The 115,343-nt window shown below is 51.2% G+C and carries 118 protein-coding genes and 9 pseudogenes (1 of these 127 running past the window's edge); 15 read left to right on the top strand and 112 right to left on the bottom strand.

Going from position 1 to position 115,343, the window contains the following annotated elements:
* The 4 genes and pseudogenes from CPH80_RS00645 to CPH80_RS00630 form a co-directional block, all read right to left on the bottom strand.
* Positions 1-626, bottom strand: a pseudogene (locus tag CPH80_RS00645) (IS630 family transposase) (its annotated part extends 123 nt beyond the left edge of the window); the annotation flags it as partial.
* A 451-nt stretch (positions 627-1,077) separates the two neighbouring features.
* Positions 1,078-1,620, bottom strand: a pseudogene (locus CPH80_RS00640) (nucleotide sugar dehydrogenase); the annotation flags it as partial.
* A 117-nt stretch (positions 1,621-1,737) separates the two neighbouring features.
* A complete protein-coding gene (locus CPH80_RS00635) occupies positions 1,738-1,935 on the bottom strand; it encodes a hypothetical protein (protein WP_096275152.1) in 198 nt (65 codons plus the stop codon).
* The gene (locus tag CPH80_RS00630; RefSeq protein WP_096275151.1) at positions 1,935-3,155 is read right to left on the bottom strand and encodes an RNA-guided endonuclease InsQ/TnpB family protein; all 1,221 of its coding nucleotides are present in this window, start codon (positions 3,153-3,155) and stop codon (positions 1,935-1,937) included. The genes CPH80_RS00635 and CPH80_RS00630 overlap by 1 nt, the downstream gene beginning before the upstream one ends.
* Before the next feature lie 23 nt (positions 3,156-3,178).
* On the opposite strand from CPH80_RS00630, the gene tnpA (CPH80_RS00625) reads away from it, so the two are divergent.
* Entirely contained in the window at positions 3,179-3,589 is a 411-nt protein-coding gene (gene tnpA, locus CPH80_RS00625) for an IS200/IS605 family transposase (RefSeq protein WP_096275150.1), read from the top strand.
* A 36-nt stretch (positions 3,590-3,625) separates the two neighbouring features.
* On the opposite strand, the gene CPH80_RS00620 is transcribed toward tnpA (CPH80_RS00625), so the two are convergent.
* The 4 genes from CPH80_RS00620 to CPH80_RS00605 all read right to left on the bottom strand — a co-directional run bounded on the left by CPH80_RS00620 (position 3,626) and on the right by CPH80_RS00605 (position 7,730).
* The gene (locus CPH80_RS00620; protein ID WP_197703585.1) at positions 3,626-4,414 is read right to left on the bottom strand and encodes a hypothetical protein; all 789 of its coding nucleotides are present in this window, start codon (positions 4,412-4,414) and stop codon (positions 3,626-3,628) included.
* A gap of 15 nt (positions 4,415-4,429) precedes the next feature.
* The gene (locus CPH80_RS23225) at positions 4,430-4,690 is read right to left on the bottom strand and encodes a polysaccharide biosynthesis protein (protein WP_413772277.1); all 261 of its coding nucleotides are present in this window, start codon (positions 4,688-4,690) and stop codon (positions 4,430-4,432) included.
* Positions 4,691-5,139: 449 nt separating this feature from the next.
* The gene (locus tag CPH80_RS00610) at positions 5,140-5,565 is read right to left on the bottom strand and encodes a hypothetical protein (RefSeq protein ID WP_096275148.1); all 426 of its coding nucleotides are present in this window, start codon (positions 5,563-5,565) and stop codon (positions 5,140-5,142) included.
* Positions 5,566-5,756: 191 nt separating this feature from the next.
* Complete coding sequence (locus CPH80_RS00605) at positions 5,757-7,730, bottom strand: polysaccharide biosynthesis protein (protein ID WP_096275147.1); 1,974 nt, start codon at positions 7,728-7,730, stop codon at positions 5,757-5,759.
* 153 nt (positions 7,731-7,883) lie between these two features.
* Between CPH80_RS00605 and CPH80_RS22860 the strand changes: the two genes are divergently transcribed.
* Entirely contained in the window at positions 7,884-8,018 is a 135-nt protein-coding gene (locus CPH80_RS22860; protein ID WP_264754806.1) for a hypothetical protein, read from the top strand.
* A 53-nt stretch (positions 8,019-8,071) separates the two neighbouring features.
* Here the strand turns inward: CPH80_RS22860 and CPH80_RS00600 are convergent, their stop codons facing one another.
* The 4 genes and pseudogenes from CPH80_RS00600 to CPH80_RS00585 all read right to left on the bottom strand — a co-directional run.
* Entirely contained in the window at positions 8,072-9,247 is a 1,176-nt protein-coding gene (locus tag CPH80_RS00600; protein WP_096275146.1) for a Fic family protein, read from the bottom strand.
* Positions 9,248-9,999: 752 nt separating this feature from the next.
* On the bottom strand, positions 10,000-10,206 hold the full coding sequence (locus CPH80_RS00595; protein WP_096275145.1) for an AbrB/MazE/SpoVT family DNA-binding domain-containing protein: 207 nt from the start codon (positions 10,204-10,206) through the stop codon (positions 10,000-10,002).
* 89 nt (positions 10,207-10,295) lie between these two features.
* Positions 10,296-10,589 (bottom strand): nucleotidyltransferase family protein, encoded by a 294-nt coding sequence (locus CPH80_RS00590; protein ID WP_413772252.1) that lies wholly within the window; start codon positions 10,587-10,589, stop codon positions 10,296-10,298.
* 55 nt (positions 10,590-10,644) lie between these two features.
* A pseudogene (locus CPH80_RS00585) lies at positions 10,645-10,983 on the bottom strand (transposase domain-containing protein); the annotation flags it as partial.
* A 174-nt stretch (positions 10,984-11,157) separates the two neighbouring features.
* Here CPH80_RS00585 and CPH80_RS00580 point away from each other — a divergent pair.
* Positions 11,158-11,403: a hypothetical protein gene (locus CPH80_RS00580; protein WP_096275144.1), complete on the top strand. Its 246-nt coding sequence runs from the start codon at positions 11,158-11,160 to the stop codon at positions 11,401-11,403.
* A gap of 72 nt (positions 11,404-11,475) precedes the next feature.
* On the opposite strand, the gene CPH80_RS00575 is transcribed toward CPH80_RS00580, so the two are convergent.
* The 12 genes and pseudogenes from CPH80_RS00575 to CPH80_RS00520 form a co-directional block, all read right to left on the bottom strand.
* Positions 11,476-11,733 (bottom strand): hypothetical protein, encoded by a 258-nt coding sequence (locus CPH80_RS00575; RefSeq protein ID WP_096275143.1) that lies wholly within the window; start codon positions 11,731-11,733, stop codon positions 11,476-11,478.
* 244 nt (positions 11,734-11,977) lie between these two features.
* Complete coding sequence (locus CPH80_RS00570) at positions 11,978-13,273, bottom strand: type II toxin-antitoxin system HipA family toxin (RefSeq protein ID WP_096275142.1); 1,296 nt, start codon at positions 13,271-13,273, stop codon at positions 11,978-11,980.
* Positions 13,270-13,548, bottom strand: a complete 279-nt coding sequence (locus tag CPH80_RS00565; protein WP_096275141.1) for a helix-turn-helix domain-containing protein — start codon at positions 13,546-13,548, stop codon at positions 13,270-13,272. The genes CPH80_RS00570 and CPH80_RS00565 overlap by 4 nt, the downstream gene beginning before the upstream one ends.
* Positions 13,549-13,802: 254 nt before the next feature.
* Complete coding sequence (locus tag CPH80_RS00560; RefSeq protein WP_096275140.1) at positions 13,803-14,315, bottom strand: hypothetical protein; 513 nt, start codon at positions 14,313-14,315, stop codon at positions 13,803-13,805.
* Positions 14,316-14,507: 192 nt separating this feature from the next.
* Positions 14,508-15,495, bottom strand: a pseudogene (locus tag CPH80_RS00555) (nucleotide sugar dehydrogenase); the annotation flags it as partial.
* The gene (locus CPH80_RS00550; protein ID WP_096275139.1) at positions 15,471-16,421 is read right to left on the bottom strand and encodes a nucleotidyl transferase AbiEii/AbiGii toxin family protein; all 951 of its coding nucleotides are present in this window, start codon (positions 16,419-16,421) and stop codon (positions 15,471-15,473) included. The gene CPH80_RS00550 and the pseudogene CPH80_RS00555, both read right to left, overlap by 25 nt.
* Positions 16,418-16,837 carry a DUF6088 family protein gene (locus tag CPH80_RS00545; protein WP_227520297.1) on the bottom strand — a complete coding sequence of 140 codons (420 nt, stop codon included), beginning with the start codon at positions 16,835-16,837 and terminating at the stop codon, positions 16,418-16,420. Before CPH80_RS00545 ends, CPH80_RS00550 begins: the two co-directional genes overlap by 4 nt.
* 322 nt (positions 16,838-17,159) lie before the next feature.
* Positions 17,160-17,840: pseudogene (locus CPH80_RS00540) on the bottom strand (nucleotide sugar dehydrogenase); the annotation flags it as partial.
* A 175-nt stretch (positions 17,841-18,015) separates the two neighbouring features.
* Positions 18,016-18,369, bottom strand: a complete 354-nt coding sequence (locus CPH80_RS00535; protein ID WP_096275138.1) for a helix-turn-helix domain-containing protein — start codon at positions 18,367-18,369, stop codon at positions 18,016-18,018.
* 56 nt (positions 18,370-18,425) lie between these two features.
* A pseudogene (locus CPH80_RS00530) lies at positions 18,426-18,500 on the bottom strand (type II toxin-antitoxin system HigB family toxin); the annotation flags it as partial.
* Positions 18,501-18,585: 85 nt separating this feature from the next.
* Entirely contained in the window at positions 18,586-18,828 is a 243-nt protein-coding gene (locus CPH80_RS00525; protein WP_096275137.1) for a BrnA antitoxin family protein, read from the bottom strand.
* Positions 18,829-18,883: 55 nt separating this feature from the next.
* A complete protein-coding gene (locus CPH80_RS00520; protein ID WP_197703584.1) occupies positions 18,884-19,072 on the bottom strand; it encodes a BrnT family toxin in 189 nt (62 codons plus the stop codon).
* Positions 19,073-19,466: 394 nt separating this feature from the next.
* On the opposite strand from CPH80_RS00520, the pseudogene CPH80_RS23100 reads away from it, so the two are divergent.
* Positions 19,467-19,649: pseudogene (locus CPH80_RS23100) on the top strand (RES domain-containing protein); the annotation flags it as partial.
* A 125-nt stretch (positions 19,650-19,774) separates the two neighbouring features.
* On the opposite strand, the gene CPH80_RS00510 reads toward CPH80_RS23100, so the two are convergent.
* The 4 genes from CPH80_RS00510 to CPH80_RS00495 form a co-directional block, all read right to left on the bottom strand.
* Complete coding sequence (locus tag CPH80_RS00510) at positions 19,775-20,275, bottom strand: hypothetical protein (RefSeq protein WP_096275136.1); 501 nt, start codon at positions 20,273-20,275, stop codon at positions 19,775-19,777.
* Entirely contained in the window at positions 20,268-21,488 is a 1,221-nt protein-coding gene (locus CPH80_RS00505; RefSeq protein ID WP_096275135.1) for an AAA family ATPase, read from the bottom strand. Before CPH80_RS00505 ends, CPH80_RS00510 begins: the two co-directional genes overlap by 8 nt.
* Positions 21,489-21,635: 147 nt before the next feature.
* Complete coding sequence (locus tag CPH80_RS00500; protein WP_157746823.1) at positions 21,636-21,935, bottom strand: type II toxin-antitoxin system RelE/ParE family toxin; 300 nt, start codon at positions 21,933-21,935, stop codon at positions 21,636-21,638.
* Complete coding sequence (locus tag CPH80_RS00495; RefSeq protein WP_096275134.1) at positions 21,916-22,164, bottom strand: CopG family ribbon-helix-helix protein; 249 nt, start codon at positions 22,162-22,164, stop codon at positions 21,916-21,918. The genes CPH80_RS00500 and CPH80_RS00495 overlap by 20 nt, the downstream gene beginning before the upstream one ends.
* Positions 22,165-22,323: 159 nt before the next feature.
* Here CPH80_RS00495 and CPH80_RS00490 point away from each other — a divergent pair, with 159 nt between their 5' ends.
* Positions 22,324-22,716 carry a zinc-ribbon domain-containing protein gene (locus CPH80_RS00490; protein ID WP_096275133.1) on the top strand — a complete coding sequence of 131 codons (393 nt, stop codon included), beginning with the start codon at positions 22,324-22,326 and terminating at the stop codon, positions 22,714-22,716.
* A 13-nt stretch (positions 22,717-22,729) separates the two neighbouring features.
* On the opposite strand, the gene CPH80_RS00485 is transcribed toward CPH80_RS00490, so the two are convergent.
* Positions 22,730-24,061, bottom strand: coding sequence for a transposase (locus tag CPH80_RS00485; RefSeq protein ID WP_197703583.1), 1,332 nt, complete (start codon positions 24,059-24,061; stop codon positions 22,730-22,732).
* Between the two features lie 31 nt (positions 24,062-24,092).
* On the opposite strand from CPH80_RS00485, the gene tnpA (CPH80_RS00480) reads away from it, so the two are divergent.
* On the top strand, positions 24,093-24,530 hold the full coding sequence (gene tnpA / locus CPH80_RS00480) for an IS200/IS605 family transposase (protein WP_096275131.1): 438 nt from the start codon (positions 24,093-24,095) through the stop codon (positions 24,528-24,530).
* A gap of 145 nt (positions 24,531-24,675) precedes the next feature.
* Here the strand turns inward: tnpA (CPH80_RS00480) and CPH80_RS00475 are convergent, their stop codons facing one another.
* Complete coding sequence (locus CPH80_RS00475) at positions 24,676-25,173, bottom strand: hypothetical protein (RefSeq protein ID WP_096275130.1); 498 nt, start codon at positions 25,171-25,173, stop codon at positions 24,676-24,678.
* 26 nt (positions 25,174-25,199) lie between these two features.
* The gene (locus CPH80_RS21455; protein ID WP_157746821.1) at positions 25,200-25,355 is read right to left on the bottom strand and encodes a DUF4172 domain-containing protein; all 156 of its coding nucleotides are present in this window, start codon (positions 25,353-25,355) and stop codon (positions 25,200-25,202) included.
* Positions 25,356-26,658: 1,303 nt separating this feature from the next.
* On the opposite strand from CPH80_RS21455, the gene CPH80_RS00465 reads away from it, so the two are divergent.
* From CPH80_RS00465 to CPH80_RS00455, 3 genes are read left to right on the top strand one after another with little or no spacing between them, the layout of a single operon-like run.
* The gene (locus tag CPH80_RS00465; protein ID WP_096275128.1) at positions 26,659-27,243 is read left to right on the top strand and encodes a hypothetical protein; all 585 of its coding nucleotides are present in this window, start codon (positions 26,659-26,661) and stop codon (positions 27,241-27,243) included.
* A 10-nt stretch (positions 27,244-27,253) separates the two neighbouring features.
* Positions 27,254-29,773 carry a hypothetical protein gene (locus CPH80_RS00460; protein WP_096275127.1) on the top strand — a complete coding sequence of 840 codons (2,520 nt, stop codon included), beginning with the start codon at positions 27,254-27,256 and terminating at the stop codon, positions 29,771-29,773.
* A complete protein-coding gene (locus CPH80_RS00455; protein WP_157746819.1) occupies positions 29,760-32,066 on the top strand; it encodes a tyrosine-type recombinase/integrase in 2,307 nt (768 codons plus the stop codon). Before CPH80_RS00460 ends, CPH80_RS00455 begins: the two co-directional genes overlap by 14 nt.
* An 8-nt stretch (positions 32,067-32,074) precedes the next feature.
* On the opposite strand, the gene CPH80_RS00450 is transcribed toward CPH80_RS00455, so the two are convergent.
* Positions 32,075-32,335 carry a helix-turn-helix domain-containing protein gene (locus CPH80_RS00450; RefSeq protein ID WP_096275125.1) on the bottom strand — a complete coding sequence of 87 codons (261 nt, stop codon included), beginning with the start codon at positions 32,333-32,335 and terminating at the stop codon, positions 32,075-32,077.
* 60 nt (positions 32,336-32,395) lie between these two features.
* Between CPH80_RS00450 and CPH80_RS00445 the strand changes: the two genes are divergently transcribed.
* Positions 32,396-33,295, top strand: a complete 900-nt coding sequence (locus tag CPH80_RS00445) for a tyrosine-type recombinase/integrase (RefSeq protein WP_096275124.1) — start codon at positions 32,396-32,398, stop codon at positions 33,293-33,295.
* Positions 33,296-33,560: 265 nt separating this feature from the next.
* Here the strand turns inward: CPH80_RS00445 and dsr1 are convergent, their stop codons facing one another.
* From dsr1 to CPH80_RS00405, 7 genes are all read right to left on the bottom strand, one after another.
* A complete protein-coding gene (gene dsr1, locus CPH80_RS00440) occupies positions 33,561-37,385 on the bottom strand; it encodes an anti-phage defense-associated sirtuin Dsr1 (RefSeq protein WP_096275123.1) in 3,825 nt (1,274 codons plus the stop codon).
* Positions 37,386-37,840: 455 nt separating this feature from the next.
* A complete protein-coding gene (locus CPH80_RS00435) occupies positions 37,841-39,340 on the bottom strand; it encodes a hypothetical protein (protein ID WP_096275122.1) in 1,500 nt (499 codons plus the stop codon).
* The gene (locus CPH80_RS00430; RefSeq protein ID WP_096275121.1) at positions 39,330-40,622 is read right to left on the bottom strand and encodes a KGGVGR-motif variant AAA ATPase; all 1,293 of its coding nucleotides are present in this window, start codon (positions 40,620-40,622) and stop codon (positions 39,330-39,332) included. Before CPH80_RS00430 ends, CPH80_RS00435 begins: the two co-directional genes overlap by 11 nt.
* A gap of 32 nt (positions 40,623-40,654) precedes the next feature.
* On the bottom strand, positions 40,655-41,026 hold the full coding sequence (locus tag CPH80_RS00425) for a hypothetical protein (RefSeq protein ID WP_096275120.1): 372 nt from the start codon (positions 41,024-41,026) through the stop codon (positions 40,655-40,657).
* Between the two features lie 24 nt (positions 41,027-41,050).
* A complete protein-coding gene (locus CPH80_RS00420) occupies positions 41,051-41,215 on the bottom strand; it encodes a glycosyltransferase (protein WP_197703582.1) in 165 nt (54 codons plus the stop codon).
* Between the two features lie 57 nt (positions 41,216-41,272).
* Complete coding sequence (locus CPH80_RS00415) at positions 41,273-43,579, bottom strand: hypothetical protein (protein ID WP_096275119.1); 2,307 nt, start codon at positions 43,577-43,579, stop codon at positions 41,273-41,275.
* A 491-nt stretch (positions 43,580-44,070) separates the two neighbouring features.
* Positions 44,071-44,844 carry a toll/interleukin-1 receptor domain-containing protein gene (locus tag CPH80_RS00405; protein WP_096275117.1) on the bottom strand — a complete coding sequence of 258 codons (774 nt, stop codon included), beginning with the start codon at positions 44,842-44,844 and terminating at the stop codon, positions 44,071-44,073.
* A gap of 542 nt (positions 44,845-45,386) precedes the next feature.
* Between CPH80_RS00405 and CPH80_RS00395 the strand changes: the two genes are divergently transcribed.
* On the top strand, positions 45,387-46,286 hold the full coding sequence (locus tag CPH80_RS00395) for a tyrosine-type recombinase/integrase (protein ID WP_096275115.1): 900 nt from the start codon (positions 45,387-45,389) through the stop codon (positions 46,284-46,286).
* Between the two features lie 109 nt (positions 46,287-46,395).
* Here CPH80_RS00395 and CPH80_RS00390 read toward each other — a convergent pair whose 3' ends face one another.
* From CPH80_RS00390 to CPH80_RS00375, 4 genes are all read right to left on the bottom strand, one after another.
* Positions 46,396-46,830: a protein-export chaperone SecB gene (locus CPH80_RS00390; RefSeq protein WP_096275114.1), complete on the bottom strand. Its 435-nt coding sequence runs from the start codon at positions 46,828-46,830 to the stop codon at positions 46,396-46,398.
* 8 nt (positions 46,831-46,838) lie between these two features.
* Complete coding sequence (locus CPH80_RS00385; protein ID WP_157746817.1) at positions 46,839-47,300, bottom strand: helix-turn-helix domain-containing protein; 462 nt, start codon at positions 47,298-47,300, stop codon at positions 46,839-46,841.
* Between the two features lie 7 nt (positions 47,301-47,307).
* Entirely contained in the window at positions 47,308-47,988 is a 681-nt protein-coding gene (locus tag CPH80_RS00380) for a hypothetical protein (RefSeq protein WP_096275112.1), read from the bottom strand.
* Between the two features lie 200 nt (positions 47,989-48,188).
* Positions 48,189-49,325: a hypothetical protein gene (locus CPH80_RS00375; RefSeq protein WP_096275111.1), complete on the bottom strand. Its 1,137-nt coding sequence runs from the start codon at positions 49,323-49,325 to the stop codon at positions 48,189-48,191.
* 733 nt (positions 49,326-50,058) lie between these two features.
* Here CPH80_RS00375 and CPH80_RS00365 point away from each other — a divergent pair.
* A complete protein-coding gene (locus CPH80_RS00365) occupies positions 50,059-50,958 on the top strand; it encodes a tyrosine-type recombinase/integrase (protein WP_096275109.1) in 900 nt (299 codons plus the stop codon).
* Between the two features lie 315 nt (positions 50,959-51,273).
* On the opposite strand, the gene CPH80_RS00360 is transcribed toward CPH80_RS00365, so the two are convergent.
* The 40 genes and pseudogenes from CPH80_RS00360 to CPH80_RS00160 form a co-directional block, all read right to left on the bottom strand.
* On the bottom strand, positions 51,274-51,714 hold the full coding sequence (locus CPH80_RS00360; protein ID WP_096275108.1) for a hypothetical protein: 441 nt from the start codon (positions 51,712-51,714) through the stop codon (positions 51,274-51,276).
* A gap of 277 nt (positions 51,715-51,991) precedes the next feature.
* Positions 51,992-52,333: a type II toxin-antitoxin system PemK/MazF family toxin gene (locus tag CPH80_RS00355; RefSeq protein WP_007351632.1), complete on the bottom strand. Its 342-nt coding sequence runs from the start codon at positions 52,331-52,333 to the stop codon at positions 51,992-51,994.
* A complete protein-coding gene (locus tag CPH80_RS00350) occupies positions 52,324-52,530 on the bottom strand; it encodes a hypothetical protein (protein WP_007351631.1) in 207 nt (68 codons plus the stop codon). Before CPH80_RS00350 ends, CPH80_RS00355 begins: the two co-directional genes overlap by 10 nt.
* Positions 52,531-52,778: 248 nt before the next feature.
* On the bottom strand, positions 52,779-53,765 hold the full coding sequence (locus CPH80_RS00345; protein ID WP_096275107.1) for an Rpn family recombination-promoting nuclease/putative transposase: 987 nt from the start codon (positions 53,763-53,765) through the stop codon (positions 52,779-52,781).
* A 235-nt stretch (positions 53,766-54,000) separates the two neighbouring features.
* Positions 54,001-54,318 carry an addiction module antidote protein gene (locus CPH80_RS00340; RefSeq protein WP_096275106.1) on the bottom strand — a complete coding sequence of 106 codons (318 nt, stop codon included), beginning with the start codon at positions 54,316-54,318 and terminating at the stop codon, positions 54,001-54,003.
* Positions 54,315-54,620 (bottom strand): type II toxin-antitoxin system RelE/ParE family toxin, encoded by a 306-nt coding sequence (locus tag CPH80_RS00335; RefSeq protein WP_096275105.1) that lies wholly within the window; start codon positions 54,618-54,620, stop codon positions 54,315-54,317. Before CPH80_RS00335 ends, CPH80_RS00340 begins: the two co-directional genes overlap by 4 nt.
* A gap of 601 nt (positions 54,621-55,221) precedes the next feature.
* The gene (locus CPH80_RS00325) at positions 55,222-55,827 is read right to left on the bottom strand and encodes a DUF6036 family nucleotidyltransferase (RefSeq protein ID WP_018405029.1); all 606 of its coding nucleotides are present in this window, start codon (positions 55,825-55,827) and stop codon (positions 55,222-55,224) included.
* 172 nt (positions 55,828-55,999) lie between these two features.
* The gene (locus CPH80_RS00320; RefSeq protein WP_018405030.1) at positions 56,000-56,233 is read right to left on the bottom strand and encodes a hypothetical protein; all 234 of its coding nucleotides are present in this window, start codon (positions 56,231-56,233) and stop codon (positions 56,000-56,002) included.
* A 50-nt stretch (positions 56,234-56,283) separates the two neighbouring features.
* Positions 56,284-56,463, bottom strand: a complete 180-nt coding sequence (locus CPH80_RS00315) for a hypothetical protein (protein WP_018405031.1) — start codon at positions 56,461-56,463, stop codon at positions 56,284-56,286.
* Positions 56,464-56,728: 265 nt separating this feature from the next.
* Positions 56,729-57,181, bottom strand: coding sequence for a hypothetical protein (locus tag CPH80_RS00310; protein ID WP_096281277.1), 453 nt, complete (start codon positions 57,179-57,181; stop codon positions 56,729-56,731).
* Between the two features lie 190 nt (positions 57,182-57,371).
* Positions 57,372-59,363: a nucleoside-diphosphate sugar epimerase/dehydratase gene (locus CPH80_RS00305; protein ID WP_096275104.1), complete on the bottom strand. Its 1,992-nt coding sequence runs from the start codon at positions 59,361-59,363 to the stop codon at positions 57,372-57,374.
* Positions 59,356-60,539: pseudogene (locus CPH80_RS00300) on the bottom strand (DegT/DnrJ/EryC1/StrS family aminotransferase). Before CPH80_RS00300 ends, CPH80_RS00305 begins: the two are co-directional and overlap by 8 nt.
* Before the next feature lie 25 nt (positions 60,540-60,564).
* The gene (locus CPH80_RS00295) at positions 60,565-61,050 is read right to left on the bottom strand and encodes a preprotein translocase subunit SecB (RefSeq protein WP_096275103.1); all 486 of its coding nucleotides are present in this window, start codon (positions 61,048-61,050) and stop codon (positions 60,565-60,567) included.
* Positions 61,047-61,598, bottom strand: coding sequence for a type II toxin-antitoxin system MqsA family antitoxin (locus CPH80_RS00290; RefSeq protein ID WP_096275102.1), 552 nt, complete (start codon positions 61,596-61,598; stop codon positions 61,047-61,049). The genes CPH80_RS00295 and CPH80_RS00290 overlap by 4 nt, the downstream gene beginning before the upstream one ends.
* A 2-nt stretch (positions 61,599-61,600) precedes the next feature.
* Entirely contained in the window at positions 61,601-62,035 is a 435-nt protein-coding gene (locus tag CPH80_RS00285; RefSeq protein ID WP_096275101.1) for a hypothetical protein, read from the bottom strand.
* A gap of 141 nt (positions 62,036-62,176) precedes the next feature.
* A pseudogene (locus CPH80_RS00280) lies at positions 62,177-62,752 on the bottom strand (DegT/DnrJ/EryC1/StrS family aminotransferase); the annotation flags it as partial.
* Between the two features lie 77 nt (positions 62,753-62,829).
* Complete coding sequence (locus tag CPH80_RS00275) at positions 62,830-64,596, bottom strand: SLC13 family permease (RefSeq protein WP_096275100.1); 1,767 nt, start codon at positions 64,594-64,596, stop codon at positions 62,830-62,832.
* Positions 64,597-64,600: 4 nt separating this feature from the next.
* Positions 64,601-65,206, bottom strand: coding sequence for an adenylyl-sulfate kinase (gene cysC, locus CPH80_RS00270; RefSeq protein ID WP_096275099.1), 606 nt, complete (start codon positions 65,204-65,206; stop codon positions 64,601-64,603).
* A gap of 32 nt (positions 65,207-65,238) precedes the next feature.
* Positions 65,239-66,651 (bottom strand): sulfate adenylyltransferase subunit CysN, encoded by a 1,413-nt coding sequence (cysN, locus tag CPH80_RS00265; protein ID WP_096275098.1) that lies wholly within the window; start codon positions 66,649-66,651, stop codon positions 65,239-65,241.
* 9 nt (positions 66,652-66,660) lie between these two features.
* Positions 66,661-67,575, bottom strand: coding sequence for a sulfate adenylyltransferase subunit CysD (gene cysD / locus CPH80_RS00260; protein WP_096281275.1), 915 nt, complete (start codon positions 67,573-67,575; stop codon positions 66,661-66,663).
* 114 nt (positions 67,576-67,689) lie between these two features.
* Positions 67,690-68,487, bottom strand: coding sequence for a DHH family phosphoesterase (locus CPH80_RS00255; protein ID WP_096275097.1), 798 nt, complete (start codon positions 68,485-68,487; stop codon positions 67,690-67,692).
* 108 nt (positions 68,488-68,595) lie between these two features.
* Complete coding sequence (locus CPH80_RS00250; protein ID WP_096275096.1) at positions 68,596-69,426, bottom strand: nucleotidyl transferase AbiEii/AbiGii toxin family protein; 831 nt, start codon at positions 69,424-69,426, stop codon at positions 68,596-68,598.
* A complete protein-coding gene (locus CPH80_RS00245) occupies positions 69,413-70,063 on the bottom strand; it encodes a type IV toxin-antitoxin system AbiEi family antitoxin domain-containing protein (RefSeq protein ID WP_143752947.1) in 651 nt (216 codons plus the stop codon). The genes CPH80_RS00250 and CPH80_RS00245 overlap by 14 nt, the downstream gene beginning before the upstream one ends.
* Positions 70,064-70,199: 136 nt before the next feature.
* On the bottom strand, positions 70,200-70,532 hold the full coding sequence (locus CPH80_RS00240) for a DUF4351 domain-containing protein (protein WP_096275094.1): 333 nt from the start codon (positions 70,530-70,532) through the stop codon (positions 70,200-70,202).
* Between the two features lie 213 nt (positions 70,533-70,745).
* On the bottom strand, positions 70,746-71,036 hold the full coding sequence (locus CPH80_RS00235; protein ID WP_096275093.1) for a YdcF family protein: 291 nt from the start codon (positions 71,034-71,036) through the stop codon (positions 70,746-70,748).
* A gap of 272 nt (positions 71,037-71,308) precedes the next feature.
* Positions 71,309-71,500: a DUF2283 domain-containing protein gene (locus CPH80_RS00230; protein ID WP_096275092.1), complete on the bottom strand. Its 192-nt coding sequence runs from the start codon at positions 71,498-71,500 to the stop codon at positions 71,309-71,311.
* Positions 71,501-71,505: 5 nt separating this feature from the next.
* Positions 71,506-71,763 carry a DUF4258 domain-containing protein gene (locus CPH80_RS00225; RefSeq protein ID WP_143752946.1) on the bottom strand — a complete coding sequence of 86 codons (258 nt, stop codon included), beginning with the start codon at positions 71,761-71,763 and terminating at the stop codon, positions 71,506-71,508.
* 22 nt (positions 71,764-71,785) lie between these two features.
* Positions 71,786-72,181, bottom strand: coding sequence for a DUF4351 domain-containing protein (locus CPH80_RS00220; RefSeq protein WP_096281271.1), 396 nt, complete (start codon positions 72,179-72,181; stop codon positions 71,786-71,788).
* A gap of 29 nt (positions 72,182-72,210) precedes the next feature.
* Positions 72,211-72,357 carry an IS66 family insertion sequence element accessory protein TnpA gene (tnpA, locus tag CPH80_RS23220; protein WP_413772251.1) on the bottom strand — a complete coding sequence of 49 codons (147 nt, stop codon included), beginning with the start codon at positions 72,355-72,357 and terminating at the stop codon, positions 72,211-72,213.
* 804 nt (positions 72,358-73,161) lie between these two features.
* Positions 73,162-73,437 (bottom strand): helix-turn-helix domain-containing protein, encoded by a 276-nt coding sequence (locus CPH80_RS00210; protein ID WP_096275091.1) that lies wholly within the window; start codon positions 73,435-73,437, stop codon positions 73,162-73,164.
* 159 nt (positions 73,438-73,596) lie between these two features.
* On the bottom strand, positions 73,597-75,057 hold the full coding sequence (locus CPH80_RS00205; RefSeq protein WP_096275090.1) for an MBL fold metallo-hydrolase RNA specificity domain-containing protein: 1,461 nt from the start codon (positions 75,055-75,057) through the stop codon (positions 73,597-73,599).
* Between the two features lie 67 nt (positions 75,058-75,124).
* Positions 75,125-75,796 (bottom strand): RloB family protein, encoded by a 672-nt coding sequence (locus CPH80_RS00200; RefSeq protein ID WP_096275089.1) that lies wholly within the window; start codon positions 75,794-75,796, stop codon positions 75,125-75,127.
* 3 nt (positions 75,797-75,799) lie between these two features.
* Positions 75,800-77,107, bottom strand: coding sequence for an AAA family ATPase (locus CPH80_RS00195; RefSeq protein WP_096275088.1), 1,308 nt, complete (start codon positions 77,105-77,107; stop codon positions 75,800-75,802).
* 319 nt (positions 77,108-77,426) lie between these two features.
* Positions 77,427-77,651 (bottom strand): hypothetical protein, encoded by a 225-nt coding sequence (locus CPH80_RS00190; RefSeq protein ID WP_096275087.1) that lies wholly within the window; start codon positions 77,649-77,651, stop codon positions 77,427-77,429.
* Between the two features lie 113 nt (positions 77,652-77,764).
* Positions 77,765-79,762: a nucleoside-diphosphate sugar epimerase/dehydratase gene (locus CPH80_RS00185; protein WP_096275086.1), complete on the bottom strand. Its 1,998-nt coding sequence runs from the start codon at positions 79,760-79,762 to the stop codon at positions 77,765-77,767.
* Positions 79,755-80,939, bottom strand: coding sequence for a DegT/DnrJ/EryC1/StrS family aminotransferase (locus CPH80_RS00180; RefSeq protein ID WP_096275085.1), 1,185 nt, complete (start codon positions 80,937-80,939; stop codon positions 79,755-79,757). The genes CPH80_RS00185 and CPH80_RS00180 overlap by 8 nt, the downstream gene beginning before the upstream one ends.
* 49 nt (positions 80,940-80,988) lie before the next feature.
* Positions 80,989-81,636 carry an acetyltransferase gene (locus CPH80_RS00175; protein ID WP_096275084.1) on the bottom strand — a complete coding sequence of 216 codons (648 nt, stop codon included), beginning with the start codon at positions 81,634-81,636 and terminating at the stop codon, positions 80,989-80,991.
* Position 81,637: 1 nt separating this feature from the next.
* On the bottom strand, positions 81,638-82,246 hold the full coding sequence (locus CPH80_RS00170; RefSeq protein ID WP_096275083.1) for a sugar transferase: 609 nt from the start codon (positions 82,244-82,246) through the stop codon (positions 81,638-81,640).
* Between the two features lie 59 nt (positions 82,247-82,305).
* On the bottom strand, positions 82,306-82,764 hold the full coding sequence (locus CPH80_RS00165; protein WP_096275082.1) for a hypothetical protein: 459 nt from the start codon (positions 82,762-82,764) through the stop codon (positions 82,306-82,308).
* Complete coding sequence (locus CPH80_RS00160) at positions 82,764-83,192, bottom strand: helix-turn-helix domain-containing protein (protein ID WP_096275081.1); 429 nt, start codon at positions 83,190-83,192, stop codon at positions 82,764-82,766. The genes CPH80_RS00165 and CPH80_RS00160 overlap by 1 nt, the downstream gene beginning before the upstream one ends.
* A gap of 85 nt (positions 83,193-83,277) precedes the next feature.
* On the opposite strand from CPH80_RS00160, the gene CPH80_RS22120 reads away from it, so the two are divergent.
* Positions 83,278-83,601, top strand: coding sequence for a hypothetical protein (locus CPH80_RS22120; protein WP_227520296.1), 324 nt, complete (start codon positions 83,278-83,280; stop codon positions 83,599-83,601).
* A 227-nt stretch (positions 83,602-83,828) separates the two neighbouring features.
* Here the strand turns inward: CPH80_RS22120 and CPH80_RS00150 are convergent, their stop codons facing one another.
* The 24 genes from CPH80_RS00150 to cysQ form a co-directional block, all read right to left on the bottom strand.
* On the bottom strand, positions 83,829-85,040 hold the full coding sequence (locus tag CPH80_RS00150) for a glycosyltransferase family 4 protein (protein ID WP_096275079.1): 1,212 nt from the start codon (positions 85,038-85,040) through the stop codon (positions 83,829-83,831).
* Positions 85,037-86,854: a heparinase II/III-family protein gene (locus tag CPH80_RS00145; RefSeq protein WP_227520295.1), complete on the bottom strand. Its 1,818-nt coding sequence runs from the start codon at positions 86,852-86,854 to the stop codon at positions 85,037-85,039. Before CPH80_RS00145 ends, CPH80_RS00150 begins: the two co-directional genes overlap by 4 nt.
* A 34-nt stretch (positions 86,855-86,888) precedes the next feature.
* Complete coding sequence (wecB, locus tag CPH80_RS00140; protein ID WP_096275077.1) at positions 86,889-88,022, bottom strand: non-hydrolyzing UDP-N-acetylglucosamine 2-epimerase; 1,134 nt, start codon at positions 88,020-88,022, stop codon at positions 86,889-86,891.
* Positions 88,022-89,236 (bottom strand): UDP-N-acetyl-D-mannosamine dehydrogenase, encoded by a 1,215-nt coding sequence (gene wecC, locus CPH80_RS00135; protein ID WP_096275076.1) that lies wholly within the window; start codon positions 89,234-89,236, stop codon positions 88,022-88,024. Before wecC ends, wecB begins: the two co-directional genes overlap by 1 nt.
* An 11-nt stretch (positions 89,237-89,247) precedes the next feature.
* Positions 89,248-90,153, bottom strand: coding sequence for a glycosyltransferase family 2 protein (locus CPH80_RS00130; RefSeq protein ID WP_096275075.1), 906 nt, complete (start codon positions 90,151-90,153; stop codon positions 89,248-89,250).
* 481 nt (positions 90,154-90,634) lie between these two features.
* The gene (locus CPH80_RS00125; RefSeq protein WP_096275074.1) at positions 90,635-90,934 is read right to left on the bottom strand and encodes an integrase core domain-containing protein; all 300 of its coding nucleotides are present in this window, start codon (positions 90,932-90,934) and stop codon (positions 90,635-90,637) included.
* A 71-nt stretch (positions 90,935-91,005) separates the two neighbouring features.
* Entirely contained in the window at positions 91,006-91,371 is a 366-nt protein-coding gene (locus CPH80_RS00120; RefSeq protein WP_096275073.1) for a DDE-type integrase/transposase/recombinase, read from the bottom strand.
* Positions 91,372-91,571: 200 nt separating this feature from the next.
* Positions 91,572-91,958 (bottom strand): transposase, encoded by a 387-nt coding sequence (locus tag CPH80_RS00115; protein ID WP_096275072.1) that lies wholly within the window; start codon positions 91,956-91,958, stop codon positions 91,572-91,574.
* A 57-nt stretch (positions 91,959-92,015) separates the two neighbouring features.
* Positions 92,016-92,372 (bottom strand): ISAs1 family transposase, encoded by a 357-nt coding sequence (locus CPH80_RS22855; protein ID WP_096275071.1) that lies wholly within the window; start codon positions 92,370-92,372, stop codon positions 92,016-92,018.
* Positions 92,365-92,964, bottom strand: coding sequence for an ISAs1 family transposase (locus CPH80_RS22850; protein WP_264754853.1), 600 nt, complete (start codon positions 92,962-92,964; stop codon positions 92,365-92,367). The genes CPH80_RS22855 and CPH80_RS22850 overlap by 8 nt, the downstream gene beginning before the upstream one ends.
* 489 nt (positions 92,965-93,453) lie before the next feature.
* Positions 93,454-94,320: a hypothetical protein gene (locus CPH80_RS00100; RefSeq protein ID WP_096275069.1), complete on the bottom strand. Its 867-nt coding sequence runs from the start codon at positions 94,318-94,320 to the stop codon at positions 93,454-93,456.
* Positions 94,321-94,742: 422 nt separating this feature from the next.
* Positions 94,743-95,840 (bottom strand): O-antigen ligase family protein, encoded by a 1,098-nt coding sequence (locus CPH80_RS00095; RefSeq protein ID WP_096275068.1) that lies wholly within the window; start codon positions 95,838-95,840, stop codon positions 94,743-94,745.
* Positions 95,841-96,203: 363 nt separating this feature from the next.
* The gene (locus CPH80_RS00090; RefSeq protein ID WP_096275067.1) at positions 96,204-97,193 is read right to left on the bottom strand and encodes a glycosyltransferase family 2 protein; all 990 of its coding nucleotides are present in this window, start codon (positions 97,191-97,193) and stop codon (positions 96,204-96,206) included.
* Positions 97,186-98,388: a polysaccharide pyruvyl transferase family protein gene (locus CPH80_RS00085; protein ID WP_157746813.1), complete on the bottom strand. Its 1,203-nt coding sequence runs from the start codon at positions 98,386-98,388 to the stop codon at positions 97,186-97,188. Before CPH80_RS00085 ends, CPH80_RS00090 begins: the two co-directional genes overlap by 8 nt.
* Positions 98,334-99,056, bottom strand: coding sequence for a Coenzyme F420 hydrogenase/dehydrogenase, beta subunit C-terminal domain (locus CPH80_RS00080; protein ID WP_096275065.1), 723 nt, complete (start codon positions 99,054-99,056; stop codon positions 98,334-98,336). The genes CPH80_RS00085 and CPH80_RS00080 overlap by 55 nt, the downstream gene beginning before the upstream one ends.
* A gap of 33 nt (positions 99,057-99,089) precedes the next feature.
* Positions 99,090-100,073: a nitroreductase family protein gene (locus tag CPH80_RS00075; RefSeq protein ID WP_096275064.1), complete on the bottom strand. Its 984-nt coding sequence runs from the start codon at positions 100,071-100,073 to the stop codon at positions 99,090-99,092.
* Positions 100,074-100,097: 24 nt separating this feature from the next.
* On the bottom strand, positions 100,098-101,600 hold the full coding sequence (locus CPH80_RS00070; RefSeq protein ID WP_096275063.1) for a lipopolysaccharide biosynthesis protein: 1,503 nt from the start codon (positions 101,598-101,600) through the stop codon (positions 100,098-100,100).
* A gap of 48 nt (positions 101,601-101,648) precedes the next feature.
* On the bottom strand, positions 101,649-101,777 hold the full coding sequence (locus CPH80_RS23215; protein WP_413772249.1) for an MBL fold metallo-hydrolase RNA specificity domain-containing protein: 129 nt from the start codon (positions 101,775-101,777) through the stop codon (positions 101,649-101,651).
* A 367-nt stretch (positions 101,778-102,144) separates the two neighbouring features.
* The gene (locus CPH80_RS23095; protein WP_227520293.1) at positions 102,145-102,540 is read right to left on the bottom strand and encodes a GNVR domain-containing protein; all 396 of its coding nucleotides are present in this window, start codon (positions 102,538-102,540) and stop codon (positions 102,145-102,147) included.
* A complete protein-coding gene (locus tag CPH80_RS23090) occupies positions 102,521-103,126 on the bottom strand; it encodes a Wzz/FepE/Etk N-terminal domain-containing protein (protein ID WP_227520292.1) in 606 nt (201 codons plus the stop codon). Before CPH80_RS23090 ends, CPH80_RS23095 begins: the two co-directional genes overlap by 20 nt.
* Positions 103,126-105,639 (bottom strand): SLBB domain-containing protein, encoded by a 2,514-nt coding sequence (locus CPH80_RS00060; RefSeq protein ID WP_096275062.1) that lies wholly within the window; start codon positions 105,637-105,639, stop codon positions 103,126-103,128. Before CPH80_RS00060 ends, CPH80_RS23090 begins: the two co-directional genes overlap by 1 nt.
* A 58-nt stretch (positions 105,640-105,697) precedes the next feature.
* Complete coding sequence (locus CPH80_RS00055) at positions 105,698-107,188, bottom strand: capsule assembly Wzi family protein (protein WP_096275061.1); 1,491 nt, start codon at positions 107,186-107,188, stop codon at positions 105,698-105,700.
* 276 nt (positions 107,189-107,464) lie between these two features.
* Complete coding sequence (gene rfaH / locus CPH80_RS00050) at positions 107,465-107,941, bottom strand: transcription/translation regulatory transformer protein RfaH (RefSeq protein WP_096275060.1); 477 nt, start codon at positions 107,939-107,941, stop codon at positions 107,465-107,467.
* On the bottom strand, positions 107,938-108,714 hold the full coding sequence (gene cysQ, locus CPH80_RS00045) for a 3'(2'),5'-bisphosphate nucleotidase CysQ (RefSeq protein ID WP_096275059.1): 777 nt from the start codon (positions 108,712-108,714) through the stop codon (positions 107,938-107,940). Before cysQ ends, rfaH begins: the two co-directional genes overlap by 4 nt.
* A gap of 161 nt (positions 108,715-108,875) precedes the next feature.
* Here cysQ and CPH80_RS00040 point away from each other — a divergent pair, with 161 nt between their 5' ends.
* Positions 108,876-110,237 carry an MBL fold metallo-hydrolase gene (locus CPH80_RS00040; protein ID WP_096275058.1) on the top strand — a complete coding sequence of 454 codons (1,362 nt, stop codon included), beginning with the start codon at positions 108,876-108,878 and terminating at the stop codon, positions 110,235-110,237.
* Complete coding sequence (locus CPH80_RS00035; protein WP_096275057.1) at positions 110,234-112,435, top strand: mechanosensitive ion channel family protein; 2,202 nt, start codon at positions 110,234-110,236, stop codon at positions 112,433-112,435. The genes CPH80_RS00040 and CPH80_RS00035 overlap by 4 nt, the downstream gene beginning before the upstream one ends.
* 98 nt (positions 112,436-112,533) lie before the next feature.
* Here CPH80_RS00035 and CPH80_RS00030 read toward each other — a convergent pair whose 3' ends face one another.
* The 5 genes from CPH80_RS00030 to CPH80_RS00005 form a co-directional block, all read right to left on the bottom strand.
* Positions 112,534-112,887, bottom strand: a complete 354-nt coding sequence (locus CPH80_RS00030) for a type II toxin-antitoxin system PemK/MazF family toxin (protein WP_096275056.1) — start codon at positions 112,885-112,887, stop codon at positions 112,534-112,536.
* Between the two features lie 24 nt (positions 112,888-112,911).
* Positions 112,912-113,169: an AbrB/MazE/SpoVT family DNA-binding domain-containing protein gene (locus CPH80_RS00025; protein ID WP_096275055.1), complete on the bottom strand. Its 258-nt coding sequence runs from the start codon at positions 113,167-113,169 to the stop codon at positions 112,912-112,914.
* A 187-nt stretch (positions 113,170-113,356) separates the two neighbouring features.
* The gene (locus CPH80_RS00020; RefSeq protein ID WP_096275054.1) at positions 113,357-114,055 is read right to left on the bottom strand and encodes a Fic family protein; all 699 of its coding nucleotides are present in this window, start codon (positions 114,053-114,055) and stop codon (positions 113,357-113,359) included.
* 145 nt (positions 114,056-114,200) lie between these two features.
* Positions 114,201-114,581 (bottom strand): helix-turn-helix domain-containing protein, encoded by a 381-nt coding sequence (locus tag CPH80_RS00015; RefSeq protein ID WP_096275053.1) that lies wholly within the window; start codon positions 114,579-114,581, stop codon positions 114,201-114,203.
* 474 nt (positions 114,582-115,055) lie between these two features.
* Complete coding sequence (locus CPH80_RS00005) at positions 115,056-115,286, bottom strand: DUF2931 family protein (protein WP_157746811.1); 231 nt, start codon at positions 115,284-115,286, stop codon at positions 115,056-115,058.
* Positions 115,287-115,343 lie beyond the last annotated feature (57 nt).

Below are 115,343 nucleotides of genomic sequence, written 5' to 3'. Positions count from 1 at the left end.
CAAACTGGTGGTGCCGTGCCGTTTGTAATCGTGATTGTGGCGCTCAATCTGTCCTGGCCTCAGTTGTAATTTTGGCTGAGTACGATCCAGAGCCTGGATCTGCGTTTTCTTGTCAACCGACAGAACCAAGGCGTTATCGGGCGGGTTCAGATACAGACCAACCACATCAAAAACCTTCTCGCAAAGTCTGGATCGTTGCTGATTTTGAAGGTTTTCAGACGGTGAGGCTTCAGCTTCGCAGCCCGCCAAATCTGCTGTACTTGCCAGCGGGTGACGCCGGCATGTTCTGCCATCAATCGAAGGCTCCAATGGGTGAGCCCGCGCGGAACCTTATGGACAGTGTCATTCAGAATGGCTTTGACTTTTTTTTGATCAAGCTTCCGGGGCTGTCTTGGCCTTGGGGCATCGTTCAACCCTGTTAACCCTTGCCTGGAATAGCGATTACGCCACTTGAACACCGTGGGGCTACTGACACCGAGCGATTCTGTGACCTCCTTCGGGGACTGCCCAGCGTTCAATGACAACAAAATTCGCGCTCGTTGCACCAGATTCTGGCTCATGGTACCCATTCGCAACCAGCTCTCCAGTTCCAGTTGATCGTTGATCGTTGATCGTTGATCGTTGATCGTTGATCGTTGATCGTTGACTGTAAGATTAAAAGGTGCAGGTTGCCGCGCCACAATAACATCCCCATAATTCGTGAGTATCGCGAAATTATAGCAGGGTTAGGATAGCTAATTAACCAGTCGGGACACTAGTCATGACCCTTCCCTAAGACCTTTTAATAGGTCTTAACTTGAGGGTAAGCGGGTTCGTATGCAAGGAGAAAATATTTTAACGAACTGCGCGGAATTTCAGAGCGACGCTCCGTTTTTCAAGCTTGGCATTGGGCAAAACGTGGGTTGTTGACCTTGGCATAACGCTCTCCTACAAGCACCCTGATTTCTATGTTAACTAAAAATCAATTGGTTCGTGCTTAGGTTGGCACACAGGGCCCCTCAAGCCCCCCAACAAAATCTCATCCACCTCTGCTCTCACCGTAAATCTAAAATAGCCAATCCGTCCCCTATTTTAGACTTTGCGGGTCAGGTAGCAGGGATCGATCCCAATACAGTGCCCACCCACCAGGCCGGGTTTGAACGGCAGGAAGTTCCACTTGGTGCCGACGGCGGCCAGTAATTCGGGGGTGCCGATGATCATGCGACGGAAGATCATCGCCAGTTCGTTCGTCAGCGCGATGCTCACATCCCGCTGGGTGTTCTCTATCACCTTGGCGGCTTCCGCCACGCGAATGGAGCTGGCTTTGAAAGTATCAGCGGTGATCACATCGGCGTACAGCTGGTCTACGATGTCAGCAATCTCGGGCGTAGAACCTGCGGTCACTTTCTGGATGGGGGTGACCCGGTGTTCTTTGTCACCCGGGTTGATGCGCTCCGGGCTGTAACCGGCAAAGAAGTCTTGGTTGAACACCAAACCCGAGACCCGCTCTGAAACCGGCACACACACTTCTTCTGTGGCACCGGGGTAAACCGTGGATTCGTAAATCAAGATGTCACCAACTTTCAATACCTGGCCCACGGTTTCACTGGCTTTGATCAGCGGCGTTAAGTCCGGCGCTTCTTAGCTGATTGTTTTGACTGAAAGGCGATAACCCGCGCCATTATCGCCGCGATCTTTTTCTGACACGCTATGGCATCGATGGTGTCCAAGCCAACAATGTGAGAGCAATAATTAAGCTCACTCCAAAACTGGCCCTAAATCCTCACTTCCCTCTCTCAGCGATAAGTAATCCAAATTAACTTTCATATACTGAGCAAGCAGAGCCACGGTAACCGTATCTTCTCTTTCAGCGTTTCCAAGCAAGCTTGGAAGGTCTGCAAATGTCAGGCCTTCGTCTTCTTCCAGCTCTTGGATCAGGTCATAAACTACCGCCACTAAGCCACACTTAGAAGCGGTTTTGCAGAGTGACCTGCATTGGGCGAGTTTCCGCCCAAACCTAAAGCCCACTTGATAGCCACAAGGCCGCTCGCCGCGTCACGCGGCATGGTACAGCCGCAATCGCACTGATGCGTTCGTTCGCTGAGCGTCTTTTTTACGACCTCCCAGCAGGCAGGGCAACGCTGACTCGGCTTTGCTTTTCGAGTGGGTATTTCGACAAACTCACCACCAGTTTCTTCGACTTTGTAGTGAATCATGGCCAGCAACTTTGCCGGCGCGGTGTCTAGTATCTCCCGGTTTAACCCGGACTTCTGCTTGACCATTTTCCCTGGCTTTTCGAGTGTGCCTTTTGCCGTTCGGGTCATGTTCCGAATGGTCAGTTTTTCCGTGGCAAAGAGCGTGTATTCCTTCGCTAGATCGTGGCTCAGTTGATGGTGATCGTGGTGGCGCTGCCGGGCAACCTTAGCTCTGGCTTGAGTCAGAACTTTACAGGCCCGCTTCCACCGGTTGGAACCTCGCTTTTTGCGTGATACAGCCTGCTGCATCGGCAGCAAGCTCTCTTTGGAGTCCCGGTAGTAACGTGGGTTCTCGATCGCGTAATGCTCGCCGTTTTCGTACGTAACCGTGCCTAAATACTCCACGCCCCAATCAAACCCGCAAGCTTTCTGGCCTTTGCAGGCCCGCACAGGCTCACATTCGACGGTGACTGATAAGAACCACTGCCCGTGCTTATGGATAACCTGGCTAGTTTTGACCTTTCCCAGAGTTCGAGCCTTCCCCCGAGCCTTGATGCGGCCAATGCCGTTGATCGAAAGCCTGCCGTGCTTACCGTTCGCCTCGGGAATAAACGCCCAGCCGCTGCCACCGCACATCTCAAAACTGGAAAACCGGCTGAGTGAGCGAAAGCGGGGGAACCCCGGAGCCTGGCCTTTCTTTACGCGCTCAAAAAATGCTTTGAACGCTTTGTCCAGGCGGCGAAGCGTCATTCGGGTAATGTAAACCGGAATGGCTTTGTATTCGGGATGGTCGGCGCGGATCTGAGTCAAACTGGCTTGTTGGTCGTTATAGGAGATCGACTTTCCGGTTTTTCGGTAACAGTCGATACGCTCTTGTAGTGCGGCATTATAAAGTTGTTGGTGTAAGCGCAAGCTCTCAAGCAACCGCTCAGATTGCGATTGGCTGGGGTAGAGCTTGTAATTGGTTTTGCGCTTATCCATGAATCCTAATATAATTGGTTCCTATGTCTAAAACAACCCTGAAAGCTCAGCACCATTGCGTATACAACACAAAGTATCACTTGGTTCTTGTGACAAAGTATCGAAACCCGGTCATTAACGAGGGCATATTAGCTCGCCTGTCTGAACTGATTTCTGAGCGTGTGAGCGCTTGGGAGGGGGAGCTTTTTGAGGTAAACGGCGAGCCTGACCACATCCATATTTTGATGGAACTACCCCCCAAATACGCCGTAGCTGATTTTGTGAACGCCCTGAAAACGGGAACCTCTCGAAGAATCAGGAAAGAGTTTGCCGACCACGTTAATAGCTATTACTGGAAACCATTTTTCTGGTCGAAAAGCTACTGCGTAATCACCTGCGGTGGCGCACCGCTTTCGATTATAAAGCAATACATCGAAAACCAAAAAGGCGCTTAACCCTCACCAAACTTCGTATGGAAAGGGAATGCAGCGCTAACGCTGTTCAATACCCAAACGCTCAATCGTGTTGACATAAGGCATGTGTTTTTCCTCCTGTATGGCGTAAACCGCCTGTGCAAATTCGGGGTCCAGATTTTTTGGTAACTGGATCATCCAATCAATAATGTTAAACAGTCGTAAAATCTGTTCTCGACTATAGCCCCGTTCATACAGCAGTCGTATCAGGGCCACCTTGGTGTCTTTGCGCGTGGCGTCGTTCTTCACCCGTTTGGCCTGGATCTGGGCCATGACCACCAATGCAAACACGTTGTCGCTGGCCTCCAGTTCCGCCCAGCACGCTTCCCAGTCCATCAGTTTAGTCGTGGGGAAGGTAAACGTCAGCTCACAGCCCCAACGTTCATAGTGAAAAGTGGTAGGCCGGAAGCCCTTACGTGTGTCGGCCAACACTGCCAAGCTCACGACATCGATACCGTAACGATCCCGTAGTCGGTACTGATAGATGTACATGCGCTCGGCGAAGGCTTCTTCTGGTTCACCCTGCACTTCAACGTGAATCAGCACCCATGTTTCACTGCCGTCACGGGCGTAAACCTTAACCAACTTGTCGGCGTAACGCCGACCGCTGCTGGCATCTGCCGTGATCTGCTGCAGCTCTTTGTCAAGAAAGCTGTAACCCTTCGACCAATCTACGTGTTCATGAATCGCCGGAAACAATAAATCCAGAAACTCTTGAAAGTACCCCTCCAGCGCCATCTTCCACGGACTGTCGTGGTCTGCTGACCGCGCAGCGTCTCTATCGTTCGTGTGTACTCCTCTGTACAACACCAGTTTACCACATCACCGCCTTTCAAGCGCTTTTGGGCCACGACAAACCAGATGAAAGCTCGGCATTGGCGTGTTGGCTAGGCGGTGACATAACGCCGAATTACGCAGCATTACCGCTTCACAGCGGCGGCGGTGCACCACACTGCCCAACAATGGGTGAACGCACACATTCAAGCCTTCCACCAGATTAATCTGCTGAAGCTCGCGCTCAATGGCGTACAAAGCAAACTCGGACTGCTCAAACAACACCAGGCATTTGGGCTGATGGCGAATAATCTGCCGGCACAGCTCAGAACCAATTGAACCACCGGCGGCGGTTCACGTCCGTATCCGCATCCACCACTAACGGCAAGCGTCTAACCCCATGGCTACGCACCGCCTCTTCCAAATGGCACAAAGCAAACGCCGACAACCCCCCAATCAAGGTTTTGTGGTTAGTGGGTCTGCGCCCTGAAACAAGCCGCAGTCAGTCAGAATACCGGAGGAGGGATACGATATCGGTTAGAAGGGATAATGCTCAACTCGTGGCAGGAGCCAGAAACGGCGCCGTGGTGGGAAATATTAATCATAACAACCTCCTTGTTGCCGGTTTCAGAAGCCGGCCAGGGACAGACTCAAAGTCTGTCCCCGCTTTGGTGCTTTCGGGACAGATTTCAAATCTGTCCCGGCTGTCCGCTTTACTCCCAGGGACAGATTTTAAATCTGCCCCTGCTTTTCTTCTATTAATGCTTGTCTTCAATTCGCAGCTTGACGATCTCGTCAACCGATAACCCCGTCGCTACTGCAATCTGATCGTTACTGAGCACGCCAAATGAAAGAAGATGACGAACGGTTTTACGCTTTTCTTCTAATGCGCGCCAATCGCTCTCCTGACGCCCCTCAAGCCGTTCTTTCTTAACCAGGTTTTCCAAGTTCTCTGCCAACATATCTCTGTCCTCCACCAAACTGTTGAGCTGATCCAGGTGTACTTCAGCCCCGAGTCGCTGCAAATGGCGTTTTAGCCAGCGGGTAATGATTCTGTCGGTACGATCCTTGTTTGGGTCCGACTGTATGATCCCCACCGCACGATCTACTGCTTGCTGCAAACCCTCCCAGCTGTGGCCGGCATTCTCGACGCCAAAGACCCCACTCAACGGTGTCTGGCGCATCGAACGGGGCAAACCCTTCGATCAACTGCTGAACAAACTCCGGGTGGCTGAACAATTCCTTGTTGCCGGTTTCAAGAGCCGGCCGGGGACAGACTTAAAGTCTGTCCCCACTTTGGTGCTGGCTTTACTCCCTGGGGACAGATTTATAAATCTGTCCCCGCTTTACTTCAGTTTCCTCCTTGGGACAGATTTCAAATCTGTCCCAGTCTTCCGTTCCCCGCCATCGGGACAGATTTCAAATCTGTCCCGACTGCCCCGGCTTTATCGGCCACCAACGGCCGCGGATTCAAATTCCACACCAAATCCCCAACACCCCCATTAGGCGCAAAACCCGTCGGTGCCGCTTTAAGAATAGACAGCGCGCTCTCACAATCAAACGCCTGGCTGGCGTATTGCAGTTGCTTGATGGTGTCCGCAACCTCCGGCCAGGTCATACACACCTCACGGGCCATCATAATGCGCGGGTGTGCCGTGCCTTGGGGATCATCACCAATCAACAGTTCTTCAAACAGTTTTTCACCAGGACGTAAACCACTGAACACCAGTTCAATCTCGCCATCTGGCTGCTCGGCGGTTCTTTCACGGCGACCCATTAAGTGCATCATCTTGCGGGCCAAATCCGCAATTTTCACCGGCTCACCCATATCCAGCACAAACACCTCACCGCCCTCACCCATGCTACCGGCTTGCAGCACCAATTGGCTGGCTTCGGGAATGGTCATGAAATAGCGAATAATGTCCGGATGAGTCACCGTAACCGGCCCACCACTGCTTATCTGGTCGCGGAACAAAGGCACCACAGAACCCGACGAGCCCAGCACATTGCCAAAACGCACCATCGAGAACACCGTACCGCTCTGGCGCTGGGCCAACCCCTGCAGCACCAACTCTGCCATACGCTTACTGGCGCCCATCACATTGGTGGGCCGTACCGCTTTATCGGTCGAAATCAGCACAAACAACTCAACGCCCGCCGCAACCGCTGCCTCGGCCGCGTGCAATGTGCCGAACACATTGTTCTGCACACCTTCAATCACATTGTGCTCTACCAGCGGCACATGCTTGTACGCCGCAGCGTGGTACACCGTTTGCACGCCAAACGAAAGCATTACCGCTTCACAACGGCGGCGGTGCACCACACTGCCCAACAGTGGGTGAACACATACGTTCAGACCTTCCGCGAGATTGATCTGCTGAAGCTCGCGCTCAATGGCGTACAAGGCAAATTCAGACTGCTCAAACAACACCAGGCATTTGGGCTGGTGGCGGATAATCTGCCGGCACAACTCGGAGCCAATCGAACCACCGGCGCCGGTCACCATCACCGCACGGCCAAACAGCGACGACGCCACCTGGGCGCTGTCTGATCGCACCGGATCACGGCCCAGCAGATCCTCAATCTCAAGATCGCGAATGTCATTAATGCGCGCCTGACCGGCAATCACTTCGCTAAACGACGGCACCGTTTGCACCGGAAGATTCAGCTTTTCCAACTGAGTCAGAAACTCGCGACGGTTCACGTCCAAATCCGCATCCACCGCCAGCAGCAAGCGCTCAACACGCAGACTGCGCACCGCGTCTTTTAAATGACTCAACGCAAACGCCGGCAAACCCACCACCAAGGTTTTGTGGTTGGCAGGTATCAGACTGATAAACATGACAGGGTGGTATTCGTCACCCTGCTGTAACGCTTTGGCCAACTGAACACCGGTTTTACCGACGCCTATAATCGCCACGCGCTCTTTATCACGCCCGGAAGAGTATTGCACCAGCATGCGCATACTCATGCGGCTACCACCCACAAAAATTAACGCCAACGCGGCGTAGATCACCGGAACAGAACGGGGAACAAATACGTTCAGGCCGTAGCTCAGTAACACTAACAGCAACGTCGAGGCCGCAACGCCGGTAATGATGGTTATGAAAGCCCGGTCACTCATGTAGCGAATAACAGCACGATACAAACCAAGCCGAACGAACACACCCAGCGTAAATACAACAGTAAGTAATGAAATCAGCAACTGAGCTCTGTTTGGTTCCCACAAGGCCACGTCCAGGCGTAACGCAAAAGAGGCCCAAAGCGCAAAGGACAGGGCGATGAAATCGGCGGATAGCGATATCAGCCGTTTTTTGAAGCGGGATAATCGAAGAAATTCCTTAAACATAATGACCTTTTATCGTCTTGGAGGGTTCGGCGACTTTCAACCCGGTTGTCCAAATGGCTTTTACCAGCCCCTCACCCTCAATCACTGTTGAACAGGTCGCGGGTATACACTTTACCTTCCACATCCGCCAGGTTCTCGCTCCGGCGATTGGCGATGATCACGTTAGCCTCAATACCCTACGCCCGGCTGGCACTTCTAGACAATCCAGAGCCGATTAACCCGGAGCTCCGTGCTGCTGCACTGAAACACAGGAAGCTGGCGCGTGACTTTAAAGACAGAAGAAATTAATAAGAAACACAACCGTCGTAATGCCCCACCACATTCACCTTGGAATGCTTTGCCTACTGGGGTGAAAGCTTCGGGAAATACATTGGTTCAGCGTGTTCCGGTACTGCCCACCGCAGCGGAGAACGGCTATCTTTTGGATCAACAGCCACCAGCAAACCGTCTTCCCGCAACTTTTTAAGAAGACGCCGGGCGGTACGCTCCTCTTTCTCTCCAGTCAGTGCCAGAGCATCCGCTCGGGAGAGAGAGCCTTGAATGTAGCCCTGATACAGAACCCATTTCGCCGCAGGCTTGAGATCGTTTCGAGACACCACGTAGCCCTCAATCCTGTGCTTCATCGATTGCAAATCCAACAAGCCGGAGATGTATTCCACCTGGTCAACTGCAGTATCGAGCACAAAGCGACAGAAACGAGTTAATCCCAGCTCACTGAGTGGGCCGCGGCCATCGGTCTGTCCCTGCTGAACTGCATCGGCCTGAGCGAGATTACTTTTATACTTGTCAGAGTAGATAGCCAGCCCACGGCTCAAACACCAGACACCCACACTTTCCAGTCCTGCTGCCTGGAAGGCCGCGTCGGTCCAGAGCCGGACAATCCGACCATTTCCGTCCAGGAAGGGATGAACCCACAGAAACCGGTGGTGCGCAGCGGCTATCGCAATCAGACGCTTATCGCCTTGGTGTCTGGGACTCTTATACTCACTGCAGAATTGGTTCATCAGATTTTCGAGGTTGTCGGCTTCAGGTGGGAGATGCCGCCCTTCCTTCACACCGCGAGTCCTGAACTGACCGCCCTCTACCCATGCAACCTCACCAGTCTCTGCCAGGTGAACCTTCCTGAGATCCTCCGGGAGGTCTTTGTAGAATCGATGGTGGAGCTCCTTGATGAAACCAACGGACATGACCTCATCCAGAGTCCGCTTTTCCGAGGCAACCCAGTCCTGTACCGCGATGTGAGCCAGAGATTCGATCTGCTTGTCCCGAGCAACGGGGTCTGCCTCGAAGTTGCCACGTTGGGCTTCGCGTATCTGGTGCGGAAGTGTCCGGTTGCCCTCAATCAGGTTGCTGTAATAAGAATTAATGACGGCCATGTGCCGGCGCAACGTATCAGCGGTTTCCGGCGCAAGCTTGCCGGTGACCTGGGCTGCCTGTCGATTAAGGCGACTGGCCAGATCCAATAGACCCGCATCAGTGCAAGATTTGTCGTTCGGCGCAAAGGGCGCGGCGCTCATCCAGGAACTCATTGGCGACCTTCTGTGTGTTTCAGTCGAGACGATTGTCCGGCACCTTGTCTGGGTAACTGTCTGGGCATCTTCGCTTGCAATTTTTAGAGCCCAATACACCTTTAAGCACTGCAACCCCCTAAAAATAGAAGCAAAAAAGAAAATGCATGGATACTAAATAATAGCTCATTGGCGAGCGAAAGCAATTTGATGTCCGGCAATTTGTCCGGGTAAATGTCCGGCATAGAAACGGCGAACGCTTCACGTCTGTGTTCAAAATTTCACGGTGCTGTTCCGTTACCTTTAACAATACCCAAATCGTACGCGCATCAAAACCATGTAAATTCCGTCGCTAACCAATCACTTGTATTCCGTCCCAGCCACCAACCCTCTCCAACAACCCCCGCAACGCCGGGCTAGGGTACTTAACCCCCTCTCATCCTCCCACCGCCGCTTCACGCTTACATGCGCCACCGGCTCCACCGCAGTAACCGTCCGGCCATTACACATTGTCAGAGTCAGTCAAACTTGAGACTCGAACAAAACCATGACCAAGCAGTAGCTGTGGCAGGAATAATGCCAGCAGCATGCTGAAAACGGCTACAAATGTGGCCAGTATCATCGTCGCCACAAAAAATGGGGCAGGCGTCAACAACGCAGCATGCGTCAATCATACCGCGCTGTCCGCTTTCTGATAGAGATCTCAACCACCGAGCTAACATTCGGCTGCGCAGCGACCAATTTGCTGCCGCCGCGCGGCTCTAAACCGCCGGGTGGACCGGGGGTTCTTTCCGGATAATTACGATCCTGCCGTCTTTTACGCTGACATCGATTTCGTCACCGATTTTTATCCCAGCAGCATCCAGAACCTCCTGCGGGAGAGTGACTGCCAGGTCTTTGCCGTCCTTCTCTATTATCGTTTTCAACGCAGCTTCCTCTTTTCTATCCAGTCGAGTGCAGTTTTCCATGGCCGATTATCGTAAGCGCCCGGACAGCACACCTTACAAACTTCAGTATTATCTGATGTGATCGAGATGCATTTTGGCTTATAGATCTTTCACACGGGTCTTGCTTCGCTTATTACAGTCGCCCTGACTCTGATCGGCAAATCGCTTGGCGTGACCAGATCAATCTTTACTTTTAGCAATGACTGAAGCTCATCCTGAAGGCCACCCAAATCGAACAATGTGGCATCGGGTAGTGGGTCCACCAATAGATCTAGATCACTGGTATCGCCGTCATCTCCACGAGAAACCGAGCCAAACACCCGAATATTTGTTACGGGGTAACGACTGGTAATTTCTCGGATTTCTTTTCTGTACCGGCTGTAAACCTTGGAAGCTCTACCCACCTCATTTCACCTTGATTGCTCGCTTCCATTGCAATATTTGGTAACCGTAGAGCGTTCACACTTTGCTATTAATAGCCTGCATCCAGTTGTGGGGCAATAGCTCGGCGATGGCGTTGTTCTTCTGTGTTGGCAGCCGGGTCAGCACATCCTTCAGATAAGCATAAGGATCATGCCCATTCAGCTTCGCTGACTGGATCAGGGTCATGACGGCAGCAGCACGTTGACCGCTGCGCAACGATCCTGCAAATAGCCAATTGGACCGGCCCAGTGCCCAGGGCCGGATCTGGTTTTTCACCCAGTTGTTATCGATGGGCACCGCGCCATCGTCCAGATAGCGCGTCAGCGCTTTCCAGCGTTTAAAACTGTAATCCAGGGCTCTAGCCGTGCCGGAGCCAAGAATAAGTGGACACTATCTTGACGGCTGCGGCGGCGGGCTCAATATGGGATTACCGGACGCTTACCGAGGAGTCTGTATCTCACTCTCTCAGCTGTAGCCGAATTGAACCAACGCCAATTTTAGGCGCATAATTTTGTTAGTATTTAGGGTGTGATTTTGCGGGAGAGCGCTATGAAGAAACTCATGAATGAAGAAGAGAAATCTGCGCGTGATGAATCTCAGATTTTCGATAAAGGGCCACTCACTGCGAAGGAAAACAAGATACTGGTCGACGGAGGAGTAGCCATTCCAATACCAGGACTTATTCGCCACATCGAAAAAATCCTTAACACTCCTGTGTCAAAAGTGGACTGGATTGACCCTGAGAGTACTACCGCTAGACTTCTGCTAACCGGAGGCCTTCAATCAATGCGTTGAACGAATCCGGTCACCCTGACCTGCCTCCAATCACCTAGCCACTCACCGCTTCTCTTTACGGTCTTTCGTCAATCACCCCGCCCTAAAGGGACGGGGTATCCCGCGCAAAATGATGAAATCCTCTGAAGCGCCCTCTCCGTCGAACCAAGCATCCCAGTCTTCTGGGGCAGTGGCGGGATCCGTGGGTCGCTCGAATTTCTTGACTGAACCTTTTAGTTTTTCCAAGGGCTCACACTCGTGAGAGAGCGGCGCGGCCAATTCGTCCGCGTGGGCTCCGTAGGCATCCAGGTTTTCGAGTAGCTCCCGTTCTGTTGGTCGTTTCTTTTTCATGGAACCCCCTCGCTGAAAAAGCCTTCTCTCTAATATATCAGATTCCTTGGCTTTTCGAGGCGTCCAGCAGATCAGCTTGTGGGTTTTCGACTCCATTGAAGTAGTCTGTCCAGATGCTGGTATCCACCAGAATCATTCGGCACCGCTCATTTCACTTAGGTCGCCTTCCCACTTGATCTTGCCGCGTAACTTTCTAATTTCCTGCTGTTTGAATCGCCCCCAGTATTCTTCTCTTGCAAACGACTCACCCAACCAGCAGGTCTCGGTTCTGATGGTACGTTTGATCCAGCTGCTGTTGGATTAAACGAATCGTCTCTGAACTCACGCCAAGTTTCTTTGCGACCGCGGAAAATTCGACCAGAGTATCCGCCACGCGCTGAACGTCCTGGCGTGCTTGCGGCCAAGAGGCATACCCAGCCCCCGCAGCAAGCCGCTTCAGCACCTTCAATGGCGGTTGTTTGCCAAACCCAGCGTAGCCTGTCGCATGCTCCCCAAAACGGCCAGGGCTGAAGGTGACATCATAAAACGGTGCTGGCAGCCATTCGCCGTCATCGCTTTGCAGAAAAGCCCAGTTTTTGCTGTGATCATCCTGATTCACAGCAAGCAAATTGAACACCGCACGCCTGAACTGTAGCTTCGCGGCCTGAGCGCCACGGCATAATTGGCCGCTGGCCTTGATCAAATCCTCATAATCCAGACTTGGTGCGCGAAAATCCGCATCCAGCAATCCACAGGCGCTGTGTAAGTGCACGCAACCGGGCACATCGTCTGTGCGCCAGACCCGGTCAAAACGTTCAACGGCTAACCACGCCTTGGCGCCCGATTTTTCCGGAGCCGGCAGCAACTGCCAACTGGGAGGCTTCAAGCCTGCGCCTTCTGCCAGCGACAGATAAGCCGCCTCACACAATCCTTCTTCGTGCCCTAACGATAAGTTGGCCGAGGTGAATTTTACCAGCCAGGCTTCATCGCCTCCCTTTGCCCGGGTGCGACAAGCCTTGTAGTCCCCGGGCGCAAAATAAAGCTGCGCCTTTGGCCGTGCACCAGCCGAGCTGCCCGCTGCCACCAGCTCTGCCAGAACTTCGCTCGTTTGCCCATCAAACAGCGCCTGAGCATGAAGCCCAAGCTGCGCCGTATCAATCGGTTTGTCATCGGCCTCAGGCACAAAGTCCGCAACCGGCGTATAACTCAGTGCCCCACTGCCGGTGGCTCCCACAAATGCCAGCCGATCCATCGGTGTCACCTGCGCCGGCAACACACCCTGTTGTCGAAACACCCGATCCATCAACAACAGCCCCCAGCCATCGGGCAAGGCATCGGCAAACACTCCGTGCAATCCGCCATGGGGGGCTCGCGGTGCTCGCTGCACGCTCGAATCCCACTTGAGCGCGAACGGCGAAAGCGAGCAGTGTTCAACGAGGTAGTCCGGGGCGTACTGAAAAAAAACCCCTTCGCGGTTCTGAGCCAACCCACCAACCCGTACCTGCTGGCCATTGGCGAATGTGCGCCACACGGTTAACTGACGAACCGACGAAACACTCACTGGGAGAGCACCTCATCGAGCGTCCGCGGGGCCGGTTTTTGTTCCGCGTCAAGCGTCAGACCTTGAATCCGTTGAAGCTCATCAACGGATTGCCACAGCAACAAAAACTGGCGCAATGAAATCTGCCCGGTGGTTTCAAATTTCTTGATCGTCGAAGCCGGCACCGTACTGCGCTCAGCCAACGCCGCCCGAGACCATTTCAACGCCTTTCGGCGCTGTTGCACGTAACCCGCCAGAGCCTCCTGGACATCTCTTCCCGACAACAGGCTTAACATTGGACACACCTATATCTATTAACCAATAAATTATAACATAAAAGATACAGTGGTAGCCAAAACCTGGTCAGTAACAGCACAAATCACGCGTCAGCACCAAGGCACGGATGTGCGCAATGGATTTTAGTCCCCTCAGTCCCAGTCTGGGGAAAGATTTCAAATCCGTCCCCGGTTTAAGCGTCTACCTCCGCGTCAAGACACAAAAGGCAGCCCGCAGGCTGCCTTTTTCGTATCTAGCGATCCATCACCCTGAATCAGTGCTTAACTTGCGAGCGCATATCGCTCACTTCAGCCACCTCAAGACCGGCAACCTCTGCGATCATTTGGTCATTCATTTCTGTTCGTGCAATCAAGTTACGAGCTACTTCCTGTTGGGCTGCTTTAGCGCCCTCTAATCGCTCTTTCTTAACCAGATTTTCCAAGTTCTCTGCCAACATATCTCTGTCCTCCACCAGACTGTTCAGCCGCTCTAACCCTACTTCTGCGCCCAAACGGCTCAAATGGCGCTTGATCCAGCGGGTGATGATTTTATCCACCCGCTCTTTGTTCGGGTCGGCTTCAATAATCTTAACAACCCGATCCACCGCCTGCTGCAGGGCTTCCCAGCTGTGGCCGGCGTTTTCAACACCGAATACGCGGTTCTTGAGCGTACTAAAGTCCATCAGCTGCGCAATCTCAGTCGGCGCAAAGCCTTCAACCAGCTGCTGGACGAATTCCGGATAGCTGAACAGTTCTTTGTAACCGGTGTCGTGATGATTCATGGCCATGCACTGTGATCTCCCTATCAAGCAAGAATTTACTGTACTACGTACAAATCATGCATAGGAAAGGGCGATGGCTTGGGTGTTGTGGGGCAAACCAGGGATGGCTAGAACAGGGACAGATTTCAAATCTGTCCCTGTTCATCATGGCTAAACCGGGGACGGATTTGAAATCCGTCCCCTTCCCCACTACTCCCCTTACAACCTCAAATCAGCCGCGCCCAATGGCAACACGCCCTTAAGGTCAAACAGAACGCCTTCATCTTTGAGGTAAGCGCGGAAATCGCCTGCCGTCATACCCAAGTACTCATTGTGAGGCACCGCCAGTATCAGCGCATCGTAGTCCTTATTGCTCGCAGCCTCGGTCAGCGAAATACCGTACTCGCGCTCGGCGTCTTCACTGCTTACCCAAGGGTCTGACACATCCACCGAACAGCCAAACTCTTTCAGCTCCCGCACCACGTCAATCACCCGGGTGTTGCGTAAATCCGGGCAGTTCTCCTTGAAGGTGAAACCCAACACCAACACCCGGGCGTGGGCGACGGTGTGGCCCGCTTTGATCATCTTTTTAACCAGCTCGGCGGCGACGTGCTGCCCCATGCCATCGTTCACCCGGCGACCGGCCAGGATGATTTCCGGGTGGTAGCCAATGGCTTGCGCCTTGTGCGTCAAATAGTACGGGTCTACCCCAATGCAATGCCCGCCCACCAGGCCAGGTTTGAACGGCATAAAGTTCCACTTGGTGCCGGCTGCGGCCAGTACTTCGTGGGTGTCGATGCCCAATCGGCCAAAAATCATCGACAGCTCGTTCATTAGCGCAATGTTCAAATCTCGCTGGGTGTTTTCAGTCACCTTGGCCGCTTCGGCCACGCAAACGGAGCTGGCAAACCGGGGACGGATTTCAAATCCTTCCCCTAACTTGGATCACGTCGGCGTACAGGGCGTCCACCTCATCGGCCACCGCCGGAGTAGAGCCGGAGGTTACCTTCATAATGGTGGTTATCCGGTGCTCCTTATCACCCGGATTAATCCGCTCCGGGCTGTAGCCCGCATAAAAGTCCTGGTTAAAGCGCAGGCCAGACACCCGCTCCAGCACAGGCACACACACCTCTTCGGTGGCACCGGGGTAACTTGGGGACGGATTTGAAATCCGTCCCCGGTTTAGGCTTCTACCCACAACACTTGATGGGTCAGGTCCGTCAACGTCTGCAACGCTTCGTCCCACTGCACGGGCGACTCGTGATAAACCAGAGGCCCAATGAACGCTTCGTATCGTTCTTTGTGGATGGGCTCTCTCTGTAAGCACGCCAGCCCATGCAGCATCTCAGCCCTAGGGTCAGTCAGAAATTCCACATGCTGACGCCCGAAATGCTCAGCGTCTGTTTTCATCACTATTTGAATCAACGACTCAATGGGTTTCAGGTCACAGCCAGACTTAAAGATTAAGTGAAGGTCGTAGACATGCCGAATCAGCGTTTTGTCATCTTTACGGGATGAGTCGCGATCCGCATAAGCCGTTCGACGGAGCAAAGCGACGAGTTTTTCACTGGCGGTAGACTGGATATCAACCGATGGAAAATCAGATACTTCTGCGGATTGATTCAACGCTTCAGCGTACAGAGACCGGAGCGCAGTGTTTATCGGAGGTTGCATCAAAGATGACTGAGTCACATCGAGTTTAAGGTGCGGCCTCAGGGCAGGAATCGTAACCTGTGTCTGGGGGTAGGCAATCAGGAACTCTGCATACCGATATTCATTCCGCTTCTTGATACCTCCAGATTCGATGACAAATTGTTCCGATGCTTCGAGCTTTTCCTCAATCATTTTAAGAGTCGCTTTACTAGCGACCCTCAGCGCGCCACGAGACATCCCGCCTGTTTCCGATGCCTTCGGCACCAACTTAATGTCGATATCTTCCGACATCCGATAAGTGTTCTGGTGGGCTTTTGCCAAACTGGTTCCGCCAGCGAAGACTAGGTCAAACTCTATCGGTTTTATCGTTGCCAAGAGCTTCAGCAATTGAACCGCGTAATAGTCTTTCTCAACAATTGCAGGCCGCTCAATACCAAGCGCGTCTGCAACATCCGCCAACAGCGAGGTATCTAAACTCATGCAGCGACCGCCTCAACCATTAGGCGGTAATTTCCGTAAAAAATGCTGCGACTGAAGTCGCCGTAAACGCGAACAGTTACCCGCGCCGGAATCTGGGTAGACCCAGATTGGTAGTCCCGCTCGGCCCCGGTCGGCTCCCAGCGAACGCCCAAACGGCTTAAAGCCTCTTTAGAAACCTGATCGAATCCGCCGGGAGCCGCCAGCATTGTTTTGCCCGTAATCCGGTTAGGGCGCGCCTTTGCGTAGAGACCCTGGCCAATTCGAGCGAGTCGCCCTCGTGCTTCGAGCCCCCTCAAAGCGCGGCCAATCTGATCGTAGTCGCCTAAAGCTTTAAAATCGGACCTTAGGAACACGATTCGCCGACTTTTCCGAATTTTCTCGCGAATTCTGAATTCAAGAGTAGGTGTACGTATCATCGTGACGCCCCAAGCGGTTCATGACTTTACTTATTTATAATCAATAATAGTGAGGCTGTCAAAAGAATACGACACTAATAAATATATATTTTTTCGTAAGTATATGTTTAAAAACACTAAATAGACCATTATTGAAGAAAAAAGCGCCGCAAATATGGGCTTGCCAATCCCAAAACTTCACCCTTTTCTCGCAGGGTACCCACACCGACCAAGGCGTAGGGCGAATGCGGGAAATGGATGGGAAAGGGGACGGATTTGAAATCCGTCCCCTTCATCCCAGCATTGGGGACAGATTTCAAATCTGTCCCCGGTCTAGCACTCCCTACAACCTCAAATCCGCCGCACCCAATGGCAAGACTCCCTTAAGGTCAAACAGAACGCCTTCATCTTTGAGGTAAGCGCGGAAATCGCCGGCCGTCATACCCAAATACTCGTTGTGGGGCACCGCCAGTATCAGCGCATCGTAGTCCCCATTGCTCGCAGCCTCGGTCAGCGAAATACCGTACTCGCGCTCGGTTTCTTCACTGTTTACCCAAGGGTCTGACACATCCACCGAGCAGCCAAACTCTTTCAGCTCCCGCACCACGTCAATCACCCGAGTATTGCGCAAATCCGGGCAGTTCTCCTTGAAGGTGAAACCCAACACCCGGGCGTGGGCGACGGTGTGGCCCGCTTTGATCATCTTTTTAACCAGCTCGGCGGCAACGTGCGGCCCCATGCCATCGTTCACCCGGCGACCGGCCAGGATGATTTTCGGGTGGTAGCCAATGGCTTGCGCCTTGTGCGTCAAATAGTACGGGTCTACCCCAATGCAATGCCCGCCCACCAGGCCCGGCTTAAACGGCATAAAGTTCCACTTGGTGCCGGCTGCGGCCAGCACTTCGTGGGTGTCGATACCCAGCCGTCCAAAAATCATCGACAGCTCGTTCATCAGCGCAATGTTCAAATCCCGCTGGGTGTTTTCAATCACCTTGGCCGCTTCGGCCACGCGAATGGAGCTGGCAAACCAGAGACAGATTTGAAATCTGTCCCCTATCCTCGTTGTTGGCCCAGCTGTCGGTGGCGTCTACCTAGCAGCCGAATTCACCCAGCTCTTTGATCAAGCCCACTACTTTGGTGTTGCGCAGGTCTGGGCAGTTTTCTTTGAAGGCCAGGCCCCTTTGGTTACTGGTGAGCCGTCAGTCAGCCAAAAGGCTCTCATAAGGAATATTCAAGCCATTGTGGAGGCGCTTGACCATGCCCATGGTAAGGGGGCGCTTCTTGTTCAGAACCTCTGAAACACGGCCGCTAGGGCCAATATAAACCTCCAGATCACGCTGGGTGAGGCCGTCCTGGTCCATGCGGAAGCGGATAGCCTCGATCGGATCTGACGCCGGCATCTCATAATGCTGATCTTCGTACTTCTCTATCACCATACTTAAAAGTTCCAGCTCATCGCCTGCATCCGTTTCTGTCCTGGCTCCCCACAGCTCTTCCATCCGCGCAAAAGCCCTTTGAAGGCCGTCTTCGTCACGAATAAGTTTAATATCCATCACACGGTCTCCGCATCTATTTGATCGTACTGGGGGTGCGTACCGACGAACCTTATTCAGGCTATCTGTTTCTCATAATCAATGGCCGCCACGACGCGGTACTTGTTGCCTGCAACGTTGAACACCGCCCGGGCCTCTCATTCAGTTATGATAAAGCGCTTCTTCTATCCTCACCGCCCTGAAGGGACGGTGAGGATGTCAAGGAGTCCGTTGGTGTTACTTGTTAGCATTTTTTTGATGTGCTACATACTCATCCAGTAACTCACGAATCATTTTTTGATACTGCATGTGATTAGTTTTGGCGGCATGCTTAAAATATGCAACACTCTCGGAACTTAATGAAATAGTTACTTTAGTATTTTCACTTTTTAATTTCAGCTCTTCAGGTGAAGACAAGAAGTCAGCAACAAGTCTTAATTCACCAATTGGCTCATCAGTGTATTGAATTTGCTTGTTCATATAATTTTCTCCCTTTTCTCCAGTAACCAGCACCAATAATTCTGATCTGCTTATTTCAATAAGTAAAACGAACAGTTAAAATACCTGAATTTTCTTGATTTAAACCAAAACAAAAATAACGTTTTTCATCTTGGCTATGCACAGCATCTTCGGCGATAACACGTCGCTCATCCTTGAATGCATGCTGAGCATCGTAAAACGATACGCCGTGCTTTTCTTGATTTTCGAGGTTCTTCCCACTCAAAGTTTGATTTGGCCATAAGGAAATTATAACGATAGTATGGGCATATAGCCATACTCGATTTGTGTTTTTATGCTAACGAGATTCTTGGCGGCATCTCCAGAAGCACCCTTGCCAAGTATCAAAAGCTGCCCTACACCAAGCTCTCTCGTGACACGCTGGAGCGCATCATTCCCAGCCACTACCCTCCGATCGACCTCTTCGAACGTGTCTACGATACCCCCGAAGAGCTGGCCATCGCTTTTGAGATCAAGGCCATGACCAATGACCACCTGCTCGATGAAGCTGGGGATTTGCAGTTTGTCGCCCCGGAAGACCGTTTAGTGGGTCCGGGCTCAAGCCCGGTGATGACTACTCCGCCGGCCAAGCTTTTGCCGCTTCGTGTCGTGCTAACGAATCTGACGGACTACTCTACAACTCATTTCGCCGCCCGGGTTACGAGTGCCTTGCCGCATTCAGGCCTATTGCTCTATGTGCTCCCGTGCAAAGCGAGAACCTGAGATACTTTTGGGATGGGAACAAACGAAGAATCACCCACTGGGCAAAGATTTCCGATGCCCACGAAGTTCCACATCTGTAGTGGTCTTCTAAAGCATCCTGACTTCTGTGTTAACTCAAAATCAGTTGGTTCATGCTTTGGTTGGCACTGATGATGGTTCAAGTGCAACGACGTATCCGAGACTGGAGGTCAGCCTAGAAGAAAGTTCAGAAATACTCCCGCAAATCCGGAACCTTGCGGGTAGCTTCAGACTCTAATACTTCATTCACACGAATACCATGCTGGTTTTCCAGCTTTTCTCTCGCGGGTTTTGACAACATTCCATTGGTTACAATAAACGCCATTTCTTTCAGCTGCCCTGGGCCAGACTGCTCCAGGTTCTGCTTAAAATGCTGGTATTCCACCCGATTCTTTCTTGTGTAGGCCAATTGTTCAAAGGCATGAACGATGTCGCCGGCGCCCTTGAGTTCTACCAACGCCGCTACTTTCTTACCGTGACCTTTGAACAGATACAGTGCGTCGCACTTCGTATGATTGTCCGTCAATACACAGCCATCCATTACCATCGCCTTGGCTTCCTCGCCGCGCCTGAGGCTCAGCGTCACTTTCTTGCCTTTCTCTTCAAGGCTAAGTTCCGACTGGCAAACTGGGTAGTGGTTATCCATACGCAAGCATTCGCAGCGCTGGTACGGACTAACATCAATCATCCTTTTGATCCCACTCAATATCACGCATTTTGTCGTAAAGCATATTAATTTCGTTAAAGTACTGCAGCAGCGTGTTATCTATTAAACCAGTCTCCGCATCAATAAGTGATTGGCTGTTACTGCTTTGCATCCGGTATGCCCGCACATCGCTCGCTGCCAGAGGAAGTACGCGGTCTATCTCATCGTCACCGGTTAAAGCAAGGCCAAGCTGTTGGCGTTTCAAGTGGTTATTCAGCGTTTCAACAACAAAAGGACTGTGGGTCGTCAATATAAACTGCGTGTTAGAGAATGTGCGCAATAAATCTCCCAACACTCGCCGCTGCCAGGATGGGTGAAGGTGCAGGTCCACCTCATCAATCATCACTATCGCTTCCGCCGTAAGGGGGTCATCCAGGTGCGGGTTGGCCAGGCCCATTCTTATGCTTAGATCAATCACCAGGCCCAGCAAAGTTTTGTAGCCGTCACTCAACTGCATTAGGTCCAGCGTTTCGCCGCTAATGGTTACCGCAAACCGTAACGGGTTCACTTCGATATGGGGATTGCTAATGTCCGGAAATATCGAATGGATTGCGGTACGAACGGCATCCAGCTCTTTCAGCGTGACATCAAAGCTACGCTTTTCTTTTTGTAGGCGGTGTTCTTCGTTTTCCTTGTTATAAAACCAAATGAAGGCAGATTTGAAGCTGCTTTGCGCCTCAAGTGCCTGCTTTAGAGCTTCCATTCGCGTATGGGATTTCGGAAAGCCTTTGCGGCGCAGCGGTACCTGCAATACCGCCCGGCTAACACCGTAATAAGCCATCATAGGCAACTCGTATTCTTCGCCCGCATTGAGTCTATCTATAACGTTATGGTCCAGATAGGCTTCCAAGGCCTTTAAACCAATCGATGCTGATGTGGCTTTCGCTGTGGCTTTGCTCCTGTCTCGACGCTTTATTCTGTCCCATTTCAGGCCATCTTCCGTTGTGAGCGCTATCCGAGCATAAGGCGCTGCAACATTATCGACTTGACGAATATCGCCATTTTCTTTGAACGTTATCCCCGCCACCGCAGGCAAGTGGGTGAGTGCCGCCCCCAAACCAATAGCAATACCATCCAGCACAGAGGTTTTACCGCTTCCGTTGTTGCCCAGAAGAACTGTGAGGCGGCTGCCAAACTGAACGTCCAGTCGTTCGCAGGCGCGGAAATTTTCGAGGGTGAAGTATTTGAGTTTCATAGCATTCTGTGTTGTGTGAGCAGTACCGCATCATGAACTACTTGGGTTGGGTTGCCAACCAGGCGGCAGCGCAACCCAACAAAAGCATGACCCACAAACAACAACCACACCGCCCGAACCAACCCGTCAGACCCTGTCTGGAACACATTATTCAGACTGACGGCCACTGCTGGAAGTCATGTGAAGAACGCGCAGGATTTGAATGCAATTCGCGCGCGTATCTTCCCGGTAGATCACGATAAATGGCAAACCATCAATAACCAGCTCTCGCGTACTCTTTAACCTTCCCTGACGTCCGGCGCCGGGATGATCGGGCAAGATCAGATAAACGCTATCGATGATGTCCATCACCACATCGATAGCAACCAGGGAGCTGTTTTCATTGGCAATATACGCTTCAATCTTTTCCAAATCGATGTCGGCAAGATCAGTCCATTTGAGCCGCACGTCTGGCCTCCCATTTGGCCTTGATATCGCTATGGCTGACCAGTCGCCCTTCATCGGCCGACTTCACGCCTTGCTCCACTTCACGAATAAACCATTCTTCTCGTGCAACATATTGCTTGATGGCTTCCGCCATCAACCACGCGCGCGGCCTATCCATTGCTTCAGCCATTTGACCCACTCTCGCTAACGTTTTGTCATCAAGTCGTACGGATGTCGCTTTTAAGCTCATATTAATTCTCCGAGGTTCTCCAAGAACCTAAAATATAGACTATGCTCGAATCAAAGTCACTTGCGATCCAAAAGCTACCGCCCGACAAAACGCTCAACCAGCTCCTTCATTGCTCGGGTACTTCCACCCAGCTGGCTTACCTTTGCAAAAAAGGAGTCTATGTCTTACGAATTGATTACCGCCGCGTCGGTTCACCGGAGAAAGGCGACCGCTCGCGGGAAAAAAACGTTTGCTGAAAAATACCCAACCAAACGTGCCACTCGATGTCTTCATCCTGGTGCCAAGACGCTGCAACTGAACGACATCCTGCCAGGTTCAAAGCTGTATTTTGAGTGGATCTGCGAAACAAATCCTGACCATTTCTGGCCTACAACCGCCAATAACAGAAGCCGATATGGCTGCCCTCACTGTTATGAGGAAAATCGATCAGAGAAAGTCAGGGCGGGCAAAACGAATCCCAACAACCTCCTAATGGATAGATTTCCAAAGCATTTTTCCCAGCTCATCTCCGCATTTAACAAACAAAACCTCACAAACGTCGACGGCCTGTGAATACTCCCCCTCATCATGCTGGGCATTGATAAGGGGCTTCAGACTCTCGTGGCCAAAGCGTTGAGAGTGTGACCGGCATTCTCGGTTTACCGGAGGAGCTTCTGTCTCCCAGTAACTGCCCGTCTTTGCAGCGGGTCAGTGTATGCTTCCAGGCCCAGTATCGGGCCCCAATGTTGTAGCTGGCGTTCAGGTCAGCGTTGTATCGTTTGCCAGTGGAAAAGGTAGCCTGGGTCGCATTGCTTTTGTCGCGGCGGAGTTTACCGCTACCATCAAAAGCCCAGGACGATGTTCCGCGGGCGTAGACGTGAGCCACTCGACCTCCAGCCTCGACAAACTTCTCCTCGGTCAGTGTTGCCAGGCTGCGATGCAGCCAGCCGTGGAAGCGTTGTCGTAACGGGGAGCGTTTCCTTCCGGCCTTGGGTCGCCAGCCCTTCAGATCTTCGAACACAATGACGTCGGCCCCGTGGGCCAGCGCAAATGTCACCAGCTCTTTCGAGGTAATCTGTGCGATCTGTTTATTGATGTTCCCGATTTTCCGGTAAACCCCTTTGCAGAACCCTTTTGACAGGTTTCCGGTTTTACGGGCCTTCTTGCTGATCAGCCGGCTGCGCTTATCACGACGGTCTATGTCCGCGGCGGGGTGCAGAAATCTGCGCGCCACGACAGTGCCGTTGGAGGTGATAATGCTGGCGGTGGCTAACGTATTGATTCCGACGTCCACCGAGCAAACTCGTTTCTCATCGGGCAATCGTACTCGTCGAATCTCGACGGGCACCGATAGGTGGCAATGACCTCTGGCGAGAATCAGCGCCGGTGATTTGGTTTTACCCTGCAAATGCCGCTGGCGGACAGATTTGACCGACATTTTATGCCAAAGCCACTCACGGCCATCCCATAGCTTGATGTCAACGGACTTGCAGTCCTCATCAAACCTGACCATCTGACCGCGATACAGGCTTGGATAGCATCCAGAGTCTGGGGTGAACATGGGTGGCCTGGCGTCGGCCCGCCGGCGATCGCCGTCGAGCCACTGGCCGTAGCGGGTCAAATAGCTGGACACCTGACCTTTGACGAACTCGATGGCCGCCCGGCGCAGGTAGCTTGGGAATTTATAGAACCGTTTTGAGAAGTAGGTGTGCCGCGGGGAAGGATTCTTTGCAGTTGGATGAATCAACCGCTCGACCGCTGCCGAAAAGCTCTGCGCCTGGCACAGTGCGGGCCAGTTGTTGAGCACCACGATCGATAACGCACGACAATAAGACCGATATGCCACCTGCGTCAGTCGGACGTAGTCCAGCTGCTGCTGAGTGGTTTGCAAGGGCCATTTATCGGTGCGTATAATCACGTTTCTCATAAATTATATAATAGGTGATCTTTTGGAAGATGCAACCCTGAAAACGACGAACCACAGCGCTTACAGGATTTATTTTCATTTGGTACTTTCAATGAAGTATCGGCATAAATGCCTGTCTTCCGGGATGCTGGACCGACTCGAAGAAATCATGACCGACACCCTCGCAAAATGGGGATGCCAGTGCATAGAGTTTGGCGGGGAGGCGGATCACGTCCATTTGCTGATTGAGGTCCACCCCACAATTAAACCATCGGATCTGGTGAAAAACGTGAAATCCGTATCCGCCAGGAGAATGCGAAAAGAATATTCCCAGGCATTGGCGCCTTATTACTGGAAGCCTTACTTTTGGAGCCCCGCCTACGCCCTTATTAGCGTTGGCGGCCGAGCAAACATCCAAACACTTCTCCGTTATATTCAGAACCAGGATAAACCCGGCCAGCTGGGCCAGCCGCTTAACTAGCGCATGACGCTGCGCGTTCAAACGTAGGATGCGCGGCTCACTTTGCTCAAACGACCTCTTTAAAGAGCCTGATATAGAAAACTCTGAGCAATCTCGATGTGCAAACTATCGTTCAGCGCTATTAATGGACGTCGCTGTCGGAGCGCTATCTGGATAAACTCCGAATTCTAGAACAGACGGTCTTGAGCACCTTTTCGGTCGGGTTGTCCAACACATAGTCGCGGATAGATTGCCCCGGAAACTCCGCAAACAGATGTGACTTGCGCTGAAACCAATCGAAAGCGAGCTTTTCTTGCCCTGAAGGTGTGGCTTCCACCAAGCCTCTATAGATTCCAAGCAATAGACCTAGTCGTCTTATAGACCCTTCAGGTACGAGCTCTATTTCAGAGAGCCATGCATGAATGTTTTGTACCGATTTTGCCCCTGTCAGCTTTTGAACGTCCTGAATGCTCAAACCAAACTGTTGCTGATTTTCGATAATCCAGCGCAAAGCCACAACGCCATGCTGATTCGTAAGCTGTATTTCGAGGTGTTCAGGAGGTGTCATTTCATTAGCCAAGGGATTGGCCAACTCATCAGCGTGAGCTGTATGTGCGTCGAGGCCTTTGAGCAACTCCTCTTCGGTGATGCGCTTAAAGCTCATGTATTCCTCCAGAACATTCTTTTAACCTAGCATAACCTGCGTACATCCTCGCGATTCAGCACCTCCCCCTCAATCACACTGGTTTCAATCGCAGCGCTGACCAGAAGATCCAACTTCGCTTCGCGACCGAGGCTTGTTGACACCACCGCTAACGGCTCAATTGAAACTGGGGCCAACCACATCCGCATTTTCCTCGAAACCAGTCTGCACGGACTGACGACCACTCAGGTTTGAGGCGGACATCTTCCTAAGAAAAGCATCCAATCCATCCGCTACTGCCATTGATTTCAGATCTGCATCCGATGCGCCATACTGATCTGAAACAACCATCCTGATTTCAAAAATCAGCGGTATAACGAACAAAACAAATAACATTGATGCAGCCGTCGCAGAATTTAATAAAAATATTCGATGTCTTTCTCGACCGCAATGGAATATCACAAAAATCAGGGAAGAGGTTCTGCGAGTTTCACAACAGACAGAGGGATTCCTCCCCACTCAAAAACAGCTTAAATCGATAGGCCTTCGAGGGCTTGTTAACGCTATATATAGGCTAGATCTCAACAATCCATCGTTGGAGCGGTTATGTAATTTATCCCGGCGCCCAGATTTACCAACGCCTCCAGTTCCACCCCACAAGAAAAAACAACATTAGAAATTTCTGTAAAAATCGAGGCCTCGCCTCCAGATCACTCCTACCTCACCGAGCATGGCAAACTTTTATACTCCCGCGGCCTGTACAAGCCAAAGCCGCGCCTTTTGTCTTTGCCAACTGCCGAAATGTCGTTGATAAAAATGACGATCACCAAACCAAAATATGTTAATCCACTTTATTGTAGAAACCGTCCGGGTTCCGGGAAACGCTATAATCCCTGCCCCGCAGACAATCCAGGTTTTCCTAGAAGGAGTAGACGTAACGACGACACACTACATCAACAACATCATCCAAAACAAAGGGTTGCAATGCCGCATTATTTCCATATATAGTAATTGAAGTCGGTTTTAATATTCGACTACCACGCAGTGGAGCTGGCAACTGCGTGATCAATGAGCGTCATTAGGCGTTTCTCAGGAGCAGCAATATAGTATGAGGTCCACCCTCAGGGTTCGGATCCAACAGTTCAGAAAAGCGGCGTTACCAACCCCGCTAACCCGCTCTGACCAGGCAAATGCCTCTCCCCGTCAGAGTGTGAATTCAAGTGATACCCCGCCCGGGCCCCATATTTTTTGATGGGTCTCCCCGTGTGTGTGCGTTTCCCAACCCATACGAATCGAGGCGTCGGCAAATCGCCACGCCCAAGGCCAGACATCACCGTTTTTCGGTGTGTCTCCGCCTGTCCCGAATCGCCTGAATAAGGGCATCCAAAAATGTTATCCAAATTGCATTGAGCCTCTCGTGTTTGTTGCCACCACGTGGAGGTTTGCTCCGGCTTGGCCGGGCTTATCCCATTTGCTGTGGCAACGGCATTAAAAGAGATTCAGGTCATGCGAAAACACCAACTGCAATTGGCCCAGTATTACTGGGCCGCGGTCAGCATCGAGCCGACCCTGCTCAAACGACTACTTCAGTTGAGCCAACTGATGGGTCCAACGGGGACCATCCAACAGCTCGACACACCGGTACGCCTCCTCACCCTGCCGGTCATCTACCGAACGGACGACAGGCAGCATGAGGTGCTCAACGCCCCGCAGGTGTCTATGAGCAACAACCTCAGCCGACTGCACCCGCAGAGCCGGGTATTGGTCTGCCGACTCATAGAGCCAGCGGCTCTCCCGATGGCCAGGTTGTATTACCAGATCCTGGAACCCGCCCGACTTTTCGGTGAGATCGACCCGCTCATTCACGCCGCGTTCGCAGAGACCCACGACACTGCGTTGCTGAGAGACCACGTTTTGAGGGTGCGCCCCAACCAGCCCATAACCACCAAACAACTGGTGGAGCTGTGCGGGAGGCGGGTTGAAAAATCCACCATCAATAACCGCAAAAAGATTCTGGGCTATACAAACCCCGCTCGGGGCTGCAAGGCCAAGAAGTTCAAAGAACTCAGCAACGATAGCCATGCGAATTAAAGGAAAAAATATGGAAAAGGATCAGAAACAGGATACGCCCGCGACGCTTCTGCCGGCTGAGGTCATTGAGGATTGGAACCGGCGTCTACAGGCCGCGGGGTGCAGCGAGCAACACCGGTCCGAGCTGAAAGCTCTCATCGAACATACACTCCCCCACCCCAGCGGCACGAGTATTGCGCTGTGTGCAACTGCGTATACGGCATTGTGCAAAAACAAACCCGCAGTTAGCCCCAGTAAAGCCGTAATTTCCTCGATTCTGGCGCAACTCAAACGGGCCGGTCAGCTGGAGACATCAAACCGCTATGTTCAGTCACATCCGGTGGCCGCAGCCATCAAAAAAATGACCGACGCAGCGTCTAGACTTCAGGTTGAACCGGATCGCTGGCTGAGTTTTTTCCTCGGCCTATGCCAGCGGGCACGATATCACCCCGAGCGTCTGAGTCCTGGGGTGTATTATCAGCACACCTATTATGCGCGGGACGTCACGATTTTTGTGCTGCGCTCTCAGACGGTCTTAGCCGATTATTCCGTGGCCGAGGCATGCTCGAAGCTGCAAACCTGGTTCGAACACGCTGAGCAAACCAACGAGCCGTTACCGATCCCGATTGCCAGCGTCAACAACCTCGATGAAAAGGTGAGCGTCCTCAACCGCCTGCTCGATGAGACGTTGACGTTTGGCGTGCCGTCTGTGAAGCGCAACCAGCAGGAGACGACCGACGAATCCAGTGACAAGGTCCGGCCCTCCAAGCGCAAATCAACCCCGGCCAACCCGCTGCCCAAAGAAATCACCGACCTAAAAGCGTCCCCGCCACGGGAGAAAATTCCTCGGCGCCAGTCACTGGCCTACGCGCTGGGTGAGGCAAACGACGACCCACCCCAGCTACCCACACAACCGGCGCAACGTTCCGCCTCGGCAGAGCCGGAGGCGCGCGTGGACAGCGAGGAGATTGAGACAGTCAGAATCGACGCACCGCCGGAGTTTTCGCCCTCCGAGCGCCGCAAACGTTATGGGAACTTGCTCAACGTTCAGGCGGGCCAGAACGCACTCAGCCGCAGTGACATGCAGCGGTTTTCTCGCCGGCAGCTCTCCACCTGGTTGGAACAATTTGTCGAGGAAGAGCCATTAACAGCGTGTTTTTTGCTCCTGACCTGGAGCCTGGGCATGGCGCCAGAACGGCTCGCGGTATTGCGTGTGGGCACCGGCGCACCGATCGAAAATGAGGACATCGTGCTCAATCCCATCACCCACCGGCTAACCTATCGAGTTCTGAATCTGGGCGCCACACCTGACCTACAGAATACGGTGGGCAGTACCGAGCTGCCGGCTAACCACCTCATGCAGCTGGTTCTGCCTGCCGGCCTGGTTGAGCTGATTGCCTCCTCTGGCAACGAGAAACCATTCCAGGCGCAGGAAAAACGTTACCGGGAACTGCGAAAAAACATCAAAAAACGCTTTGGTGCCAACCCCTGCACGCTCAAACAATGGGCAGCCAGCGCGGTGTCGTTCCAGGCCGAGCGTCTGAATACTCTGGAGGCGGCTACCCTGCGCGGCTCCACGGGGTTCAACGAGATTGCCTCAAGCGCGTACCGCACCCACGAACTTGCCGTTCTGAATGCAAAATTTGCCGAGTGTTTGGTTGCTCTGCGCGACTATTGGGACGCCGAGGGCCTGATGACCGGCCCGGGGACGGAGGCGTTCGCCGACCTCGCCGTCATCGGTGTATGTCCCGAGGGCACTCTCGGCTCTATTCGCTACGCCTCACCCGAGGCACTGGCACCGGTGGTCTACGCCATCCGCAACGCGATCAAACAGACCCACCAACGGTTGAACACCCCCTACAAGACCAAACCAGTCCGCGATCTGCTGGCGCTCATCAACCTGCAGCAACTCAATTACTTTCTAGCTCTGCAGCTGCACACGCTCGGTCGGGCGCTCAACAATAAAACCACGATTGGCTTCAGCCCAGAGGGCCTCTGGGTGTCCGATAAAGCGTCTCACCGCTATCGCGAGCGCAAACTGATTTGCGCGATCTCGCCAGAGGATATGAAGAAACAACGTGGGTTGTTACTGACTCAGCGCGAGCAGTGCCGCGACGCTCTGGACCAACTGACCGAGCTGGCTCGCACACTGGGCCTGGACGTCCAGCTCGCCGAGCCGGCCGTCGCGGATCTGCCCTGTTTCGTCGAGCTTTCCCGCTCCAAAAAGGTCGTCAAGATCGTCCGCCTGACACCGGGCCGGTGGCAGCGGGCCATCGATGAGCTTGGACTGGGCGAGGTCTGGACCATGGCAGGCAACGTGTTTCGGCATCTGGCCTCCACCGAGCTCTCAGCCTCGCTGAGCGATGCGGTGGTCGATGAAGTTTTAGGGCACAAACATCCCGGACGGGACTGGTGGGGGTCGGAGAGCGCCGGCAGCTTCACGCAGCTGACCGTTATGACACCAATTATCGAGGACTGGGCCCAGCGGATGGGTCTGCGAGTAGTCACATTGGATGAGCGGGTTTTCGGAGGGTTTTATGATTTATCCTGAGAGCGTTATCGGCGTAGCCCCGGCATTCTGGGAGCGCACCCACGTCGACCTCAAACGGGCAACCCTGGAGGCGGTGATCAACGAGGCCGGTGACACCGATGCGATCACCCCTGGCCAGTGCAAAAAATGCCTGAGACAGATTCATGCGCAAATTAACGGTAACCGCCCCGGCGGGCTCACCGATTCCCAGCACAGTGTGGTCTGCCGGGCACTGGAGAAAATCAACCAAACCGGTCTGATCCGCTGCGCCATGCCACCCGCGCCGGTAAAAGCCACGCGCCCCAGCGTACTGCCTGACAACGAGCGGCAATGGGAAGCTCAAGGTATTGCACGAGCCTACCTGCAGGACACCCACCCCGCCCTGGTCAAACCCAAAACCGCCGAGACCGCGGCGCTATCGCTGGTTTACGGCCTGGTCGAGGTCGGCTATGGCCTAGAGCCGGCCATCAGCATTGTCAGCCGGCTGCGCCAGGGCGATCTAGCTCCCAACCAGAACCGAATACTGCGCACGCCGGTGCATTATCTGGAGACCGGCAACTACGTGCATGAAACCGTACTACCCTCATGGCTGCGTAAACGGATCAAGCACGTGGCCAAATTCAACCTCAAATACAAACTTGTTGCCGGCCGCCGCCCCAATCAACAATGGGCAATACACGGCCTCGGGCCTGAGCCCACTACGGTAACGGATCAGAAACGCTATGAATGGCGATTTAATCAACTCAAAAAGGTACTCACTGAGCATCACACGGAGCGCTTCTCAGCTTGGGCGACTAACCAGCAACGCCCCGTGAACACGCTCATGCGTCGATTGCCGTATTTCAGCCGGGCCCTGCGGCTGAGAGCACTGACCCTGGGGATGGAGCCGGTGTTTTACCGGCAGCTGGAGAACCTGCCGCTGCCGGCCGATACCCCAGCGGGCCTCGCCGATTTTTTGGTGCCCTCCCTGGCCATTGGATACTGGCCGGCTACCCGCTCAGCAGTCATTACACCCAATCACTCACGTGCGCCCTGGGAAGCGCTGACCAACTTGACCGGCACTCCGCTGGCCGAACAGGATATCTGCGACACCGTCAGTGCAAGCTGGGCACAGGACGCCAAATTTTTATTGTGCGCGTTCACCACGGCGTTGACCAACCAGTTCGGGCCGGAACGGTTGACACCGGGTCAATTGAAACCGTTGGCAGCCATGCTCCCCCGGTATCTGAGCCAGGCAGAACAAATAGCGCCCCGCACCGGCGCTGCCTATATGGCGCTACTGTGGATTGGCACAAAACTTCATCACCGAGAAATTGCGGTGAGCACCGCCAAGGACTATCTCAGCCAGATCATCATCAACGGCGTACTAGAGTACGAATACGCTTTTGATTTTTCAGACTGGGACGATGAGGACGTGGAAAGCGTCCGGTTACGGGTGATGAACCGGCGCAAACTCTCTGACTCAACCCGCCAGAATCGGCAAGACCGACTGGGCCAGTTTTTGTCATTCTGTCAGGCCCATGGCCTGATGGAAGAAGCTACTCTGGAAAAAGAGAAACTGAACTACGCACTGACCAAAAGACGTAACCGTGTCTTGGGACTGGCTCAGTTCGATCAACTGCAATACACCCTCACCCACAGCGCGGAACCAGAGGCCCCATTGGTGACCACCCTGCTCACGCTGGGCTTCTACGGCGGGCTACGCTCTGGGGAAATGCTCGCGCTGGCGCTGGATGACATCGAAATCTGTGGCCCGGAGATCTACGTGTGGATCCGGCGGGGCAAAACACCGGCCGCGCGGCGCAAAATTCCACTGCACCTGCTCGCACCGCCAAGGGTATGCGAGCAGTTTTTGGCGTACCTCGACACCCGCCTGGCCGCAGCCCGAAAACACAAGTCAAACCCGAAAAAGGTGGCCTTTATCGGGCCCAACGGCCACGTGGAGGGATTCAAGCGTGAGGAGATTATTCCGGCGGTGATTGGGCTGCTGCGGTACTACGCGGGGCCGGAATACGACATGCACACCCTACGGCATGGTTTCGGGACCTGGCTGATGTTGCGAGCCTACGCGCTTAAATACCCGGAGTTCAAACATCAATTATTAGAGCAACAGCATGCGGCATTTAGCGACGAGGGAGAAAAACGGTTCACCCAGTTATTTCAGTGGAGTGAGGATCAACCGCTGAGGCAAGACCGGATCGATCTGTTCATCCACACCCGAAAATTGATGGGGCACAGCCATATCAGCGTTTTACTGCAGAACTACATGCACGGATTCGGCGTCATTCATCAGTTTTTGATGAGCAAAATGTAGGGACAGGCCTAATCGTCGGTTTGGCGGGCCGGATGGTTCAGGTGGAGTGTGACACCAGGATTTACCAGGGGGTCGCCGGTGAATTCTATGCCTTCACTTTCCATTGTAACTTTAATCGAAAACAAAACTTTGGTGGTTGCGGCTGGAATACCGGACTGGAGTTCATACCGCTTAACTGTTGCAGCACCCACGCCACTACGCTTGGCGAGCTCCACAGCACTCCATCCAAGCATGGTTCTCGCAGCCTTGATTTGATCCACGGATATCATTATAGTATCTCTATAGATACTTTTAGTATCATATTGGGCTTTTCATTTTGGGAGACTACCATGATTGATCAAATTTTCGCGTCTTTTGACGGCGCCTTCTCAGACAATACAGTCAGAGCTTATCGGTCCGACTGGATGCATTACGAGTCCTGGTGCAATGCCAACGGCATGCAGACTATGCCTGCCACCGCCGAGAATCTAGCCACCTACATCAAGGATATGGCAACCACGCTTAAAAGCTCAACCATCCGTCGCCGAATCGATTCACTTTCGAGCATTTTCTCACTCTCCAAAAATCCCAATCCCACCCATGAGCCGGAAGTCTTGTTGGCTCTTAAACGCATGCATCGGCAGATCGGTCGCGCCCAGAAACAAGCTGAACCACTCACCAGGGATTACATGGACAAAATGAAAACTCACTGCAACAGCTCTGCCAGAGGCCTTCGAGACAAATTGATTCTACAACTGGGCTACGAAACCATGCGCCGGCGCGCAGAACTCTGCCGGCTCCGGCTGGAAGACGTCCGTAAGATGCCGAAAGGTAAGTATGCCCTGATGTTAAGATTTTCCAAAACCGATCAGTACGGCGAAGGCACCTGGATTCCCATTTCCGAAACGCTGTATCAACTGATCGAACGCTGGAAAAAACGCATCGGTCAAGAAGAAGGCTGTATTCTGCGCTCTGTTGGAAAGGATGGCACGGTGGGAGAGCGCCTCACTCCCGGCTCCATCATTCCGATTTTGGTCGACCTACAGCATCGCGCCAAGCTACGCGCCCTACCTAGATTCAGTGGTCACTCACTCCGAGTGGGAGCCGCTCTGGATCTGTTGGACAAAGGCGTACCGCTGGAAAAAATTATGCTCCGCGGTGGCTGGAGCACCAAAAGCACCACGCTCCGGTACCTCAGTGCCTGGTCCGGGATGAGCATCGATGTTTACGAGGATAACAGACAGAATTGAACTGCACTGTCCAGTCGCTTCAGCGCCCCTGTTGCTCGAAAAAGAAGGGGACAGATTTCAAATCTGTCCCCTCTCTCTCACCGGCGAATAACTGGTTAACGATCTCGGCAATCTCTAACGTAGACTCTTCATGACTTCTGCCAACTTCCAGCTTATGTATCGACAACTTTAAATCTCATTCAGGATTGTCATTGATTAACCGCTTCGTCAGAGGTTGAGGTTGCTCTCGCAAAGAACTCTTACTGCAAGACGTTGCTCACCGCAATCACAATCCGTGCCTCTCAAAATGCTCGTGGAGTCGCTGATACTGGGCATTGTATACAAGCTGTGGCGCAGCTTTCACAAGCTCTTCCAGGCATTGGCCCAACTCCCGGGACAGCCACTGTTGGTCGGCAATGACAGTGCTTAATAAAATCAGAGAATCGTCCGGAAATCGCGTGCACAACCCTGATTCTTGCAGCAAACTTATAAGGTAATCAGGGTACTCAATAGGTTGTAACCAATGTCGTACTGCAGCTAACGCAGCTGGAAATTCAGCCCGGGCAGCAATACTCAAACGAGCCAATAATTCAGCGATTAGCGGAGTGACAAGATCGCGAGACTTTGGCCAAATATGATGCCAAAACGGCTGAACACGATTTTCCCAGTACTCCTCGCACTGGTCGGCTGCCCCTTCAAGAGACTGAGACAAGGCCCGCGCGGATTCCTCCAACCCATCTTGAGGCAAAGCTGCAAACGCCGTTCGAAACTCCTCCAGGGTGTAGCCCTCGATTGGCCCTAACGCCGCATAAGTCAGGAACGCTGCGTATTGCTGGCCGTGTTCGCCTAAGTCAGCGTAGTGATTTGCACTTTCCAAGAATTGCGACTTTATTGCAATCAACAAGGGCTGATACAAACGTGGTGACCATAAGAAACCTTCCCACAGAGCTTTCGCTTCGCCCGGATTGTCCCAACTGAATAAGGGCAAAAGGTGCTTTTCAGTCCACGGTCGATCTACACGGAAGAGCGCGACCAATTGCGAGCCTAGCAGCACGCGGCCGTGACGAAATTGATTAAACTGCACATCGCAGATTTTCGTGAAAAAAGGCTCGATGTCCGCTGGAAGCAGATCGTTGTCGCTCGGACCGCGTTTGAACCAAAGGTTAATCAATGCCTGCGTAACATGCCCAACCGGATGGTTAATAGCCTCTGTAACGGGTTGCTCAATCGGCTCGCCATTGCGGGTCATTCCGGTGTCTACTTCAAGCGGCAGAGCCAGAATGCGGTGGCACAGATTCAGCAGAATATCCTCGTGCTGATTGATTGATTTCGAAGCAGCGTCGAGCCACCAGGTCACACCATGGGCAATTTCCTGGATAGTGGTATCCGGCATAGCCTGTATTAAAGGTGCAGCGTACCGCCAAGACCGTAACACCATGCCATCTTCACTCCAGACTTGAAGTGCTTCTCGCCATCGGTTGGCTGGCCATGTGCCATCCCGCGCAAGATCGCATAGCGCATACAGGCTGTGAAAGAAGCGGGCGCGGCAAACGTCGCGCCACGTGTCTTCGAAGAAGTGTCGGCGCTTTGGCGCTGGCTTCATCAGCCACTGAACGAGGTCATGGCGTTTTCGAGGTGCATCATCGACCTCTAAACTGTCCTCAAAGTCTGGGTCGCCGGTGCCACTCATCCAGTGAGAAAACTCGTCACTTTCGTTGATCGCCAACTGCCATTTCGGGTATGCGTGGCATAGCTCCGCTAACCGTGCCTGAGCAGTCACGCTCAGTGCGAGGCCAGAGGCGTTCAATTTGGCCAAACGTAGCCAGACTGAACGAGCCACCAGGTCAGGCCAACGATTTGGGCCTAAGTCGTCGCGGTACATTGCGCGCGGCGGGCCTGCAAGAATGACGGCTTCCAGACTGTCCTGAGTGGCGCCTAGTAATTGACCACCCTGAAGAACCAACAATCTTAATACCTCTCGCTTGGTATCAGTGGACCACAACCACCAGGCGCCATCGGCCAACAACCACTCCACCCAACGCTCGGGCGCGATGCTGGCTGTGCGACTGGCAGCAAATAGAGCGAGACGTTTAAAGGTGGGATACGGCACTTCAAACCAGGCTTGGGCAATTTGCATCGCCCGAATACTGTCAGTGCCAAGAATTGCTAGCCATGCATCACGCAGCAATTCAATCAAGATTACCCAATCGCGGAACCCCCGGTTCTGCCAATGCGGGGTAATGGACGATAGATCCCATTGTGACCGGTCGCTGCGGTCATCCGCCTCGCCCAACTCTCGCATCAAATCCAGCGCATCACGTAGCAGCTGCTGAAGATCCTCCAGCAACTGCGGCAAAGCAGGCGTCCAATGCTCGCCGGCCAGATCGCGTAACGCCGGACGCACATGGTCAGCGGCCAGTGTCAGCTCCCAATCCACTAATTGCCGCAATCGCGTGGGCTCACCTGCACAGTCGTCCTCATCATTCCAACGAAACGACTTTCTCAAAGCTATCTTGGGCGCAAGCAACTCGCGTAACTCCAAGCGCAGCGTAGTGCTAAGACCCTCCCGCTTCAACCGGCTTTTCCAGCGATAGAGACTAGAGTTATGCCGCGGTGTCTTTATCCGATCGCTAAGCAGGAGGCGCCACAGCGTGCGCATTAACTGGCCAGGAATGGCTCTTGGCGCTTGTACGCGAATTTCATTTAACTCGGTAGTTTTGCCGTCATGCTCCAGTGACGCAAAACGGTCCAGCTCCTGCTCGATCAACCATTGCAAGCGATCATGTAACTGACCGCCACGTTGCGCGATCCAGAGAACCAGCCTCACATCATCCAAGTGGCGCACTAGCCAGCGAGCCAGTTGCGTCATCACATCATCCCACTGACTAACAGTGGTGCCACCAAAGGCCAGCAGCATCGATGGTGCTCGATCATAAGGCGCTGGTCTGCGAATCAGACTGAAGCGTAATTTGGCGTCTAACCCCTCACGTGGAGGAACGTCAAACCGAGCCAAATCGCTGTGCTGAAAACGCTCCTCTGAAAAAGCCGCTAGCAACCAGTTCAACGATGGAGCGGGGTTAAAGTCGGCGAAGCGTTTTGCTGGTAATCCCGACTTGTCTGACAAGGCCCACAACATCCGGCCGACGAAATCGTCTTGGTGTGTGCTTGCCGAAGGCTCTGCCAAAGCGTGAGTAACAACGATTCGCTCTTTACCCAATGTGCCATCCCGGTAGGTGTTCGCCCAAACTTGCAAGGTTTGATGCAATGCCGAATGGCCAACACTGCCAACAGGCACCTGGTAAAGGATAGGCTTAACTCCCTTGGCTTCCCACTCGATTGTTTTGTAATGCTCTTGCCCAGGTGCGCAATCTCCCAATGCCCAAGCCTGCGGCGTAACTTCCCCCTGCATCCGGTCAGCCGCCAACGCATCCATCATATAGCGCAGCACCGGGTCATTAATGCTGTAGCCAACAAAACAAACCATATAGTTGCGGAACAACTCACTTACGAAGCGGGCTGCCCAGCGTTCAGTGAGGTAGGCCAAGCCAAAATCGCCACTTGTGAGTACCAGACGGTTTAGATCCGTGTCATCTGCCTTTTCAGGCAGCAGACCGTGCAGGTAAACCAACCCGTCCCAGCGGCTATTTTTTGGTATCGGCAACATAGGCGCGGCGTAAGTCTGGAAAGATTGGCCTGTACGCTTGGCCGCCGTATGAAATACACGGTCGAAGTTCGTTGTGACCAACCGCAGCGCGCCTTCTCGGCTGCGCGCCAGACTCAGCAGTGCCGCCTGCGTATCGGTAGCGCCCTTGCGGCGCAATTTGGGTTTGAGAGCCTCAGCCAACGCCCGGCGGACGGGCAGCCGCTGACCAGGCAGGCGGCGCTCTAACAGATCTAGCGTGGCGTCAAACTGTCCTCGCTCAAAACTCTCACACTCTGCATCCAAAAGCACAGCGCCAGTCCGCCGATAGATATCGTCTACCAACCCCTTGAAATCCGGCAGGCCGGCGGGATATGAAATACCCGAACCGCAGAAAAACACCACGCGGCTCTCTTCGTGAGCCTGCAAAAGCACATCGGGAATGTCGGGACCGCCGGTAATGAACTGCATTCCTTCTATTTCCTATTCGCTGTAGGCGAGCATGATTGATCGAAAAAAATTAAAAGAGCATCGGGTCTTAAGCTCTACCCGTGGCTATGAACGACGGCGACAGATTTCAAATCTGTCCCCTATTTTGAAACCCGCCCCTGCCCTACCAACACTTGATGAGCAATCTCAACCTGCTTTGAAGTAAATTGCCGTTTACGCTGGTTCCAGGCGTAGACTTTTGCCAGGACTTGCTCAGTCGTGGAAGCACTTTCGCGACTGATCACCCAGTACACGGTTGCCAATAACTCAAGCCCATACGCAGACTCAAATCCTTCGACCAAACGGGATACACGCTCAAAGCGCTTCTGAGCAATTTGGCAATAGTTTGATGCTGGGCGTTGAGGGCTCTGTGTAGTAACCGGTACTGCAGCAAGCTTTGATTCCTCAGCCAGTAAACAGCCCTGTTAGAACTGGGCTTAACGCGTCGCTTTTACGCCACCGCGCCGTTTAATGCCTGCCGCTACTCGGTAAAGATCTGGAATATTTACTCGGCCATCCGGCAAGTAACGCAAAACACCGATTTCTTCCAAGGTGTGCAACAAGCCCTGGTATTTTTGCTTTGGCGTTTGAGCACCTTCCAGGGCGTAGGGGGGCAAGTAAGGGCGTTCGTCGGTTGCATCGGTAGAGGGTGAGTCCAGTTGCGCCATCACATCCTGCGCTTTCCATAACTTAATCAATTCTGCCGGCCCAGCCGGTACCGTCAGGCCGTGCAGTGGGTTTAATGCGTCAGAAATCCAAGGGTAATCTTCCTTTAATTCTTGCAAGCGTATTTCAGACGCCTTAATCACCCCAGCTTTAATGCCATCATAATGCAACACTCGCTCACTAGCCTTATCTTCAGACACCTGTAGTGCACGCTTTACAGCTAACAAAAAACTACGGGGACTAACTTGCCCCTTTGCATCCGAAAGGTGGTTGGGTAGCCAAGAATAGGTTTTACCACGCCGCCTGTTGGCTCCCATGTACGGGCTGGACAACAGGTTTAAAAGTACTTCCTGCTCTGTTTCACTGGTTTTGAGCGACGGCGGCAGTGAATAAACGTCAACTGCGCCTTCCGTCTCAACAGCATCAAACGCGCAGCCCAGGGTGTCTTCGATTGTGGCGCGAATGACAACCCCAGATTCGCCGGGGCGATTAACCAGCCAGTGCCAAAGCAGTCCGTAAAGATCGACTTTACGCCACGCCAGCATCACCTGATTGTGCTGCAGCTTGGAGGCGTCCGGAAAAGCCCACAAGCTCTTGTCTTCCCACATGTCCGGACGCATAAACAGTTTAAGATGTAATGCTGAAAAACCTTGCATATCCAAACACACACGAAGCAACCCTTGAGTGAGTTCGCGAATGTTCGACCAACTGTTGCCCAAGCGGTCAAGCGCATCAAAAACAATCAAAAAACCTTGACGATTCTCTTGTAATGTTGAATTAATAGAGAACAGCCATTCTTCTTCTTGGTTCGGATTATTTTCTACAAATTCGACCCGCTCTTTCCAGTTATCCGCTGGCAGGCTTTGATTAATTACAGGCAACACTTGGTGCAAGACAACCGCGCGCCAGATGCTCTCAGCCGGACGTCCTTCATCTAGCAATTTTTCAAGTATTTGCCGGGACGGATAACGAAGATCGCCCCGCAAGCCTGCAAACCCTATAGACACCCGGTAATTGTCCAGGCGAAGTCGAGGCAATTGTTTGCTGATTAATGCGCACGTTTCTGGATGACTTAATGCCGCAGACCAAAAGCTCTTGCCGCTACCGCGATCCCCCACAACTAATAGTGCATCAGGGTTGAGAGCTTTTTCATGGCCGGTCACTACATAAATATCACTCAACTGAGGCGGATCAGAAACTTGTTGGGCGGCTATTTCGGGAATCGCGGTTATACCGTCTTTAACAGCGGCAAAGAATGCTTCACTGTTCATTTTTGACCATCTCCAATCGCTCATCCAAACCCTGGAAAAAGGCACCAAAAACCTGTTGAATTTGCGTGTTTTCTACCTTGCTTAAATCCCGGCAGGGATCAAAGGCTTCAAAGGTATCCGAACGGGGAATAATGAATGGGAAATGCGGCGCTGAATTGTCTTGCTCGTCAAACCCAAAACCTTCTCCCAACGTGTCATCGCTCTCTTCGTATAAGGTGTCAGACCAAAGTGCATAAGCATTCCCAACAAAAGAAGCAAGGGCGCGGGAACTTGAACGAGCGCTAACCATTTTTAACCGCTCCCGCCAATCTGTATACATAATGTCGCTTTGGGCAAGCTGTGACAAATGACTGAAAAGGTACCGATAGCCCTGCCAGGTTACTTCCAAATCCGTCGCGAAACACAATACCTCGGCATCAAGATGTAAGAGGCTGGCGGCAACGGTTTCATGCAACCCTGCCCGACTGTCGATTAGCACAACATCCGGTTCGTACATTTGCTCCAGAGCCGTCACCATTTGTCTCAAACGCTGGGCAAAATGCTGCTGGCCGTGTTCGCCCTGCTTGTCCAGGTACGCACGCGCCAGTTTGGCAATTACATTCTGGGGTGCCTGATCAGTGACCGAACCAAAAGCCGGAACGACCCAAAGCCCTGCCGGCACAATCGGACTTTGCTTCGCCATATCAGGGACCAGAGCCGCCACTTGGTTGCCGACCATATCTTCTACCAACCAGTCAGCCACGCCATATCGAGGCTTGCCGGTACGTTCCAGCAATTGAGCACCTAGGCCAGGGGCTTCAAGATCCATATCAATAACCAGCAACGATTTGCCTTGCTGACAAAGATGCTGTGCCCAAAGCGCCAGCGCAGTGCTCCGACCTACGCCGCCTTTCAAACTAAAAAACACAAAGCGCGGTGGATGGGCAGGCACCTCATGCTCCGGCTGGAGAACCCAGTCTTCTCCCATGGCGCGGCGCTCAATCAGGTAAACCGGGAAATCATCAACGAATTGAATGACAAAAGATTCAATAAGCAGGGCGTCGCCGGTCAGCGTGTCGGATATCCGGATTGCTGGAGAACCCGAGCCCGCATAGTGACCCAGATCATCACTCAGGTTCTGGCTTAACGCTTCAATCTCGTCAACATTCGCAGCATCTGGCATAACAACAAAAAGCCGACCCTGCATATCGCGAATAAAGCGTAGAGTATCCGGCGCAATCTCATGGAACATTGCACGTACACAGCGAACAGCAATACTCAGGCTTTGATCAAAAGTAACCATACCAAACTCCCCCTTCCGCCCACTGGCACTGTTCACACAACGCCCAAGCAACGGAGCGCTCTATTCGCTGAATGCTTAAATTCTTTACATTGCTGCTGACTGAAATATCGATTATCCCAGTAGCGATTGCCAATTTGCCAGCCTGACATGAAATCGGGTGACGAGATAACATTCAGCAAATGAGATCCCCGGCGTCCATTGACCAACCGTTTGGCATCGTCAACCAGCTCAGGTATATGCTTGTATGGCACTTTTTGCTGGCCGGGCTGCTGGGTGATGAATGCTTTGATGGAGCACTCAGCCGACAACCCATAAAGATGGCTCGCGGTTGCGTAACGCTGTTGGTCATACAGGTAATCAGCGTCTCTATGTAATCGTTTCCCGGCGTGTGCGTAGTCATCCATATCCCATTCCAGAATCATTCTTAATTATACGATCGGCCCCCTATAGAAGGCTAACAGCTTCTGTTCTTCAATACGCCAGTTGTACTTCTCTTGAACGACATTCTGGCCGTTACGATTCATTTTCTCCGCTTCTTTGGGGTGCGTCACCAAATAATCGACGGCGTTGCTGGCTTCGAAGGCTTCAATCATGCGAGGAAATTTCTACGGCGTAACTTGTGCAAGAGCAAAGCCGAGAGGGGGCAAATTTTAAATCTGTCTCCTGGAATCTTTAACAGCCCCCAAGAACATCTCATCCACTTCTGCCCTCACCCTCAAAAGCCGCCTTTCAAGATCTCCTTGTTCATCGGGCGTTTCCGGGTAGTGATAGTAGCTTGCAGGCGGTTCGTCGAATGCCTCGTCGCCACAGTCATCTTCAAAGACTTTACCGTAAATATCGTGGATACAAGGCTTTACATCCAACTCCAAAGCATCTTCTATGCGGTAAAGGTCGCCTAATATGCCTTCCAGATGATCGGGGTCCTCTGTTCTGTCTATTTCACTTTCACAAGCATCCAGAATGTTATCTTCTAGCAAGGCCCATTGCGGTTTCAGCGCTTTCCCGGCGTCGCTGTTCAACTGGTAAAATTTGGCAAGCGCGGCGGCGTCTTCGCTGTTGTTCAGGTTGTGCATGGCCAGTTGCCAAAGCGTTGGTTGCTGGTCGCGGGCCAGGTAGCGCGTTATATCCAATAGCTCGGCCATGCCGCCTTGCTTGTAAAGCTCAGGCCAATCCTGTGTGGCTGGTAACTGACCCTTGAGCTTTTCCACCAGTACGCGTGCCTGCTGGGTGTCGTCCACCACTAACCGCCACAGTTCCGTCAGCTTGCCACCGAAGGTGTCCGGATGGTTGTACCACTCTAAAGAATCGCCCTGCCGGGTTTGCAGTAGATGGCTGCCAGGTTCCGTCAGCAATTCGAGTAATTTGTCGACCAATGCATCCCGTTGTTTTGGCTTGAGCGCAACGGGGCTGCTGGAGCCTTCTGCTATTTTGAAATTCTTCAGGCCCCAATCAAAGTGCTCCAGGCTGTGAATTAACGCGTCTATTAGCGGGTTATTGTTGTTAATACCGCCCTGTAGAAAATCCACAAGGCTTGGGTTGGCCGGGCTTACCCAAATGTCGTTCAGGTACTGAGCCGTGGTTATAAATGCAGGTTCGAGTTCTATCAGCGCTTGATCAAACCCATTAAGAGGTGCCATTCGCCCTTGTATTTGCGGGTATAGGGTGTTGAATGCCCGTTTTAACTCGGTGCCGTTGGCGTAATTGCAGGCAAGGGCGCAAAGGTACAGGAGCGTTTGCGCCTCCGGGCTTTGGCGGTTGAAGACCTGTTGCCAGAGTTGTGTTTGGCCTTCAATGCCCTGATCTATTGTGAATTTTAACTGTGCTGCTGGCACTGAGGTCAGTTTTTCACAAAACATCTCAATAAGCCGCGGCGAGAAGTCGGTTGCCTTGATCAGTGGCCAATAGAGTTCTTCTTTAACCAGCGTTGTTATTTGCGCCTCTGTAAAGCCCGCCGCATCAACCAGGCGGTACACCAGCTCTGCGCGCAATTTTGCACTGGTGTGTTCCAGCTGAACAGCCTGCCCGCACAGCTGGGCGATGGCGGAATTACCGCCTCCAAGCTGGGTGAGCGCCTGCTCTAATATGTAATTGCGTGTGGTGAACAGACACTTTAATTGGCCGTTTGCCTGTTTGGCTCTAAACAACAGTGCTTGCCAATCACGCTCGAACGCCAGAATACCGTCATTGTGAAGGAAGGTGGCGCCTAAAAAGTCATCCAACACCAGAATTTGGCTGGCCTGCGGGCGGATCAGTTGCAGTGCCTGGTCAAAATTACGGTCATTTATCCAAATAAGTTCGGCGCTGGGTGTTTGAATCTGCAGCTGAAGGGCAATTTGCCCCGCGGTGGTGCTTTTGCCCATGCCTGGGTTGCCCACAATCAGGCAGCAGTGGTGAATGGCCAGTTGCTCAATGATGGTTGGCTGCGCCTTGGGCGCTACGTAGATTTTTGCGTCGGCTAGCAACCGCTCGTGCACCATGTCGTAACGGACGTAATGGGCCGGGTTCAGGTAGTGAGTCAGCTGCTCAATGTTATGCAGCCATAAGCTGTAATTTTTGCGGTAAATCGCCGGGTGCTGGGCGAGTAAAGCGTCTAGCTCATCCGCGCCGTAAATATCGGCGGTGGCACGAATAAATGGCTGCATGGTTTGCAAAATGGTGTCTTTGTTGCCGGGTGTGAGTGAACAAGCGGTCACCAGAAAGTACCGCTTGGGAGGCACCTTCAACACCCACATTTTCTGCCGCTCTTTTGGCAGTGCGCGCAGCAGAGCGGCTACGTTCTTGTAGCGTTTTGCCTGGCCTACCCAAACATCCCCTTCTGCGGTTACGTGCTTACAATCAATACCGCCATCTGGCCCTTCACCGTAACGCTCGAAGTCAACCGAATGCACCGCCGAGAGTATGTCAGCTGCGAGGGTTTCGAAGCCTGAGGGTGAGAGGAACAAGTAGTTATGGGGCATTGGTGAACCATTTTTAAAAATTTTCAAAAAATAGCTTTACAACAAGTCTGAAAACTCCAAAAAATAGACAATAACCAATATCAAAATATAAAATGGCCAAACAGAAAACGAGGTAGCTGTTTTAAAAATGCAACTAAATCTCCGAGAGCTCATTTTAACCTCAAAAATATTGACACTCGGGCAAGTATTTCCACAATGGAGTGCTTGCACGAACTCGTTATACGAACTCCGAAAACCCTTCTCCAGACTCAAATAATACACGTCGAGCACAAAAAAAAGAATAACAGGTACCGTCGAAGCAAGTAACGTATCTTGCTTCCCTCTTTCCAGAAGCAGAACCAACATAGCGGATACGACGGTTACACACCATGTTTTCACCGCGCTGCTATTGTTGGCCATTCGGGCGATGATGGATTGATATATCTGTAAATGAACTTGTACGGCAGTGCTGTTCAAATTATATCGTTCGGGATCAAGCATAGCCACCACCTTCAACCAATCAAGCTGTAAAGCTCATCTAATGAGTGTTTGTTTATTGGTTTACCGCCTGAAAGCCATTTATTCAGTATATCTGACCTGAGAAGCTTTAAATGTCTGACCGGTGCAGGATGGTATACTTCAAGATTCATAGCCTCGTCAAAAACCTCAGTTGAAGCTTCTGACTTCACAACGCCCCGTCTATCCGAATAACGAGGTGGCGGGGTTCTTCTGATCATAGAACTGATCATTAGCTCCGAGTGTACCCATGGGGAAAAAGTTTTTTGCTTGTCAACCAACTCCGTCATTTCGCTGGCACTGGCAACCAATGAATTCTCAGAATCTATGAACAGAAAGGCTTCAGCCCGGTCGATCATATTATGAAGCGCCGTGTTCAAAACCATATACACATGCGCTGTTGATTGGTTGCGCTTTTCATAATGGTAAGTGTTCGTCATAGATTGCCAGCAGTATTGATCATCAACCTCACGCAGAAAATCGTACACCGACGCCCAAACTTCTGAATCGATGAAAACACTTAACCCCAACTCCTGCATTGCAGCAGCCAATCGTAAGGCGTCATCCCTATCGTCAAACGAGTGTGAAAGGAACACATCTGGAGTTCCGATCGGAAAAAGCTTATCGGCAACTTTCTTTGCATCAATTGGCTCGCCGGACACTATCATCTCCTTGACAGACTGGAGATCCACTTGGTTTCGTCGTTCCTTGGCTGGTCGATTCTGGGCGTCGAGTTTAAAGCCTGATGTCAGCCTAAATCCTTTGTACATTTCTTACTCCTCGTGAAGCCACCCCAGTTAGTCCGGTAGCGAAGGTACTTACTTTTTGAAAACTGGAGAAATTTTTTTCGATCACTGACAAACTTCAGCTTACCGCCTGGCATGCCGCCGAGTCGCCACCAACACATGCCAAATCAGCGTTTTACTGCAGAACTACATGCACGGATTCGGCGTCATTCATCAGTTTTTGATGAGCAAAATGTAGAGACAGGCCTAATCGTCGGTTTGGTGGGCCGGATGGTTCAGGTGGAGTATGACGCCAGGGCTTACCAGGGGGTCGCCGATGAATTCTATGCCGGCTGACTCCATCGCTCGTTGCAGTGAATGCATCGTTTGAGAATTACCCGAAGGAATGCCTTTCTGAAGTTCATATCTCCGAACTGTCGCCACTCCAACGCCACTGTGTTTAGCAAGCTCAATCGCATTCCAACCAAGCAACGCACGCCCTGCTCGCATTTGACAAGATGATATCATTGTGTATAATTATGATATTATTTATATCATTCCGGTTAGTTAAAGGAGCAGAGAATACCATGATCGACGAACTTCTCGCCTCATTCGATGGCGCCTTCTCAGACAATACAGTCAGAGCTTATCGGTCCGACTGGATGCATTACGAATCCTGGTGCAATGCCAACAGCATGCAGATTATGCCTGCCACCGCCGAGAATCTCGCCACCTACATCAAGGATATGGCAACCACGCTCAAAAGCTCAACCATCCGGCGCCGAATAGACTCGCTTTCAAGCATTTTCTCATTATCCAAAAACCACAATCCCACCCATGAGCCGGAAGTCTTGTTGGCTCTTAAACGCATGCATCGGCAGATCGGTCGCGCCCAGAAACAAGCTGAACCACTCACCAGGGATTACATGGACAAAATGAAAACTCGCTGCAACAGCTCTGCCAGAGGCCTTCGAGACAAGTTGATTCTACAACTGGGCTACGAAACCATGCGCCGGCGCGCAGAACTCTGCCGGCTCAGGCTGGAAGACGTCCGTAAGATGCCGAAAGGTAAGTATGCCCTGATGTTAAGATTTTCCAAAACCGATCAGTACGGCGAAGGCACCTGGATCCCGATTTCCGAAACGCTGTATCAGCTGATCGAACGCTGGAAAAAACGCATCGGTGAAGAAGAAGGCTATATTCTGCGCTCTGTCGGAAAGGATGGCACGGTGGGAGAGCACCTCACTCCCGGCTCCATCATTCCGATTTTGGTCGACCTGCAGCATCGCGCCAGGCTACGCGCCCTACCACGATTCAGCGGCCACTCACTTCGGGTTGGAGCCGCCCTGGATTTGTTGGACAAAGGTGTGCCGCTGGAAAAAATCATGCTCCGCGGTGGCTGGAGTACCAAAAGCACCACGCTGCGGTACCTCAGTGCCTGGTCAGGGGCGAGCATCGATGTTTACGAAGAGAACAAACAAGCTTGAACTGTTCTGTAAGGTAATTGCAACGCCCCTGTTGCTCAAAAAGATGGGGACAGATTTTAAATCTGTCCCCATTTCAATCAATACATTTAACGGTAGTAGCAAACTTATATCATAAATCGAGGTGCTGAAAGTTCAGCGCGGGCAATAGCATTGGTCCGTACATGTGACGCCCGCTCAGTGTCATCAGTTGCTCTCTGGCGGCGGAATACAGTACTGAAGCGCCATTGATTACGACAGTTTTTTTGCAATCTTCGACGCTGCCACTGTCTTTAAGACCAAACACACCTTCAATAATCACCTCAAAGCTGTACGGAAAATGGTCATCTTCCGGCTTATAAGCCATCTCCAGCCGCAACAGATATGGCCCGCAATCTCCGGCATCATCGTCACTGAACAGGCTTACTTCCGGCTCTAGGTGAACACCCTCAAAATCTGGATAAGGGCTTTCGTTTTTAGCCAAATTGGCGGGATTCAAACCTTCTCTGGCGTGAAGGGCCAGAGTCACAAAATGATAGTGCTGCAATTGAAGTGGCGAACGGTTCATCAATGCTCCTAAGCCACCAGCTTCATTCGGGCTTCTTCGCGAGTGTAATTACGAGTTGCAAGCGCACTTTGGGATACTTTGCGATGTAGCTCGGTGGACGCATGCAACAGCTGCCGGGATTTGTACAAATTATTCACAGCCTCCTGCTGCATCGCCTGGTGCTTCTCAGGATCTACAACTTCAGACTGCTGATGAGCCTTTCTAAGTATTACGTCAAATTCTAGCCCTATAGCTCGGCAAACCTGGAAAATGGTTTTCAACGTAAGATTTGAGCTACCGGTGAGCACTTTGGATACACGACTTCTTTTCCAGTTGAGCTGTTCGGCCAGGGCTGCACTGGACAACCCTGCCTCTTGGACGGCTGAGGCCAATACGATGGCAACATCCTGAGCTTTGGCTTCAAAAATAACGTTTTCATCTTCCCAAATCGAATTGCACAGATCCGCAAACTCTTTATCGATGGTACTCACGTTCAGATCACCTCCGTGGTGCTGCTGAAGAGCCAGGGCTTAATGCTTCGAGTTGAAGCTGCCCCTCGTTTTCAGCACTTATATACCGTTTTACTTCCTTCTCAAGCGCTAATTCTTCAGCCTGCGAGAGTTTATCTTTGCGTTTTGCCAACACACTTGCCAGAAAAATCAGTTTTCCTTGGCCATAATAAAACGGTAATCGTATGTCTCCGTGGCGTATTCGCCAGATCACTCTATCCTTTCCTTGGTATTTGAACTTGTGCAGTTCGTGGCATTGTTTTTTGTCGTAATGAGCCGTAATAGGTTGGCCCATGGCCGCGATCTGAATTAGCTTTTTCAAGGCAAGAATTGCTGCCTTTTTATCTTCGATACTCGATAACCCGGCAATTTTCGAGAACAATACGCAGCCACTGTAATCGGCATGCTCGCACGGCGCGAACACCTGCCAACTTCCCTTAAGCTGCTTAGGTTCTGGCTGTGCTTGATAACCAATGGATTTGAATGTAATCCGCTTCAGTGGTAGTGGCATGTTAACTTTTAAGTGAACCTCATTCAACAAGCTGTTGATTAATCTTCCGTGAAAAAAGGGGTACGCGCTTTTGCACAACTCCACCCGGCTGCGGTGGCGCTCAGTAGTCGGCTTCTGAAAGTCCTGTCGATTGCTTATGAAACCAGGGACAGATTTCAAATCTGGCCCCCTACATTAGCGCCAAACCGGGGACAGATTTCAAATCCGTCCCCTATCTTGATGTCGCCGGCGTTTAACACCTAGCCCACGGTTTCACTGGCTTTGATCAGCGGCGTTAAGTCCAGCGCTAAGAAGCACACTCGCCGCGGTATTCTTCTGCCTGCTCTGAGGCGTTTAGTGAAAAGGTTGCGTCTAGAAAATTAGTCAGCATTTACTTTGTTGAGAATAGACACATCAATATTGCCGTTTTTCAGTGTTTCCCGCCCACTTATCGCCACACGATTTTCATGCACAAAAGCATCCATTACTTCGTCAAAAATTTCTGAAGAAAAAGCACAAACATGATCCCTATTATCCGATGTTTGCCGAAGCGTGAACGACAAATTATCTCGATCCATCTGAGACACAAGGCCCTCAGGGGTCGTTGTTTTTTCTTCCTTGTTTCTCACCGACTGAAGCGCTCTTTTAACGTGTTTCGATGTATCACGATCGAGTCGGAAACTTTTATCGGCTTGGCCCAGTATGGTTCCACCTACCTCGAACTCTGTCACCGTGCCGGAAAGCGGAGGCACCAGTTTTTCCAAAGCTTCCAGCAGCTCGATATCGAGTGTTTCAAGTGTGCTGTCACCGTCCTTTATTCCAGTAGACCTGATAATTGCATCGGCCAACGTATTGCCAATTAGAAACATTTCGGCATCGTCTTCATCTTGAAGCAGTCTTTCCTGCTGCGTATTGGGCAAGCTGAACGCCACTTCAAAACTGTTGTAGGCAAAATGCTGCACAGGCAAGTCATACAGCCGCCTCCTGGAGTTACTAGCACGGCCTTGCTTGCTAGGTTCTTTAAATACATGGGCGGCCGTTTTCCTTAAAGCGGTGCTGGCACCCTCAACCACCTGCCTGATCACGCTGGCAGGTACGGTTCCAGCTGACAAACCCTCACCAATAGCCCGCAAACGAAAAGCAGGTTGAAGATGGGCCCGAAGCATTCGCCCCTTCTGTGGCAGTATAGACTCTGGTAATTCCGCAAGTGTCGTTCGCCAAGCATTTTTTGGACAAAAAGAATGGCTAGTTTCAAGTACCCATAAAAGCGGCTGATCGAGTGCGGCCCTAACGGTAAGCGAACCGCTTTCAAGCTTAGCCAGCATACGATCGTCTGTCGGCACAACAACAAAGCGCATGCTGCTTTCATTTTCGTCCACCAACATGAAAAGCGCGGTGCACACTCGCGTTTGAGCTGAGAATAGACGAGGCCCGTCAACATCAATCAAAATACTTTGAATCTCAAACCCGTCAAAATCGCTGGAGCTGCAGGCCAGACCTTTTATGTTCCAGTCCATTGTTAACACTCACTGCTTAACGTGAAGGTAGCGGCGCGCTCTACACCTTCGAATGGCTACCAAGTTAAGTGCGATGGCCGCGTTTTGGTTGGTGTAGCTTTGATCTTACCGTGATCCGCGTTCAGCTCTCCACAAAAAACCAGTTTGCCCAGTTTTGGAAAAAGCGTTGTTATGTGCCTTACTTCAGGCGAGTTGCGGAACACTGACAAACCGTGGCGTATGCACTGATTGCCTGTCGACAACTGTAAAACTAAAACAGCCAACCCGCATCACCCCAACCTTAGGGACAGATTTCAAATTTGTCCCTTTACGTTACAGCCAAACCACAGCCATATCAGCGTTTTGCTGCAGAACTACATGCACGGATTCGGCGTCATTCATCAGTTTTTGATGAGCAAAATGTAGGGACAGGACTAATCGTCGGTTTGGTGGGGCGGATGGTTCAGGTGGAGTGTGACGCCCGGGGTTACGAGGGGGTCGCCAGTGAATTCTATACCGGCTGACTCCATCGCTCGTTGCAGTGAATGCATCGTTTGAGAATTACCCGAAGGAATGCCTTTCTGAAGCTCATATCTCCGAACTGTCGCCACTCCAACGCCACTGTGTTTAGCAAGCTCAATTGCATTCCAACCAAGCAACGCACGCCCTGCTCGCATTTGACAAGATGATATCATTGTGTACAATTATGATATTATTTATATCATTCCGGTTAGTTAAAGGAGCAGAGAATACCATGATCGACGAACTTCTCGCCTCATTCGATGGCGCCTTCTCAGACAATACAGTCAGAGCCTACCGATCCGACTGGATGCATTACGAATCCTGGTGCAATGCCAACGGCATGCAGATTATGCCTGCCACCGCCGAGAATCTCGCCACTTACATCAAGGATATGGCAACCACGCTCAAAAGCTCAACCATCCGACGCCGAATAGACTCGCTTTCGAGCATTTTCTCATTATCCAAAAACCCCAATCCCACCCATGAGCCGGAGGTTCTGCTGGCCCTTAGGCGCATGCACCGGCAGATCGGTCGCGCCCAGAAACAAGCTGAACCACTCACCAGGGAGCACATGGACAAAATGAAAACTCGCTGCAACAGCTCTGCCAGAGGCCTTCGAGACAAATTGATTCTACAACTGGGCTACGAAACCATGCGCCGGCGCGCAGAACTCTGCCGGCTCCGGCTGGAAGACGTCCGTAAGATGCCGAAAGGTAAGTATGCCCTGATGTTAAGATTTTCCAAAACCGATCAGTACGGCGAAGGCACCTGGATCCCGATTTCCGAAACGCTGTATCAGCTGATCGAACGCTGGAAAAAACGCATCGGTGAAGAAGAAGGCTATATTCTGCGCTCTGTCGGAAAGGATGGCACGGTGGGAGAGCACCTCACGCCCGGCTCCATCATTCCGATTTTGGTCGACCTGCAGCATCGCGCCAGGCTACGCGCCCTACCACGATTCAGCGGCCACTCACTTCGGGTTGGAGCCGCCCTGGATTTGTTGGACAAAGGCGTGCCGTTGGAAAAAATCATGCTCCGCGGTGGCTGGAGTACCAAAAGCACCACGCTGCGGTACCTCAGTGCCTGGTCAGGGGCGAGCATCGATGTTTACGAAGAGAACAAACAAGCTTGAACTGCTCTGTAAGGTAATTGCAACGCCCCTGTTGCTCAAAAAGATGGGGACAGATTTTAAATCTGTCCCCATTTCAATCAATATATCCAACAGCGGTTCATCGTAAGCAATGGGATGGACTCCTCCTCACCTAACCGGCATCTGTGTGCCAAAATGGTGAGTGAGGAGGAGTCCATCCCATTGCTTACCATGAAAATCAGAAAAAACGAGCATGCGTCAGGATACGTTGATGCGTCGTGGTTACCTCTACATAGATACAGCAAGGGCAGCCAATAGGCTGCCCTTGTCATGTTTGTAATTCACACTGAATTTCGGTCAGTGCTTGACCTCTGACCTTAACCGACTAACTTCATCAACCGTCAAACCAGCAATCTCTGCAATCATCTGATCATCCATTTCGGTGCGGTGGATCAGGTTATGGGCGATTTGTTCAGCCTTCATGTGCTCACCTTCTTGACGACCTTCTTGACGCCCTGCCAACATGCCTTCAAGCCGTTCTTTCTTAAATAAATTCTCTAAGTTCTCTGCCAACATATCTCTGTCCTCCACCAAACTGTTGAGCTGATCCAGGTGTACTTCAGCTCCAAGTCGCTGCAAATGGCGCTTGAGCCAGCGGGTAATGATTCTGTCGGTACGATCCTTATTTGGGTCCGACTGTACGATCGCCACAACCCGATCCACCGCCTGCTGCAAAGCCTTCCAGCTGTGGCCCGCATTCTCGACACTGAACACGCCACTCAACGGTGTCTGGCGCAAGCCTAATTCCTCATCAGTATAACGCCCCTCGTCAATCAGGTAATAGCGAAGGTGTGGTTGGCTGCTGCAGATCTAAACTGGGGACGGATTTCAAATCCGTCCCCTACTTTGCACCATCTCGTAAATGTCCTGGTGGGCTGACCGGCGGAGAGTAAGTGCCTGTCCACGACAATATTTACGACAATATTTCCACGACTAATGATGAATATTGCACAGGAGGGCTTTGCGGGTTGCTGTGGAGGGCACTGGTAGATGAGATTGGTCATGGGCTGCCTGTTTATGAGCAGCACCCGAAAAAATGGCAAAAATCTTCGTGCAGCCGCTGAAACCGCGCATCCGACAACTGACCATACTTTTTTACAATGACCTGCCGCGAAATAACAAACGTTTTACGAACCATGATCTTCGAACGCTTTGGCAAAGCTCCCAGCGCCATATCGGATGGCTCCAGAATAAATTCATCATCATGCAGCCGCAAAGTCTGACTGCTAACCGGTATGCCAACAAAGTCATCAAACGGCAGGTTATCTTTAAACACAATCACTGGCCGACGTTTGCTAGTCTGGAAGTCCGAAAAATAGAACTCACACAGCAACACCTCCCCTGGGGTCAGGTCCATACATCGTCCTCGGCCTCGTCTTGCCATTCCTCGATAGCGTTCGCTGAATGCCGGGAAAACGCCATTACCTCGGCATTCGCCTTTGACTCCCCGACCATCACAACCACTCGGGCATGGATATTTCTGAGACGAGCGTACTCCGGGGGAATTTTAACGACGCCATTCTGAATGTCAGCTTCAAACTCGATTGCGTACATACAAACCTCTTCTTGCCATGAGCAACAAAAAAATATGATAGCACGTAGAGGCTGATGGCCCCGTAGAATGTGCGGATAAACACAGTGTAGTTCTTCGACTACAAGGGCACGATGCAAAAATAAATACGGGTTTCTGACCAATATGAGTGCCTGTCCGCCATGCGTTTGACGTAAAGAACGCCGAGAAAGGAGGGGATGCCTGTCCATGCGCGGCGCGATGCGCGCGTCGTCTGACTATGGCAGAGTTATCAGTGTTTCTGCTCTTTACGAAGTACCTTGACCTCATCATCGGACAAGCCAGAAGCTGTCGCAATTTGAGCATCGGTCAGCAGACCCATCGCAATCAGGTTACGGGCAATTTGCTCAGCCTTCATGTGCTCACCTTCTTGACGCCCTTCTTGACGACCTTCTTGACGACCTTCTTGACGCCCTGCCAGCATGCCTTCAAGCCGTTCTTTCTTAACCAAGTTCTCCAAATTCTCTGCCAACATATCTCTGTCCTCCACCAAACTGTTGAGCTGATCCAGGTGTACTTCAGCCCCGAGTCGCTGCAAATGGCGCTTGAGCCAGCGGGTAATGATTCTGTCGGTACGATCCTTATTTGGGTCCGACTGTATGATCGCCACAACCCGATCCACCGCCTGCTGCAAAGCCTCCCAGCTGTGGCCGGCATTCTCGACGCCAAAGACCCCACTCAACGGTGTCTGGCGCAAGCCCAACTCTTCATCAGTATAACGTCCTTCATCCACCAGGTAATACCGCAAGTGTGGTTGATAGACACGCAAGAAAGCAGGAGGTTCCGGCTGCACCATCTCGTAAACATCCTGCTCTGCGGTCCAGCGCTGCGAACCATTGTAAAGCACGATAGGGAATACTGGCGGCAACCCACCTTTTGGTGTTGTCACCTTGTTCTTCAGCAGGTGGTCGTAAAAACAGGCCACATAGTGCATCAACCGGATTGGCATAGTGCGATCAACCCGGGATTGAAACTCCAGCAGAATATACAAATACACCTGCTGAGGCACGCCTTCCCAAGTGATCTCAACAGACCACACGACGTCTTCGAACTTCTCCTCGAACAGCGGCGTAATATAATTACCACTATGGTTCTTGAGCGTATTGAAATCCATTAGGCCGGCAATTTCAGAGGGAGCAAACCCCTCAACTAACTGTTGTACAAATTCCGGGTGGCTGAACAATTCCTTGTAACCGGTGTCGTGGTGATTCGTTGCCATGCGTCCTCCTGACTCAGCAAGCTTTATTGTACCACGCTCAGGATTTTCAGCAGGTAGGACTGGATGTTCTCGGGGACAGATTTCAAATCTGTCCCCGCTTTTTCAACCGTGATTAGACGCCATACGTTTGTTACGTTTGTGCGAGCGGGCCACGGCTTTTGAGGCGACTATCGCAAAGAACGCCGAAGAGTGGCCTAGCGGCGTACCCGGACGACCCTTTTTTGCTGAACCGGTCTCACGCCTGGGAATTTTGCACCACTACAGGTTCTTGGTGTGGGCGAGTCGTCAAGTCCACGCCCAACGCCCGCGTTACCGCAAGCATGGTTTTCAGCGTAGGGTTGCCCTGCCCACTGAATGAGCGGTATAGCTGTTCACGGGAAAGGCCGGTTTCACGTGCCAGCTCTGCCATACCCTTGGCGCGTGCCACTACCCCCATCGCCTTAGCGATGTAGCCAGAATCACCGGTTTCCAGTGCATCAGCAAGAAATATCGCAATGGCATCCTTGCTGTCTAGCGCCGCCGCCGGATCGTAGTCATAAATATTGTCGCTCATAACCCCTCCCATTCAACTGCTAAGCGTTGCGCCGTGTCGATATCACTTTGCTGGGTGCTTTTATCCCCGCCACAAAGCAAAATAACCACCTCATTACCGCGCTGCTTGAAGTAAACACGATACCCAGGGCCATGGTGGATGCGCAGTTCGCTGACGCCCTGCCCCACCGACTTTACATCCCCTGCAAGGTTATTGGCGAGCCGAAAGATGCGGTAAGAAATCAGTGCCTTGGCACGCGATTCACGGATTTTACGCTCCAATTTTCGGTAGGTATCAGTCTGTTTAATATCGAGCGTAAGCACAGTGTAGTTCTTAGATTACAAAGGCTCAATCCAAGGAAAAATGCGGGTTTCTGACCAATACGAGTGCCTGTCAGCGACGTTTTATCCCAGCTATGGCCGGCGCTCTCAAATACCAAACACGCCGCTCAAGGGGGCTACTGTTGAACTCTTCGCCAGCGCATTAAGCGCTGAGCCCATGCCTCTTCCCGGTCGAATCCGCATACGTCCTTGTTTGAATGGGCAGAAGGGCTTTTCTAAGAGCACTGGTTTGGTCGTTAATCTGCCACCGTTTACTGGGCGAATAACGCCCTTGCCCTAGGGGACCACCGCCACCCAGTAACAATCGGTGAAAATACAGCGTCAATTCCTGCAAATGCCGTGCACCCTCACGCGGACAGACTGGATACTGGCTCAGTAACTCCAAAACACAGAGTAGCCGCTGGAATCCCTCTCGGGAGAGACGGGGACGCAGCAGTTCCAAGTCTGTTTTGGTGGGGAAATAGCCTTGATACCAAACTACGTCAGCCAGTTCTTTGATGTCCTCCAGCCTGGCGTCCAGCGGAAGCGAACCCACTTGACGGAGCAGTTCTCGTGTATTCAACATGGCCATCCCCCCAATTGCTCACTGATAATCTTTCAGCGATGATTCCAAGTTACCCAATACTGGCATTTTATTGCCGACATAATAACCAATGGCCTCACGAGCCAGTCGCTCGAATTCATTAACATTCACGAACGGCAACCTGAGTAAGGACTGTATATCTTTCTGATCCCGGTCTCCGAAGCGACCTAGTTTGGATATGGCCACATCAACTGGACTGGCTACGTAAACCTCGACATTCGGAATATCACTTTGCGTCGTTAAACGAATCACACGATCTTCATAGTCTTCATGCAGCGGGCCTAGTGTCGTATTAAAGCTGAGGTCCAGCTCCAACATTTGGGACACACCTTCCTCATCAAAAAAAACGTATGCATCGTCGCCTAATAGTCCAATAATCTCAGATCGGTCAGCACGGCCGTGAGAAGCAACCTCTGCATCCACGTCAGCACTCCCTCTGGACTGAGTATGAATATGCACCGCACAGCCCCCGAAAACGATCACCTGAAAAACTCCCATCGTCCCATCTGCATAAACGGGCTCCAGTACACTAAAGAATTCTACAAGAGCTTTGCCAAGCGCCGTTCCAGGCTCAATCACGGGGTAACCTCTCGGTTCTAGCAGCATAAACCACTCTCTTCAGACATTTTGTTGAGTTTACCACACGGTCGATCTGCTAGAGAGCCGTCTGAGCCAGACCGTCAGCCTGTAACCAGAAAAGCAAAAAAGAGTCCCTTCGCACTCCTGCCCCACGCCGCCCTGAAAGCGAGCGTGAGGTGGACTGAATGTTTAGGTGAGCTTACAGCTGTAAACACCGGTCTAAAAGCGCTGCTATTTGCCGAATATCCACACAGTCAGATTTTTCCTCAGATCGTTTGCGGCGGGCCAGTAATTTGGCCAGGTGTAACAGTTGGGCATCGGTGACATCACCTTCAACACGATAGGTGCCGGAGGTTTCCCCGGCGATGAGTTTGGGATGAAGCTGAGCGGGGTGATTTTGTTCGGCAATAGGCGGCTTCAACAGTGCATTCATGGTGTGTCTCCAAATAAAGTGGTGGTGTCCGTCGGTGAACAAGCCTGGCGTTACGTCACCAGGTCCGCGCCTTTTAACTCGGCAAAGCGTTCCGTGAGCTTCCACAGCGCACGGTTCAGGCGCACATCTTCGGTCACGCTGTTGATGGCGCGGGTACGGGTGGCGCGTCCGCTGGTGGAGCGCCCGCGTAAGCCGCCTTTGAACAGGTTTTCCTGGGTGCGGCCAAACACCTGCCACAGGGTGCTGCCGGCGTCCTCGGTGCGCCGGGCTTCCAGAATGTCATCGGGCTTTATAAGGCAACAAACGGAGTGAGTGCCTGTCCATGTATTCTTACGTCGTGCCGCTGGCTCGCTTGATAAATACTACCAGCTAAGTGTCACACTGGATCCTGGAACGCCCCTTGTGGCAGCCTGAGAGCCGTTCCATTCATATAGATACAACAAGGGCAGCCAATAGGCTGCCCTTGTCATGTTTGTAATTCACATTGAATTTCGGTCAGTGCTTGACCTCTGACCTTAACCGACTAACTTCATCAACCGTCAAACCAGCAATCTCTGCAATCATCTGATCATCCATTTCGGTGCGGTTGATCAGGTTATGGGCGATTTGTTCAGCCTTCATGTGCTCACCTTCTTGGCGACCTTCTTGACGACCTTCTTGACGCCCTGCCAGCATGCCTTCAAGCCGTTCTTTCTTAACCAAGTTCTCCAGATTCTCTGCCAACATATCTCTGTCCTCCACCAAACTGTTGAGCTGATCTAGGTGTACTTCAGCCCCGAGTCGCTGCAAATGGCGCTTGAGCCAGCGGGTAATGATTCTGTCGGCACGATCCTTATTTGGGTCCGACTGTATGATCGCCACAACCCGATCCACTGCCTGCTGCAAAGCCTCCCAGCTGTGGCCCGCATTCTCGACGCCAAAGACCCCACTCAACGGTGTCAAGCGCATCGAACGGGGCAAACCCTTCGTCAACTGCTGAACAAACTCCGGGTGGCTGAACAATTCCTTGTTGCCGGTTTCAAGAGCCGGCTGGGGACAGACTTAAAGTCTGTCCCCACTTTGGTGCTGGCTTTACTCCCTGGGGACAGATTTATAAATCTGTCCCCGCTTTACTTCAGTTTCCTCCTCGGGACAGATTTCAAATCTGTCCCAGCTTCTCTTTTCCCGCCCTCGGGACAGATTTCAAATCTGTCCCGGCTTTATCGACTGTCCCGGCTTTACCGGCTTTATCGGCCACCAACGGCCGCGGATTCAAATTCCACACCAGGTCTTCAACACCGCCATTAGGCGCAAAACCCGTAGGAGCGGTTTTCAGGATAGAAACCACACCCTCACAATCAAAGGCGTGGCTGGCGTATTGCAGTTGCCTGATGGTATCCGCCACCTCAGGCCAGGTCATACACACTTCACGGGCCATCATAATGCGCGGGTGTGCCGTGCCTTGTGGATCGTCACCAATCAAAAGCTCTTCAAATAATTTCTCACCAGGTCGCAGGCCACTGAACACCAACTCTATCTCGCCATCTGGCTGCTCGGCGGTTCTTTCGCGGCGGCCCATCAAATGCATCATCTTGCGAGCCAAATCGGCAATTTTTACCGGCTCGCCCATGTCCAGCACAAACACCTCGCCACCCTGCCCCATACTGCCGGCCTGCAGCACCAGCTGGCTGGCTTCGGGAATGGTCATGAAATAGCGAATAATGTCCGGATGGGTGACCGTCACCGGGCCACCGCTACTAATCTGATCCCGGAACAAGGGCACCACCGAACCGGATGAGCCCAGCACATTGCCAAAACGCACCATCGAGAAAGCCGTCGCACTCTGGCGCTGCGCCAGCCCCTGCAACACCAACTCCGCCATACGCTTACTGGCGCCCATCACGTTGGTGGAACGTACCGCTTTATCGGTAGAAATCAACACAAACAACTCAACGCCCGCTGCAACCGCCGCCTCGGCCGCGTGCAATGTGCCAAACACATTGTTCTGCACACCTTCAATCACATTGTGCTCTACCAGCGGCACGTGCTTGTAAGCCGCCGCGTGATACACCGTTTGCACCCCAAACGAACGCATTACCGCTTCACAACGGCGGCGGTGCACCACACTGCCCAACAATGGGTGAACACACACGTTCAGACCTTCCACGAGATTGATCTGCTGAAGCTCGCGCTCAATGGCGTACAACGCAAACTCAGACTGCTCAAACAGCACCAGGCACTTGGGCTGGTGGCGAATAATCTGCCGGCACAACTCAGAACCAATCGAGCCACCGGCGCCGGTTACCATCACCGAACGATCAAACAGCGACGAAGCCACCTGGGCGTTGTCTGGCCGCACCGGGTCGCGCCCCAGCAGGTCTTCAATTTCCAGATCACGAATGTCATTAATGCGCGCCTGGCCGGCAATCACTTCGCTAAACGACGGCACGGTTTGTACCGGCAACTCCAGCTTTTCCAACTGCGTCAGCAACTCGCGACGATTGACGTCCATGTCCGCATCCACCGCCAGCAGCAAGCGTTCGACACGATGGCTGTGCACCGCCTCTTCCAAATGGCTCAACGCAAACGCCGGCAAGCCCACAATCAAGGTTTTGTGGTTGGCAGGTATCAGACTGATAAACATGACAGGGTGGTATTCGTCACCCTGCTGTAACGCTTTGGCCAACTGAACACCGGTTTTACCGGCACCTATAATCGCCACGCGCTCTTTATCACGCCCGGAAGAGTACTGCACCAACATGCGCATACTCATACGGCTCCCACCCACAAAAATTAACGCCAGCGCGGCGTAGATCACCGGAACAGAACGGGGAACAAACACGTTCAAACCATAGCTAAGTAACACCAGCAACAACGTCGAGGCCGCAACGCCGGTGATGATGGTTATGAAAGCCCGGTCACTCATGTATCGAATAACAGCACGATACAAACCAAGCCGAACGAACACACCCAGCGTAAACACCACGGTAAGCAGTGATATCAGCAACTGAGCTCTGTTTGGTTCCCACAAGGCCACGTCGAGGCGCAACGCAAAAGAGGCCCAGAGCGCAAAAGAAAGGGCGAAAAAATCCACAAACAGAGAGATTACGCGCTTTTTGAAGCGAGAAAGTCGCAGAAACGAATTAAACATGGTCACTCACGGCTTGCTCCATGACGGCCGCTAATACCCGGCAAGTCTTCTCAATTTCCGCCTTCGTCAGCGTTGGATGCACCAAAAACATCAAGCTGGTCTCACCAATCTCGTGAGCAACCGGTAAAGGCAGTTCCGGGCGCCAACCTGTGTTATCAAAAGCCTTCTCCAGATAAACCTCCGAGCATGAACCGGAGAAACACGGCACACCTGCTTCTACAATAGCACCCAAAATACGATCGCGATTCCAGCCATCGGCTAACGTCTCTGGCTCCACGAACACGTAGCACTTATAGGCGGCGTGCTCCAACTCGTCCGGAACTTGCGGTACGCGTAAACCCGGTAAGCTGCTCGCGGTGTCCCAGATGGCCTGAGCATTTGCCTGCCGAGCACTGCGCCAGTCAGCCATGCGGGTCAGCTGAATTCGGCCAAGTACACCCTGCATTTCTGTCATACGCCAGTTGGTGCCGAAACTCTCGTGCAACCAACGAAATCCCGGCGGATGCTCGCGCTCGTAGATCGCACTCCAACTTTTTCCATGGTCCTTAAACGACCACATACGCGACCACAAATCACGGTCGTTACAGGTGACAACACCGCCCTCACCGCCAGTCGTCATAATCTTATCCTGACAAAATGACCATGCGCCGGCGTGCCCAATTGAACCAACAGAGCGGCCCTTATACATAGCACCATGGGCCTGAGCGCAATCTTCTATCACAAAAAGATCGTGCTGCTTGGCCAATTCCATAATCGGATCCATGTCACAGGGCCAACCGGCCAAGTGAACACAAATAATCGCCCGGGTTTTGGGCGTAACCACAGCGGCAATGGTTTCAGCCGTCACGTTCTGAGAATCTAAATCTACATCCGCAAACACCGGCGTGGCACCGGCCATCACAATACTCGAAACCGACGCCAAAAATGTCCGCGACGTCACCACTACTTCATCACCCCGCCGACGCCCAAGCCCTGAAGAATCAAATCGAGAGCAACCGTGCCGTTGGCAAGCGCGATGGCGAACTCGCTGTCAGAAAAGGTAGCAAATTCCTTCTCAAACTCGCGACATTCCTGGCCGGTCCAGTAATTGACTTTATTGGAGAGAAGTACATCACGTACTGCATCGGCCTCTTCTTCAGTGAAAGAAGGCCAGGGAGAAAAGGATTTGTTTAGCATAATAACTCAATAAAAGGATGAGAATTTAGTGCCCAGGACTTTCTTCCCGACGGTGGTGAGGTAGCTGCCAAGTAGGAAGAACAATGCGTGGCAAGCGCAGGCGCTCACATTGGGATGCCAGAAACTCTCGCCAATAAGGCCATACGTGAAGGCTTGCGTTCTGAACGGCAAACTCATCAATGCACGTTTGCTCGATTTCTTTATCGAGGGCGTATTCCGCGATGAACTCCGCTTCGATATTCGCAAAAACCTCCGGTTCTTCTTGGGCATCACCTGGAGTGGCCCAGCGCACACCAAGACGTACGAAAACGCGCACCAGCTTCCCATTGTTCTCGACGTCAGCAATCGTTGTTTGGCGGATTGCGTGCATTTGCTGAATTTTCAGCGTTTCCAGATCTCCGGGGTATTTGGGATCGAAATCATCGTGGCAGCGAGAAAAGGTGTCCCGAAGATAGACATCCTGGAGCTTAAGGTTGTCGATTGCGTCTTGGAGCGTAGCGGAAATTGTCATGCATATTTCCTCGGCTCTTCATGGACAGAGGACGAAACAACATGCAGTTTTGATCTTTTTTTTCGAGTAATTACACGGCCCAAGTTGGCCGCAGAGTCTACCGTCACCCACAACCCATCCGGTTTAACTGATGATACGTCGGCCTTGAAAGCCAAAACGGCAAACGCCTCAGGCAATTCATCCGCAAGACGAAGTAACTTGTCCATTGCCTCAGATTGACTGACGTCGTCACTCTCATACTTAGAAAAAGCGACCGGTCCACCACCAAAAATTTTAGCCGCCTCACTCTGGTTGACACCCAAGCGCTCGCGCAGGGCCCGGACTTGAGCTCCTGTCAGCAAGCCATCAACCTGCTTCTTAAACGCTACCATCGTGCGCTTGTTGGCACGGAGCTCTAAAGGTCCGGCTTGCTCAGAGCCGCAGCCATCACACACAGAGTAATGACTTTCGATTTCTCTAGAGACCTCGCGATGTTCCGCAGCAATCATCTCAACTTGCGGAGTCAGTGAACCCTCTCCGCAAACGGGGCAAACATCTGATTTACTCATGATTAACCTCGATCTTCCGACAAGTGGCAAGAGACTAACAGTATTACAGTGCCGGTTTTAGCGATCGCAAATTTAATGTAGTACTCGATTTGAAGTTCTTTGTGTGCATAACGGATCCATTCCTTTTTAGTTAGTGTGTAGGAATCACAAGCCGCCCAAGGCCCTTTAGAGCGCTGTTCACACCATTCCGAACTCTGATAACGACCATGCTGAAGCGCCTCAATTAAAAGTACTACCGCATCATCTCCGTCCAGAGCGTATTTCTGAAGATCACTTTTGCACTTACGCGTCCATGCCCGCGTAGATTCCTCGCCTTTGCGCAGAATCTCCAAAACCCTGTGATGCTCATACAAAGGCCCACCTGGAATTTTCCGGGGCTCTCCCTCCCCTGGCGGTTTAACCTCATAGGCAGTTACGTTCACCCGATTATTTACCATTATGGTAAGCCTTGCAAGTGTCAGCTGGGTTATCTGCGTCCATATAATCCTTTACTGAGCTGAGTCCGATGCGAGAAAGCACTAGGGTCTTGCACCATTCCCGGTACGAACGCGCTCTGCACCGGAAATATATTTAGCTTTTTCGCCACCGGTAGTCATGATCTTGTCCTGGCAGAACGACCAGGCACCAGCGTGGCCGATAGAACCTACAGAGTGGCCCTTATATCGAGCACCATGGGCCTGGGCGCAATCTTCAATCACAAGCAGATCGTGCTTCCCGGCCAGATCCATAATCGGATCCATATCGCAGGGCCAACCTGCCAAGTGAACACAAATAATCGCCCGAGTTTTTAGTGTGATCACAGCGGCGATTGTTTCAGCCTTCACGTTCTGAGAATCCGAATCTACGTCCGCAAACACCGGCGTGGCGCCGGCCATCACAATGCTCGAAACCGACGCCAAAAATGTCCGCGACGTCACCACTACTTCATCACCCGCGCCGACGCCCAAGCCCTGAAGAATCAGATCTAGAGCAACCGTACCGTTGGCAAGCGCAATGGCGTACTCGCTATCAGAAAAGGCAGCAAATTCCTTTTCAAACTCCCGGCACTCCTGACCAGTCCAGTAGTTCACCTTGTTAGATAACAAAACATCCGTCACGGCGCTAGCCTCTTCTTCCGTATAAGAAGGCCATGAAGAAAAGGGAGTATTTAGCATTAGTTACTCGGCATCCCTGTTGAATTAAAAAGTAGTATTAGATTATCGTGTTTTTTGACGCAATGTACCGATGGCTATTAAAACTTCCAGACTAACGGCACCAGGCACAGAACCACAGTTCCAGCCAACAGGCTAAGCGGAAGGCCAATCCGAACATAGTCCCCAAAACGATACCTTCCCGGGCCGTACACCATAAGATTGGTTTGATAACCGAGTGGCGTAATAAAAGAGGCGGAAGCCGCAAACATTACTGCCACAGCGTAAGGTAGAAAGTTAACACCAAGTTGCTGTGAAACTGCCAAAGCTATGGGGAACATCAAGACTGCTGCAGCGTTGTTGGTGATCATCTCGGTAAAAACGGCTGTCAGAACATAAATCAGCACCAGAGCAACCCAGGGAGTTAACCCACCGAATCCGAGAAGACCACCCGCAACCCATGCGGCAGCCCCGGTGACTGTCATTGCATTGCCCAGCGCAAACGACGCCGCAATAACCACTAGCACTGGCAGATCCACACTGCGTCGAGCACGGCTGGCGGTGATGCAACCTGAAAAAATCATCGCACCAGCGGCCAAAAATGCAGCCTCCATAATCTGTAATAAACCAGATGCACTGACCAACACCATCAATGCGAGTATTCCCAGCGCTCTGGGTGCTTTACGAAAATCCGGCGGCGTTGAGTCGTTGAGCGCACTAACCAGCAAGAAATCCCTACGGAACCGGTAATGCTCCACAAACTGATGACTCGCCTCAAGCAAAAGCGTATCGCCCATTCGAAAGGTGATATCGCCCAGTTTGCCCGGTACCCGCTTACCGTCACGGGACAGGGACAGAATCACAGCACTGAAACGGGTACGAAACTGACTGTCGCGAATGGTTTTGCTCAAACCCGGGAACTCAGGCCCTAACACAACTTCTACGAGGCACCGCTGATGATTAGCCACATCCAGCTTGTGGACATCGCCATTGGCCGGTTTCAGGCCTTGAATCCGACGCAACTCACTGGCGCATTCCGGAGCGCCCACAAAATAAAGGCGATCTCCCGACTGCAGCACCCGATCTGGCTCTACAGCGGTTATAAGACGCCCACCACGATCAATTTCAGTAAGATAGCCGTAGCTAAGAGCGCGCAAACCGGCTTCTGAGATGGTCTTGCCGACCAGTGGCCCGGGACCTACCACTTCAACCTCAACGCCGTACTCCCGCACAAGATCAAGCTCTTCCGTGACACCACCCCGGTCCGGAAGAATCCGGGAAGCAAACAGAACTAAAAACGTGCCCCCCACAAGAAGCAGTGGAACCCCAACCCAGGCCAACTCAAACAACCCCAGATGAATACCAAGGCTGCTCTGCAACATGCCATCGACTACCAGGTTGGTACTTGTACCAATCAATGTGCAGGTACCACCAAGAATGGCCGCATAGCTCAGAGGTAGCAGTAGCTTGGAAGCGGGGATACCTAAGCGCTGCGCCCAAGCCTGAATTGCGGGAATGAACATTGCCACCACTGCGGTGTTATTCATAAAACCACTGAGAATACCCGTGGGCACGATCATCCGCAGCTGTGCCCCTTTTTCCGTTTTGGGGTGGCCCAGCAACAAGCGCGCAATCCACTGCACAGCGCCCGTTTCTTTAAGCCCGGCGGCCACCACATACAAAGTGGCAATCGTAATCACTCCGGGATTTCCGAAGCCTGCCAGCGCCTCAGCCGGCCCCAGAATTCCTGTAATCAACAGAAATGCCAAAGCCGCCATCAGAACCAGATCGGCGGAAACACGAGTAAGCGAGAGCGCCGACAACACCGAAAACAGTGTTATCAGGGTAACGATGCCTTGCCACTCCATGGAGTTAATCCTTGCGGGCTATCATTTCCCGCTCAAGCAGGTAGGCGATAAGACCTTCCACGCAATCAATGACTGACATGCGGGATGTGTCCAGGCACAGCTCCGGATGGGGAGGGAGTTCGTAGGGGGAATCGATACCGGTAAAGTCTTTAATTTGACCAGAACGTGCTTTTTGATACAGCCCCTTTGGATCACGGGATTCGCAGGTCTCGATAGGTGTATTCATAAACACCTCAATAAACTCACCTGCAGGAAACAACTTTCGAACCAGGCGACGGTCACTGGTGAAGGGCGAGATAAACGCACTCATGACAATCAGGCCAGCATCTGCAAACAGTTTACACACCTCACCCACCCGGCGAATGTTTTCTTCCCGGTCGTGGTCTGAAAAGGCCAAATCTTTGCACAAACCGTGGCGAACGTTGTCACCATCCAGCAGAAACGTGTGATAGCCACGGTTATGCAATGCCACGTCCAGCGCATTGGCAACGGTTGACTTGCCGGAGCCGCTCAGCCCCGTAAACCAGAGCAGGCAAGGCTTCTGGTTCTTGTTCTCAGCGCGCTGAGAACGGACAACTTTGTGATCGTGCCAAACAATATCGTCTGCCAAAACAGAACTCCTTTGGAACCTGGATTCAGGAACTAAACAGATTTACAGGCCCACTCGGGGTAGTTTTCGCGGATAAACCGGTTGAGGTTGCGCTCTGCCTCAGTGTACTCCCGCGTTGGCAAATCACCCGAGCCATCCAACGCACGCTCCACCATACCGGCTGCCACGGTTACATTGGTAAGCCGGTCAATCAGGATGAAAGCGCCGGTACCAGGATGGCTCTGGTAGTTCTCCATCACCACCGGCTCAGTCAACTGCAGGTCACACAAGCCGATCGCGTTCAGCTCCAGCCCGCCGGCAATGTGCTTATGGCGCTCAAGCGTGTTTACGTCGACTTCTTCCAGCACCTCATTCACAAAGCAGCTGGTCACTTTGGTGCCCATTTTAATGCCGTATTCGCGACCGGGCACCAGCGGTTTCTCATTCATCCATACCAAGTGGGCGGCGAAGCGCTCGCCCATGGTAGGTTCCTGACCGGCATGCACTAGCAAATCACCCCGGGAAATATCGACTTCATCTTCCAGGGTGATGGTTACCGCATCGCCCGGCCAGGCAAGCTCAATCTCGCCTTCATAGGTATGAATCCCCTTTACCCGGGAACTCATGCCCGAGGGCAATACGGCTAATGTGTCACCTTTATGCACCACACCACTGGCCACGGTGCCGCAGTAGCCACGGAAATCGAGGTTAGGGCGATTCACATACTGCACGGGGAAGCGGAAGTCCGTGACGTTCTGGTCTTCCCGCAGTTCTACCTGCTCCAGAATGTTCATCAGCGTCTCGCCGTGGTACCAGGGCATGCTTTCGCTCCGGTTAACCACGTTATCTCCGTTCAGGGCAGAGATGGGCACGTAATACACATCCTTCAGGCCCAGCTGTGCCGCGAGTTTCTCGTACTCGGCGCGGATTTTATGGAACACGTCCTCGGAGTAATCCACCAGATCCATCTTGTTGATGGCGACAACGATGTGTTTCAGGCCCAGCAAGCTGACAATAAAGCTGTGCCGGCGGGATTGGGTAAGTACTCCCTTGCGGGCATCAATCATAACGATGGCGAGATCACACGTGGAAGCGCCGGTCGCCATGTTACGGGTGTACTGCTCGTGGCCCGGGCAGTCGGCAATGATGAACTTGCGCTTGTCAGTGGAAAAGTAGCGATAAGCCACATCGATGGTAATGCCTTGCTCGCGCTCTGACGCAAGACCATCCACCAGCAACGCCAGATCCAGTGCCTCACCGGCATTGCCCTGGCGTTCATTGTCTTTATGAAGTGACGCAAGGTGATCTTCAAAAATCAGCTTGGAATCGAACAACAGGCGACCAATCAACGTCGACTTGCCATCATCCACACTGCCGCAGGTTAAAAAGCGCAGCAGGTCTTTGTTTTCGTGTTGATCCAGGTACGCGAGGATATCGGATTCAATCAATTCGGATGCGTGTGACATAACAATTCCTCAGAAGTACCCTTCGCGTTTTTTCTGCTCCATGGAGGCGGCAGAGTCGTGGTCAATGACGCGACCCTGGCGTTCCGATGTTTTGGTCAGAAGCATTTCCTGAATAATCTCCGGCAGGGTGGTCGCATCAGATTCTACAGCGCCGGTCAGTGGGTAGCAGCCCAGCGTACGGAACCGGACCATCTTCATCTCTGGGGTTTCACCAGGCTCCAGAGGCATCCTTTCATCGTCTACCATAATCAACGTGCCATCCCGTTCTACCACCGGGCGTTCAGCGGCCAAATATAGAGGCACGATATCGATATTTTCGAGGTAGATGTATTGCCAGATATCCAGCTCAGTCCAGTTAGACAAGGGGAATACCCGAATGCTCTCGCCTTTGTTGACCTTGCCGTTATACAAGTTCCAAAGTTCGGGGCGCTGGCTTTTCGGGTCCCACCGATGAAACTTGTCCCGGAACGAGTAGACGCGTTCCTTGGCACGGGACTTTTCTTCATCACGGCGAGCACCGCCGAAAGCGGCATCAAAGCCGTACTTCTCCAACGCCTGCTTGAGCCCCTGAGTTTTCATTACATCCGTGTGCTTAGCGCTGCCATGGGTAAACGGCCCGACACCCTGCGCTACGCCTTCCTGGTTGGTGTGCACAATCAGCTTCATGCCCACCTTTTTCGCCATCTTGTCCCGAAAGGTAATCATCTCCCGGAACTTCCAGGTGGTATCCACATGCATCAGCGGGAACGGAGGCTTGCCCGGCGCAAAGGCCTTCATGGCCAGGTGCAGCATGACGGCTGAATCTTTGCCAACCGAATACAGCATTACCGGGTTATCAAACTCGGCCGCCACTTCGCGAATGATGTGGATAGACTCCGCCTCAAGCTGTTTGAGGTGGGTTTTCTTGGGGGGTGTTAACGCCATAATATTTGCCCATAAAACAACATTTAAAATATACATCCCCTCTCCCCCCCAAAGTAAGAGAGTCTCTATCCCCTCTCCCCTTGCGGGAGAGGGCTAGGGAGAGGGGGGGAGGGGCTAATTCCAAAAACGCGCCATTGCGCCTAAAAATGCTTCCAGCTGATTCGCTGGCAATTCATTGATCCCGGCCGCAGCCTTTCGCCCGCCCCCCGTGGGAAACTCACGAGCTACCTCATCGGCACCGGTGCGGTTATTCAGCGGGGCACGAATACTAACCAGATAGCTGCCATCGGCCGTCTCCGTCACAATGCCACAGGCCTTATCCGGGTTACGATTGGCCAGCTCGTTGCCCAGCACGCCGCTAACGCGGCGGGCCCAGGGTTCGTACGGGAGTTTTACCACCAAAGAACTATCATTCTCAGCGAGCACCGGCGCAGCCAGGCCACTGGCCATATCGGCTTCATAGCCGCTTCGCAGTTTCTGCCAGGCCGGCGGCTGGGAGGCAATCAGTTCCAGCGGATCCGCAAATTTTACAAACTCACGGTAAAGATCTGCCGGGTGGAAGTGCAGATCTTCAACTGTGTCACCGTAACCGTTGTAGTTGATGCACACACCAAGCATTTTAAGGGATTCCGTCTGCTCTGCAGACAACCCTGCCTCGCCGGGGAAATGATGATCCACATAGAATATGGTGCTGCCAGCCGCCAACAGCGCATCGACAGCCTCTCGGTTCTTATCCAGGCTGATATCCAGAATAGTCGCATTCACCGGCTCTGTGGTTGGAAGCTGACGGGCAAGGGCAATATCACGCTTAACCCCGGTAATCAGCGTGGCCTCGGCGGGCTCCGCCAAGCGCAGCTGAATCAGGGCGCAGATACCATCGGCATCGCCGTTAAACACATCATACACATTCATATCAGTTCACAATTTAAAAATGAAGATTTTCAGATTTGGAGTAGGCCCCGGGCCTACTCTGACACTCGCGCAAGGTGCTCTTCATCTACAAAGCTCTCGCCAGATCCCTCAGGTAAAACGAATGTGCTCGCTCAGTTGTCGAAAGTAATCAACGGACCATATATCCAGAACCGATGGGTCCGGGACAAAACGGATAACATCTGATTTGGCAGATTTAACATCCAGATTCTCAATTTTTACTCGCAGTAACTCCAGAAAATCGGCTGGCGCGATATCTTCGACGCTCAGATCGCCACTTTGCCTGGCTCGTTCGAGAAAGTGGGTAAGGTTCAGCGGATAGCCTTGCCGGATATACCATTCAAAATCAAACCAATCCCTCCCTTTAACGCGATTTTGCCACCGGCGGAATAGTAATGCGTGTACCTTGCCTGCGAACAAATCGGGTAACGCAAAACATTTCACATAGAAAGAATAGGGCTGCAGCAAAAGGCGCTCTTCGGTACCGAAGCGCAACGGCGGGTCGGTATCCACCTCAAACTTGATTTTGACGGTTTTGTTGCCTGAAATTTTCAAGTCGTAAAGGCTGGACGTTTTTTTCAGAAACGCTGACTCGATATCTGAGGGTCGGCGCTTCTTCTTCGCCGTAATATCGACATCAAAACCAAAGGCTGCGAATTCCGCGCGAATGGCTTCAAAATAAGGTTCCAGAGAAAATTCCGGGGCAGAGTGCAATAAAGAAAAGTCCAGGTCTTCGGAAAACCGGGGCAACCCGTAAAATATTCGCAGGCAGGTGCCACCGTAAAAAGCAGCTTTTTCAAAGAACCCTCCCCGGTTTAATCCCGCCAGAGCCAGCTCCTGCATAATTTCCCGCAGAGCAAGGCTTTGGGAGTGATCATCCCGGCCGGGATAGCGAGCAAGCATCTGTTCAACGACCGACATTTATATCTTCCAGAAATTTCCGCAGGAGGGTCAGGATCGCTACTTTATGACCGCAAGACTTGTATTGATCGACGATTGCCAGGTTCCAGCCCAGCAGCATATCGATATCCACCCGTAGATCCTCTTCCAGAAAGCTGGCCAAAGCCTGAAGAGAGCCTAACCGCAGGTTGCGAGTCACCAGTATTTTATCGCACAGGGCTTTCTCTGGCCCGGCCATAAGGAATGCTGTGCCATCGTCAGCGGCCTCCATTTGTATGCCAATACGAAAGACCTCCTGCGGCACGTGCAGGTACGCAAAGCGACCAAAGGGTGTATCGTAATTTTTCGAACGCCGTGATGTAATCGAAGTGACTCCGAAGACGCCCTCCGGAATCAGACCATGCCAGGCCAAAGCAGAATCAGCAGATACATAGGAAGGGCCATACAGAAGATTGGCCATTAACGGCAAACTCACGGAACCGGGGCGGTAATCCTCACCCAAGACATACAGCCCTTTTTTCAGCGGCAGCAAAACGCCCTGATCCATCAGCTGGGCGATTTTGTCATTGGGGCGACGGTACTCCCCCAGTATGGACAGCATTGCCCCCCGGCTAAACGGAACATTACCGAACTTCGAAAGGCGTTTGATCAGATTCATTTGTAGATTTTACACACATAATCGGCTTTTTGTCGATTATGTGTTCAGGAATTTACACTGCGAACCACGCTTTGACCGTTTCATTCCGTCGCCAGTGGCTGGAATTTCAGCAAACAAGAGGGGCTAAGCCCCTTCGTTAATGCCTATTTAGTAATGACTCCAAGGTATCAGAGGTCAATATAGCTTCCAGCCAAGCCTCAAGCTCTGGAACGCCGGCAAATTGAATTTGCTCTTCGGCCCAGTGGGGAAGCTCACCAAATTTTAGATTGATCAGCTTTTTCAAAGCGGCGGCTTCACCTTGCTGCATGCCTTGTTCCATGCCTTGCTGCACGCCTTGCTGCATGCCTTGTTGCATGCCTTGTTGCATACCTTGTTGCATGCCCTTTTGCATGCCTTCCGCTCGTAACCGCTCACTTAACGTGGCCATGGTGTTGCTCTCCTGCGGGTATTGCGCTTTATATTGTTCCATTTCATTATCATCCAGGGCTGAGTAGATGTCGATGAAGTCAAATCAGTCAGCCCATTCTTGACGGGTTCTGCGAACAGGCGAGGAAATTGAGGTAAGGGGCTTTCAAAAGTCCGAACGGACCGGGGGCGGGGTGTCGGATTACGCCTGCGGCTAATCCGACCTACAACTACACCGACAACCAGCGAATCTTGTCATTCCCGCTTTCATCGATCCCTACCGCCCAACCAAACGCCCCACAATCTCCTTGATTGCCCGCCTACTCCCATCCAGCGCCCCTGTATCTGGCAGCCACTTGCGCCAGCCAGGCAGCGGCGTTACTTCGTGATCGGTGGCGGCCGGAATCACTTCCAGCCCCTGCGCTTCAAATAGCGCCAGTGAGCGGGGCATATGCAAGGCAGAGGTAACCAGCAGAATGCGGTTAATGCCGCGCCGCGCCAGAATGTCTGCCGTGAAATCGAAAGCCCATGCCCATAGCCAGGCAAGGGACAATACACCCAACAACATAGCCAAACGGTGCCTTCCAGCCAAACCCAGAGCCAACGCCAACAGCCCGCCGAACCCAGAGGGGACATTAAAGCTATGGCAAACTTGGAAATAATGTACATGGTGAGAACGAAATCCTAACGGCTATTCTTTCCCGGGCACTCTATCGCCAGTACCTTTACCAAAGACTGTCATAAGCCACTCAGGCCCGTGAACCACAAAAGGCAAGGACTTTGATTTTGGGTAAGGCCCGGTCCGCCCGTGTCACTTTTTGGTGATGCCAGACAATATTTTCAGGCAGCATGAGTTTTTACCAAAGGCCACGCACCATTTTTCTGTGCGTCAAGCACTACAACCTCAACGATGGAACCATCGGCTGCATAACTTACGTGGGTGTACCAATCCTGTGAAATCTCTTTCTCAATCTGCTTGTTGCTTAGATGGATTGTGAGGATATCATCGGCTTCATCATAGATGGTGCGCATTGTTCTCAGCCCTCCCATGAAAAATGGTGCATTACTGTTTTAACTACCAACAATTTTTCTTCAAGAACTACTGGCGCGCACAACATATTATCAAGCCGCTCCTCGAAACCATGGGCAACCCATAATCTATGCTCATCCTTGTAACGAGTTTGCCCTTCCTCAACCAATACCGCCAGCTCAAGATCCGTTATACATCGAGTGCGCATTCTCTGCATCGCGTGGCGAGTAATTTTAACGTCCCGCCCAAAGCGCTCTGAATACATACAAGCCTTCTCCTTCCGTGGATTAATGCCGATTCAGTAATGAATCCAACGTATCCGAGGTCAATATAGCTTCCAGCCAGACCTCAAGCTCTGGAAGCCCAGCAGATTGAATTTGCTCTTCGGCCCAGTGGGGAAGTTCACCGAATTTCAGGCTGATTAACTTTTTCAAAGCGGCGGCTTCGCCTTGCTGCATGCCCTGTTCCATGCCTTGCTGCACGCCTTGCTGCATGCCCTGTTCAACGCCTTGTTGCATACCTTGTTGCATACCTTGTTGCATGCCCTTTTGCATGCCTTCCGCTCGTAACCGCTCACTCAAGGTGGCCATGGTGTTGCTCTCCTGCGGGTATTGCGCTTTATATTGTTCCATTTCATTATCATCCAAGGCTGAGTAGATGTCGATGAAGTCAATATACTTCAATTGCTTCTCGGGGTCTGGCTCCAGCGTGCTTAGACCCCGGAACGATTTGCGCATGTCGGTGGGCTCGGTGCATAGCCGATGTCCTCCTGCTTGCAAAATTGCGTGGCCGACAAACCGCTGTCACGTTGTTGATCAACTAAGGCCTGCCATTGCTCCTGGGGACGGTATTTTCTCATGGGGATAACCTCGTGCTGGGAAATGTAAGGTTACTGTAGAAAGAAATTCACCGGGGTGGCAGGACGTCTTGGAATGAACGGTTACTGCCGAGCATATTTCCATCTTGAGCATTTTTTTACGGCGGACAAGACTTCGAGGTTGCTTTGCAGTTTGAACTGGACGACTAGCCGTTCAGGACCTTATTCCCTGGGGACAGACTTAAAGTCTGTCCCCGCTTTACTTCAGTTTCCGCCCTCGGGACAGATTTGAAATCTGTCCCAGTTTCTCCTTTCCCGCCTTCGGGACAGATTTGAAATCTGTCCCGGCTTTACCGGCTTTACCGGCTTTATCGGCAGCCAACGGCCGCGGATTCAAATTCCACACCAAATCCCCCATGTCCCCCATTAGGCGCAAAACCCGTCGGTGCCGCTTTAAGAATAGACAGCGCGCTCTCGCAATCAAAGGTCTGGCTGGCGTATCGCAGTTGCTTGATGGTGTCTCCAGATCGCGAATGTCATTAATGCGCGCCTGGCCGGCAATCACTTCGCTGAACGGAAAGGGGGAGTGCCTGTCCATGAAAATCAAAAATCAGAAAGAACGAGCATGCGTCATGATACGTTGATGCGTCGTGGTTACCTCTACATAGATACAGCAAGGGCAGCCAATAGGCTGCCCTTGTCATGTTTGTAATTCACACTGAATTTCGGTCAGTGCTTGACCTCTGACCTTAACCGACTAACTTCATCAACCGTCAAACCAGCAATCTCTGCAATCATCTGATCATCCATTTCGGTGCATGCAGAAGGCTTCGGTGCTCCAAGGCCTTAAGCAGCGATTTTCACTGGATGCAGATTTACCCGTGCAGCCATGGAAACCAAGGCATCAATTGAAAACACGCTGACATGTCCGCGCGCGACATCACCGATTCTTGAACGCTGCACTCCCATCAAATCTGCTGCTTGCCGCTGCGTTAAACCATTCGAGGCAATGTAATTACGAATGCAGTCCATTAGCGCCGCCTTAACCTTCAGCACTTCCGCTGCAGCCGCGTCTTCTTCAATGGCATCAAACACTGAGCCTTTTGTGATTTCAATTGTCATGACAACCCCTCTTTAGCTTCGCGGTAACGTGCAACAATCAAATCCTTGTCGCTCTGGCTCACACCCGACCCATGCAACATCCTTGAGCATAGACTTCCTGTTTTTTTTAATACCACAATCTAAAAGTACAATATTTTGTACCTGCGGGCAAGTAATGTATTACTCAGCAATCACCACTCTCGATTCCGGCTTCGCCTTCAGCGCTTGCTCAAACACAACTTTCAACGCCGCCTTAGCACCCTCATCACCGTGCACCAGCCGAATTTCCCGGGGCGCATCGGGAATACCCAACACAAAATTCAACAAGTCACTTTGCCCCGCGTGGGCAGAATAACCGCCTACCTGATGAATACGTGCGCAAATGGGGTAACGTTTATCATCAAGCTCCACCCAACCAGCCTGATCCGGAGTTCGCACACCCGCGTTACTGCCGTAATTCAGAATATCCCGCCCTGGTGTACCTGCGGCCTGATAGCCCACAAACAACACATCATTACGGGCGTCGCCCAGCATCGCTTTCAAGTAGTTCACCACCCGGCCACCCGCGCACATGCCAGAACCCGCCAACACCACCGCCGGGCGCTTGAAACTGGCCAGGTACTCCACCGCCTCAAGATGACTCGCATGACTGTTAATCAGCGTAAGCTGTTCAAAACCCAACGGGTGTCGCCCCTGGCTCAGCACGTCCTGGGCTTCCGCGTCCCACATGGGTTTTAACTGGCGATAAATACGGGTGAACTCTGCCGCCAAGGGCGAATCCACCACAATCTCCAGATTCTGCCACTCCACACCCGGCGCCACCGGCTCAGCGCTAAACTCATGAATCAGACTTTCAATTTCGTACAGTAAATCCTGAGTTCGGCCAATACTGAACGCCGGCACAATCACGGTACCACCGTCAGCCAGGGCGCTTTGCAACACCTGCTTTAACCGCAAGCGTCGTGTAGTGCGGTCTTCGTGATCCTTATCGCCATAAGTGCTTTCGATCACCAGCCGATCAGCACGTTCTGGTGACACCGGTGCCGTCAGCAACGGCGCGTGGGCAGCTCCTAAATCACCACTGAACACGATGCGTTCGCCCGCTTGCCCCGCCGCAGTAACGTCACACTCTACATAAGCCGAACCCAGAATGTGCCCTGCCGGCTGAAAACGAATGTCCAGTGAACCATCGGTTTCACTGTCTGCCGAAAACACCGAATGCCACTGCCCATAAGGCACCGGCACCAACCGCTCGCGAATTAATCCCAGCACCCTCTCAATCAGCGCCCTATCTCGCGTGAAACCAATTTTCAGAGCGTCTTCCAGAATCTCAGGCAGCATAATGGCGGAAGGCTCAGTGCAAATAATCGGCCCGTCAAACCCTGCCGCCAGCAAATAAGGTATGCGGCCAACGTGATCAATGTGCACATGGGTAACCACCAGCGCGTGGATGTGATCAATGGGAAAATCAATAGAAAGGTCTGCAACCGACGATTTCCCAGCGGCGTCTGCGCCCTGAAACAGGCCACAATCAATCAGAATACCGGCGGAAGGATGCGATCGGTCAGGGAGAATAATGCTTAGCTCGTGGCAGGAGCCGGTAACGCCAGAAACGGCGCCGTGGTGAGAGATGTTGATCATAACAACGTCCTTGTTGCTCAAAAGACAGGAGCAAATTTATAAATCTGTCCCGGGTTCATACACTTGGTTAGCCCGCCACTTTATCAATTGCATCCAAAACCTCGTAAACATTTGTATACGGGTTCAACCGGTAAGGCAGCTCAATGTCAGGTGCAGGACAACCTGCCTGCGCTTGTTTATTGATACGTCGAGCTCGGCTCTTCGCATTTTCAACCCGGTCCTTAGTTATCAACTCTTCAGCCACTCGGGCTTCGCCCTTTTGGTAGTTACTAAACCCGATTTCTCGAAAAGCAGATTTGAATGCCACCGTGCCGATCAAATCATCAAAACTATTTGCTGGTTGGCTGGTTTCTGTAAGATGAAGCAGTAGCCAATACTCGAAACAAACATTAGAAAGTGCTACATGTACGCCATTTCTTTTGGCATTCAACCAGGCTTGCCCGTGATTATCATCGGTGTATTTGGCCGGTGACTCACGGTCGTACATTACCCACACCTGATCTTTCTTGAAATCCAGTGACTTCGAAAACGTAACAGCCTCATTTACCAACTGTTTTGGCGTATTCTTAACGGTATCCTGAAGGGTTACTGGCTTTTCTGCATCTTTCAACCGTGCGCAGGCCGGATAAAACATTTTTATGTACGCCCGAATATAGTTAGGCTCTGTTTTTTTCCCTTCGCAAAAAATATACACCCTCGACTTGACCTGCCTGACAGATCTCCCGCGTTGTCTAGGCATCCCTTACTCCGTATTCCCAACAGACTCAAATAACTCGATCACCTTAGTGGCATCTATCGCGGGCAACCCACCAAGCCGGCCTTCGTCGTACCATTTTGCAAAGGGGCTGGTTGATTTCAAACCAGAGTCGAACTCGTCCAGAGAAACCAACTCGGTCGCGCCGTCTTTCTTATCGGCTAACCACAACTGGTCTTTCCGCATTTTTGAGGAGTCCATTAAGTCCAGATTATGCGTTGTAAATAACAGCTGAGCATGCTGACGGTTTACCTTTGGGTTATTAAACAAACTAACCACCAACTCCGAAACATGAGGGTGTAAACTTGCTTCAAGTTCATCCCAAACCAATACACTTCCGTTCTTAAACACTTGTAGCAACAGGGGCAAAACGTTGAAAAGCGCTCGCGTTCCATGAGACTCATCAGATTCTGAAAACAACTCCTGACCGCCGTCTTCAGTCTGATGCTCAAAATAAGGCTCCAGTGAGAAATCTTCTAGAATCCTGTTCTTAATTGCTTCTGGTAGATTTTTTGGAAAACGCTCTAGCAAATCATCTCTCGATTGCTTTTTAATTAGAACCCGGCTTATGCCGGTATCTACAGCAGACAAAAAATCTGCAACTTGCTTAACAATCTGCTCGTTTTTACGCCATGTGGGTCGGATGGGTTTGATGGGCCGACTATCTGACCCCGGAATTACAAAAAACACAGAGCGCTTGAAAAACTGATAAACCTTACGGATCAGTTCCGGGGCGTCGGGACTATTGCCTGCTTTAGAGAGATAGGCCTGGTTGTCAAAAACCGGAATTTTTCGAGCACCGCCTTTAAAATAGGTGCCGAAAGTGATCTCTTCCCACGTTGAGCCTTTTGTGCGTTCAAAAAGCTTAGATCGCACCTCGCGAGTGGTGCCTTGGGAGTAAAAATCCAGCCGTTCAGAAACAACGCGCAGCGCATCAAGTTCAATCTCGTAAACGTAGCGCACTTTTTCAACCACAAATTCCACAGCAAATAAACTGGGTTGAGCTTTGCGGAGAGTCGAGAGTCGAAACGGCTGGTAGGCCTCGATCGCATCGCCCTCGGAAAGCGTGTGGCTTTGACTCAGAAATTCCAGAAACACTTTAAGAGCCATTAACACAGTGGTCTTGCCTGAAGCGTTTGCTCCGTAAATTCCGGCTGAAGCAAGAATTCCCACTTTTTTGGAACTTGGGTAGTGAATAGACGAAGCAAAGTGATCTGTCTGCTTTTGCGCAAAAAAACTTAACGTTTGCTCGTCGCGAATTGATCGAAAGTTTTTAACAGTAAAGTCAACCAGCATTGCCAGCCATCCTAAAAAGAGATTTTCGCCAATATGGCCGAAAAACGAATATAAAGCAGATACTAGCAGCTACCATCAACGTTGGCGACCGAATATGATCAAGGGGGAAATATTGATCATAACAACCTCCTTGTTGCTCAAAAGACAGGAGCAGATTTATAAATCTGTCCGCATTTCAGTCAACGCATGTAACCCGATCGCCTCGCTAAAATGACGATTTCGGAGCTTTTCATCGTCCGTTAACAGTACATATTGCCCTTTGGGCAACTTGAGTTTGCGGTCAATGGGATAAATGAGTGCGTTGGTGTCTAGCAGGTACTTACCACTTATCTCTCATTGTCCTTTGAAGTTCTAGCGCATCTCTTCCCGAGAAGGCTTTAATCTCTGTGTTACTGAAATCCAGCTCTACCTCGGGCTCACCCATAAGGCGTTCATCGTTTACCGTGAGTACCACTCTGACGTGAGCGCTGTCCAACAGGCGATACTTCTCCGGTAGCTTTACTGTGCCGTTTCGAATATCAGCTTCAAATTCTATAGCGTACATAGTGCAGCCTCCGGCTGTTCATTATTTGAACAGAGTAGCATGTTATAGCCTTTGTCTCCGGGGCAGATTTCAAATCTGTCCCAGTTTCTCCTTTCCCACCTTCGGGACAGATTTCAAATCTGTCCCGGCTTTATCAGCTGTCCAAGTTTCTCCTTTCCCGCCCTCGGGACAGATTTCAAATCTGTCCCGGCTTTACCGGCTGTCCCGGTCCCGGCCACCAACGGCCGCGGGTTCAAATTCCACACCAAATCCCCAACACCCCCATTGGGCGCAAAACCCGTCGGTGCCGCTTTAAGAATAGACAGCGCGCTCTCACAATCAAACGCCTGGCTGGCGTATTGCAGCTGTTTCACCGTATCCGCCACCTCCGGCCAGGTCATACACACTTCGCGGGCCATCATAATGCGCGGGTGTGCCGTGCCTTGCGGATCATCACCAATCAACAGTTCTTCGAATAGTTTCTCACCAGGACGCAAACCACTGAACACCAGTTCAATCTCGCCATCTGGCTGCTCGGCGGTTCGTTCTCGGCGGCCCATCAAGTGCATCATCTTGCGAGCCAAATCGGCAATTTTCACCGGCTCGCCCATATCCAGCACAAACACCTCGCCACCCTGCCCCATACTACCGGCCTGAAGTACCAGTTGCCCGGCTTCGGGAATGGTCATGAAATAGCGAATAATGTCCGGATGGGTGACCGTCACCGGGCCACCGCTGCTGATCTGATCCCGGAACAAAGGCACCACAGACCCCGATGAGCCCAGCACATTACCAAAACGCACCATAGAGAAAACCGTGTCGCTCTGGCGCTGGGCCAGCCCCTGCAGCACCAGCTCCGCCATACGCTTACTGGCGCCCATCACATTGGTGGGCCTTACCGCTTTATCGGTAGAAATCAGCACAAACAACTCAACGCCCGCTGCAACCGCTGCCTCGGCCGCGTGCAATGTGCCAAACACATTGTTCTGCACGCCCTCAATCACATTGTGCTCAACCAACGGCACATGCTTATACGCCGCAGCGTGGTACACCGTTTGCACCCCAAATGAGCGCATTACCGATTCACAGCGCCGGCGATGCACCACACTGCCCAACAGCGGATGAACACACACACTCAAACCTTCCGCAGCGTTGATCTGCTGAAGCTCGCGCTCAATGGCGTACAAAGCAAATTCTGACTGTTCGAACAGCACCAGGCATTTCGGCTGGTGGCGAATAATCTGCCGGCACAATTCCGAACCAATCGAGCCACCGGCGCCGGTCACCATCACCGAACGATCGAACAGCGACGAGGCCACCTGGGCGTTGACTGGTCGCACCGGATCGCGTCCCAGCAAGTCTTCAATTTCCAGATCCCGAATGTCGTTAATGCGCGCCTGGCCGGCGATTACTTCGCTGAACGACGGAACGGTTTGTACCGGCAAATTCAATTTTTCCAGTTGCGTCAGCAACTCACGACGATTTACATCCATACCCGCGTCAACCGCCAACAATATGCGTTTAACCCTATGGCTACGCACCGCCTCTTCCAGGTGACTCAACGCAACCACCGGCAAACCAACAATCAGGGCTCTGTGATTGGCTGGTAACAGGCTGATAAACAATACCGGGTGAAATTCCTCCCCCTGCTGCAGCGCCTTAGCCAGCTGCACAGCCGTTTTACCTGCACCCACAATGGCCACCCGCTCTTTATCACGCCCGGAAGAGTACTGCACCAGCATACGCATGCTCATACGGCTCCCACCCACAAAAATAAACGCCAGCGCAGCGTAGATCAGCGGAACAGAACGGGGAACAAATACGTTCAGGCCGTAGCTCAGTAACACTAACAGCAACGTCGAGGCAGAAACGCCGGTGATGATGGTTATGAAAGCCCGGTCACTCATGTATCGAATAACGGCACGATACAAACCAAGCCGAACGAACACACCCAGCGTAAACACCACGGTAAGCAGAGAAATCAGCAACTGAGCTCTGTTTGGTTCCCACAAGGCCACGTCCAGGCGCAACGCAAAAGACGCCCAGAGCGCAAAAGAAAGCGCGACAAAATCCACAAACAGGGAGATTACGCGCTTTTTAAAGCGAGAAAGTTGCAGGAACGAATTAAACATTTTCACTCACAGCTTGCTCCATGACTGCTGCTAATACCCGGCAGGTCTTCTCGATTTCTGCCTTGGTCAGCGTCGGATGCACCAAAACCATTAAGCTAGTTTCACCAAGCTCGTGGGCAACGGGTAAAGGCACGTCTGGGCGCCAACCGGTGTTATCAAAAGCCTTTTCAAGATAAACCTCCGAGCACGAACCGGAAAAACACGGCACACCTGCTTCTACAATAGCACCCAAAATACGATCGCGATTCCAGCCATCGGCTAACTTCTCTGGTTCCACAAACACGTAGCACTTATAGGCGGCGTGCTCCAAGTCATCCGGAACTTGCGGTACGCGTAAACCCCGTAAGCTACTCGCAGTGTCCCAAATGGCCTGAGCATTTGCTTGTCGAGCACTGCGCCAATCATCCATGCGGGTCAGCTGAATGCGGCCAAGTACACCCTGCATTTCTGTCATACGCCAGTTGGTGCCGAAACTCTCGTGCAACCACCGAAATCCCGGCGGATGCTCGCGCTCGTAGATCGCACTCCAACTTTTTCCATGGTCCTTGAACGACCACATACGCGACCACAAATCACGGTCGTTACAGGTTACAACACCGCCCTCACCGCCAGTCGTCATAATCTTATCCTGACAAAATGACCATGCGCCTGCGTGCCCAATTGAACCAACAGAGCGGCCTTTGTATCGAGCACCATGGGCCTGAGCGCAATCTTCGATAACGAAAAGGTCGTGCCGCTTGGCCAGTTCCATAATTGGGTCCATGTCACACGGCCAACCTGCCAAGTGAACACAAATAATCGCCCGGGTTTTTGGTGTGATCACAACCGCAATTGTTTCAGCCGTCACGTTCTGAGAATCCAAATCTACGTCTGCAAACACCGGCGTGGCACCGGCCATCACAATGCTCGAAACCGAGGCCAAAAATGTCCGCGACGTCACCACCACTTCATCACCCGCGCCGACACCCAAGCCCTGAAGAATCAGATCGAGAGCAACCGTACCGTTGGCAAGTGCAATGGCGTACTCGCTATCAAAAAAGACTGCAAATTCCTTCTCAAACTCGCGGCATTCCTGGCCGGTCCAGTAGTTCACCTTGTTTGATAAAAGAACCCTAGAGACCGCGTCAGCCTCTTCCTGAGTGAAGGACGGCCAAGGCGAAAAAGGAGTGTTCAACATAGTTGCGGCCTTAACGATAAGATAATGATACCTAAAAACTGGTCGAACGCTAACGGGATAAAGGACGAGCGGGGTTGCCAATAACTGTGACGCCTGCCGGTACGTCTTTCGTTACAACTGCGCCCATGCCGACAATAGCGCCCTCACCTATTACAATTGGCTTGTTTGGTTGTCCCTGTTTAATGATTGCCCCGGTGCCAATGTAAGCGTTATTTTCAATCACCACATTGCCATTGCACTTCACAGCAGGCGCAAAAGTAACATAGTCTCCGATCACGCAGTCGTGCGCCACGTAGCTGTATATATTCGCATGGAATGATTGGCCAATTATCACATTGGAAGTCAGCGTTACAAATGGGCAAAGAATACAGGCAGAGCCAATTTGGACCTCGTCAAGCACCATATTATTCCGGGCATTCACTGACGCTGGCTTCAGACCATCGGAATAACAGCGTTCCTCAATCTTACGGCGAATATTGCCATCGGCAATAGCAACGACGACTTTCTTTTCTTCTGCTTTCTGCTCAAGAAACTCAGAGTAAGTCAGGACCCTAATTCCGTTAATCTCTTTAAGATTTGGATTATCGTCGATAAAAAACAACTCGCAATCGTCAGAAGCGTAATTATCGCGAGCAACGGGCATTACCTCGCGACCAAACCCACTAGCTCCGTATATTCCAATTAACTTCTTGGCCATATTATTCTCCTGATTGTTCTTTACTTCCAGTAAACTTCGACATAGTCGCCTCACCTTCCCCACTAATTCCATCCCGAATCAACACCTTTTTTACTGTCAGGAACAGAATCTTCACATCCAGCCATAGCGAACGGTTATCCACATACCATACATCGAGCTCGAACTTGTTCTCCCAAGAAATCGCATTGCGCCCATTTACCTGAGCCCAACCAGTTATCCCTGGACGAACATCATGACGCCGATACTGTTCTTTCGAATACAGCGGTAGGTATTCCATCAACAGCGGGCGAGGACCAACCAAACTCATCTCGCCTTTCAGCACGTTCCAAAGCCCAGGCAACTCGTCCAGGCTGGTTGAACGCAGGAGATGGCCAAACTCTGTCATCCTCTCTGAATCCGGCAGTGAATTACCCTGGGCATCCACCGCATCCAGCATGGTGCGAAATTTCACCATCTGAAAGGGCTTCCCGTCTTTACCGGGGCGAGTTTGGCAGAAGAATAGGGGTGAACCGAGCTTGCGTTTTACCTGCCAAGCTACGATCAGGATGACCGGGGCGAGGATTACCAAGCCGAAAGCGGCAGCGAAAGTATCAAACAGTCTTTTTAACATCAGATTTCAACATCGGTAACGGTCAGGGGAGGAAGCGAGGGCTCGGCAAACAAAGGAAATTAATCGCCCTTACCGCTCACCCGGTAAAGGGGAATTCGAATCGGGGCAACCCCCATTCTCATGCATGTTGACTGCACATATTCACGCCAATAAGGCCAAACATGATATCCCACGTGCTCATCAGAAAAGCTTTTTAAAGGGCCACTCTCAAGTTTTTCACGGGAACGATACAGGGCATTGAACGTTGCCTGAATTTCAACGGCCGGTTCACCAGCCTTCTCTTTATCGACTAACCGAACACCAGCAGTGTAAAAAAAATTGTACTCCCACCAATCTTCTTCTCCTTCCTTGAGTGAAATTTCCTTGATTTTCCCTATCCTACGCAAGCCTTGCACTTCCATGGATTGGTTTTTCAGCTCTACAGGCTCTAGCTCATCAACCAACTGAATGTTGGCACGTCGTAAGCGAATTTCGTGCACAGTGAGGGCAGAGAGCGCCTTTTCGAGATCCGTAGGCATCAGGCCACTTTCTCCCACTGGCCGGGGTCGCGCATATCGATTATGTTTTCACCAATCACCTGAACAACCAAGCCCTCCATTAGACTATCCGCCTTTTCCCACACTTGCGTAGTGGAACCGCCTTCATCAAATTCAACCTCAACACTGTGCTGAGAGGGCAGCTGAACATCGGGCTTAATACCCAAAGCAAAACAAACGTCAGATAAGGAACCCAACGTCATATTGCGAGCGCCGCTGAGCATCTGTGTAACATAGGAACGAGACTTCCCCAAGCGCCTGGCAAGCTCCAGCTTGGTGACAGACAACTGCTCCATCTGAACCAGCAAATCCTCAGTTACGTTATAAATCAGATCTTCCCTAGCATAAGTCCGAGCTTCAGCCCGGCTGAATTCGTGCCCGGCGCTGTAAAAAAGGTCTTTAGCGCTCATCTCCATTCACCTCAATTCGTGTCCAGTTTTTGCCAAGTCGCTCAGTGTCTCTGACTTTCAGCTTCTGGTAATCCTTATAAACGTAATGGCTGATAAACCAAGTGTTTTCAAGCCTTTTGGAACGCCAGCAATAGCCGCGCACAGGGATTCGTTTGAAAGCGTGAAAATGGCCGGCGCTTTCGCCGTTCGTCTTTTTAGGCAGCTCACCTTCTTTGGGGAAAGTTTTCACTACTCATACGATGGCCATCTGCAAGACGCTGAACCTGTTGCGCCATGCCTCTTCGAGAGCTTCCTTCGCTCCTTTGCAGTGGACAATCCTGTACGCCTTGCCTGCAATTTCATCCGTGAAACTATTATTCACTCAGAAGACCTTGTTAACATAAATATTAACACTCACGCGCGAAAGTAGCGACACCCAAAGATTACACAAATCCCATCTCACACAGCATACATGAGTGAGTTTGCCAAGATACTTAAGAGCAACGGAACTCATCCACTCGTCCAATTCGTGCTGGCCAATGCGGCGGGTCGTTCATTAGGACGATATTCAGGTTCTGCTGGGTGTTCGATTAATACTGATCAACCGGTGTTCTTTAGAGCCTTAAGCTGACGTACAAAGTATGTCGGACAACCGGTTCATGATTGAATGACCCAATCCACCCACTGTCCTGCCATCTTCTCTCGATCAAATTCCCGCATCGCCAGCGCCTTAGCGCGCTTACCCATTTCCGGCAATTCGCTGCGCTTATCAGCTGCGTCAACCAATGCGTCAGCAAAAGCGACTGGGTCCGCGGGGGGCACCGCATAGCCGCACTGCTCACGCTCAATCATGTCCGCCAACCAACCGGGGTAATTATTCAGCACCGGCACGCCCGCAGCAATGTAATCAAAAAATTTGTTGGGGGACGTGCCGTAGTAAAAGGCGGGTACATTAGCCAGTATCTGCATGCCAATGTCCGTTGCCCGCATCAGACCAGCCAATTTATTTTTTGTGACCGGATCGTGAAATACCACGTTATCCAGTGATTCGCGCGCTGCGCGGGCCATCAGTGCCGGTTTCAATTTACCGCTACCAATCAGGAGGAACTTAATCTCTTTACGGCCCCGTTTTTTTAGCTCTACGGCCGCATTCAAAACCGCGTCAAGCCCGTTAGCCATCCCGTGAGTACCGGCGAACACTGCCAGTAGATCTGTTTCTGCGACCTCAGCCGGGCGCCAGGGCTCTACCAAGTTGGTAAAAATATCGAGGTCACAGCCGTTGGGTACCATGGCGATTCTTTCCGCTGGCACGCCACGTTTTTTGATGCCTTCCACAATACCAGGGGACAACCCCACTAAGCGGTGCGCGGAACGGTAACTCACCCACTCCAACACGCCCATCGCCCAAAGCACCACAGGATTTGTAATCACTCCCATTTCCCTAGGCAACTCTGGCCACAAATCCCGTACCTCAAACACAAAGGGCTTGCCTCTTAACCAGCGGGCAAAAATTCCCGGAATGCCCGCTGTCAAAGGTGTTGTAGTTGCAAATACCAAGTCGTACTTTGCGGTTAACGCAATCCAGATACTGCGCAGAGCAAACGAGATAAATGTCCAAGCTCGCTTGAGCAGCCCATCATTATTGGAATAGGCCAGGTCCAGCTCAATCACATCGATGCCATCAACCTCACCATTGCGCTTGCCCTTGGTAAACGGCCCCTCAAGACCCGTCGTACCAGTTGTATTACTGCCGCAAACCATCGTTACCGAATGGCCGCGTTCAACAAGCTTGCGTGCCAAAGCATAAGAACGAATCGCTCCGGCACCCTTAGGGGTCACAAAATGCTGGTGAAAATAGAGAACTTTCAAGGCGTATTCCAGGTTATTTCAGTGGTCAAGTGGCCAGGCTCAGCCACCTCAATTTCAAGCACGGGCAATTGCGTCTTCCGGCCGTAATAACGGGATTCCCATCCATTCACAAGCTCGCAGCGAACAACTGGCACGCTAGCTACAACCGCAATAGATACACCGTTACGTACCACCGTTTGGCCATCCAAGTGCCATTCACCCGGTTCCAACCGCCAGCGCAGCACTGCAGCATCACTAAACCCGTCGATTTTATCTTCTACGCGCAGTTGCCTCTTACCAAGAACTACCTTGCGTGTGTGTGAAGCGCCTTTGTAATCACGGTAGCCCGCAAGCACCATTTTGCCTTCAGGCGTGTCATCTAATGGCTCATAACAGCAAGTTTTCAACCACTCCCCAAACAAAAACCGACTTAACCTAGGCATCTGATCCCGGCTATCGAACTGCACTGTATTGTGGCTTTCAACACCTGGGAAATAGGACTGCCATGGCTCTTCGGTGTTGTAACTGTAAGAACCACCGTCCCGCAAAAGATTTCTAGCACCCAACCACACATCCAGGTGCAACGCATCGGCTTGTCCAGGGCGAAAGCGAAAGCGAGGGTACCTGAGCAGTGCGAAGCATTGCTCATTTCGCAGAATTGCGTAGCCGCCATCATCAAATTCCACGCTGGCCGGAACCCGCGCTTGAGCCTCAGGCAATTCAATACCTAATAATTGAAGAGGAACATCCCACTCTCCGGAATCGTGAATCGCTCTCCGCTGGCAAAACAGAGCGCTTGCCAGCTGAGCCGAGGGCCGGAAATCGCGATAATCGGTGGCAGCAAGCGGAAACAGCCTGGCACCATCGTTAGCACCGAGGTTCGGGACATCGCCATCGGGCTGCAACATAGCCCCTAGCCACTCGGTAGCGGCCGCGGCCTTCGCATACCAATGGCCAGAAAACGCAGATAAGCCCAAGCTCTTTCGCCACACCTCCACCATCGAGAAAGTGTCTAACGCTACTCTATGATAGTTAACCGAATATTGGCTAAAGCTGCCATCTTTTTCGATTAAACGGCGGGCACGGTTTTCCAGCCATTTTCTTCCCTGCCGCTGCCAACCTTCACCTTCAGCAAATCCATGCTTTGCAAGCCAGCTTCCCCCAATAAAAAGAGCTGCTGCTTCTGACGTACCGTGATTATTATCCTGTGCAATCGCATAAAGGATCGTTGGAGCAATGCGCTGAAGATGAATTTCAACCAATTGAAGCAGAGCCCTTTCAGGCCTAGCAACCTGCTCAAGAATGATGGCGGCCATAGCCAGGTGCATTACACGGATTGAGGCTTCCTGCCCACACTTCCAGTTCGGGCCACAGTATGGTGGGTTTACTCTTGCCCAGTTTTCCAACCAGGTTTCCAGCTTGGCAAGCGAGGCAATATTTCCCTCGCAATATTCCCTGGCGAAACCCAACACCCAATCAAACCGGGATAGCTCCCATACCCCTTTGATGTCACCCAGTTCACTTGTGAAATCAGCGATGGTGAACCAGGGGCGCTCCGGATTTGGGCAACGGTGGCCAGTCAAAACACTCAAATACCAGTCAGGCGGATTTAGGCCATCTCCAAAGGGAATATGACCAAAGCCAGTGGATACATACCTATAGCCTGAAACGGCTTCGCCAGAAAATGCCTCCGAGTTGAAGAACGGGCCCTGAGGCACAGCCGCCTGCAAGCCTCTCACTGGATTGAGACCAAAACGCACACTGAAACGAAACCATAACACTCTGAGAATATTGGTAATTCCCAACGCGAGCACAGCTTTAACTTTGGTTAGCATCAGCATATGGTATGAAAAAGAAGACTCCAACGCTTCATTGTTGCTTTAAAAACTTAACAATCCGGCTACACGCCATGCCATCCCCATAAGGGTTATTTGCCTCGGACATACGTCGGTGCACTCCCGCATCATCAAGAAGCTCCTGAACGGCGTCCTGAATAACACTGGTTTCAGTCCCCACCAAACGCACAGTGCCAGCCTCTAAGGCCTCTGGTCGTTCGGTGGTATCCCGCATCACGAGGACAGGCTTACCTAGGCCCGGCGCCTCCTCCTGTACACCACCGCTATCAGTCAGAATTATGTAAGCGTTCTGCATCAGAAAAACGAAAGGCTCATAACCCAACGGTTCGATCAGGTGTACATTGCGCAGACCAGCGAGAAGGCGCTGAACAGGCCCCAAAACGTTAGGGTTCAAATGAACGGGATAAATAAAGTGAGTATCGGGATTGTTTTCTGCCAGCACTCTCAATGCTTGGCAAATGTTCTCAAAACCATTACCAAAGTTCTCTCGACGGTGACCAGTAACAAGCACGTAGCGATGCTCATTAACATCAAGATGCAGGCCCGCCGAACGTAATGCCGTGTCAATCTGACCCTGAAGCGCAGGAGTATCCGCTATTTTCCGCACCACCCACTGCAGGGCATCAATCACGGTATTGCCGGTCATCGTTATTTTCTGTGGAGAAATCTGTTCCGCTAATAACGCTGCTTCGTTACGCGCTGTGGGCGCAAAATGCCATTGCGCTAAACGGCTTGTGAGCAAGCGATTGGCTTCTTCTGGCCAAGGGGAATATAAATCACCAGTACGCAAACCTGCCTCTACATGACCAACAGGTATTTGCTGATAAAAAGCCGCCAATGAAGCAGCAAACGTAGTAGCGGTATCGCCATGTACTAGTACTAAGTCAGGCTGAAATTCTTTTAACACATCCCGCAACCCTAATAACACCTTGGCGGTGATGTCGTATAAATCCTGCCCTGGCTGCATTAGGTTCAGGTCAAAATCAGGCGTGATGTCGAACAGCTCAAGCACCTGATCAAGCATTTCACGGTGCTGAGCAGAAACGGCAACTTTTGAGGCAAAAAATGCATCCTCTTCTAAAGCCTTTACCAACGGTGCCATTTTGATGGCTTCCGGACGGGTGCCAAAAACAGACAATACTTTCATTAGTTTCTCACCCCGCAAAAATCAAGCACCACCTTGCCCTCGCGAATGTTAAGTTGCTTAAACTCATTGTGGGCCACCAAAAAAACGATAATGTCAGCTTGTTCGACCGCTTCCAGCATCTGGGTCAATTTATAGTAGGGGTGGCTTTCAATGTTGGGCTCTACAATAAAGTAAGCCTCATCGCTGGCTTCTTGTAGCACTTTTTGCGCGATATACACAGCGGGAGACTGTCGTAAATCATCAATATTTGGTTTGAACGCCAACCCCATCATGGCAACAGAAGGCACACGTCCGTGCTTGAGTTCAAAATCCCGAATGGCGCTTCCGGTTTTTTCCGCACACCAGAACGATTTGTAGTTATTGATCTCGCGGGCCTTCCCAATAATCTGAGATTCCATGGGGAACTCGGCAGTAATAAAGTAAGGATCCACGGCAATGCAATGCCCACCCACCCCACTGCCTGGCTGCAAGATATTTACGCGTGGATGCCTATTGGCCAGGCGAATAAGTTCCCACACATCAATTCCCGCTTTATCGCAAATTAAAGACAACTCGTTAGCAAAGGCAATCTGCACATCCCGCGAAGAGTTCTCTGTGAGTTTGCACATTTCAGCAGTGCGAGCGTTAGTTTTATGCAATTCGCCTTTCACAAATTGCTGGTAAAACGCTACGGCTTTTTCCGTAGCAGCATCATCGACCCCACCAATCACACGATCGTTGTGCACCATTTCGTGCATTACGTTGCCAGGCAAAACCCGCTCAGGGCAATAAGCGATGTGAAATTTGCCTTTTAAGTCTGGGCGTCTACTGTAGATAAGATCACGCATGCGCTCCGTGGTGCCTACGGGAGAAGTGGATTCAATAATATATAAATCACCCTCTTTCAGCAGCGGCAAAATGCCTTCCGTGGCGGACTGAATATAAGAAATATCTGGCTCGTGGCTGCCTCCTTTAAACGGTGTGGGCACAACAATCAGGTATGTGTCCGCCGCTACGGGTTTGGTATCAGCTATAAGATTACCTGACGCCACGGCACTGTCCACAGCTTGATTTAAATCCGGTTCGACAATATGAATCTTACCAGCATTAATAGTATCTACTACGTGCTGAGAAATATCCACACCGTGAACGGGAATGTCGTTGGCAGCGATGAGCGCTGAAGTGGGGAGGCCGATGTAGCCGAGGCCTAAGACACAAACTTTGTTATTAAACATGTATAATAACTCTATTTACTTAAACGAGAAGTGAATCTTTTAAGCCTCTCGAAAGAGAACTTAAAATTTTTAAAAATAGAAACCCTGTTTTTCTTTAAATATATAATAGATCTAACAACCTCAACGACACCATAATCAAAGCTCAAATATAACAAAGGAAAAGGTGACGCCTCAATATGTTTTCGTTCTTTTCTAGATAAATAATTATAGTACCTAGTGTAAACCTCGAGCCTTACTCGATAGTGATTTACATTTTTAGTTGTTGTTAAACTATTTTCTGACTGCGTAACACAATAAATCTCTTTATTGGAGCATGCGATATCTTTAGAAAGCTTTCCGGCCTTTAGTGAAAACATCCCATCATTCGCGATAATAGTCTCGTCAAATTTAATATTGTTATTTCTAACAAATTCGGCTCTAAAAACTTTCCCCCAAGGAACATTATGCGTTAATCGAATTTTCTCTTTGTAATACTTTCCTGTTTTATTGATATAATTAGTAACAAGCACTGAGTTTTTGATATGCCTGAAGCCTAATTTGTTACGTGAATCAGAAGATGTTACCTGGAAAAATAGTATATCTATTTGCTCATCAATTTCATCAACCGCTGCGTTAATATTCTCAAAAGCATTAGTGGTAAAATAATCGTCAGAGTCAGCAAAAATAAGATACTGACCAGTCGCCTTTTCTACGCCAATATTTCTACAACTTCCCGCACCCTTAACTCCTTTATTGGAAAACTCTTTAATATTAGCTAAAGAGCTACTCTCTATCACTTGCCTGTATTCAGCAGTAGAGCTTCTATCATCTATTACCAATACTTCCAATAAATCGTCATTCGGAATTGATGATAATAATATATTTAGACTAACCTCAGAGTTATAATGAGGAATTATAATGCTGTATTTAAATTTCATTTATTTACCGATTAACACTAAAGTTAAAATGATATAAAAGACATCTGCTACTTATACATTTTGCATCATTAATTAATAATTACTTCTAATACTCCTGGCGGTTTTCAAACCATCTGCCCAAATGACCGCGTTTAAGCGGCAGGGAAAACGCATGAAACATTTTACACCGCCAGAATCGCAGCAAGGTAGCTTTCATCCAGTGCCGCTTTTTTCTGTTTACGCCGGATGCCGCCTTTAAAATTCGTTTCACCTTTCAGATAATTCAACGCGATGTAGCGGAACGTGTCAACCTCATTTGAACCAACTCTTTGCTCATTAAATTGCTTTCAGTATGGCTCTTGGCAACGTTGGGAAGTTCACTCCTTGCTCAGCAACAGAGGGTTCGGCATCGTCCGGTATTGGATTAATAGCCACTTCTCGTGGCGGCAATTTAACGAGTGGCCGTCCTCGGCTGAACCGCCCTGGATGCGCGGCAAAGGCTTCATTCAAAGCCCCCTTGACGCACTCGGGCAATGTCTACGTATTGGCCTGTAAACACCTGTGCTGGCGTAAATCCTTCAAGACTGCTGTGGTGGTGCACGTGGTTGTACCAGTCCACGTAATCGTTGCACCAGCGCATGGCGTGATCATAATGATCGAAGCGTCTTGGGTAGTCTGGCTGGTACTTGAGTGTTTTAAATTGTGCTTCACTCATTGGATTATCATTGCTCACGCGAGGCCGGCTATGACTGGCGGTGATGGCCAGTTCGGAGAGCAAGTCCAGGTAACAGTGAGCGGTCATGGGCGCACCGCGGTCTTGGTGCAGAGTGAGATGGCCAGGCACGATGTCGTAGCGCTGAGCGGCTTCGTCAATCAGTTGTGATGACAGGGGTCAATCAGTTGCGATGACAGGGCGCTATTTTCCTTGCGGGACAGCATCCAGGCAACAATATAGCGACTGAACAAGTCCATAACCACGTACAGAGAGAAGTACTCACCGCGCTTGCGCGTCGGTAATTTGGCAATGTCCGACGTCCAGACCTGATTGGGCGCTGTTGCCAACAGACGCGGCATCGGATTCGACTGTGGTGCGCGCTGAGCGCGTCGCTCGCCCTGCAGGTTTTGTTTGCGTAGCAAGCGATGCAGGGTGCTCACCGAGCACAGATATCGGTCTTGTTGAAGCAGGTTGTGATAGACCTGCATCGGTAGCTGATTGCAGTAGCTTTCGTCATTCAACACCTGCAGTACCTGCTGCTGTTCGTGTGCATCCAGGGCCTTGGGCTGTCTGGCGTCTTTTCTGCGACGTGAAGGGAGCTCCTAGGGGCCAATGAAGCTCAACCGCCGATGCGCTGACCGCACCGTATTGCGACAAAGGTTCAAGACCCTGCAGGCCAGTCGCTCTGTAAGTCCGTTGGGCAATGACTCTGCCATCATCATGGCTACGAGTTCTCTTGATCGAAGGCTTCGATGAGTGCCAAGGCTTTTTTTTGGAGCGAGATACAGCTGTCTTTAACCTCAAGCTGACGGCGCAAACGTCCCAGTTCTTTTTCCAGCTGTTCAATGCGCTTTTGTTCAGCTGTTTTGGAGGCCGTAGGTCCTGGTTGAGACTTGTTCAAACCGGCAACGCCTTGTTCAGCGAACTCTCGACGCCACTGGGCTAGCTGGTTTGAATAAAGCTTCTCACGCCTTAACAGTGGGCCTAGCTCCCCATGCTGGCAGGCATCGGCTTGCTGTAGGATGGATAGCTTATACTCTACAGTGAATGAGCGACGCCCCCGCTTTTCCAGCTTGGGGTTGGGTAGAATGTGTGTCATCGGCTTTGGCATAACGGTCTCCTTAAGCACCCTGATTTCTATGTTAACTCAAAATCAGTTGGTTCATGCTTAGGTTGGCACACAGGGGTAGCGCACCCTCGCAAGGTTCTCAGCGGCATAACCACGATGGATTTTACAAGCGTCTTCACGCAGTGCGGCGTCCAAAGACCAATGTAATTTATTCTCGATATACCCGTGCTGACGAGCCGCTTCCGCGAGCTTTTTTGCACTCAAATTGGCTGAACTAATGTAGTAACGGATCATAGGTTCTGTAGGTACTTTATCGCCTTCGCTGCGAAATGACATGACCACACCGACCGTTTTTAACCTAGGCCACTCATAGCTAAGCTCCTGAAATTCTTCCGTAAACTCTTTTACAATGTGATACCGCGTTTCTTGGCGGCCGCGATTTTTTTCGTCAGTCACGTAGGCGGAACGTGTCACCCTCAAAATGAACCAGCTCACTCACGGGGAAAGCTTGCTTGAAGGCCTTAACAAGCTTTGGCTGATTATCTTTGACTGACAGCAGATAGTCTGCGCCTTTGTGAAGCACACTCGCCGCGATCTTTTTCTGACACCCCATGGCGTCAATGGTCACCAGGCAGCCTTGCAAATTTAGAAGCTTGAGTAGTTTCGGTATCGCCGTTATTTCGTTCGACTTTTCTGCGGTTTTCACTTGACCTAACACGACGCCATTGGCGGCGCTAAAAGCGCTGACCCTATGAATGGCACCTTTGCCTTTTCCTCGGCAATAAGAGCCGCGTAACGTCTTGCCATCGATAGCCACAACCGCTCCTTCAGTAACGTCATGACACGCTTTCATCCACTCAGCAAACGCGATTTGAAGCTGGTCCCTATTGATCAGTGCCATCACTCTGGCCAACGTATCGTGACTGGGTATACCATCGGCAAACTTGCCGTACTGGCGCAGAAAATCCAACTTTGAGTGGCCAAAGTCTTCGATCTCGTCCCATCCTTCAGAACCACAAATCACCGCACAGACCACTAAAAATAGAATATCAGACAGCTAATGTTGCACTTTCCAGGATTGGCGAAAGTCGGGAATAATGGACAAATAGTGAAGAAGAGACGGCGCTGACATAGGAGCATCCATGAGTAAAATCATTAGATGACCATAATAATCTCAATCAGTGATGCTCTACAAACCCCGTCACAGCTCGGTTTTCATGCATTTTCCCTGCCGACTTCGCCAAGGTGTCCAAAAAGGCCATCGCGCTCGCTGTAGACAAACTGAGTTGCAAATCACCGACTGAATAATCGGCCAAGAAAACGGCTAGGTTATTGCACATCGGCAGAGGTTTTCTGGGGCGAATACTCAGGAGCTTTGAAAACGAGCAGTGCTGCACTTATTACTTGAATTCAGGAGTGCAGGGCATAAGGCATAGAGTGCAAAGAATTTCACACACAAAGCACGATGTCAAAAATTCTACCATACACAGCAGCAAAAATATTATTGGCTGCAGTTTTAGCGTGAAAAGAAAGGCATTTACATACCGATTAACTTTGACGCTTGGTACACTCGGTCTACAGCATTCATTTGTATATCATTTCTTCCTTCACCACAATTTATCGTTGTTAGGGATTTTCTTTTATCTCTAAACTTAATTGATAGACTTCTATTAATACCAAGACATTTAACAGGAACACCTGAACACACGGTAGCCATCCAAAACCAAATATCATCCGCGGTAGGTGCCAATCTTTGGGCAGCGTCAATATCTAAAAGCAACTTATCGTCAATTAAGCCTGGAGGGTATAAGATTCCACCAACACCGGTTAGCATTGTACGATAAGAAGGCGATTCTAATGTAGCTAGTGGCCACTCCATGTATGATCCAAATAAATGACCGTCGAATTTTATCTCTCTTCCACGACAGCCGACAACACTATTTGGATTATCTTTATGGGCGCGTATAATCGTTCTAACACGACTTCTATCATACGCGATATCATCATCGACAGTAAGTATAAGAGCATCTGGATATTTTTCACGAACGGGTAATAATTTCTTATAACTCCTTGTATTTGATTCCGTCCATAAAATTTCCAAGCCACGGCCAATCTGATCAACCAAAGAATTTGGCAGTTTTTGATCCGGAAACTCCGCTTTCGACAACACCAACACAATCTTCCATGGCTGATAACTTTGGGCGAATAATGACTCGATCGTAATCCATACGTGATCAATACGAGCGGGATAGGACGTCAAACTTACAATAAGATTAGACTCTTTATCTCCTAAAAATATTTTTCTCCGGTTACGCTTAAGCTTAGCCAAACAAATATTTATTTTAATAAAATGATAGATCTTTGAAAAAAATGTATATACGTAACCATGCTTTATTGAACTCATTTAGTCATTTCCAAAAAAATTTGATTATATAGAACTAACATTCCGCTTCAAATCTCAATCTGAGGCTTATTTTCACCACATCTCAGGTTTTTTAGCACTTGTATTTTGACGATCCGTGGTAAATAGCGTTTTCATAAGAGTAAATATTCTCTTTTCACTGTTACTCCCTTTGGCTGCTTAACCTATGAGATAACAGCGCGCGTTCAATAACTAAGTGCCAGAGATCGAGTGATAGGTGTAGCATCATTTATCTTGAGAGTACCTGAGCATTCTCTCCAGAAGACTGCTACCGGCGTTCGGTGTTCCATGTCTTTTCTGTAGCGATTGCTGCCTAAATTCAAGTTCACAACACAAGATACGTTTCTAAGATCTAATCCTTAGCGACCGACAACTACTTGGTGCACACTACACGTAGACTAAATTTAAACTCCATTCATAGGAGTCTTCACTTCATCCCTTAACACATATAAAATAATGAAGACAATCCAAACAATCTCATAACCACCAAACAACACTGTCTCAAACATACCGTATAACAAAAACACTATCAATGACGCACACAATAATTTTGACGCCCGAAACGAAACGCTAACTATATAAAATAAATAGCTCAGAAGAACTATTAATGCGACCACTCCATAACTAGCAAAAAAATTAATATACGAATTATGAACACTAAGAGTTGAGTCACCCAAATTAATCATCATCTGATTAATACCAACCCCGAACATGAAAGGCAAAACACTTTCTGTGAGATCCAAAAATGCCTTAATCCAGAATTCCAAACGACCGGAACCACCACTATCAGAAAGCTTGATAACTACCCGACTGTAGCTTTCTGGGTTATTTAAGAAATATAAAGTAATAATTAATAAAATTATTGGCGCTGATATTAATGCTCGACGGCCAAAATAAAATGCTAAGTAAATGGAAGCGCATAAAAAAGCAGCGCGTGCTTGAGTTAACAATATTGAAAAAAATAAAACTACCATCAATATTTCTATAAACCTAGATTTCCGATAATTACTCGACCCTAATAACACCAACAGTGCCAAACATATCATTGACGTTGTATTCTGGTTTAAATATGGCCCTGACAGAATAAAGACAGCCAAACCTGGTGTAGGTTGAATTTTAAGAATAAAAAACAGATAAATAGCTCCTAAGAAAATAATTGTTATTAAAGCTATTTTATTTTTTATAACATCAATATTTATTTTATTTATTTTTGTTGAGAGCAGAACTAAACATGAAACAAATAATATGAATGTATTGTACCCCCCCTGCTCTATACTACTCACATTTACCAGCATAGAAAAAATAAGCGTAACAGACAATAACACTATAAAAAGTAAATCGTTATAAACTTTGACTCCTAATGATATCAGCCAAAAACAAATAACCAACGAAATCCCATTAAAAAAGGACGTGCTAACAACTATTGAAATAATAGAAGATTGTACTATTTGAAGAAAAACTAGCAATGCAATTGCAGATTCCGCTGGAAAAACTTTTTCCATACTACTCTCTTTATCTTAATAGTTAATGATTGCAGCGTCTTTATCACATATCCATTGACCGAAAATGATTTCATGGTGGCAAAGCCGCCCGCTTGCGTTGGATCAGCGACTTGAGACCTGAGCTCAAGCAGTAAATATGGCATCACTTTTTTGAGCTCGCCTGCGCTATGCAGCGTATAGTGTCGGCTATCTGACTTTGGCTTCTCCGCGCTAGAAAAAACAGGGCGCATACTTGATATCGTTTCACCTGAGTCAATTGCTGAGATCTCATCGTAGCTTCACCTTGGTCAATAAAGCAAATAGGGACAACTGCTCTTCTTGCGCTACCCGGTTACAAAAAAGTGCTGCGGTTATTATCTGAATTCAGAATCCATGCAAAGTAAGACATCGATTCATCAGTGAACTTATAGCTAGTCTTGCTCCAACTCGTGTCGGACGCTGCCGAGCTGATATAAGAACTAGTGCAGCTGGGAAAGAACGATAAATTAAATCAGCGGCTTCGTTAAGATCCTTCTGGTGACCCATAAGCTTAGTCACATCATCAACTAAATAGCCTCCCCATGTAAGCTGAGTACGATACATCTCAATTATATTTCTCATCACATCGCTACCAAGTTCAGAAAAAAAGCTGACAGCCAACGCGTAAGCTCTATAGGTATCGACATAGGCTTTGGCATTATTTATAGTCGACGTAATGCTTGATTCGTTGAGAACATATTCGTGCAGAACTTCATCACTCACGAAAACCGACTCTGCTTTATAAAAACACCCTATATTAAGTAGAAGATCTTCATTAATATTCTGACGCCAAGGAAAATGCATATCTCCATAGGGAGTGAGCACCTCTCTGCGATAGAGCTTATTCCAAAGCATTCCCGTGCCAAACTCAAATCGGCAGAACTTTTCAAAGACGTCCGAGTCCACTTTTTTACTGCGCTTAAAACGGAGCTTTGGTTTAATAGGTTTACGCTCTGGCGTCACCCTGTACGAACCGCAAACCACTATATCTACATTCTCTTGTTTGCCGGCCCCGAGCATTACCTCAAACATGTTTGGGCGGGCAAAATCGTCCGCGTCAAGAAAACCAATCCAAGGAGCCGCGGCTTTCTTAATACCTGCCAAGCGTGCTTCGTGCACACCTTGGTTTTCTGGAAGATGTATTGCAACGATATTGCCGTTCTCACTTGCGAGGTGATTGATAACCGCCTCAGAATTATCGGTAGAAGCATCGTTTACAACAATAATTTCCAGTTTTTTAAGCGTCTGCTTGAGCAGAGAACGTAAGGAAAACTCAAGACCATCCCCGCCATTGAAAACAGGTACGATAACCGACACGTCTGGAGAGTTAACCATTAACCTTCTCGCTGAATAGATGGTTCTTCAGGAATAGCTTACCTTTACGAGCGAATCTCTCACGAAGCCCATTCACTTTATCCCAATCAATCGCCTTGTTAATCAAATCTGGAGTAATATCTTCCTCTGATTCTACCAACCTATGCTCCAGCTCAAACATCGATAAAAGAGACTCGAACCTCGCCATACCACGTTTCGAGTTGCCCACTGCTACAAACGGCCGGTTAAACAAAATCGCAAAAACAGATCCGTGAAACGAATCAGTGACAACAAAGCTTGCTTCTCTGAAACTTCGAAGCCAGGTTTCTACCCTAGGAAAAACGCACTGGCCAAGGTCGTTTGAACGCACCTCAGAGATGGATTTTTCAGGCTTTATATAAAAAAAATCTGTCTGAAGGATTCCCGCTACCGCAGTAGCAATCTGCTGCTTATCTTTGCTCGCGTCGAGAATGTATGACAGGACGAGCGATTTGTGCGGACTTTCAGCCTCTTGATCAATAAGCTCTTCGTAATCACGTGGATCTAACAACAGCGTTGGGTCTACTACCCAATCGGACGTGATTCCCAACTTTGATTTGCAAAGATCAACGGCTGATTTCTCTCTCACAGATACCGCATCAAATTTTTTAATCAGTGGCCTACATTTTTCCGTAACATCCTCTGGGTATTCCCATTCACTGACGCCGAAAGAGGCCGCATAGGCTACGCGGATGGGTTTACTGTCGATATCATTTAAAAAATCCAGATAGAAATTAAGAATACTTGGTGAATACATAGGGCGCCAGACCTGATCACTACCAACGATAACCGCTTCGAATTTATTCCGAAAAAAATAATCTCGCAGCTGTATTTCGCTGGTTATTCGCTTAGATAAGACCAAATTCTTATCCCGAAAATCAGCCAAATTCTGTAGAACGAATGATTGTTTACGATTGGTTGGAATAGACTTTATTCGGCCAAGCAAGAACCTGACTAAATTAACAATATAGCCTTTTGCAACTGTCGCTTGTTCCACTGGAGCCCGGCGATCTAATGTTTCAACATCACAACCAATGCGCTTTAAATATACTTGCAAAGCGTAGGCTTGTAGTAGACCACCGTAGTTGTGCCCAAGAGGCTGGGTTAAAATTGACACCCTCATCAATAATGAGACCTTGGTAAACTTTGTAAGACCTTTTTCACGGCGCGTTTGCAAAACGACAGCATCCTTTTCACCCAAGAACTGTTTGACTTTTGATATTTTATGTAAAGCGGGCGCATAGTACCCAAATATATATTGAGGTTATTCTTTTCTGTTGCAGCAATAAAAGCAGTGTGCGATAGACCCCTAAGCTTGACTCTAAGTCGTTGTTTTTTTCGCTCATAGCGGGGTTTCAGAGCTTTTTCAGGAGAGGTTCGCTTAGCTGGCACCCAGACGCCTTTGTTGCGCTCTAGGAATAACCGATAGGAAATACTTACTTTCCTATGTCGCAGTCCTGCATCCTGCGACTGCGCAGCCTTTTCCACGCTTAGATCGTCCAGCTTTAGTCGCCCTTCACTGCGTGCATTTATAATCAGCCGCTGAAGGTCGTCACTTCTAGTTACAACTACGTTCGTGCCGTCGCTGTCTTGGACATACTCAGGTAGCCAGGCATCGCCCAGAACCACATCTGCTGTTTCAGCAAACACGTCGTCACAGAAGTCACAGGCTTTGTACTTGAAGGCGCCCGCGCCCCAGTCTGCCCCGAACAACTGGTTAGTTGGTACGACCTTTTCGCCGGATGTCCCTTTTGCGTATGTACTGTAACGATTAGCGGGTTGAGATGGGTCTTTAATCCTGAAGTCTATAGCTTTGAGATCTGGGGGGCGATGCCCATTTGCCAGGCAAGGCTTGCACTGCCCGTGCGCTCTACAAGTCTAATGACTTACCAAAACCCGATCTAATTGATATTTCTCTGAGTGCGCCACCGAAAACTCTTCTTTTAGACTGCCCACGGCGATCATCATAATCAATCGTTCATTATCGGATATAGCAGCTGCCGTCTTGAGTTTCTTTTCTTTAGAGTAAGGCATGCATGTGTTCAACGGACAAGAACCTAAACCCGACGAATGAATAGCCAACATTAGATTCATCGATATGAGGCCACCATCCACAAACAACTGATTGTGTTCATAGCGAGTGAATGCTTTCAGATTTCCGGTAACTATGAGTAACTTATCGATACAGTCAGTAAAACCTGCGTTACCATTCTGATATGACAGTAGCTCTGCTATTTTGCTCTTATTATCATAATAGTGGACAAACCACCCTTGCCGGTTACAAACGGAGGGTGTTTTCAGGCTTGTTTCAATGGCAGACTTTAGTAGCGCTGGATCAACTGGCTTGTTGGCGAAGTCTCTGACACTATGCCGGAAAGAAACGAAATCGTCGTACTGATTGATTGACCAATCATCCCACTGACGCTTTTTGAGTAATTTCAAACCACCTTTGCTTGCGGGAACGGATGAATCTATAAAGGCTTCCATTTCGTCGATAAAGCCATATTCGAATAGACTTTCCTTTCCTTGATGAAATTTGCGGTATTGCCTGAGAGTGTCGCGAACTATCTGGCCGACATCATCGCCACCAAACGACTCATACGTTTTTGTTCTTTTAATGAGGTCTACTATTTTTGGCTGACCGAAGCCGTCTCTTGTGTTCGGCAAAGCCATCCCTTTTTCGACGATATGACAGTGCTTGATTAGATAGTATCTCAACTGCTCCGAGTCGCAATCAGGCTTGCGCTCACTAAATGAATACTTCGCGTGAAGATTAAAACTCTTAACACCAGACATCCATTCAAGCACAAATGGTTTTGTACGCCCTAAAATTCTGGATATAAAGATTTTTAAGAACTTCACTGTCTCTCCTTTTTTTCAATTCTGTTAGAATTTTCTGCTAACTAAAAAACGAAGGCTTGCCATCAACTCAAATAAATTCAATCGTAGAGGCTTTATAGCTAAACATATAAAAAAGTAAACAAGTACACATAGAGGTACAAACATAAGCAGACCGCTCAATGGATTAACAATCTCCACAAATCCTTTTAGCCAAATAATTATAATCATCGTTAAAATTCCACATGTCAAAGCTGGGAAAATGGGTTTACTAAGTTCTACAAAAGTTAAGGGGAGGAACCGGCTCGCATAATAAAGAAAGACCGGTAGCCGGATTAGTAGTCCCGATAAGGAAAACGCTAATACGATACCGTAAACACCCCAATTACTACCCACAACCAATGAGGCTGCCGTGATGGCCAGGCTATGAAACTTCGATACGATCATAGCTCTTGCCTCACCGGCAGCTACTAGAGCTACAGCAATCAAACTAGCTAGCGGCTGAACAAATGAGTAAACAGCTAGAAATCGGAAGAGTGGAATTGCGTCGTTCCATTCTGACCCCAAGAAAACGACAACTATCCAGTCGGCAAAGACTGCCATTGTTATTGTTATTAATGTCGATACCAGCGCTAATTTACCCATCAAAGAACTCATGATTTTCTTCAACTTCTCTGGGCTCTCCGCTATTCTTGCGACAGTGGGCTGAAGTACATTGATAATCGGTGGCAGCAGTTGTGACGAGGGTATAGATGTCAGCATGTTGGCGCGGTTGAACAGCCCCAATGACTGGGCCCCACCAATGTAACCCACAGCAAAATGCGTTAGATTGGTTGCCATGTACCCTATGAAGTTCGCCCCAGTTAAGTTCGCACCAAACCCCAAAAGTGGCCGAACCCCCGAGCCACGGCTCATCGTTGACGGCACCCAACGTGCGCTCAACCACCGCATAATGGTTTTGGTCGAAAACATTGTGATAGGGCTGATCACTAGCGCCCAGTATTGCAGGCCGGCCAGTGCGGCAGTGATGCCTGCAATAATGCCGGCGGCCATAGATAGGATGTCGATTACAGAGATCGCTTTGAATCGCATCTGTCTGCGTAACAAAGCGTCGTGTTGTACTGAAAACCCACCAATCAGGAACGTGAGGCTCATTGCCGCCATTACCAGCGTGAGACGCGGTTCGTCGTAGATTCTGGCAACCAGTGGCGAGATCAGAATACCGAGCAGGCACAGGCCTGTTCCCAGTGCGCCGTTTACCCAGAACAGGTTGGATACCTGGGCGTGAGTAATCTGGTCTCGCTGGATGGTGGCCATGGACAAACCACCTTCCATCATCTGCAGCGCAAGGCTGGTAAACACGGTGACCATCGCTACTAAACCAAAATCGGCAGGCTCCAACAGCCTCGCCAGTATCGCCAGAGAGCCTAGCTGTAGAGCTAATTTGACACCCTGGGCCGCCATGGTAATACCTGCACTTTTTACCGCTCGTTTTTTGAGGCCTGCTTTGAGGTGATCTGCGGAAAAGAATTGGTCCTTAGAGCTCGGCAAGGTTTTGGCCTAGTGGTGTCGCAGCAATCGTCGATTAGAGGAGGTTATCTAATTAGTTTTCAGGATCTGTTTGGCATGTTCTTCGTCATACACCAGGCGAATGTCTTTTGGTCGGTGCTTCGTGCCTTTCATAAAGTTTACCAGCCCCTGTTGGCCAGCATGTGCGGAATAGCCCACGACGGTTTATACTTTTTATGGCCAATGAAAAGGTACGTCGCGCTTCTCGTTGCCCAGTATGGCTTCGAATGAGAGTGACGCACGACCGCTCGCTACCTACTCAATCTCTGAATTTGGAAAAAGACTTTCTAACGCTGGAAATGGCTTTTAGGTCGCAATCGGTGAGAACAGCTGGAAAGTATGTTTCCAACGGTGGAATGCGACTGGATTCTGTTTCCAGAGCTGGAAACACGTCTCACCCGATAATACCTGCGATTGTTTGGAAATAGCTTTTCTGAAATTGGAAATATGAAAAGTTAACCATCTGATTATTAAAGATTTTTCAAAACCGATAAGGGCTCCTTATCAGTTATCTATCTTTTATCCGTCATTGTTCTTCCACTGACGATCCATGCGTTGCCGATTCTGTCTGAGTGGCTCCATTTCGCACAAAAGCCATTATGAACACGACGAATACTCCGAGCATGCCACCCAGCATGGTGGCTATCACCGCAATCAAAGCTCGTTTTGGCCCGCTTTTTTCCTGAGGCACCACGGCCGGGTCTACGGTTTTAAATATGTATTCGGATTGGGCGTTGGCTAGCATTACCGTGCGGGTTTCGCTTTCTATAAGCTGATAGAAAACCTGTTGCATCCCGGCGATGTTAGTTTCGTTGAGCTTTCCTTCCAGGTAGGCGATGCGGGCTTCGGCTTCCTGTACGTCTTGCTGGCGCATGTGTTCGTTGATGTCGTGTACCAGATTTTCAGCCCATTCCTTGGCCACTGGAGGGGGCCTGGCTTTTAATGTTCAGGGTGACCATACCAATATCTTCGTTGGTGGACAGGCTCAGGTGGCTTTCTTTGAACTGTTTTACCATGTCCCAGTCTGTTGGCTCCAAGCTTTCGCCTTCGTCATCGGTGAGCCATTCACCGGTCTCGGGGTTATAGACCTCCCGGTTGATCAACCATTTTTCATTTTCTATATCCCAGGCTTCGATGGCCATAAGGGGGATGATGAAGTTGTGACGATGGATGAAGTCGGTCAGAAAAGCGCGGGATTGCAGAACTTCCTTGGCTATAACAGTCTGGTTCGAGCCGCCACCACCCAGACTGATGCCCGCCAGGCTAGCCAGGCCCCCGAGCTGGCCGCTGATGCCAGCACCACCTTCGCTCTGAACCGGCGCCAGGAGCACGCTAGATTGGTAGATGTTGGGCTTGCTGAGCGCATAGAACACGCCAGCGGCAGCAAAGACAATGGTAAAAAGGATGATGATCCACTTGCCGCGCCAGAGGGTGACGAAGAGTTCGCGGAGATCTATTTCGTCGTCGGCGTATTGCGGCGCTTGCTCAACGTTGGGATTTTGGCTCATTACAGATTCCCCACTGCAGCTGCACCCAAGGCCATCTGGTAAACAATCTGGCTAACATTAGTCCATAGCTCCAGCTGATTCAGACGATCAACATCGATGGGCATAATCACGGTATCACCGGGCTGCAATTGCTGGCTACGGCCACCAAACCAAGCGCTTTTCTCAGGTAGCATCACGGAGCCGTCGGCTTTCACCACGTACACGCGGTTTTCATCCGCTTGGCGGGTTGGGCCGCCCGAACGGTCCAGATAATCGTCCACCGTTAGACCTGCTACGTGCAGGTGGCTGGTGGGAAATTGCACTTCGCCGAATACGCTGACGGCCTGGGGAATGATCGGTACGGTCAGGGTGTCGCCGTCTTGTAAGCGGATGGACTGGTAATCGCTGTCGTTCAATACGGCTTGCAGGTCGATGACCATGCGGCCCACAGGGCGGCTGCTTTGTACATCGTCCAGCAGGCCTTTTACCTGGTCTACGCGCTGGGCGTTCTGGCCGCCAAAACTATCGCCTTCCAGTTGCACACCCAGTAAATCCCCTTGCAGGCGCTGTTCCGCTTCGCGTAGGCGCTGAGCTTCCAGTACTCGCAATTTCTCACGGGTGAATACCACTCCACGGGGGAAAGCGTTATTGGTAAGGCCGCCGGCGCGCTGGAGTATATCAACCAAGGTTTCACCGTCGCTGAAGGTGTATTCACCCGGGTAAAGAACCTCGCCCTTCAGCGTGACGGTGCGTGTGGCTCCGAATAACGGTATGGATTTGACCATCAGCCGGTCACGGCTTTGCAGGTATATGTCCGCCTGATCATTCATCGCATTGGCCAGGTCAATGGTCTGGATGCGGGTTCGCTCTACGCCATTTTCATCGAGCGTGCGGCGGGCCAGCTCCGCTTCCAACATTAGCGCGGAGTCGTTTAAACCACCTGCCATTACGATGGCGTCTTTCACTTTGCCCGTGGCGGGTAACGGGTATTCACCGGGGTAGCGCACGGGACCACTGATGGTCATGGTTTGCTGGGGGGCCAGCGGGGTCGCCTGTGTTTTCAGGCGCTTTACGATGGGTTCGAACAGTGCCTCACGGCTGTAACCTTGGGCATTCGCAGCACTGTTCTGCCCTGGGTCAGCTTTGCCATTATCGGCAAACACCAGCACTTGGTCTTTTTCTTGAAGAACTAGGTCAGCAGCGCTACCAGGGCGGTTTACTGCGTTTTTCAGTTCCAGGCTCAGCACTGAAATTTGCCGGGTTTCCGGATTCGTTCTGACAATCGCAGCGAAGCTGGTATCCGCCATTGGCAGCAAATCGACATCCAACTTACGTATCACCGAACTCACGCGCATGCCCGGAACCCAGGCAAACTTTCCGGTGCGCGTGGCGGCGCCGGTGATTTCAATATACTGGCCGGTCACATCGGCAATCGACGCAATGGACACCAGGTCACCGGCTTTTACGCGCGCCTGTTTACCTGCGGCACTGGTCAGGTCGGCTTCGGCGATTATTCTTAAGAATTCCTGGTTCGTGCGCTCTATGCGGGTGATTTGTGGGTAGGCCTGGGCGGTCATGCCTCCGGCCAGGTTAACCAGCTCTTGCAAGCTGGTGGCACCATCAATTTCATACAGCGCAGGGCGGTATACTTCGCCGTCTATACCCACGCGAGGGCCAACGGCCGGGATGAAGATGGCGTCGCCCGCTTGCAGGCGGGCATCGCCGCTGGTGTCGCCTTTCAGCAGCAAGTCGTAAAGGTCCAGGGTGTGGACCACTTTGCCATTACGTTTTAGCTGAATGTTACGCAGGGAACCGGTGTGGCGAATGCCGCCAGACACGTACAGGGCGTTGGTAATGGTGGATAGCGAGCTGACGCTGTAAGAGCCCGGCGTGCGGGTTTCACCCAGTACGAACACGCGCATGCTGCGCAGTTCCCCCAGCGACACGGCGGCTTTTACGCCAATGTACTGTTCAGCCACCAGTTTGCTGATTTTGTCACGGGCCTGCTGAAAACTCAGCCCCGCCACGGTGATGGGGCCGCGTTCGGGCATGTCGATGGTGCCATTGCGGGAGACGGTAAGCGCGAACTGGCGGTTTTCGTTACCCCACAGCTGAATTCTGATTTGGTCGCCAGGCCCTAATGTGTAATTCATTGGTACGGGCACTTCGGTAACAGGGGCAAAGGTGCTGGGCTTGCCTTCAAACAGGTCATAACCAAACGGTTGCAGGCCGTTGTTCTTTTTGGCGAACGCCTGCTCTTCTTCTGTTGGCTTATTCTCGTCTTCGTTTTGATTTTCAGTATTGCCGTTTTCCAGCGGCTCAACCACGGAAATGGCGCGGTTAGCCTTCGGCTCACTGTTGCCGGAGCTGCCCTGAACCTGGTTCAGATCCACGCCGTACTGCCGTGCCAGCGCTTCCTGCTGTGCTTTTGGCAATGATTTAAACTGATCAATCTGTGCTGACGTCGGGGATTGTGCAGAAACAGATAAGGGCACTGCTAGAAGCAAGGTGAAAAGAAGACTTTTTGGGTTCACAACGCGTATCCGGGAAGAGTTTTAAAGAAAATTTGAGGGTGGCAGGGCCGGCCACTCACTAAAATCGATAACGCCAGCTGGCACCAACAGACCACTGGCCGGATTGGTTTTCCGCCAGGTTAACCAGCTCTAGCTTTTTATCCGCAAACTGAACACTTAAATCCAGCCAGCCATTTAACAATTGCGTGCCGTAGGCAACTTTGCCAATAACTTGTTTAGAGCTTTCGGCAGGCACCATCAGTTTGATTTTCTCATCAATAACGGGCGTTCTTCTTGCGCCATCTTTGTTGAACTCAACAACACTTAAGCTGGCAGAAAGGTTTCGGCCGTCATCGAAAAAATGAAAACCGCCGAGCGTAATAGCCTCTGCATCGCCACTAAAACTGGCACCCATGGTGCGACCGTAATAACGGTAGCCGCTCTTATAACGGGAGTGATCGTAGGTGATGCCAGGCATGGCAGTCCCCATAAAATCATCAGCCAAGGTGTTGGCGTACTCAATAAACCATTGCTGTTCGCCGCTGAACAGCTGGCTTGTCCAGTCGGTGCCCAAGAGCCAGGACTTGCGGGCGGGGAATGCTCCTGCTTCGTCTTCGCCCATCATCTGAGCGTACACGCCCATGGATTGATTTCCGATTGCGAAGCCGTAACGGGCATCTATGCTGGCAAGCTGGTTGCCTGGGTCGTTTCCTTCCAGTTGGCCGTTGTCTTTTCCAATCAACGCGTTCCAGATGGTGGAGCCACCTTCAGGCCGGCCTTCGCCACCGAACATAATGGCGCGGGAGAAGCCCAGTTCCAGCCCGTCGAATGGGCGAACATTCAGGCGCATACCAATCAGCTTGGCTTCGGGCACTTTGCGTTCTTTTTCGTACTGCCCGGCAAGCAGGGTGAATTGCCAGGGCCCAATCCAGCTGAGCCAGCGGCTTTCAGGCGCAGAAGCGTCTTTGCGGTTCAGCCATACGGAGGGCATTGGCCGGGCGTTGTTAGACAGGATAAGGCTGGATTGCCAGCCAGGCCCCCACCAGCGATCGACAGCCCCGGCACCAAACACCCAGTTGCCGGCGGTGGCTGCGAGGTAGGAGCCATCAAAGCGGGCGCTTTCGTTGTCATCGGGGTTGTGGGCATAGGCCGGGCTTAAGCCGAACGCCCAGTTTTGTCCCTGCCATTGCACATCCAGTTTAGCTGCCGCATCGGCCATTGGTCCGCGATCAAACCCTTGAACCATGGCCACTTCATTGGTGGCAGACACTTCAAACTCGGCACGAAAACCAGGCGACGCTTGTTGGCTGCGCTCGAACTCAAGGTAGTTACGTGCCAATCCAGTAACTGAGCCGGGCTGGCTATCTGATTCATTCAGGCCATTGGTGATGGAGCCCCACATTATTGGCCAACTGGTGACCGGCCGTGACAGGTGGCCACGGTCTGCAAGCTTCTGCACGGCAAATCGTGCACGTGCGTCGCCTGGCTCGAGCCAAGGCGCTGCTGCCGTATAAAAGCTGGCCAGGCACGCTACCGCCCCACCGACCAGGGTCCAGTGCTTTAAGGTCATAGAAATAATTTGCCGGCAATGACAGGGGAAATGCCAAGAGGAGAAGATACGCTCCCAACTGCATACCTGTCAGTGTGTGAATGTTCCGTGTCTGAAGCGTGGCGATTTTACGCCATCATACGAGACAAGCAAGTGCCAAAAGGTGTGGCATGGGCTTTTAGAGGCTTACGGCCGTTAAGAATTGTTAAAGGATTGGGGTGCGCTGATTTGTGGGTTAACTGCACCCCTCCCGAAGCGTCGGACCGCCCCAACCCCTCTCCCGCAAGGGGCGAGGGGCTATTTTAGTGACGACACTGGCACTTTCACCCGCTGTTGCTTTTGCATGAAGTTGATCAGCACGATGGCCCGCTCTTCTCCATCGTATGCCTGAAAAACGGCATTAATGCCCTCAAAAGGCCCCTCGCCTAGTTGAACCGCCTCGCCAGATTTGAGCCCGCCCTGCTGTGTGACGGAATCGAGACTGTCTTTTATCTGCTGGATAACGTCGTCTGAGATGCCGGCGGGTTTGTTGGCAAAGCTTACAACCCGAAGTACGCCGCGGGTTGAGCGGAGTTTTGCCCAGTTGGGGTCGGTTTGTTCTAGCTTAACGAACATATAGCCATGGAAAAGCGCCTCAAGCTTTTGGGTGCGTTTTCCGGCTTTGATTTTTTCTATCTGGATTTTCGGGTAGAAACAGGTGACGTCCTGATTTTGCAGGTTCACCACGGCGCGATCGCCTTGTGCAGGCTTATGTTGAAGTGCGTACCAAGTCATGGGCGCGGAACATACCCGTTTCCTGCTGCAACAAAATACGGGTTTAGCACATTCTCTTTGCCGTATCGCAGGGGTTTGCCATCCAAGGCGTACACATTACCACCAGCGGCAAGCAGCACTGCGTGGGCTGCGGCTGTATCCCACTCGCTGGTGGGGCCCATGCGCGGGTAGATGTCTGCATGGCCTTCTGCTATTCGGCAGAATTTAAGAGAGCTGCCGGCTTGAATTGTTTTGTGCGCACCTAGGGTTTCGATGAAGGCGCGGGTTTCGTCATTCAGGTGGTTTTTGCTGGCGACTACGCGCTTGGTTGCTTGGGGCTGCGCCACGCGGACGCGGCGAACTTGCCCGGCTCGGTCACGCTTGTGGGCGCCCTCACCTTTGATTCCCCAAAACGCTTCTTTTAAAGCGGGCGCGGTGACAACGCCCATGACTGGCTCACCGTCTTCAATCAGCGCGATGTTTACGGTGAATTCCCCGGTGCGCTGGGTAAATTCTTTGGTGCCATCAATGGGGTCAACCAGCCAGAACCGACGCCAGTGTTTGCGCTCCTCCCACGGGGCCTGTGCGCCCTCCTCCGAGAGGATCGGAATATCCCGGCTTATGTTACGCAGGCCTTTTACAATAATGTCGTGGCTTGCAACATCCGCCGCTGTGATGGGCGACTCGTCTTCCTTGTAGCTCACTTTGAAATCAGATTGGTAGATATGAAGCACTTTGGTACTGGCTTCGTCCGCTATTCTGATCACATCGGGGAGCATTGAGCTGTAGTGCATGCTTTGCGTCCTGCTTTTCGTGAATCCCTGCATTGTATCAAATAAGAGGGGCAGACCGCATTTAGCCTTTTTTGTGGTGCCGCTTTCAGGCAATCTGAGTGAATCCTTTTCAGGCGCGCTCTGACGCCCTCTAACCCAATCACTCAAAAGGTGTTTTGTGTATGAAACTTCGCTTCCTCGGCGGCACTGGCACGGTAACCGGCTCGCGTTACCTGTTATCCGATGACAAACACCGCGTATTGGTTGATTGCGGCATGTACCAGGGCGTTAAAACGTTACGCCGTAGGAACTGGGCGGAGTTTCCTGTGGACCCCAGCACCATTGATGCGGTGGTTCTTACCCACGCTCACATAGACCACACCGGCTACTTGCCAGCGCTGGTGAAAAACGGCTTTAAAGGCAAGATTTACTGCACCCAGGGCACCTACGATTTGTGTAAGGTGCTGCTTCCGGATGCAGGCCACCTGCAGGAAGAAGATGCCAGGTACGCTTATCGCAAGAAGTTCTCGAAACACGAACACCCAGAGCCCCTGTTCGGCGTGAAGGATGCTTGGGAAGCCTTGGAGCACTTTGAGCCCCTGCACTACCACGAAACCTTTGAGCCGGTGAAAGGCTTTGAAGTGACCTTTACGCCTGCCGGGCATATTCTGGGCTCTGCCTGCGTGCACGTTCACCATAAGGCCGATGACCGCACGGTTGTGTTCAGTGGTGATGTGGGCCGGCAGAATGATTTGATCATGCGCGCACCGGAGCCCATCAAAAAAGCCGATGTGCTGGTGTGTGAATCCACCTACGGCGACAGAGAACACGAGGGTACCGATCCGGAAACCGAACTGGCAGACATCATCACCCGCACTGCGGGCCGTGGCGGCATTGTGTTGATTCCGGCTTTTGCGGTTGGCCGCGCCCAGATGCTGCTTTATGTGATTCACAAGATCATGAACGAGGGGCGCATTCCCAAGCTGCCGGTATACCTGAACAGCCCCATGGCCATCAAAGCCACAGAGATTTTTTGTAAGCATCATAAAGAGCACAAGCTGAGCGCCAGCCAGTGCGAAGTGATCGACAGCCATACCGAATTCGTTCGCACCGTGGATGAATCTATCAAACTGGATTCCGTGCGCACGCCCTGCGTGATTGTCTCTGCCAGTGGCATGGCCACCGGTGGCCGGGTTCTGCACCATTTGAAAACCCTGCTGCCAAACCATAGGAACAGCGTGGTGTTTGCTGGCTTTCAGGCACCGGGCACCCGGGGCGACCGGCTAGTGGCAGGCGTAGAGTCTGTGAAAATTCACGGAGACTACTGGCCGGTTGAAGCCGAGATCCACAATATGAGCTCGCTCTCCGCCCACGGTGACTATAATGAGTTGCTGCAGTGGCTTGAGCAGGGAGCGCTTGCGCCGGAGAAAGTGTATGTTACCCACGGCGAGACGCTGGCCAGTGACATAATGCGCAAGCGGATCAACGAGAAGTTTGGTTGGGACGCACAGGTGCCGGATTTGTTTGAAGAGGTTGAGATTTGAGGTTAATCGCACTGCTTTTTGGCTTTGCCTTGCTGTTTTCAGCCGTTGGCACTGCCCAAGGCCAGCCCTTATCCCTACCCGGCATACCCGGGTTTTCCGGGGAGTCAGAGAAAGAGGAAGCTTCTCCAGAGGAGCTTGGCGCGTCTCTTGAGATAACCATTCAGGCCCTGCAAGACGACGAGAGCCGGGAATCCCTGGTAAAACAACTCAAGTCCATTCAGCAGGGGCTGCAGGCAGAGTCCTCAAAAGCGGCACAAAAGGCTTCCGGTGGCGAGGGGTTGCTGGGCGCCCTGGCGGTTTTCTTTGATGAGACGGCCAACGCAGACAGCGCTGCAGGCACCCCGCTGGGTATGTGGAAAACGCATTTCCGCAATGCCTATAGTGCGGCGGGAAAGCTGCTCGCCAGCGCATCGTTTCGGGTGCTCGCGGAGACCACCGCCGGGCTTATCGCTTGGATGGCTGCAGTCTATGGCCTCACTCGTTTGGCACGCCTGTTTTTTGCATGGAGGGGCTGGCCACTGCAAATGCCACGGCAACCTGGGCCATGGTTGTTGGTAGCTCACTTTGTACGGCGGATTTTGCCTTGGCTGATTACCTTTACCGCTCTACTGGCGGGGCTACCCACGTTTGGCATGTCGGAAGGTGCGCAAACCACCATACTGATTCTGGCTTACGCGGCCCTGAGCGCCCGAGCGCTGACGTCACTGTTTGATGTGATGATTTCTATTTTTTCCAGCGGCCACCGCCGGACTGCCGTTTTGATTCTGCGCCGGCGAATGCTGCTGCCCCTGTTCATTATCGGGGTACTTTTCGCCCTTGAGGACGCTCTGGGCACCACCGAACTCACCTCGCAGCTGGGCCCGGAGCTGGCCAGTGCGCTGGCGCTGGTCTTTAGCGTAGTCGCCGCTCTTCTGAGCTTTTTCCTGATTGTTCGAAACCGGCGCCCAGTCACTCACCTGATTCGCAACCGACCCTACAAACAGCGGGCGAACCAAGGCGTATGGCGGGAAGTGACCGCGCTGCTGGCCCGGCTTTGGCATATCCCGTTGCTATTGGCCATCAGTGCATCTGTGGCCGCGGTGTTTGTTAATGGCGGAGAGGCCGACGCTGCCCTGGGCAAGGCCATGATCTGCGCTTTGCTGCTTGCGCTGACCCTTGCCCTGCAGGGGCTGATTGGCATTCAAGAGAGCCGCCCAAGCCACCAGGCTCTTAGCAAGTTTAGCCGCAGGCTGGTGCGATTCGGCTACCGATTGATACAGACAGCCGCGTGGCTAGTATTTTTTGAATTGATATTGCAGATATGGGATTTGTCCCTATTGGGACTGGGAGATAATCAGCCGATCAGCATCGCCCTGGCGGGCAGCCTAATCGGCGTGACTCTTACAGGCTTGATTGCCAACCTGACTTGGATATTTGCAGATGAGCTCCTGGACCGGGCGATGCACGGCGGAGATCGCAAGAAAAGGATCAACCCGGCAAGAGCCCAGACCATTCTGCCCATTGCCCGGAACACCCTACTGATAACGATTTTGATCGTTGCCACGCTGGCCGGCTTGTCAACCTTAGGTATCGATGTAACGCCGCTGCTGGCAGGTGCAGGTATTATCGGCCTGGCTGTAGGTTTTGGCGCTCAGACGCTGGTTCAGGATTTGATTACTGGACTGTTTATTGTGGTTGAAGACTCCATGTCGGTCGGCGATTTTGTGGAGATCAACACTTTCATGGGAACGGTGGAGGGGTTCAACTTGCGCACCGTGCGCCTGAGGGATCTTGAGGGGGTTGTTCATCACATCACTTTCAGCAAAATCAGCTCCATTCACAACATGTCGCGCCAGTTTGGTATCGCTCTACTCAAGATTCGGATTCCCCGTGAATTGCCCATTGATGATGCCATTCTTCTGATGATGGAGACAGCTGAGGAGCTGCGTACATTGCCGGATATGCGGTGGCTGATTTGGTCGCCTCTGGAAATGCAGGGCATTCACTCATTTGAGGAAGGCTGCCCAGTATTGCGCATGCGCATGCGGACGAAGCCGGAGTTTCAGTGGGATGTGTCGAGGGCTTTCAATCTGCTGCTGAAGCGCAACATGGAAGAGCGATATATAGATGTGGCGGCGCCGAGGATTAGTGTGCAGATGGATGCGGAAGGGGGTGGTCGGTCGCCGTTGATTGAGGGGCGGGGGGCTGACGGGGAGTGATTTTGGGGTGGCTGCCCATCACACTCGCTGAACAGGGCCTGGGTAACGGGCCACCGAGACGGGCTGTGCCTGTCCATGATCACTTATAACCTGGTTGTCTAGTCGTCGGGATCGATAATGGCTGCGAAGCGAGCTATCGCATCGGCGATGACTTCTGGAGGCGCTTTTTCTTGGAATTTGGCACTACGTGCCCGAAGATCCAGTGTCCGTGCCTGACTCACAATAACGGCACCTTGGGTTTTGGTGCCTGAAAGAGGCACTGCAAAGCCAAGATCTCTTTCATAAGCCCCGCCTTGAGTAATGGGGGCGATCAAGGCTTTGCCGAGACGATTGAATTCTTTACGGGAGAGGACGAGGCAGGGACGTGAATCACCTTGCATTTCTGTTCCGAGGGTTGGATTCAGGGAAACCCAAATAATATCACCCTGATCAAATGTTCGTTTTGGTGGCATAAATCATTCCTTCAGTTGTTTAAGTCATATCATTTCCTCCCCGGCCAACGGTGCATTTTCCCAAGCTTGGAGGTCGTTTGCTAACGGTGCGTTGGGGCTACACTGTGCGACCAGGTCTTGAAGTTTGTACTTCCGTCGAGTCTTTGCAGGCTCAATGATAATGCGCATTCCCTCTTCTCTGATGGAAATGTCATCGCCTAAACGGAGGCGCAATTTCTTCAACAACGGTGCAGGCAATATTGCGCCAGCGCTGTTACCGATTTTTCTAATACTCGTCTTCATAATAATGCTCATTCAATAGACAAAGATGTTTTTGCAATTTGAGCTTACTAATATTACTTTACTACCGCTTATGTGTCAACATTGTTATAACTTTACTAGACACATTGACTATTGCGTATAGCGCGACAATTAACTTGGCCGGTCCGGACAAGATAGTTGACGCTGCATACGTTGACAGAGGGGCGGGTTACTCCTTCATAATCCGAACAACCCGTTCATCCATGCAACTACGCACAAATCGGTTCATTTTTGCTTGGTCACCGGAACTGTAGAACTCTAGCAGCAGCTCATTAAACTCAAGCTGGCGCGATGCCGGAACATTGATAGCTGGGTATCCATGGTTGAGAAGGTGGCCATTCATCATAAATCGCCCCATGCGCTTGTTAACATCGAAAAAAAACTGACAGCGAGCCATGGTAAGAAACAGATGAATAGCCTGATCGTATACATCTTCGAAGCTTGTGAGCTTGTCGACCATATCCGCATAAAGGTCAACAAGCTGATTTGCCTGGGGCGGCTCATAATCGGTTCCGGCGATAAGCACACCCCCTGAACGAAAACAGCCCCACTCTAGCGTCTCCTCCTTTCCGGCAATACGGTGCAAATTGCAGGCGCAGCCTTGCGTTAACTCAAACTGCCGCCCTTTGATCAACCGGAACAGCTCCTTCCACGCATCCGCCTGGTTAGTAGCAATTTGCTGATCACTGAGCCGATGTCCTCCAACGGTTATTCCCTGCATCAACGTTTGCACTTCGGGTAGCGTAAAGTTGAGCCCTTCAAGCCGAACAGCGTCGTAAACAAAAACGGACACGCCCCGCTGCGCAAGCATTAATGCCTTTTCGCGGTTTTGAGGTATTGACCAGTGCAAATCAGTAGTTGGGTACATAGTAAAAGCTTAAGTCCTTGATATTTCTGCTCGGGTTTTTGGTGGGCTGTGCCTGTCCATGATTTGATGTGATTTTGGGGTGGATGGTGGGCTGTGCCTGTCCATGATTTGATGTGATTTTGGGGTGGATATCTATGATCAAAATTTACTCCACTAACAAATCGTCTATATCCACCTGCAAAGCCCCCGCCAGCGCCTTCAGTACTTTGGCCGAGCCAGACTTGTTGCCTGCTTCAATCTGGCTGATATAGGACTTGCCGACGCCGGCGACGTGGCCCAAAGCTTCTTGCGTAAACTCGCGATACTCCCGCCAGACTCTCAGCGGGTGATCGTCGCCGCTAATCAAACGGCCAACAATGTTAGCGGGTATCACTTCGTCCTCATCGCTGGCGAGCTCAACCATAGCTTCTCTGGCATCCGATGCATCCTGCGAACTTTCCGCCAACGTCAACAGGTTCAGATATTCATCATAAGGCAGCACCGCATACTCTGGCTTACCTTCACGCTCAATGATTTGCGCACTCATTTATAAACGTCTCCTCTTGAACCCACCTTCAGTACCAAAAACCACCAACTCCCCGTGGTCAACACTGCAAATTGCCCGGTAGCTACCTTGCCTTAAGCGCCAGTAGGGTTGCCCCTTCATGAGTTTGAAGTCTCCTTCGTAGGCACTCGGATCTTGTGCGAAACTTCTAGTTCGTGCATCAACTTTTGTGCTTGGGGTTTGGGCATCTTTCGCATTACTTTGAGCGCAGATTTCTTATAAGTCAGTTTATACATTAGAGTTTACTTTAAGTTTACCAATAGTCAACTTTTGGCAAGATGCATAGCCGGAGATTTCGGCTCCGAAAACGACGTTTCTCTGAAAATCATCACCATCCATCCAGCGGAATGCCGTGCTCTTTTAGGTAGTCGCCATGTTCATTCAAATAATCTTTCGTGCGGGTTTTATAGCGAAAGGCCTCGCCTTCAATTTCATTGGCCTGCAGTCGAGCAATTTCTATTTCATTGCGATTTGGTTCATGATCCAGACAACGATTTCACCGCCGGGAGCAAGGCCAAGAGTAAGGGTGTCTCGCGGAGCTTCGAACTCACCTAACGAGGTCTCGTAAAGGGCGGGAACTTCCATGAGGCTAGGCCATTCCTCCGGGATCGAAATCAGCCGTTGATAGAACTTTTGCTCTGCGAAGAAAACCCACTGGATACCAATATAATTCGGAAACGGGTCCATTCGACCTGCAACTCCTCTTGGCCCCTGGGGGCCCTTCCAACAACAACCCATACTGCC

The sequence above is a fragment of the Marinobacter sp. LV10R510-11A genome (assembly GCF_900215155.1).
GTDB lineage: Bacteria > Pseudomonadota > Gammaproteobacteria > Pseudomonadales > Oleiphilaceae > Marinobacter.
This window is presented reverse-complemented; position numbering and strand designations above follow the sequence as displayed.

Coding starts and splice junctions, on each gene's coding strand:
- CPH80_RS00630 (WP_096275151.1), bottom strand. CDS start 3,155: ATGGATAAGCGCAAAACCAATTACAAGCTCTACCCCAGCCAATCGCAA.
- tnpA (WP_096275150.1), top strand. CDS start 3,179: ATGTCTAAAACAACCCTGAAAGCTCAGCACCATTGCGTATACAACACA.
- CPH80_RS00610 (WP_096275148.1), bottom strand. CDS start 5,565: ATGCGCCAGACACCGTTGAGTGGGGTCTTTGGCGTCGAGAATGCCGGC.
- CPH80_RS00605 (WP_096275147.1), bottom strand. CDS start 7,730: ATGTTTAAGGAATTTCTTCGATTATCCCGCTTCAAAAAACGGCTGATA.
- CPH80_RS22860 (WP_264754806.1), top strand. CDS start 7,884: ATGATCACGTTAGCCTCAATACCCTACGCCCGGCTGGCACTTCTAGAC.
- CPH80_RS00600 (WP_096275146.1), bottom strand. CDS start 9,247: ATGAGCGCCGCGCCCTTTGCGCCGAACGACAAATCTTGCACTGATGCG.
- CPH80_RS00595 (WP_096275145.1), bottom strand. CDS start 10,206: ATGGAAAACTGCACTCGACTGGATAGAAAAGAGGAAGCTGCGTTGAAA.
- CPH80_RS00580 (WP_096275144.1), top strand. CDS start 11,158: ATGAAGAAACTCATGAATGAAGAAGAGAAATCTGCGCGTGATGAATCT.
- CPH80_RS00575 (WP_096275143.1), bottom strand. CDS start 11,733: ATGAAAAAGAAACGACCAACAGAACGGGAGCTACTCGAAAACCTGGAT.
- CPH80_RS00565 (WP_096275141.1), bottom strand. CDS start 13,548: ATGTTAAGCCTGTTGTCGGGAAGAGATGTCCAGGAGGCTCTGGCGGGT.
- CPH80_RS00560 (WP_096275140.1), bottom strand. CDS start 14,315: ATGGCCATGAATCATCACGACACCGGTTACAAAGAACTGTTCAGCTAT.
- CPH80_RS00550 (WP_096275139.1), bottom strand. CDS start 16,421: ATGAGTTTAGATACCTCGCTGTTGGCGGATGTTGCAGACGCGCTTGGT.
- CPH80_RS00545 (WP_227520297.1), bottom strand. CDS start 16,837: ATGATACGTACACCTACTCTTGAATTCAGAATTCGCGAGAAAATTCGG.
- CPH80_RS00535 (WP_096275138.1), bottom strand. CDS start 18,369: ATGGATATTAAACTTATTCGTGACGAAGACGGCCTTCAAAGGGCTTTT.
- CPH80_RS00525 (WP_096275137.1), bottom strand. CDS start 18,828: ATGAACAAGCAAATTCAATACACTGATGAGCCAATTGGTGAATTAAGA.
- CPH80_RS00510 (WP_096275136.1), bottom strand. CDS start 20,275: ATGATTGATGTTAGTCCGTACCAGCGCTGCGAATGCTTGCGTATGGAT.
- CPH80_RS00505 (WP_096275135.1), bottom strand. CDS start 21,488: ATGAAACTCAAATACTTCACCCTCGAAAATTTCCGCGCCTGCGAACGA.
- CPH80_RS00495 (WP_096275134.1), bottom strand. CDS start 22,164: ATGAGCTTAAAAGCGACATCCGTACGACTTGATGACAAAACGTTAGCG.
- CPH80_RS00490 (WP_096275133.1), top strand. CDS start 22,324: ATGTCTTACGAATTGATTACCGCCGCGTCGGTTCACCGGAGAAAGGCG.
- CPH80_RS00475 (WP_096275130.1), bottom strand. CDS start 25,173: ATGAGCTTTAAGCGCATCACCGAAGAGGAGTTGCTCAAAGGCCTCGAC.
- CPH80_RS21455 (WP_157746821.1), bottom strand. CDS start 25,355: ATGTGGTTGGCCCCAGTTTCAATTGAGCCGTTAGCGGTGGTGTCAACA.
- CPH80_RS00465 (WP_096275128.1), top strand. CDS start 26,659: ATGCGAAAACACCAACTGCAATTGGCCCAGTATTACTGGGCCGCGGTC.
- CPH80_RS00460 (WP_096275127.1), top strand. CDS start 27,254: ATGGAAAAGGATCAGAAACAGGATACGCCCGCGACGCTTCTGCCGGCT.
- CPH80_RS00455 (WP_157746819.1), top strand. CDS start 29,760: ATGATTTATCCTGAGAGCGTTATCGGCGTAGCCCCGGCATTCTGGGAG.
- CPH80_RS00450 (WP_096275125.1), bottom strand. CDS start 32,335: ATGATATCCGTGGATCAAATCAAGGCTGCGAGAACCATGCTTGGATGG.
- CPH80_RS00445 (WP_096275124.1), top strand. CDS start 32,396: ATGATTGATCAAATTTTCGCGTCTTTTGACGGCGCCTTCTCAGACAAT.
- dsr1 (WP_096275123.1), bottom strand. CDS start 37,385: ATGCAGTTCATTACCGGCGGTCCCGACATTCCCGATGTGCTTTTGCAG.
- CPH80_RS00435 (WP_096275122.1), bottom strand. CDS start 39,340: ATGAACAGTGAAGCATTCTTTGCCGCTGTTAAAGACGGTATAACCGCG.
- CPH80_RS00430 (WP_096275121.1), bottom strand. CDS start 40,622: ATGGTTACTTTTGATCAAAGCCTGAGTATTGCTGTTCGCTGTGTACGT.
- CPH80_RS00425 (WP_096275120.1), bottom strand. CDS start 41,026: ATGGATGACTACGCACACGCCGGGAAACGATTACATAGAGACGCTGAT.
- CPH80_RS00420 (WP_197703582.1), bottom strand. CDS start 41,215: ATGATTGAAGCCTTCGAAGCCAGCAACGCCGTCGATTATTTGGTGACG.
- CPH80_RS00415 (WP_096275119.1), bottom strand. CDS start 43,579: ATGCCCCATAACTACTTGTTCCTCTCACCCTCAGGCTTCGAAACCCTC.
- CPH80_RS00405 (WP_096275117.1), bottom strand. CDS start 44,844: ATGTACAAAGGATTTAGGCTGACATCAGGCTTTAAACTCGACGCCCAG.
- CPH80_RS00395 (WP_096275115.1), top strand. CDS start 45,387: ATGATCGACGAACTTCTCGCCTCATTCGATGGCGCCTTCTCAGACAAT.
- CPH80_RS00390 (WP_096275114.1), bottom strand. CDS start 46,830: ATGAACCGTTCGCCACTTCAATTGCAGCACTATCATTTTGTGACTCTG.
- CPH80_RS00375 (WP_096275111.1), bottom strand. CDS start 49,325: ATGGACTGGAACATAAAAGGTCTGGCCTGCAGCTCCAGCGATTTTGAC.
- CPH80_RS00365 (WP_096275109.1), top strand. CDS start 50,059: ATGATCGACGAACTTCTCGCCTCATTCGATGGCGCCTTCTCAGACAAT.
- CPH80_RS00355 (WP_007351632.1), bottom strand. CDS start 52,333: ATGGACCTGACCCCAGGGGAGGTGTTGCTGTGTGAGTTCTATTTTTCG.
- CPH80_RS00350 (WP_007351631.1), bottom strand. CDS start 52,530: ATGTACGCAATCGAGTTTGAAGCTGACATTCAGAATGGCGTCGTTAAA.
- CPH80_RS00345 (WP_096275107.1), bottom strand. CDS start 53,765: ATGGCAACGAATCACCACGACACCGGTTACAAGGAATTGTTCAGCCAC.
- CPH80_RS00340 (WP_096275106.1), bottom strand. CDS start 54,318: ATGAGCGACAATATTTATGACTACGATCCGGCGGCGGCGCTAGACAGC.
- CPH80_RS00325 (WP_018405029.1), bottom strand. CDS start 55,827: ATGCTGCTAGAACCGAGAGGTTACCCCGTGATTGAGCCTGGAACGGCG.
- CPH80_RS00320 (WP_018405030.1), bottom strand. CDS start 56,233: ATGAATGCACTGTTGAAGCCGCCTATTGCCGAACAAAATCACCCCGCT.
- CPH80_RS00310 (WP_096281277.1), bottom strand. CDS start 57,181: ATGCGCTTGACACCGTTGAGTGGGGTCTTTGGCGTCGAGAATGCGGGC.
- CPH80_RS00305 (WP_096275104.1), bottom strand. CDS start 59,363: ATGTTTAATTCGTTTCTGCGACTTTCTCGCTTCAAAAAGCGCGTAATC.
- CPH80_RS00295 (WP_096275103.1), bottom strand. CDS start 61,050: ATGACAATTTCCGCTACGCTCCAAGACGCAATCGACAACCTTAAGCTC.
- CPH80_RS00290 (WP_096275102.1), bottom strand. CDS start 61,598: ATGAGTAAATCAGATGTTTGCCCCGTTTGCGGAGAGGGTTCACTGACT.
- CPH80_RS00285 (WP_096275101.1), bottom strand. CDS start 62,035: ATGGTAAATAATCGGGTGAACGTAACTGCCTATGAGGTTAAACCGCCA.
- CPH80_RS00275 (WP_096275100.1), bottom strand. CDS start 64,596: ATGGAGTGGCAAGGCATCGTTACCCTGATAACACTGTTTTCGGTGTTG.
- cysN (WP_096275098.1), bottom strand. CDS start 66,651: ATGTCACACGCATCCGAATTGATTGAATCCGATATCCTCGCGTACCTG.
- cysD (WP_096281275.1), bottom strand. CDS start 67,575: ATGGCGTTAACACCCCCCAAGAAAACCCACCTCAAACAGCTTGAGGCG.
- CPH80_RS00255 (WP_096275097.1), bottom strand. CDS start 68,487: ATGAATGTGTATGATGTGTTTAACGGCGATGCCGATGGTATCTGCGCC.
- CPH80_RS00250 (WP_096275096.1), bottom strand. CDS start 69,426: ATGTCGGTCGTTGAACAGATGCTTGCTCGCTATCCCGGCCGGGATGAT.
- CPH80_RS00245 (WP_143752947.1), bottom strand. CDS start 70,063: ATGAATCTGATCAAACGCCTTTCGAAGTTCGGTAATGTTCCGTTTAGC.
- CPH80_RS00240 (WP_096275094.1), bottom strand. CDS start 70,532: ATGGAACAATATAAAGCGCAATACCCGCAGGAGAGCAACACCATGGCC.
- CPH80_RS00235 (WP_096275093.1), bottom strand. CDS start 71,036: ATGTTGTTGGGTGTATTGTCCCTTGCCTGGCTATGGGCATGGGCTTTC.
- CPH80_RS00230 (WP_096275092.1), bottom strand. CDS start 71,500: ATGCGCACCATCTATGATGAAGCCGATGATATCCTCACAATCCATCTA.
- CPH80_RS00225 (WP_143752946.1), bottom strand. CDS start 71,763: ATGTATTCAGAGCGCTTTGGGCGGGACGTTAAAATTACTCGCCACGCG.
- tnpA (WP_413772251.1), bottom strand. CDS start 72,357: ATGAGAAAATACCGTCCCCAGGAGCAATGGCAGGCCTTAGTTGATCAA.
- CPH80_RS00210 (WP_096275091.1), bottom strand. CDS start 73,437: ATGACAATTGAAATCACAAAAGGCTCAGTGTTTGATGCCATTGAAGAA.
- CPH80_RS00205 (WP_096275090.1), bottom strand. CDS start 75,057: ATGATCAACATCTCTCACCACGGCGCCGTTTCTGGCGTTACCGGCTCC.
- CPH80_RS00200 (WP_096275089.1), bottom strand. CDS start 75,796: ATGCCTAGACAACGCGGGAGATCTGTCAGGCAGGTCAAGTCGAGGGTG.
- CPH80_RS00195 (WP_096275088.1), bottom strand. CDS start 77,107: ATGCTGGTTGACTTTACTGTTAAAAACTTTCGATCAATTCGCGACGAG.
- CPH80_RS00190 (WP_096275087.1), bottom strand. CDS start 77,651: ATGTACGCTATAGAATTTGAAGCTGATATTCGAAACGGCACAGTAAAG.
- CPH80_RS00185 (WP_096275086.1), bottom strand. CDS start 79,762: ATGTTTAATTCGTTCCTGCAACTTTCTCGCTTTAAAAAGCGCGTAATC.
- CPH80_RS00180 (WP_096275085.1), bottom strand. CDS start 80,939: ATGTTGAACACTCCTTTTTCGCCTTGGCCGTCCTTCACTCAGGAAGAG.
- CPH80_RS00175 (WP_096275084.1), bottom strand. CDS start 81,636: ATGGCCAAGAAGTTAATTGGAATATACGGAGCTAGTGGGTTTGGTCGC.
- CPH80_RS00170 (WP_096275083.1), bottom strand. CDS start 82,246: ATGTTAAAAAGACTGTTTGATACTTTCGCTGCCGCTTTCGGCTTGGTA.
- CPH80_RS00165 (WP_096275082.1), bottom strand. CDS start 82,764: ATGCCTACGGATCTCGAAAAGGCGCTCTCTGCCCTCACTGTGCACGAA.
- CPH80_RS00160 (WP_096275081.1), bottom strand. CDS start 83,192: ATGAGCGCTAAAGACCTTTTTTACAGCGCCGGGCACGAATTCAGCCGG.
- CPH80_RS22120 (WP_227520296.1), top strand. CDS start 83,278: ATGGCTGATAAACCAAGTGTTTTCAAGCCTTTTGGAACGCCAGCAATA.
- CPH80_RS00145 (WP_227520295.1), bottom strand. CDS start 86,854: ATGCTAACCAAAGTTAAAGCTGTGCTCGCGTTGGGAATTACCAATATT.
- wecB (WP_096275077.1), bottom strand. CDS start 88,022: ATGAAAGTATTGTCTGTTTTTGGCACCCGTCCGGAAGCCATCAAAATG.
- wecC (WP_096275076.1), bottom strand. CDS start 89,236: ATGTTTAATAACAAAGTTTGTGTCTTAGGCCTCGGCTACATCGGCCTC.
- CPH80_RS00130 (WP_096275075.1), bottom strand. CDS start 90,153: ATGAAATTTAAATACAGCATTATAATTCCTCATTATAACTCTGAGGTT.
- CPH80_RS00125 (WP_096275074.1), bottom strand. CDS start 90,934: ATGACCGCTCACTGTTACCTGGACTTGCTCTCCGAACTGGCCATCACC.
- CPH80_RS00115 (WP_096275072.1), bottom strand. CDS start 91,958: ATGCCAAAGCCGATGACACACATTCTACCCAACCCCAAGCTGGAAAAG.
- CPH80_RS00100 (WP_096275069.1), bottom strand. CDS start 94,320: ATGAGTTCAATAAAGCATGGTTACGTATATACATTTTTTTCAAAGATC.
- CPH80_RS00095 (WP_096275068.1), bottom strand. CDS start 95,840: ATGGAAAAAGTTTTTCCAGCGGAATCTGCAATTGCATTGCTAGTTTTT.
- CPH80_RS00090 (WP_096275067.1), bottom strand. CDS start 97,193: ATGGTTAACTCTCCAGACGTGTCGGTTATCGTACCTGTTTTCAATGGC.
- CPH80_RS23090 (WP_227520292.1), bottom strand. CDS start 103,126: ATGAGCCAAAATCCCAACGTTGAGCAAGCGCCGCAATACGCCGACGAC.
- CPH80_RS00055 (WP_096275061.1), bottom strand. CDS start 107,188: ATGACCTTAAAGCACTGGACCCTGGTCGGTGGGGCGGTAGCGTGCCTG.
- rfaH (WP_096275060.1), bottom strand. CDS start 107,941: ATGACTTGGTACGCACTTCAACATAAGCCTGCACAAGGCGATCGCGCC.
- cysQ (WP_096275059.1), bottom strand. CDS start 108,714: ATGCACTACAGCTCAATGCTCCCCGATGTGATCAGAATAGCGGACGAA.
- CPH80_RS00040 (WP_096275058.1), top strand. CDS start 108,876: ATGAAACTTCGCTTCCTCGGCGGCACTGGCACGGTAACCGGCTCGCGT.
- CPH80_RS00030 (WP_096275056.1), bottom strand. CDS start 112,887: ATGCCACCAAAACGAACATTTGATCAGGGTGATATTATTTGGGTTTCC.
- CPH80_RS00025 (WP_096275055.1), bottom strand. CDS start 113,169: ATGAAGACGAGTATTAGAAAAATCGGTAACAGCGCTGGCGCAATATTG.
- CPH80_RS00020 (WP_096275054.1), bottom strand. CDS start 114,055: ATGTACCCAACTACTGATTTGCACTGGTCAATACCTCAAAACCGCGAA.
- CPH80_RS00015 (WP_096275053.1), bottom strand. CDS start 114,581: ATGAGTGCGCAAATCATTGAGCGTGAAGGTAAGCCAGAGTATGCGGTG.
- CPH80_RS00005 (WP_157746811.1), bottom strand. CDS start 115,286: ATGGACCCGTTTCCGAATTATATTGGTATCCAGTGGGTTTTCTTCGCA.